The 114,407-nt window shown below is 59.2% G+C and carries 103 protein-coding genes (2 of these 103 cut by a window edge); 57 read left to right on the forward strand and 46 right to left on the reverse strand.

The window, feature by feature from the left end; translation table 11 throughout:
• The 7 genes from Q674_RS35025 to Q674_RS35055 form a co-directional block, all read left to right on the forward strand.
• Positions 1–1,260: the 3' portion of a diguanylate cyclase gene (locus Q674_RS35025; RefSeq protein WP_023009445.1), read on the forward strand. Its footprint begins 426 nt before the window's first position; 1,260 of the gene's 1,686 nt are visible here — the last part of the coding sequence; its start codon lies beyond the left edge, outside the window; the stop codon is at positions 1,258–1,260.
• Between the two features lie 24 nt (positions 1,261–1,284).
• The gene (locus Q674_RS35030) at positions 1,285–2,424 is read left to right on the forward strand and encodes a response regulator (protein ID WP_023009446.1); all 1,140 of its coding nucleotides are present in this window, start codon (positions 1,285–1,287) and stop codon (positions 2,422–2,424) included.
• Positions 2,421–2,813, forward strand: a complete 393-nt coding sequence (locus Q674_RS35035) for a response regulator (RefSeq protein ID WP_023009447.1) — start codon at positions 2,421–2,423, stop codon at positions 2,811–2,813. The genes Q674_RS35030 and Q674_RS35035 overlap by 4 nt, the downstream gene beginning before the upstream one ends.
• Before the next feature lie 69 nt (positions 2,814–2,882).
• The gene (locus tag Q674_RS35040; protein WP_011787074.1) at positions 2,883–3,203 is read left to right on the forward strand and encodes a DUF2288 domain-containing protein; all 321 of its coding nucleotides are present in this window, start codon (positions 2,883–2,885) and stop codon (positions 3,201–3,203) included.
• Between the two features lie 61 nt (positions 3,204–3,264).
• A complete protein-coding gene (locus Q674_RS35045) occupies positions 3,265–4,173 on the forward strand; it encodes a lysine exporter LysO family protein (RefSeq protein WP_023009448.1) in 909 nt (302 codons plus the stop codon).
• 108 nt (positions 4,174–4,281) lie between these two features.
• Positions 4,282–5,238 carry an ABC transporter substrate-binding protein gene (locus Q674_RS35050; protein WP_023009449.1) on the forward strand — a complete coding sequence of 319 codons (957 nt, stop codon included), beginning with the start codon at positions 4,282–4,284 and terminating at the stop codon, positions 5,236–5,238.
• A complete protein-coding gene (locus Q674_RS35055) occupies positions 5,235–7,514 on the forward strand; it encodes a diguanylate cyclase domain-containing protein (protein WP_023009450.1) in 2,280 nt (759 codons plus the stop codon). The genes Q674_RS35050 and Q674_RS35055 overlap by 4 nt, the downstream gene beginning before the upstream one ends.
• On the opposite strand, the gene Q674_RS35060 is transcribed toward Q674_RS35055, so the two are convergent.
• The 3 genes from Q674_RS35060 to Q674_RS35070 form a co-directional block, all read right to left on the reverse strand.
• Positions 7,496–9,103 carry a Na/Pi cotransporter family protein gene (locus Q674_RS35060; RefSeq protein WP_023009451.1) on the reverse strand — a complete coding sequence of 536 codons (1,608 nt, stop codon included), beginning with the start codon at positions 9,101–9,103 and terminating at the stop codon, positions 7,496–7,498. The two genes, Q674_RS35055 and Q674_RS35060, sit on opposite strands and share 19 nt — an antisense overlap.
• A 69-nt stretch (positions 9,104–9,172) precedes the next feature.
• On the reverse strand, positions 9,173–10,381 hold the full coding sequence (locus Q674_RS35065) for an HD-GYP domain-containing protein (protein WP_023009452.1): 1,209 nt from the start codon (positions 10,379–10,381) through the stop codon (positions 9,173–9,175).
• On the reverse strand, positions 10,378–11,187 hold the full coding sequence (locus Q674_RS35070; protein WP_023009453.1) for a TatD family hydrolase: 810 nt from the start codon (positions 11,185–11,187) through the stop codon (positions 10,378–10,380). Before Q674_RS35070 ends, Q674_RS35065 begins: the two co-directional genes overlap by 4 nt.
• Positions 11,188–11,306: 119 nt before the next feature.
• Between Q674_RS35070 and Q674_RS35075 the strand changes: the two genes are divergently transcribed.
• Both Q674_RS35075 and Q674_RS35080 read left to right on the forward strand, forming a co-directional pair.
• Positions 11,307–12,137 carry a polyphosphate kinase 2 family protein gene (locus tag Q674_RS35075; protein ID WP_023009454.1) on the forward strand — a complete coding sequence of 277 codons (831 nt, stop codon included), beginning with the start codon at positions 11,307–11,309 and terminating at the stop codon, positions 12,135–12,137.
• Positions 12,138–12,147: 10 nt separating this feature from the next.
• Positions 12,148–13,419 (forward strand): D-amino acid dehydrogenase, encoded by a 1,272-nt coding sequence (locus Q674_RS35080; protein WP_023009455.1) that lies wholly within the window; start codon positions 12,148–12,150, stop codon positions 13,417–13,419.
• A gap of 2 nt (positions 13,420–13,421) precedes the next feature.
• On the opposite strand, the gene Q674_RS35085 is transcribed toward Q674_RS35080, so the two are convergent.
• Positions 13,422–13,793 carry a hypothetical protein gene (locus Q674_RS35085; protein ID WP_023009456.1) on the reverse strand — a complete coding sequence of 124 codons (372 nt, stop codon included), beginning with the start codon at positions 13,791–13,793 and terminating at the stop codon, positions 13,422–13,424.
• Here Q674_RS35085 and Q674_RS35090 point away from each other — a divergent pair.
• The gene (locus Q674_RS35090; protein ID WP_023009457.1) at positions 13,792–15,036 is read left to right on the forward strand and encodes a methyltransferase; all 1,245 of its coding nucleotides are present in this window, start codon (positions 13,792–13,794) and stop codon (positions 15,034–15,036) included. The two genes, Q674_RS35085 and Q674_RS35090, sit on opposite strands and share 2 nt — an antisense overlap.
• A 77-nt stretch (positions 15,037–15,113) precedes the next feature.
• Here the strand turns inward: Q674_RS35090 and Q674_RS35095 are convergent, their stop codons facing one another.
• A complete protein-coding gene (locus Q674_RS35095) occupies positions 15,114–16,319 on the reverse strand; it encodes an OmpA family protein (RefSeq protein ID WP_023009458.1) in 1,206 nt (401 codons plus the stop codon).
• A gap of 168 nt (positions 16,320–16,487) precedes the next feature.
• Positions 16,488–18,812: an ATP-dependent helicase gene (locus Q674_RS35100; RefSeq protein WP_023009459.1), complete on the reverse strand. Its 2,325-nt coding sequence runs from the start codon at positions 18,810–18,812 to the stop codon at positions 16,488–16,490.
• A 57-nt stretch (positions 18,813–18,869) separates the two neighbouring features.
• Between Q674_RS35100 and Q674_RS35105 the strand changes: the two genes are divergently transcribed.
• Together Q674_RS35105 and Q674_RS35110 are read left to right on the forward strand one after the other, a co-directional pair.
• The gene (locus tag Q674_RS35105) at positions 18,870–21,011 is read left to right on the forward strand and encodes a tRNA(Met) cytidine acetyltransferase TmcA (protein WP_023009460.1); all 2,142 of its coding nucleotides are present in this window, start codon (positions 18,870–18,872) and stop codon (positions 21,009–21,011) included.
• Between the two features lie 69 nt (positions 21,012–21,080).
• Positions 21,081–21,668 carry an ankyrin repeat domain-containing protein gene (locus Q674_RS35110; RefSeq protein ID WP_022993229.1) on the forward strand — a complete coding sequence of 196 codons (588 nt, stop codon included), beginning with the start codon at positions 21,081–21,083 and terminating at the stop codon, positions 21,666–21,668.
• A gap of 1 nt (position 21,669) precedes the next feature.
• On the opposite strand, the gene Q674_RS35115 is transcribed toward Q674_RS35110, so the two are convergent.
• Positions 21,670–22,779, reverse strand: coding sequence for an enoyl-CoA hydratase/isomerase family protein (locus tag Q674_RS35115; protein WP_023009461.1), 1,110 nt, complete (start codon positions 22,777–22,779; stop codon positions 21,670–21,672).
• A 214-nt stretch (positions 22,780–22,993) separates the two neighbouring features.
• Here Q674_RS35115 and Q674_RS35120 point away from each other — a divergent pair, with 214 nt between their 5' ends.
• Entirely contained in the window at positions 22,994–23,332 is a 339-nt protein-coding gene (locus Q674_RS35120) for a c-type cytochrome (protein ID WP_011787058.1), read from the forward strand.
• A 26-nt stretch (positions 23,333–23,358) separates the two neighbouring features.
• On the opposite strand, the gene ppnN is transcribed toward Q674_RS35120, so the two are convergent.
• Positions 23,359–24,741, reverse strand: coding sequence for a nucleotide 5'-monophosphate nucleosidase PpnN (ppnN, locus tag Q674_RS35125; RefSeq protein WP_011787057.1), 1,383 nt, complete (start codon positions 24,739–24,741; stop codon positions 23,359–23,361).
• Positions 24,742–24,863: 122 nt separating this feature from the next.
• On the opposite strand from ppnN, the gene thiI reads away from it, so the two are divergent.
• On the forward strand, positions 24,864–26,318 hold the full coding sequence (thiI, locus tag Q674_RS35130; protein ID WP_022993228.1) for a tRNA uracil 4-sulfurtransferase ThiI: 1,455 nt from the start codon (positions 24,864–24,866) through the stop codon (positions 26,316–26,318).
• Here thiI and Q674_RS35135 read toward each other — a convergent pair whose 3' ends face one another.
• A complete protein-coding gene (locus tag Q674_RS35135; RefSeq protein ID WP_022993227.1) occupies positions 26,319–27,332 on the reverse strand; it encodes a histone deacetylase family protein in 1,014 nt (337 codons plus the stop codon).
• Between the two features lie 205 nt (positions 27,333–27,537).
• On the opposite strand from Q674_RS35135, the gene Q674_RS35140 reads away from it, so the two are divergent.
• Together Q674_RS35140 and uvrD are read left to right on the forward strand one after the other, a co-directional pair.
• Positions 27,538–28,986 carry an NAD-dependent succinate-semialdehyde dehydrogenase gene (locus Q674_RS35140; protein ID WP_022993226.1) on the forward strand — a complete coding sequence of 483 codons (1,449 nt, stop codon included), beginning with the start codon at positions 27,538–27,540 and terminating at the stop codon, positions 28,984–28,986.
• Between the two features lie 245 nt (positions 28,987–29,231).
• The gene (gene uvrD, locus Q674_RS35145) at positions 29,232–31,397 is read left to right on the forward strand and encodes a DNA helicase II (RefSeq protein ID WP_023009462.1); all 2,166 of its coding nucleotides are present in this window, start codon (positions 29,232–29,234) and stop codon (positions 31,395–31,397) included.
• 370 nt (positions 31,398–31,767) lie between these two features.
• Here the strand turns inward: uvrD and Q674_RS35150 are convergent, their stop codons facing one another.
• From Q674_RS35150 to arsH, 3 genes are all read right to left on the reverse strand, one after another.
• Positions 31,768–32,565, reverse strand: coding sequence for an undecaprenyl-diphosphate phosphatase (locus Q674_RS35150; RefSeq protein ID WP_023009463.1), 798 nt, complete (start codon positions 32,563–32,565; stop codon positions 31,768–31,770).
• 124 nt (positions 32,566–32,689) lie between these two features.
• Positions 32,690–33,760 (reverse strand): ACR3 family arsenite efflux transporter, encoded by a 1,071-nt coding sequence (arsB, locus tag Q674_RS35155; RefSeq protein ID WP_023009464.1) that lies wholly within the window; start codon positions 33,758–33,760, stop codon positions 32,690–32,692.
• A 9-nt stretch (positions 33,761–33,769) separates the two neighbouring features.
• Positions 33,770–34,486 (reverse strand): arsenical resistance protein ArsH, encoded by a 717-nt coding sequence (gene arsH, locus Q674_RS35160; RefSeq protein WP_023009465.1) that lies wholly within the window; start codon positions 34,484–34,486, stop codon positions 33,770–33,772.
• A 90-nt stretch (positions 34,487–34,576) separates the two neighbouring features.
• Between arsH and Q674_RS35165 the strand changes: the two genes are divergently transcribed.
• The 8 genes from Q674_RS35165 to Q674_RS35200 all read left to right on the forward strand — a co-directional run bounded on the left by Q674_RS35165 (position 34,577) and on the right by Q674_RS35200 (position 41,646).
• A complete protein-coding gene (locus Q674_RS35165; RefSeq protein ID WP_022993220.1) occupies positions 34,577–34,933 on the forward strand; it encodes a metalloregulator ArsR/SmtB family transcription factor in 357 nt (118 codons plus the stop codon).
• A gap of 45 nt (positions 34,934–34,978) precedes the next feature.
• Positions 34,979–35,983, forward strand: a complete 1,005-nt coding sequence (locus Q674_RS35170; RefSeq protein ID WP_023009466.1) for an ArsJ-associated glyceraldehyde-3-phosphate dehydrogenase — start codon at positions 34,979–34,981, stop codon at positions 35,981–35,983.
• 1 nt (position 35,984) lies between these two features.
• Positions 35,985–37,196, forward strand: coding sequence for an organoarsenical effux MFS transporter ArsJ (gene arsJ, locus Q674_RS35175; RefSeq protein ID WP_023009467.1), 1,212 nt, complete (start codon positions 35,985–35,987; stop codon positions 37,194–37,196).
• A complete protein-coding gene (locus Q674_RS35180) occupies positions 37,189–37,860 on the forward strand; it encodes an SDR family oxidoreductase (protein ID WP_023009468.1) in 672 nt (223 codons plus the stop codon). The genes arsJ and Q674_RS35180 overlap by 8 nt, the downstream gene beginning before the upstream one ends.
• Positions 37,861–37,867: 7 nt before the next feature.
• Positions 37,868–38,476 carry an ATP-binding cassette domain-containing protein gene (locus Q674_RS35185; RefSeq protein ID WP_036199676.1) on the forward strand — a complete coding sequence of 203 codons (609 nt, stop codon included), beginning with the start codon at positions 37,868–37,870 and terminating at the stop codon, positions 38,474–38,476.
• On the forward strand, positions 38,463–39,260 hold the full coding sequence (locus Q674_RS35190) for an ABC transporter permease (RefSeq protein ID WP_011787040.1): 798 nt from the start codon (positions 38,463–38,465) through the stop codon (positions 39,258–39,260). Before Q674_RS35185 ends, Q674_RS35190 begins: the two co-directional genes overlap by 14 nt.
• Positions 39,261–39,338: 78 nt before the next feature.
• Positions 39,339–40,514, forward strand: coding sequence for an MFS transporter (locus tag Q674_RS35195; protein ID WP_022993217.1), 1,176 nt, complete (start codon positions 39,339–39,341; stop codon positions 40,512–40,514).
• A gap of 40 nt (positions 40,515–40,554) precedes the next feature.
• Entirely contained in the window at positions 40,555–41,646 is a 1,092-nt protein-coding gene (locus tag Q674_RS35200; protein WP_023009470.1) for a DUF3524 domain-containing protein, read from the forward strand.
• Here Q674_RS35200 and Q674_RS35205 read toward each other — a convergent pair.
• Entirely contained in the window at positions 41,643–42,047 is a 405-nt protein-coding gene (locus Q674_RS35205) for an acyl-CoA thioesterase (protein WP_011787037.1), read from the reverse strand. The two genes, Q674_RS35200 and Q674_RS35205, sit on opposite strands and share 4 nt — an antisense overlap.
• Before the next feature lie 192 nt (positions 42,048–42,239).
• Between Q674_RS35205 and Q674_RS35210 the strand changes: the two genes are divergently transcribed.
• From Q674_RS35210 to Q674_RS35235, 6 genes are all read left to right on the forward strand, one after another.
• Positions 42,240–43,292, forward strand: a complete 1,053-nt coding sequence (locus Q674_RS35210; RefSeq protein ID WP_036149910.1) for a substrate-binding domain-containing protein — start codon at positions 42,240–42,242, stop codon at positions 43,290–43,292.
• A gap of 141 nt (positions 43,293–43,433) precedes the next feature.
• Positions 43,434–44,822: a phosphate ABC transporter permease subunit PstC gene (gene pstC, locus Q674_RS35215; protein WP_011787035.1), complete on the forward strand. Its 1,389-nt coding sequence runs from the start codon at positions 43,434–43,436 to the stop codon at positions 44,820–44,822.
• Positions 44,815–46,089 carry a phosphate ABC transporter permease PstA gene (gene pstA, locus Q674_RS35220; protein WP_011787034.1) on the forward strand — a complete coding sequence of 425 codons (1,275 nt, stop codon included), beginning with the start codon at positions 44,815–44,817 and terminating at the stop codon, positions 46,087–46,089. The genes pstC and pstA overlap by 8 nt, the downstream gene beginning before the upstream one ends.
• A gap of 11 nt (positions 46,090–46,100) precedes the next feature.
• Positions 46,101–46,988 carry a phosphate ABC transporter ATP-binding protein PstB gene (pstB, locus tag Q674_RS35225; protein WP_023009471.1) on the forward strand — a complete coding sequence of 296 codons (888 nt, stop codon included), beginning with the start codon at positions 46,101–46,103 and terminating at the stop codon, positions 46,986–46,988.
• 31 nt (positions 46,989–47,019) lie between these two features.
• Positions 47,020–47,742 carry a phosphate signaling complex protein PhoU gene (gene phoU, locus Q674_RS35230; protein WP_011787032.1) on the forward strand — a complete coding sequence of 241 codons (723 nt, stop codon included), beginning with the start codon at positions 47,020–47,022 and terminating at the stop codon, positions 47,740–47,742.
• A 102-nt stretch (positions 47,743–47,844) separates the two neighbouring features.
• Positions 47,845–48,867, forward strand: coding sequence for a CNNM domain-containing protein (locus Q674_RS35235; protein ID WP_011787031.1), 1,023 nt, complete (start codon positions 47,845–47,847; stop codon positions 48,865–48,867).
• A gap of 64 nt (positions 48,868–48,931) precedes the next feature.
• Here the strand turns inward: Q674_RS35235 and Q674_RS35240 are convergent, their stop codons facing one another.
• The 5 genes from Q674_RS35240 to mnmH form a co-directional block, all read right to left on the reverse strand.
• A complete protein-coding gene (locus Q674_RS35240; RefSeq protein WP_011787030.1) occupies positions 48,932–49,297 on the reverse strand; it encodes a histidine triad nucleotide-binding protein in 366 nt (121 codons plus the stop codon).
• A 36-nt stretch (positions 49,298–49,333) separates the two neighbouring features.
• On the reverse strand, positions 49,334–50,629 hold the full coding sequence (locus Q674_RS35245; RefSeq protein ID WP_023009472.1) for an FAD-dependent monooxygenase: 1,296 nt from the start codon (positions 50,627–50,629) through the stop codon (positions 49,334–49,336).
• 77 nt (positions 50,630–50,706) lie between these two features.
• Positions 50,707–51,264, reverse strand: a complete 558-nt coding sequence (locus Q674_RS35250; RefSeq protein WP_014422884.1) for an aminoacyl-tRNA deacylase — start codon at positions 51,262–51,264, stop codon at positions 50,707–50,709.
• A 161-nt stretch (positions 51,265–51,425) separates the two neighbouring features.
• Entirely contained in the window at positions 51,426–52,259 is an 834-nt protein-coding gene (locus Q674_RS35255) for a mechanosensitive ion channel family protein (RefSeq protein WP_011787027.1), read from the reverse strand.
• Positions 52,260–52,392: 133 nt separating this feature from the next.
• Positions 52,393–53,496 carry a tRNA 2-selenouridine(34) synthase MnmH gene (gene mnmH, locus Q674_RS35260; protein WP_023009473.1) on the reverse strand — a complete coding sequence of 368 codons (1,104 nt, stop codon included), beginning with the start codon at positions 53,494–53,496 and terminating at the stop codon, positions 52,393–52,395.
• Between the two features lie 114 nt (positions 53,497–53,610).
• Here mnmH and Q674_RS35265 point away from each other — a divergent pair, with 114 nt between their 5' ends.
• Positions 53,611–54,267: a 50S ribosomal protein L11 methyltransferase gene (locus Q674_RS35265; RefSeq protein WP_011787025.1), complete on the forward strand. Its 657-nt coding sequence runs from the start codon at positions 53,611–53,613 to the stop codon at positions 54,265–54,267.
• A 463-nt stretch (positions 54,268–54,730) separates the two neighbouring features.
• Here Q674_RS35265 and Q674_RS35270 read toward each other — a convergent pair whose 3' ends face one another.
• Complete coding sequence (locus tag Q674_RS35270) at positions 54,731–55,135, reverse strand: teicoplanin resistance protein VanZ (RefSeq protein WP_023009474.1); 405 nt, start codon at positions 55,133–55,135, stop codon at positions 54,731–54,733.
• A gap of 95 nt (positions 55,136–55,230) precedes the next feature.
• Between Q674_RS35270 and cysZ the strand changes: the two genes are divergently transcribed.
• From cysZ to Q674_RS35295, 5 genes are all read left to right on the forward strand, one after another.
• A complete protein-coding gene (gene cysZ, locus Q674_RS35275) occupies positions 55,231–55,980 on the forward strand; it encodes a sulfate transporter CysZ (protein WP_011787023.1) in 750 nt (249 codons plus the stop codon).
• Between the two features lie 18 nt (positions 55,981–55,998).
• A complete protein-coding gene (gene rapA / locus Q674_RS35280) occupies positions 55,999–58,860 on the forward strand; it encodes an RNA polymerase-associated protein RapA (RefSeq protein WP_023009475.1) in 2,862 nt (953 codons plus the stop codon).
• 138 nt (positions 58,861–58,998) lie between these two features.
• The gene (locus Q674_RS35285) at positions 58,999–61,446 is read left to right on the forward strand and encodes an acyl-CoA dehydrogenase (RefSeq protein WP_023009476.1); all 2,448 of its coding nucleotides are present in this window, start codon (positions 58,999–59,001) and stop codon (positions 61,444–61,446) included.
• 14 nt (positions 61,447–61,460) lie between these two features.
• Positions 61,461–61,841 carry a fluoride efflux transporter CrcB gene (gene crcB, locus Q674_RS35290; protein WP_011787020.1) on the forward strand — a complete coding sequence of 127 codons (381 nt, stop codon included), beginning with the start codon at positions 61,461–61,463 and terminating at the stop codon, positions 61,839–61,841.
• Positions 61,842–62,101: 260 nt separating this feature from the next.
• Complete coding sequence (locus Q674_RS35295) at positions 62,102–62,308, forward strand: cold-shock protein (protein ID WP_008172950.1); 207 nt, start codon at positions 62,102–62,104, stop codon at positions 62,306–62,308.
• A 62-nt stretch (positions 62,309–62,370) separates the two neighbouring features.
• On the opposite strand, the gene Q674_RS35300 is transcribed toward Q674_RS35295, so the two are convergent.
• Positions 62,371–63,174, reverse strand: coding sequence for a dienelactone hydrolase family protein (locus Q674_RS35300; RefSeq protein ID WP_023009477.1), 804 nt, complete (start codon positions 63,172–63,174; stop codon positions 62,371–62,373).
• 260 nt (positions 63,175–63,434) lie between these two features.
• On the opposite strand from Q674_RS35300, the gene Q674_RS35305 reads away from it, so the two are divergent.
• The 3 genes from Q674_RS35305 to Q674_RS35315 all read left to right on the forward strand — a co-directional run bounded on the left by Q674_RS35305 (position 63,435) and on the right by Q674_RS35315 (position 68,824).
• Positions 63,435–64,046: a Yip1 family protein gene (locus tag Q674_RS35305; RefSeq protein ID WP_023009478.1), complete on the forward strand. Its 612-nt coding sequence runs from the start codon at positions 63,435–63,437 to the stop codon at positions 64,044–64,046.
• A gap of 211 nt (positions 64,047–64,257) precedes the next feature.
• On the forward strand, positions 64,258–65,988 hold the full coding sequence (locus Q674_RS35310; protein WP_023009479.1) for an alkaline phosphatase D family protein: 1,731 nt from the start codon (positions 64,258–64,260) through the stop codon (positions 65,986–65,988).
• Between the two features lie 103 nt (positions 65,989–66,091).
• Positions 66,092–68,824 (forward strand): cation-translocating P-type ATPase, encoded by a 2,733-nt coding sequence (locus Q674_RS35315; RefSeq protein WP_023009480.1) that lies wholly within the window; start codon positions 66,092–66,094, stop codon positions 68,822–68,824.
• Here Q674_RS35315 and Q674_RS35320 read toward each other — a convergent pair.
• Positions 68,805–71,225, reverse strand: a complete 2,421-nt coding sequence (locus Q674_RS35320) for a D-xylulose 5-phosphate/D-fructose 6-phosphate phosphoketolase (protein WP_023009481.1) — start codon at positions 71,223–71,225, stop codon at positions 68,805–68,807. The genes Q674_RS35315 and Q674_RS35320 overlap by 20 nt on opposite strands.
• Positions 71,226–71,405: 180 nt before the next feature.
• Here Q674_RS35320 and Q674_RS35325 point away from each other — a divergent pair, with 180 nt between their 5' ends.
• Positions 71,406–71,696, forward strand: a complete 291-nt coding sequence (locus Q674_RS35325; protein ID WP_011787014.1) for a type VI secretion system PAAR protein — start codon at positions 71,406–71,408, stop codon at positions 71,694–71,696.
• Here Q674_RS35325 and Q674_RS35330 read toward each other — a convergent pair.
• Positions 71,693–74,296, reverse strand: coding sequence for an EAL domain-containing protein (locus Q674_RS35330; RefSeq protein WP_023009482.1), 2,604 nt, complete (start codon positions 74,294–74,296; stop codon positions 71,693–71,695). The genes Q674_RS35325 and Q674_RS35330 overlap by 4 nt on opposite strands.
• A 229-nt stretch (positions 74,297–74,525) precedes the next feature.
• Between Q674_RS35330 and pbpG the strand changes: the two genes are divergently transcribed.
• Together pbpG and Q674_RS35340 are read left to right on the forward strand one after the other, a co-directional pair.
• A complete protein-coding gene (gene pbpG, locus Q674_RS35335; protein ID WP_011787012.1) occupies positions 74,526–75,452 on the forward strand; it encodes a D-alanyl-D-alanine endopeptidase in 927 nt (308 codons plus the stop codon).
• A gap of 16 nt (positions 75,453–75,468) precedes the next feature.
• Positions 75,469–75,948: an asparaginase domain-containing protein gene (locus tag Q674_RS35340; protein ID WP_011787011.1), complete on the forward strand. Its 480-nt coding sequence runs from the start codon at positions 75,469–75,471 to the stop codon at positions 75,946–75,948.
• Between the two features lie 10 nt (positions 75,949–75,958).
• Here Q674_RS35340 and Q674_RS35345 read toward each other — a convergent pair whose 3' ends face one another.
• From Q674_RS35345 to Q674_RS35360, 4 genes are all read right to left on the reverse strand, one after another.
• Positions 75,959–76,654 carry a pseudouridine synthase gene (locus tag Q674_RS35345; protein ID WP_023009483.1) on the reverse strand — a complete coding sequence of 232 codons (696 nt, stop codon included), beginning with the start codon at positions 76,652–76,654 and terminating at the stop codon, positions 75,959–75,961.
• Entirely contained in the window at positions 76,654–77,682 is a 1,029-nt protein-coding gene (locus Q674_RS35350; RefSeq protein WP_023009484.1) for a metal-dependent hydrolase, read from the reverse strand. Before Q674_RS35350 ends, Q674_RS35345 begins: the two co-directional genes overlap by 1 nt.
• A 120-nt stretch (positions 77,683–77,802) precedes the next feature.
• Positions 77,803–78,540: a THxN family PEP-CTERM protein gene (locus Q674_RS35355; protein WP_023009485.1), complete on the reverse strand. Its 738-nt coding sequence runs from the start codon at positions 78,538–78,540 to the stop codon at positions 77,803–77,805.
• Between the two features lie 154 nt (positions 78,541–78,694).
• The gene (locus Q674_RS35360) at positions 78,695–79,927 is read right to left on the reverse strand and encodes a lytic murein transglycosylase (RefSeq protein ID WP_014422867.1); all 1,233 of its coding nucleotides are present in this window, start codon (positions 79,925–79,927) and stop codon (positions 78,695–78,697) included.
• 219 nt (positions 79,928–80,146) lie between these two features.
• Here Q674_RS35360 and Q674_RS35365 point away from each other — a divergent pair, with 219 nt between their 5' ends.
• Positions 80,147–81,043 (forward strand): response regulator, encoded by an 897-nt coding sequence (locus Q674_RS35365; protein ID WP_011787006.1) that lies wholly within the window; start codon positions 80,147–80,149, stop codon positions 81,041–81,043.
• An 11-nt stretch (positions 81,044–81,054) separates the two neighbouring features.
• On the opposite strand, the gene phoR is transcribed toward Q674_RS35365, so the two are convergent.
• The 5 genes from phoR to Q674_RS35390 form a co-directional block, all read right to left on the reverse strand.
• Positions 81,055–82,377, reverse strand: coding sequence for a phosphate regulon sensor histidine kinase PhoR (gene phoR, locus Q674_RS35370; protein ID WP_014422865.1), 1,323 nt, complete (start codon positions 82,375–82,377; stop codon positions 81,055–81,057).
• 86 nt (positions 82,378–82,463) lie between these two features.
• Positions 82,464–83,156, reverse strand: coding sequence for a phosphate regulon transcriptional regulator PhoB (gene phoB / locus Q674_RS35375; RefSeq protein WP_011787004.1), 693 nt, complete (start codon positions 83,154–83,156; stop codon positions 82,464–82,466).
• Between the two features lie 121 nt (positions 83,157–83,277).
• Entirely contained in the window at positions 83,278–84,162 is an 885-nt protein-coding gene (gene ubiA, locus Q674_RS35380; protein WP_023009486.1) for a 4-hydroxybenzoate octaprenyltransferase, read from the reverse strand.
• 66 nt (positions 84,163–84,228) lie between these two features.
• Positions 84,229–84,795 carry a chorismate--pyruvate lyase family protein gene (locus tag Q674_RS35385; protein ID WP_023009487.1) on the reverse strand — a complete coding sequence of 189 codons (567 nt, stop codon included), beginning with the start codon at positions 84,793–84,795 and terminating at the stop codon, positions 84,229–84,231.
• Entirely contained in the window at positions 84,776–85,333 is a 558-nt protein-coding gene (locus Q674_RS35390) for a hypoxanthine-guanine phosphoribosyltransferase (protein ID WP_011787001.1), read from the reverse strand. The genes Q674_RS35385 and Q674_RS35390 overlap by 20 nt, the downstream gene beginning before the upstream one ends.
• A gap of 281 nt (positions 85,334–85,614) precedes the next feature.
• Here Q674_RS35390 and Q674_RS35395 point away from each other — a divergent pair, with 281 nt between their 5' ends.
• The 3 genes from Q674_RS35395 (at position 85,615) to tesB (ending at position 87,941) form a co-directional block, all read left to right on the forward strand.
• Entirely contained in the window at positions 85,615–85,782 is a 168-nt protein-coding gene (locus Q674_RS35395; protein WP_008173532.1) for a rubredoxin, read from the forward strand.
• A 15-nt stretch (positions 85,783–85,797) separates the two neighbouring features.
• Positions 85,798–86,955: an NAD(P)/FAD-dependent oxidoreductase gene (locus tag Q674_RS35400; RefSeq protein ID WP_023009489.1), complete on the forward strand. Its 1,158-nt coding sequence runs from the start codon at positions 85,798–85,800 to the stop codon at positions 86,953–86,955.
• A gap of 125 nt (positions 86,956–87,080) precedes the next feature.
• On the forward strand, positions 87,081–87,941 hold the full coding sequence (gene tesB, locus Q674_RS35405) for an acyl-CoA thioesterase II (protein ID WP_011786999.1): 861 nt from the start codon (positions 87,081–87,083) through the stop codon (positions 87,939–87,941).
• Here tesB and Q674_RS35410 read toward each other — a convergent pair.
• The 3 genes from Q674_RS35410 to Q674_RS35420 form a co-directional block, all read right to left on the reverse strand.
• On the reverse strand, positions 87,908–90,469 hold the full coding sequence (locus tag Q674_RS35410; RefSeq protein ID WP_031210301.1) for an EAL domain-containing protein: 2,562 nt from the start codon (positions 90,467–90,469) through the stop codon (positions 87,908–87,910). The two genes, tesB and Q674_RS35410, sit on opposite strands and share 34 nt — an antisense overlap.
• 107 nt (positions 90,470–90,576) lie before the next feature.
• On the reverse strand, positions 90,577–91,023 hold the full coding sequence (locus Q674_RS35415; RefSeq protein ID WP_011786997.1) for a flavodoxin: 447 nt from the start codon (positions 91,021–91,023) through the stop codon (positions 90,577–90,579).
• A gap of 67 nt (positions 91,024–91,090) precedes the next feature.
• Positions 91,091–92,185, reverse strand: a complete 1,095-nt coding sequence (locus Q674_RS35420) for a GGDEF domain-containing protein (RefSeq protein ID WP_011786996.1) — start codon at positions 92,183–92,185, stop codon at positions 91,091–91,093.
• 195 nt (positions 92,186–92,380) lie between these two features.
• Here Q674_RS35420 and Q674_RS35425 point away from each other — a divergent pair, with 195 nt between their 5' ends.
• Entirely contained in the window at positions 92,381–93,946 is a 1,566-nt protein-coding gene (locus tag Q674_RS35425) for an inorganic phosphate transporter (protein ID WP_011786995.1), read from the forward strand.
• A 100-nt stretch (positions 93,947–94,046) separates the two neighbouring features.
• Entirely contained in the window at positions 94,047–94,313 is a 267-nt protein-coding gene (locus tag Q674_RS35430) for a hypothetical protein (RefSeq protein WP_031210303.1), read from the forward strand.
• Between the two features lie 159 nt (positions 94,314–94,472).
• Here the strand turns inward: Q674_RS35430 and panP are convergent, their stop codons facing one another.
• From panP to Q674_RS35450, 4 genes are all read right to left on the reverse strand, one after another.
• A complete protein-coding gene (gene panP / locus Q674_RS35435) occupies positions 94,473–96,149 on the reverse strand; it encodes a pyridoxal-dependent aspartate 1-decarboxylase PanP (protein ID WP_031210304.1) in 1,677 nt (558 codons plus the stop codon).
• A gap of 182 nt (positions 96,150–96,331) precedes the next feature.
• The gene (locus Q674_RS35440) at positions 96,332–96,679 is read right to left on the reverse strand and encodes a DUF503 domain-containing protein (RefSeq protein ID WP_011786992.1); all 348 of its coding nucleotides are present in this window, start codon (positions 96,677–96,679) and stop codon (positions 96,332–96,334) included.
• 209 nt (positions 96,680–96,888) lie between these two features.
• Positions 96,889–98,580 carry an isovaleryl-CoA dehydrogenase gene (locus tag Q674_RS35445; RefSeq protein WP_011786991.1) on the reverse strand — a complete coding sequence of 564 codons (1,692 nt, stop codon included), beginning with the start codon at positions 98,578–98,580 and terminating at the stop codon, positions 96,889–96,891.
• 2 nt (positions 98,581–98,582) lie between these two features.
• A complete protein-coding gene (locus Q674_RS35450) occupies positions 98,583–99,212 on the reverse strand; it encodes a TetR/AcrR family transcriptional regulator (RefSeq protein ID WP_023009492.1) in 630 nt (209 codons plus the stop codon).
• 9 nt (positions 99,213–99,221) lie between these two features.
• On the opposite strand from Q674_RS35450, the gene Q674_RS0120905 reads away from it, so the two are divergent.
• From Q674_RS0120905 to Q674_RS35470, 5 genes are all read left to right on the forward strand, one after another.
• Positions 99,222–99,485, forward strand: coding sequence for a hypothetical protein (locus Q674_RS0120905; RefSeq protein WP_031210306.1), 264 nt, complete (start codon positions 99,222–99,224; stop codon positions 99,483–99,485).
• A complete protein-coding gene (locus tag Q674_RS35455; protein ID WP_011786988.1) occupies positions 99,482–99,703 on the forward strand; it encodes a hypothetical protein in 222 nt (73 codons plus the stop codon). The genes Q674_RS0120905 and Q674_RS35455 overlap by 4 nt, the downstream gene beginning before the upstream one ends.
• 149 nt (positions 99,704–99,852) lie before the next feature.
• Positions 99,853–100,902, forward strand: coding sequence for a porphobilinogen synthase (hemB, locus tag Q674_RS35460; RefSeq protein ID WP_051993056.1), 1,050 nt, complete (start codon positions 99,853–99,855; stop codon positions 100,900–100,902).
• A 52-nt stretch (positions 100,903–100,954) separates the two neighbouring features.
• The gene (ppk1, locus tag Q674_RS35465) at positions 100,955–103,093 is read left to right on the forward strand and encodes a polyphosphate kinase 1 (RefSeq protein WP_014422847.1); all 2,139 of its coding nucleotides are present in this window, start codon (positions 100,955–100,957) and stop codon (positions 103,091–103,093) included.
• Between the two features lie 41 nt (positions 103,094–103,134).
• Positions 103,135–104,427 carry a DUF945 family protein gene (locus tag Q674_RS35470; protein ID WP_023009494.1) on the forward strand — a complete coding sequence of 431 codons (1,293 nt, stop codon included), beginning with the start codon at positions 103,135–103,137 and terminating at the stop codon, positions 104,425–104,427.
• Between the two features lie 77 nt (positions 104,428–104,504).
• Here Q674_RS35470 and coaD read toward each other — a convergent pair whose 3' ends face one another.
• The 4 genes from coaD to Q674_RS35490 form a co-directional block, all read right to left on the reverse strand.
• Positions 104,505–104,987: a pantetheine-phosphate adenylyltransferase gene (coaD, locus tag Q674_RS35475; protein WP_014422845.1), complete on the reverse strand. Its 483-nt coding sequence runs from the start codon at positions 104,985–104,987 to the stop codon at positions 104,505–104,507.
• Positions 104,988–105,275: 288 nt separating this feature from the next.
• Positions 105,276–106,874, reverse strand: coding sequence for a GMC family oxidoreductase (locus Q674_RS35480; protein ID WP_023009495.1), 1,599 nt, complete (start codon positions 106,872–106,874; stop codon positions 105,276–105,278).
• A 37-nt stretch (positions 106,875–106,911) separates the two neighbouring features.
• On the reverse strand, positions 106,912–107,547 hold the full coding sequence (locus Q674_RS35485; RefSeq protein WP_023009496.1) for a hypothetical protein: 636 nt from the start codon (positions 107,545–107,547) through the stop codon (positions 106,912–106,914).
• 197 nt (positions 107,548–107,744) lie between these two features.
• Positions 107,745–109,190: a coniferyl aldehyde dehydrogenase gene (locus Q674_RS35490; RefSeq protein WP_023009497.1), complete on the reverse strand. Its 1,446-nt coding sequence runs from the start codon at positions 109,188–109,190 to the stop codon at positions 107,745–107,747.
• Between the two features lie 180 nt (positions 109,191–109,370).
• On the opposite strand from Q674_RS35490, the gene Q674_RS35495 reads away from it, so the two are divergent.
• Complete coding sequence (locus Q674_RS35495; RefSeq protein WP_023009498.1) at positions 109,371–110,048, forward strand: TetR/AcrR family transcriptional regulator; 678 nt, start codon at positions 109,371–109,373, stop codon at positions 110,046–110,048.
• Positions 110,049–110,248: 200 nt separating this feature from the next.
• Here Q674_RS35495 and yihA read toward each other — a convergent pair whose 3' ends face one another.
• Positions 110,249–110,893, reverse strand: coding sequence for a ribosome biogenesis GTP-binding protein YihA/YsxC (gene yihA, locus Q674_RS35500; protein ID WP_023009499.1), 645 nt, complete (start codon positions 110,891–110,893; stop codon positions 110,249–110,251).
• 182 nt (positions 110,894–111,075) lie between these two features.
• Between yihA and Q674_RS35505 the strand changes: the two genes are divergently transcribed.
• From Q674_RS35505 to Q674_RS35515, 3 genes are all read left to right on the forward strand, one after another.
• Entirely contained in the window at positions 111,076–111,684 is a 609-nt protein-coding gene (locus tag Q674_RS35505) for a c-type cytochrome (RefSeq protein ID WP_011786978.1), read from the forward strand.
• 171 nt (positions 111,685–111,855) lie between these two features.
• On the forward strand, positions 111,856–112,494 hold the full coding sequence (locus tag Q674_RS35510; protein WP_011786977.1) for a thiol:disulfide interchange protein DsbA/DsbL: 639 nt from the start codon (positions 111,856–111,858) through the stop codon (positions 112,492–112,494).
• 54 nt (positions 112,495–112,548) lie between these two features.
• On the forward strand, positions 112,549–113,409 hold the full coding sequence (locus Q674_RS35515; RefSeq protein WP_011786976.1) for an endonuclease/exonuclease/phosphatase family protein: 861 nt from the start codon (positions 112,549–112,551) through the stop codon (positions 113,407–113,409).
• 69 nt (positions 113,410–113,478) lie between these two features.
• On the opposite strand, the gene rpmG is transcribed toward Q674_RS35515, so the two are convergent.
• From rpmG to radC, 3 genes are all read right to left on the reverse strand, one after another.
• Positions 113,479–113,634 (reverse strand): 50S ribosomal protein L33, encoded by a 156-nt coding sequence (gene rpmG, locus Q674_RS35520; RefSeq protein ID WP_008173465.1) that lies wholly within the window; start codon positions 113,632–113,634, stop codon positions 113,479–113,481.
• An 11-nt stretch (positions 113,635–113,645) separates the two neighbouring features.
• Positions 113,646–113,882, reverse strand: a complete 237-nt coding sequence (rpmB, locus tag Q674_RS35525; protein ID WP_011786975.1) for a 50S ribosomal protein L28 — start codon at positions 113,880–113,882, stop codon at positions 113,646–113,648.
• A 220-nt stretch (positions 113,883–114,102) separates the two neighbouring features.
• Positions 114,103–114,407, reverse strand: partial view of a RadC family protein gene (gene radC, locus Q674_RS35530; protein WP_014422834.1) — the 3' portion only. It continues 370 nt past the right edge of the window; the window shows 305 of its 675 coding nt (coding positions 371–675); its start codon lies beyond the right edge, outside the window; its stop codon occupies positions 114,103–114,105.

The raw sequence follows: 114,407 nt of genomic DNA on the forward strand, positions 1-114,407 counted from the left end.
GTTCGGCTGATCGTGGTCCTTGATGCCACGGATCAATTGGCGTCTTTGCCGGATGAATTGCAGAAATACGGGTTTTCCGTTGAGACGATAGAGAGCCGGGAAGGCGTGCTGCTAGCTTCGAGCGCTGACCCCTGTAACGCAGCAGCCGTGCTCTGCAGCGATGCCAGTATTGAAGGTGTGGCTCGTTGGTTGGAGGCCCACCCCCGCGGCGCCTATCAGCCACCGGTGCCGGTTGTTTGCATCGGACAGGCTGAAAACTTCGATCGTCGCTATCACGTTGCCCAGCACGGGGCACGTGCGTTCATGTCGGCGCCGGTGGATTTGCCCGAGCTGGTGGAGCGGCTGGAAACCCTGGTTCAGGAACTGGCCGCCGGCACCAAAGGCCGCGTGATGATCGTCGACGACGACCGGGAACTGGCCGAGCACTATTGCCTGGTGCTCAAGTCTGCCGGTATTGAGGCTCATGCCGTATCGGACCCTTTGACGCTGCTGTCAGAACTCTATGCGTTCGAGCCTGAGTTGTTGCTGATGGATATCGAGCTTGGCGCGCATTCTGGCGTCATTCTGGCTCGGATGATCCGCTTCCATGCCCGCTGGTTGAGCCTGCCGATTGTTTACTTGTCTTCCGAAGATGATCCGGAGCGCCAGCTTCGTGCACTGTCGGGCGGTGCCGATGAGTTCCTGGTAAAGCCGATTTCGGAAGACTACCTGATTCGTGCGGTGCAGATGCGCTGTCATCGGGCTCGGCAGCTGTCTGAGCTGATGAACCGCGATAGTCTGACGCGACTGCTGAAACACTCGGTAATCAAACAGGAAGTGGAAAGGGAGCGTCAGCGTTGCACCCGGGGCGATTACAGTTCTGTTGCGGTTCTGCTCGACATTGATCATTTCAAGCAGGTAAATGACACCTGGGGGCATGCACAGGGTGATGTTGTCATCCGGACTCTGGCCAATCTTTTGCGCAACCGGCTGAGGGAATCTGATGCCATCGGTCGCTACGGTGGTGAAGAATTTCTCGTGGTACTGCCGCATTGTGAGCCGTCAGCAGCCTTGCGACTGATGTCCGGTATTCTTGAGAGTTTTTCTGAACTGGAGTTTTCCAGTGAAGAAGAGGTGTTTCACGTGACGTTCAGCGCAGGGGTCGCAAAAATCAATGATTTTTCTGCCGGTGATCAAATCATCGAGGCGGCTGACAAGGCACTCTATGAGCGGAAACGAAACGGCCGCAATGGCGTTACGTTGTATACAGATAACGCGTAGGTCAATCATGTTGCGGAGAATGCCTTGAAAGCATTGGTGCTTGAAGACGATGATCTCTTTTCGGAACTGCTGGAGACAGTAGTGGCGGGGCTCCGTCCGGGCATGCGGGTGACGGTGGCGAGCCGGCTGTCCGAGGCCTTCCGGTTTGTTGACGATGACGATTTCGATCTGATTATTGCGGACTGGAACCTGCCAGATGGCTCGGGGCTGGAGCTGGTTCGCAGGGTGCGTTCGGCTAAAGCGACCATGCCCGTTGTGATCGTCTCGGCCCGGGCCGATCGGGACTCCGTTTTGAAGGCCGCCCATTACGGCATCAATGGCTATATCACCAAGCCTCTGGACGTTCGTGTCCTGCATAAGAAACTCACCGATCTCCTGTCCGATACTCCTGCGAAGCTGCCTTCGATCTCGAGTTATCTGGCCGATGCGCTGGAGAACATTACGCAGTTGCCGTCCGATCTGGATGCTGCTGAGATTCTGGATTTATACCGGCGTCAGGACGAGCTTTCTGCTTCGCAACTTGCAGAACGGTGGCGGGATCACCCAGCGCTGACGCTGCGCCTGCTGGATGTGGCCAACAGCACCTCCTTTCGCCGTACGGGTGAACCTCTGGATACAGTCCGGGACGCGATCAGTTCGATCGGGGTTGCGATGGCGTTAAACCAGGCGCTGGCATTGTCTCTGGATGTTTCGCGCAATATCCAGCATCCGCCGTTGCGCGCTCGGGTTGGCGTCTATTACGGCCAGGCGCTCAGTGTCGCAAAATCCGCCCAGGCTCTGGCGCTGAGACTCAAAAAGCAGCCGGTGCTGTTCCAGCAGGCTGGCCTGCTCAGTCGCCTTGGTGAGATGGCCCTGGTCAAAGTGCTGGATGAATACGTGGCGCTGGGTGGCGAAGTCGAGGAGGCCGCGTTTGAAGCCCTGTTTCGGGAATGGTCCGCACCGTTTGGAAACCGACTGAAAATTCACTGGCATCTGCCACTCGGTTTGAGGGAGTTGATTGGGGCAGTGCATTCGCTTGGTTCTGACTGTACCCGTGAAGACCGACTGGTGATGAGGGCGGCCTCTCTGGAAGCGGCAGGTGCGAAATCCGGCGAAGAATGCCAGCGTTTACTGCGACGGCTGGGCCTGGATGAGACTGAACCAAAGGAGTTAAAGCCCTCGTGAGCCAACAAGTTGATCGCGTGCTTTACGTTGAGGATGATGAGGACATTCGCAGTGTGGCTGAGCTGGCACTGGTGGATGTGGGCGGCTTCGATGTCTGCCTGTGTGCCTCCGGTCAGGAAGCCCTATCACGCATTGAGGAATTTGGACCGGATCTGGTTTTACTGGATGTGATGATGCCGGGTATGGATGGGCCTCAGACTCTGAAAGCCTTGCAGCAGCGCCCGGAGGGGCTGAATATTCCGGTTATCTTTATGACCGCTCGTTTACAGCCCTCGGAAATTGAGGAATACCGGTTGCTGGGCGCCATCGGTGTCATTCCGAAACCCTTTGATCCCATGACTCTGGCCGATGATATCCGGCGCCTGGTGGCCGACAACCCGGAGCGTTGAACCGGGTGCGTCGTCATCGGTTTTAGGGTAGGCTGGCGCCCCGCAAATGAACTGATCACCGAGGTTGTCATGTCATCCCCCCAGTCGCCGGAAGAAATCAAGGCCAAGCTCAACCTGGAGACCTCCCGCATTCACTGGCATGAGCTGCAAACCTATTATGCCCGGGGCCAGGTAGTGCGAGTGGCGCCAGAGCTGGACCTGCTGAATGTGGCGGCCCAGTTGGCGGCGGACAACAAGGCCCAGTTCGAGCACTGGATGTCCGGAGGGCAGGTGGGCGAGGTGGCACCGGACCTCGCGCGCGCCTGGTATGATCGCAACGCCGAACTCTGGGCGGTCGTCATTGCCCCCTGGGTGCTGGTACAGGACCGCTCCGGCGAGCGCCTGCACTGAACGCCCCTGATTTTCACCGCAACTGTCCTACACTTTATCCCTGTATTCATTCGAGGTTGTCATGCTGACCGGTGCGCTCCTGATACTGGCTCCGTTGTTTCTGGGCTTTGCCATTGCCCTCTCCAATCGCCAGCTGATGACCGTGATTCACTATTCGGTGGAGGCCCTGGTGTATTTCATTCTGGCTCTGCTGGGATTGGGGCTGGGGCAGATGGAAGGGCTGCTGGGTCAGCTGGGTACCATGGCCGCCCAGGTGGCGGGGCTGGTGCTGGTCTTGTTGGTGGCGAACATGGCGGGCCTTTGGCTGTTTCACCGTTGGCAGCCCATGCACACGGAGGCGGCTGAAACCGGTTCCAGGCCCGGTTATGGCCGCCTGTTTCTGGCAGGCCTCAAACCGCTTTTGTCCGTGCTTGTCGGTGCTCTGCTCGGGTATTTCCTGTTCCCGGATCTGCCGATGGTGGACGATGTGGCCACCTGGGCGCTGATGTTGTTGCTGTTCCTTATAGGGCTTCAGTTACGCAATGCCGGCCTGTCATTGCGCAAACTGCTGATGAACCGCCAGGGGCTGGGGATTGCACTGGCCCTGGTGGTTAGCTCCCTGGTGGCGGGGCTGGCTCTGGTGCCGGTACTGGATATCCCCTGGCATCAGTCTTTGGCCCTGGCCTCCGGGTTTGGTTGGTATTCACTCTCAGGCATTGTCATTGGTGATGCCTTGGGACCCGCCTGGGGCGGTGTCGCTTTCCTGAACGATGTGCTGCGGGAAATTATTGCTCTGGCCCTGATTCCGCTAGTGATCCATGCCCGGCCAGCCATGGCCATCGGCTACGGCGGAGCCACCGCCATGGATTTCACGCTGCCGGTCATTCGCAGCAGTGGCGGCCTGGCCTGTGTGCCGGTGGCTATCGCCTCCGGATTTCTGCTGTCCTTCCTTTCACCGGTGCTGATGGGCGTTTTTCTGTCGCTGGGATAGGTTGATTTTGCTCAATTTGACCCGGTGCAATGCTTTGGTCAGATTTACGGCTATAGTGGCTACGGATTAGTATGCAAAGAATAACCATATCGTCCCCGGAGCCTCTGGATGCACCGCCGTCAATTTCTGCAACTGACGATAGCTGCCGCTGTTGCCGCGGGCATGAGCGGTTGCTCCCGGTCTGAACCCCTGAGAACCGGTATCCACCCCTGGATTGGTTACGAACCCCTGTACCTCGCAGAAGAATTTGGTTGGCTGCCGGAAACGGTGCAACTGGTAAAAGGCCGGGCAGCCAGTGATTCCATCACTGGACTGATTTCTGGCAACCTGGACGCCGCAGCCCTGACCCTGGATGAAACCCTGAGAGTTCTTGCCGCAGGTGTACCGGTGAAGGCTGTAGCCGTCACCAATGTCTCCGTAGGCGCGGACGTGCTGCTGGTTCGGCCCGAAATCACCGGTCTTTCGGGGTTGAGGGGCCGGCGGGTGGCCGTGGAACTCGGTGGCGTGTCCGGCATCCTGCTGTTCTCGGTGCTGGAACGCGCGGGCCTGACCAGCAACGACATATCGGTGGTGGACATACCGGTCAACGAACATACCCGGGCCTGGCAGCGTGGTGATATCGATGCTTCCATCAGCTACGAACCGGAGGCCTCCCGGCTGGTGGCCGAAGGTGCGGTACGTCTGTTTGACAGCAGCCAACTGCCGGAAACCATCTTCGATCTGCTGGTGGTCACGGATGCTGCGGCCAGTCGGCAGCCAGCTGCGGTACGGGATCTGGTGAAAGGACATTTTCTTGGCCTGCAGCATCTGGTTCGCAACATGCACGATGCGGTCTATCGGGTAGCCACACGCCAGGAGGTGTCACCGGATATGGTGCGCCAGTCCCTGGCAACCGTGATGTTGCCGGAACTTTCGGCCAATCACCGGTACCTCACGCACAACGGTCGGCTGGAAGTGGTGGCGAAGACCCTGGAAAATATCATGGTTCGTGAGGGCCTGATGGATAAGCCCCTGCAATATGAGCACCTGACCGATCCGGCTTTCCTGCCACGGAGCCTGCCATGATAAAGGCTTTGCTTTCCCACTGCCTGGTTTGGCTGTTGCTGGTTGCTGCCAGCGTGCCTGCACCGGTGGCAGCCGGGGACTCGGTAACGCTCGGCGTTTTTGCCTACCGGCCAGATAATGTGATCAATGAACGTTATCAGCCCCTGGCCGACTACTTGACCCTGGAAACCGGCCTGCCGGTGAACCTGAGGGTGTTCAATCAGGATGATATGAACCGGGCCCTGGCCGCCAACCAGATCGATTTCTTCCTCACCAATCCCAGCCATTTTCTGGTGATTCGCAGTGAACGCAGCCTGACCGGCGCACTCGCAACCCTGGGGCGAAACTGGCAGGGCGAAACCACGGGCAGTATCGGCGGGGTAATCATTGCCCGTGCCGAACGGGAGGATATCAACCGCCTGCAAGACCTTGAGAAAAAGAGTATTGCTACGCCGGGGCTGACGTATCTGGGAGGTTATCAGGCCCAGGCGCTGGAGCTGGTCAATGCGGGCGTGGATGTCCGCCGCCACAACCGGATGGTGTTTCTGGGCAATCACGACAGGGTAATCCGCTCGGTGCTGTCGGGCGATACCGATGTCGGATTCATCCGTACCGGTATCTATGAAGAACTGCTGAGCGAGAACCCGAACCTTGCCGGCGAACTGAAAATCATCAATCCGCAGCAGCTGCGGGGCTATCCGTTCGTCCTGTCCACCCGGCTGTACCCGGAGTGGCCTCTGGTTTCTCTGCCCCATGTCGACAGCAGGACGGTACGCCGGGTTGCTTCCGCCCTGTTTGCTCTGGAGCCAGAGCATGCGGCGGCGCAGGCGGCGGGTCTGGCCGGGTTTTCGCCGCCTGCAGATTACCAGTCGGTCGAAATGCTGAGCCGAAGCCTGCGGATGCCGCCGTACGATCAGGTGCCGAGGGTAACCTGGGTCGACATACTCCACCAATACCGTAACTGGGTGATTACCGTTGCTGTGCTGTTTGTACTGCTGGTAATTATGAGTCTCTGGCTCGGCCGCAAGAAAAAGCAGCTGGCCTCTGAAGAGCGCAGGCTGCGCACACTGATTGCCAGTTGGCCCCAGCCGATGCTGATGATCCGCAATGGTGAACTGGTGGACTGCAACCGGGCGGCCGTGGATCTGGTTGGCTATACCTCCGAAGCTTCGTTGTTGGGCAAGTCTCTGGCGGCCTTCTCACCTCATAGCCAGCCGGATGGAGCTCCGTCGTCACAGAAATCCGAGGCGCTCTTTACCCGGGTGACGGCTGGAGAGGTGTCCCAGACGGAATGGCTGTTTGTGCGTTCGAACGGGGAACGGGTGTGGGTGGCCATGACCCTGGCCCCGGTTTATGAACACGGCAGCGACATCCCTTCGGTACTCTGTTCCTGGCATGACATCACGCGCAGAAAGCAGGCTGAGGAACAGCAGCGGTTGGCGTTAAGAGTGTTCAAGAATGCCCGGGAAGCGATTTTTATCACCGATGCCCACGGCGTGGTGATGGACATCAACGAGGCCTACACCCAGATCACCGGGCGGGATCACAAGTCTGCTATTGGCAGCCTGCCGCCCATGCCGGTAGATGAAGGCAGTGCCATACTGGTGGCCGCCAGCAGGCATGGAGTGTGGAGCGGAGAGTTTGCAGCCCGGCATCAGGACGGCCAGGCCATTGTCTTGAACCTGAGTCTGAGCAGTGTGCTGGACGAGCAGGGCGAACTGTCCCATTTTGTGGGTGTCTTCAGTGACATCACAAGGCAGAAAGAGATCGAGAAGCAGCTCCGGATCATGGCCCACTACGACGCCCTGACCAATTTACCGAACCGGGTACTGTTCTCGGATCGTCTGCACCAGTCCATGGCCCAGGCCCGTCGGCAGAATTACCGGTTGGCGGTTGTCTACATCGATCTGGACCAGTTCAAACCGGTGAATGATGCCTTTGGTCACGATGCCGGTGATGGCTTGCTGGTGGAAGTGGCCCGGCGCATGCGTGCGACCCTCCGGGAGGAGGACAGTCTGGCACGATTGGGCGGCGACGAGTTCGCCGCCATCATCGTCAATGTCCCGGACGCGGTTACCCTGGATATATTGCTCTCGCGTTTGCTAACGGTCATTGCCGAACCGGTGTGGGTGGCCAATCACAGCGTTGAAGTGTCTGCGAGTATGGGGTACACCCTGTACCCTCAAGGCGAGGAAATAGACGGAGATCAGCTGCTTCGCCAGGCTGACCAGGCCATGTATCGGGCCAAGCGTGAAGGCAAGAACCGCTATTACTGTTTTCAGGATGCCGATGCCTGATCATGGCTTTGGTTGAGTAGCCCCACGCCGTCCTGCCAATACAGCGCCTTGCTCCACTGATCGGTGAGCCGGCGCACGGCGCTGAGCTCATCCAGAACCTGGGCCCCCAGGCTGGAACTGAATTCCCGCCGGATCATCTTCTGCAGGGTGGCTGCTTTCAGCTGATGGTAGACGGTTTCGGCTTCCTGTAGCTGCTCCGGTACGGGCGTTTCTGAGGCCACCAGCGCCCGAATAACCTCAAAATAGCGGTTGAAAACCGACTCCAGAGTCTCGAAATCCGTGCGCCGGGCCAGCGCCCGAAGTCGAACCAGATGCAGGGTCAGCTCGGTGGCTTCAGCCAGGTAACGACAGGTGCGAATGCTCAGCGTCAGGGCATCTACCACCGACGGATGCATTTTCTCAGCTCTCAGGCGCCCGATGTAGTCGGTGATGGCCAGATTCAGGTTACGCACGGCATCGGCCTTCGGGCGGACATCGGATTCCTCCAGGCTTTCCCGGTCCAGGCATACCCGCAGCAACCCCCGGCTGTGGCCAATCAACCGCTTCATCTCCTGATCCACGGCGCCGATGGCCAGTTCTGGTGTCGTCACCAGGGTGTCATCGAGATATCGCGGTTCGGCGTTGTCTTCTTCCTTGCTGCGGAATAGCCGGCCCAGAAAACGGGCGAATGGCAGGGTGAAGGGCAGCATGATCGCGGCACCCAGAACGTTAAACAGGGTATGGAACAGGGCCAGCGAAACCGCCGGGTTGGCTTCCAGATCCAGCCAGTCGGTCAGGGTATTCACCAGCCAGAGCATGGCCGGCAGTACCAGCAGGGCGATGACGCCGGTGACCAGGTTGAACAGGATGTGGCCGGTGGCCAGCCGGCGGGCGTTTGCCGTGGCTTTCAGAGCCGACAGCGCGGCGGTCGACGTGGAACCCAGATTGGCGCCAATCACCGCCGCCGCAGCATTATCGAGCGGAATCAGGCCGCCGGCCGCGGCGGTGAGCACGATGGCCAGCGCGGCGCTGGAGGACTGGGTTAGAACCGTGGCCAATAGGCCAATCAGCATGAAGGCCGGCAGGCCGTAATCGGCGCTGATCAGGTTACCGTTCTGGAAGCCGAGGGCTGACGATTCCAATGCGGTTTTGAGAATCGACAGCCCCAGGAAAAACAGCGCAAAACCTGCCAGTGCTTCCCCCAGAAACTGGTTTCTCGGGTTGCGGCTGATCAGCTTGAAGCCCACCCCGGCTGCCAGCAGTGGCAGCGCCATGGCTTCAATCTTGAAGCCGAAGCCAATCAGGCTGACCAGCCAGCCGGTCATGGTGGTGCCGATGTTGGAGCCGAAAACGACGCCCAGGGACTGGGCCAGGGTCATCAGGCCGGCATTCACAAAGCCAATGGTTGCCACGGTAACCGCGCCTGAATGCTGCACGATTCCGGTAATGACAAAGCCGGCAAACAGACCGCGTAGCGGAGTTCTGGTCCAGTGTCCCAGCATATGGCGCAGATGATGGCCGGCGGCGTTTTTCAGACCGTTGGTCATCATCTCCATAGCCAGGAGAAACAGGGCCAGACCGCCCAGAACCTGGAAAACCGATGACAGCATGATGGGTTATCTTTTTTATGGATGGGGCTTTAACACAAGCCTAGCAGAGCCCGGGCAGCTTTCAGAGTGTCAGACCAGAAACTTCCGGATATCGAGTTTGTAGTCGTCTGGATCGACCGCCCGAACGATCCGGTCCTGGTTGCCGGGGCGAGACAGATCGATGGTATGCAAGGTTACAGGCATTCGGAACTTCGTATTGTACATAACGCGCACCACGGGCAATCTCTGGTCAGATTCATTCGTTTCGATGACCACGCCCAGCTTGCCGCTTTCAAGTAAGACCAATGAACCTATCGGGTACAGCCCAACGCAACGGATAAACTGTTTCACCAGCGTCGGGTCCAGATGATCCCCGGACCACTCCAGCAGTTTCTTCAGCCCTTGAGTCGGCGTCAGGCCTTTGTGGTAAACCCGGTCAGCAGTGATAGCGTCGTAAACATCAGTGATGGCAACCATGCGTCCGTACTCGGTGATTTCGTCGCCTTTGAGACCTTCTGGATAGCCGCTGCCGTCCAGTTTCTCATGATGTTGGGCGGCGGTTATCACGGTGATCTCGCCGATGCCTTCGGTGCTGGCAAGAATGTCACGGGAATGGCGGGCGTGCAGCTTCATGACCTCGAATTCTTCCGCCGTCAGTCGGCCAGGTTTGTGCAGAACCTCATCGGGCGTAAGAATTTTTCCGATGTCGTGCAACAAAGCGCCTACGATGGTCTGGTGCAGAACATCCTGAGAGAGTTTCCGGTAATGTCCGAACAGTGACATCAATACGCTCAGATTGACTGAGTGTTCCAACAGGTAATTGTCTTTCTCGCGGATCCGTCCCAGGCAACTCAGGGCATTGGCATTGCGTAGTACCGAATTTTGCAGCTCGTCTGCGAGCTGGTGAATCGGGGCCACATCAATTGCACCACCAATCTTGACGTTGTTCATGAAACTGCCCACCAGGCTTTGGGCCTGGCTGTGCACCTGTTGAGCAATAACTATTTCTTCTGCCAGAGGGGCCTTCGGGGTGTATCCCGGCTTCAGGGCTCCGGCGTTCTGCAGGGCCGTTTCATTGCGCTGATCCACATGCGCCGCCGGCTCGGAATCCTGGCAGTCGGCGCCACGGGTGACATCAATGTAGATATATTGCACGCCCATCCTGCGGATTTTTTCAATGGTCTCTTCCCGCTTTATCACCCCTTGCTTGCGCTGGGTGTTATGGGGGATCCAGTCGTTGTTCAGGTCGGTGATGTACATGCCGACCTTCAGGGCGGAGACAGGAATGCGCTTGATCATTGATGGGGGAAAAACGTTCTCAGGCTGTTTTGATAGGTCTGACTTAATACCTGATCCATCGGCAACTCCTTCACGTCGGCAATTTTCTCGGCCACGAACGGCAGGTAAAACGGTGCGTTTTCGCGGCCGCGATAGGGTACGGGTGTCAGGAACGGGGCATCGGTTTCCAGCAGGATCTGTTCGATGGGCGTCATGCGTACGATATCGCGCACGTTCTCGGCCTTATTGAAAGTGGTGATGCCGTTGAAGCCCAGGCACCAGCCCTGGTCGATGGCGTATTGTGCCAGCCCGGGCCCGGAGGTGAAGCTGTGAATAACGCCCCGGCGCTCCAGCGAATGCTCGAACTCTTTCAGAATCGCGATGGTGTCGTCATCGGCGTCGCGGCTGTGAATTACCACCGGGCGGTCGCTGTCGCAGGCAATCTGCAGCTGCCGGCGAAACACGTCCCGCTGCACGGCGCGATCGGCATTGTCGTAGAAATAGTCCAACCCGATCTCGCCGACGGCCACGATCTTGTCGTCGGTGGCATGCTGGCGAATCTCCGCCTCCACCTCATCGGTGTAGGTTTCCGCTTCATGGGGATGAATGCCCTGGGTACCAAACACCCAGTCAGCCGAACCAGCCAGCTCGCGCACTGCCGCCAGGTTCTCAGGTGACACGGCAATGGTGATCACCTTTTCGATGTTGACCCGCTGGCTTTGCTCCAGGGTATCGGACAACGGCCGGTCTTTCAGGTAGTCCAGATGGCAGTGGGTCTCGATGATCGGGTGATCGAATACGGGAATCTCACGACGTTTCTTGCTCATGCCGGGGTACTAGACTCCATCAGGGTCGGTGTGTGGATGCTATTCTGAGAAGCGAATCACACAAGTTTATCACTTTGTACGATTACTGACCTGCATCGTGGCGATAGGGAGTTTCCTTGATGAAGTATACGGCGTTTGCCCGTTCCTGGTTCCTGAATCCCGACAAGCCGGCTCTCGAAGGCTATCCCTCTCTGTACGAGGGCGAAGACAAGCTACCTGCGCTTGAAGCCAGTCTGGAGGACATCGGAGAGTACCAGAGGCGGTTGTGGGCGAATCGTAAGCGGGCATTGCTGGTCGTCATCCATGGCCCGGACACCAGCGGCAAGGACAGCCTGATCCGGACGCTGGCCACCTATGCTGACCCGGCCGGCTTTCATGCCTGGTCATTCGGGCGACCCAATGAAACGGAAGCAGCGCATGATTTTCTCTGGCGGGTGACGCCCTATCTCCCCGCCTATGGCCAGATGGTGGCCTTCAACCGTAGTCATCATGAGGCCGTGATCGGGGAGCGGGTATGGCCCGTGCGTGATGCCGAAACCTATCACTGGCCGGCCCGGTTCGAGGCGATACGACATTTTGAGCGTCACCTGGTCAGCGAAGGCACCTGTGTCGTAAAAATCTGGCTCAATCTCTCCGAGGATGAGCATAAACAGCGATTGCTCAAACGTCTGGACAAGCCCAGGAAGCGCTGGAAGTTTGACCGCTCGGACATCGAGGGCTGGAAACAGCGCACCCGTTATCAGGCCTTCGCCGAGGAAGCCCTGGCTCAGACCCACACCGAGGAAGCCCCCTGGTTCATTGTGCCCGGCGACCGCAAGCCCCAGGCCCGGGCGATTGTGGCGGCACTGCTGGCCGAGGTGCTGAAACAGCTTGCGCCGGACTACCCGGCCGAACATCCGGATGTACTGGAAGACTATCGTCAGCTGCTGGCAGCGAATGGTGTCAGCTAATGGAGGTATTATGCACATCGCAGTGGTAGGTGGTGGCGTGGTGGGTGTTACCACCGCCAGAGAACTGATTCGCCGGGGGCACCAGGTGACCCTGCTGGAGCGACACGACCTTGCTGGTAACGAGACCAGCAAAGGCAACGCCGCCCAGCGGTCTTACGGTGTGGTTTACCCCTGGGCTGATCCCTCCATGGTCTTCAAGGCACTGCCTTGGCTGTTCAAAACCGACGGCCCGCTCAAGCTGCGGGTGCCGCCTTCGGTAGAAGCCATCAAGTTTATGTTTGCCACCCTGCGCTATGCCTGGAGCCCGGGACTGTTTGGCCTGAACAAACGGGCCATGCTGCGTCTGGGTATCCACAGTCGGGAGCGCTTTCTGGCCCTGGAACAGGAGCATGACCTGAGCTTTGATGGCGACCACAAGGGCCTGCTGCACCTGGCCAGCACCCCTGAGGCCATGGATGATTATCGTGAGATTCACGACCTGCTGAATGAGCTGGGCATCGCTTCGCAGCTGCTCACGCCCGAGCAGGTTCGAACCGCGGAGCCGGGTATGACCGGAGACGGGCCCCTTTATGGTGCCATCAGCTATGACACGGACGGCACCGGCGACTGTCACCTGTTTTCTCGGGCACTGGCGCAGGTGTGTGAACAACAAGGGGCAACCTTCCACTATGGTGTCGAGGTTGAGCGGCTGTTGTTTGATGACGAGAAGGTGAACGGGATCGAGTATCGAACCCGCAGCGGCGAGTTAGTAAACCTGGAAGCGGATGCGGTGGTGGTTTGTGCCGGATGCTGGTCACCGCAGCTGGTTCGGCCCCTGGGGCTGGAGCTACCGATCTATCCGATCAAGGGTTACAGCCTGACAGTGCCCCTCAGCGACCCGGACAAGGCCCCGGCCAGCACGATCCACGACGATAACCTGAAAGTAGTGTCGACCCGACTGGGCAACCGGCTCCGGGCCACGGGCTTTGTTGAGCTGGCGGACTTCAATCGTGACATTCCGGAGGCGCGCATCGCCACCATCAAGAAATCTGTGCGTTCACGCTTTCCCGGCTGCGCGGATCTTGAGGCTGCCGAAACCTGGACCGGTTTCCGCCCCATGACCCCGGATGGCCCGGCCATCATTGGCCGAGGGCCACGCCGGAATCTGTTCCTGAATACCGGCCACGGCACCTTCGGCTGGACCCTGTCGGCGGGCAGCGCCTCGCTGATTGCCCAGGTCATCGACGGTGAAGAACCGGCCGTGCCGCTGGATGCGTTCCGGCCCGGGAGGTTCCAGGAGTAAACTCAGAGTTTGCGCTCGAGGTTGCCGCACAGGGTGTGAGCAAAGCCGACGTCCCGTTCGGAAAGCATGGGCAGGCGCTGGAATACCCACTGCGACAGCTTGCTGTCGGCCGGGGCATCCAGCGCCGGTAACAGTGTTTCCAGGCGTTGTCGCAAGGCGCCGAGGCTGGCATCCGAGGCGACCTCGGGCGTGCTGTCACTCTGGCGCGCCAGTCCGGACAGCTCCCAGGCATACAGCATGACCGCCTGGGACAGATTCAGGGACGGATAGCTGACCGCCATCGGAAAGCCGGTAAGCAGATCGCACAGGGCCCGCGCAGCGGCGCCGACATTTTCCGGGACTTTCGGTTCAACCAGTACAAAGGCCAGTTTCATGACATTACCTCCGGCGGCGAGTTTACACCAAGCCTCGGGTTGTTTTTACCAGCGCTGGCAGTCTTTGAATGACTGGCTGCGGGAACTGGAGCCACTCTGGCGCCCCATCCCGTTCATGGAACCTGCCCCCGCCTGGCGCGACGCGCATCCGGACCTGGCGCGCTGGCTGGAGGCGCTTCCTGAGGAGGACTGTCAGGACTGGGAGGAGCGGCTCCCGGAACTGTCCTCGTTGTTAGCCGGGCATGTCCCGGCGCTGGCCCGGTACCGGGATCTGCTTGATTTACCCCGTCTGGCGACCGAGGCCGAGGGCCGGCAGGCGGAACTGGCGGAGGTGGCCGCCGTTGATATGCCTGGCCGAAAACGACAGCAGGCCGGCGCATTCGCCGCTGCAATTTCACCCTTGGGCTATCCGGTACTGGACTGGTGTTGTGGCAAGGGTCACCTGGGCCGGACCCTGGCCCGGCGGGGGGCGATGGAAGTAACCGGATTTGAATGGAATCCGGAACTGGTGACCGATGGCAACCGCCTGGCCGAGCACTATGGCGACCCGGTTCGCTTGTCTCATCAGGATGTGATGGTCGATGGGCTTAAACTGCCTGAGTGCCACCATGGGGTGGCGCTGCACGCCTGTGGCGATCTGCACCGCCGGCTGATGCAATCTGGTGCCCAGGCCGGTTTGCCCCGGCTCAGTCTGTCACCCTGCTGCTATCATCTGACCGGGGGTGAACGGTATCAGCTTCAAGCCCGGCAAACCCGGGAATACGGCCAGTGCTTGTCGGTGGATCGTAACGATCTGCGACTGGCAGTCCAGGAAACGGTCACGGCACCGGAGAGAGTGCGCGAGCAGACCGCGCGCATCAGTACCTGGCGCCTGGGTTTCGATGCGCTGCAGCGGGAGCTGACCGGCAACAGGCATTACCTGCCGGTACCGTCGCACCCGGCGCGGCTCAATAATGGCCGTTTCGAGGATTTCTGTCGCTGGGCGGCGGCAAAGAAACAACTGACTCTGCCCGCCGATGTTGACTGGACAGAATGGCTGGCGCGCGGTGAGGAACGATATCGTCAGGTGCGCCGGCATGAACTGCTGCGGCACCTGTTCCGGCGGCCCCTGGAACTCTGGCTGGTCCTGGACTACGCCGTGTTTCTGGAAGAACAGGGTTACCGGGTTCGACTGGGCACCTTCTGTGATCGTCAGCTGACGCCAAGAAACCTGCTACTGGATGCGGAACGTGAGGGCGGTTGAAAGCCTGAGCGCTTTCTGACTGCGGAATCAAAAAGAAAGGCGCCCGAAGGCGCCTTACCGAGGTTGCCCGGATTGCCTTAACGGCGAACCTGGATGCGTGCCTCAACACGACGGTTCTGGGCACGGCCAGCCGGCGTATCATTGGTGGCAACAGGCTCGGCTTCACCATAGCCCACCGCGCTGACACGGTCCGGATCGACACCCAGAGGCCCGGTCAGTCGACCGGCAACCGCTTCTGCCCGGCGCTGGGACAGAAACTGGTTGTAGCCCGCTTCACCGGCGCTGTCGGTATGGCCAGCGATCTCAACGGTGGTTTCCGGGTATTCCTCCATGAAATCGGCGACGCGACGAATTTCGTTGTCATAGGCGTTGTCGATAACAGAGCTGTTGGTGGGGAACTGAACCCGCAGTTCAATGGTTTCCACCGTTTCAGTAATGCCCTCACAGCCGGTTTCATCCACCGTGGCGCCCGCGGTGGTGTCCGGGCATTGATCCTGGCTGTTCACCACACCATCGTTGTCGCTGTCGAGCTCACAGCCGCGACTGTTAACCTCGGCCCCGGCTGGGGTGTTGGGACACTGGTCGCGGCTGTCCGCCACGCCGTCATTGTCGCTGTCCAGTTCGCAGCCGCGGCTGTCGACGCTGGCCCCGGCCGGAGTGCCCGGGCACTGGTCGCGATTATCGGGCACGCCGTCGTTGTCGGCATCGGCCGGGGCTTTCGGGGCCGGGGCAGAAACCGTGCGGGTAAAGGCCCAGCTCAAGCCAAGCGAGACCATGGTGTCGAAGGTGCTTTCATCAATGCCATGGAATTCCCGCAGATCGCCACGAATGGAGATGCCATCACTGACGTTGTAGCGGAAGCCGGTACCCACATTGACACGGGTTTCATCGTGATCGGTACCTGCCGAGCGGTAGGAAATGGAATCTCCCAGCCCGAAGTCGGCATGGCCTGCACCAAGAGAAACGTAAGGGTTCCAGGCAGCTTCCGGGCCGGCGAAGTAATAGGTGCCGTCTACCCGGATTTCGTCGAAATCGGATTCGCCAGACACATATTTGCGGTCGGCGTCGGCCCGTGAGTACAGGGCCTCAACTGACCAGTGAGGGCGGAAACGGTACTCAACACCAACACCGAAGGTGCCGGTTTCACTCAGGTCCCGTTTATCGTCAAAGAGCTGGAAGCCGGCAAACGGGTTGATGTAGATGGTTTCCTGGCGTTCCGCCAGGGCTGGCGTCGTAAGGGATGTTGCAAGGGCGGCCAGAGCGACCGGGCGCATGAGTTTCATGCAGAACCTCCTGTCTGATTATTATGTCCTGAAGCTGTCTCCGTTGAAGACGGATAAACTCCGGTAAAACACCACGTTACTGAAAATCTAGGCCAGTAAGCCATAAAACACAAAATTTGGCATCTCTCGACGTCTTCGCATTTGTACGCAGCCTTCACAGGCGACAGATCAATCACCCGCTGGCGTGAAATACAGGTGCGCGCTTTTTTTACTGAAATTCAGCCTGTCGCCATTGCCAAACCGGACCTCGAACGAGCTTTCATCTTCCGAGGTAACCTCACCTGTGCCAAAGATAGCATGGGTCAGACGCTGCTGATGCCACACTGGTTCCGCCGTGTGTGGGCTGACCGTTCCTTCGCTTTCCAGCTGAACGCCCTCGCGTTCAGCGTATCGCAGACTCACGGGGGTTAATGGGTGATCCAGCCTAAGGGGCTGGTCTGTCGGGGCAGTACCGGTATCCAGCGCGGAGCCGAGTTCCTGGGCTAATCCAAAGCACAGTTCGGAAACAAATCGACTGGGACCTTGGTCGCCCGCCAGATGCGGGCTGGCCGGGGTGGGCCGGGTAATCAGGTGCAGATGGTGGCGGGTGCGGGTCATGCCCACGTAAAGCAGCCTGCGCTCGCTTTCCAGCAGGGCCCGGGCATCGTCCTGGGGACGCGGGCTGTAGGGCAGATATTTCTCCTGCAGGCCGGGAATGATTACCACGGGCCATTCCAGTCCCTTGGTCCGGTGAATGGTGGACAGCAGGACACCCTCGTCCCGATGTTCGCTGGCCTGTTGTTTCAGCAGGCTCAGGTGGTCCAGGGCTCCGTCGGCATTGACTTCCAGGCTTTTCAGGTAGTCGCGAAAACCCTGAATGGTATCAATCCGCTCCTCGGCACTGTCATGGGTCAGTGCGAGACTGCGAATACCCTCATAGAGATCCATGTGCTCGGCATAGACGGTGATCAGGCCAGCCACCGGCCCCTGGTAACGGTCGAGTTGCTGCAGGACTTCACCGAGTTTTTTCAGCTTTCTGGCAGCCATGGGCGCCAGGGCGTCGAAATCCAGACTGAGCAGCCGTTCGTGCCAGCCGGTGTCGAACGCCGCCAGGAACCGGGCCAGGTTTTCCAGTTCCGGTTCTTTCAGGCCTACGTGGGGGAACCTCAGAATCTGGCGGGCAATGTCCAGTCGGTCATTTTCTGCCAGCTTGTCGAGCCGACGGGTAACCACTAGCAGCAGGGCCTGCACCGCCTGAACCTCGCGGCTGAACAGCGCGCCCTTACCGGTGTCGATCCGGTAGGGAATCTGGCGTGCCAGCAGTTTCAGTTCAATCGGCACGCTCTGGCTCCAGACCCGGAACAGGATGGCGCTCTGGCTTTGTTGTTCCGGCGCCAGTCCCTGCAGGATGGCCAGCACCTGGTTGCCATCGTTTTCGGCCTGATGCAGATGGATTTCGGTGTCGGGGGTGCCCGGGTGGGAATGGCACATCACATCCCGGCGGCCGGTGTTGTGGCAGATCAGATGGTTGGCCAGCAGTGCCACCCGGTGGCCGTAACGGAAGGTGTAGCTGAGGGTCTGCTCCAGCGGGCTTTCAAACTCATCACTGAACTTGCGCAGAATGAACTCGGGCCGGGCACCACGGAATTCGTAGATGGTCTGATCCGGGTCGCCGACCACGGTTACCCGGGCGCGGTCACCGGCCACATAACGTAGCAGCAGGTGCTGGATCTCGTTGGTGTCCTGGTACTCGTCCACCAGGATCAGATCCATTTTGTTACCCACCAGCCGCTGCAATGGCGGGTTCTGATGGATGGCCATCACCGGCTCATACAGCATGTCGGCGTAGCTGATACGGCTTTCGCTTTTACGCCACTGCTCGAAGGAATGGAACAGGTCAATCAGGTAGCGGTGTTTGTCGGAGTAGCCCAGCTCCTCGAACACCACCTCCGCGGGTGCCAGCCCGGTTTTGACGCGGTCGATAAAGCCGGTGGCGGTTTCGACAAAATCCTTCTTGTTGCGGCGGATTTCATCGGCCAGTTCCTCCGGTGCCAGCCGCCGGGTCAGCAGCCAGGCCTGGAAGCCGATCTCCTGTTCGGTCAGGATCTTTTCCGAAAAGCCCGGCAGATAGCCTTCGCGGACGAACCGACGATACAGCCGCAGGCCCATGGCGTGGTAGGTGCGGATTTCCGGCAGAGCCAGCCCGCTCTGATTGCAGACGGACTGTAACTTGCGCTCAAAATCCACCTTGGCGCTGCGGTTGAACATCAGCACCAGCATCCGGTCCGGATCGTGGCCCTGGGCCAGCAGGTAGCGGATGCGCCAGGCCAGCGTGGAGGTTTTGCCACTGCCCGCGACGGCGGTTATCACCGCGTGCTCGTAGCCAGAGGTGATGATGGCGCGCTGCTCGTCGGTCAGGTAATCCGGTAAGGACAGGTGGTCGGGGGCTTGGGTTTCGCTCGGCATGGTCGCTATTGTACTGGGCAACTGGTAGTGCGGATAGCGCTGCCGCATAATCCCGGCATAACTCAGGCTCCGATACATTCTTATGCCCAGCAGGTCCGAATTAACGTGAGTGATCAAACCGAGACAACAGCCTCTGACTGGTGCGCGTTCCAGCAAGCCCTGGCGGATAGTGGCCAGCGCCGGATGGTGTTGGTTGAGGGGGAGCGGCAGGTTGCGGTGGCCCGGGTAGCCGGGTTGTTGCAGGCGTTGTCGAGCGCCGAAGGTATTTGGGTCGGGCGCGAGCAGGATGCGGCCAGGGCTGGGCTCGGTCATCTGCGTGTTAAAGATTACCGGCGTGTACTGGGCCGGGAACTGCCCGTGCTGGTCTGGGATGGCTGGGAGGGAACGTCTCCAGACGCGTTTGCGGCACTGTCCGGCACATTGCGGGCCGGTGGATTGCTGTTCTGGTTGATGCCCCCGCTGGCGAAGTGGTCGAACTTTGACGATCCGGACTATGGCCGAACCGGGCTGGATCGGACGAGTGCTCATCCCTTTGCTGCCCGGTTGGCGGCGATACTGGCCGAAGATCCCGATGTCATTCGACTTGTGGCGGAAGATGCCAGCGTGCCTGATCTTAACCGGCCGGAGCCGGGCAGGGCGGGCTTTCAACCCGGGCAGACGGCCGAGCAGCAGACGCTGGTTGCCGACATAGTGCGCGCTGGCCAGGGCCGCCGCCGACGGCCGCTGGTGATTACTGCCGATCGCGGCCGAGGTAAATCGTCGGCCCTTGGCATGGCTGCTGCCCGCTTGCTCGAAACCGGCCGGAAACGGGTGCTGGTAACGGCACCTTCGGCTGATAATGTGGCTACCCTGTTCGCTCACGCCCGGCAGGCACTGGGTGATGCTCTGGCACTGGATACGGCGACCCATCTGACCACCCGGTCCGGTCACGAACTTTGCTTTCTGCCGCCACAGGAACTGCTGTCGCAGCGGCCGGAGGCGGAAGTGGTCATGGTCGATGAAGCGGCGGGTTTGCCGGCCCAGTGGTTGAAAGCCGTGTTGCTGGGCTGGCCGAGGGTGGTGTTTGCCAGTACGGTGCATGGCTATGAAGGTACCGGCCGGGGCTTTGCCTTGCGTTTTCGACAGATTCTGGAGCAGGAAACTCCGAACTGGCGCGCCGTCAGCGTTCGCGAGCCCATTCGCTGGGCGCAGGGCGACCCGCTGGAGCGACTGGTTTTCCAGCTGTATCTGTTATCGGCAGACGCGCCGGAGCCGCAACCGTTCGTCGCCGGCGACGTACACATTGAACGCTGGCAACCTGCCGCGGCCAGCGAACAGACCCTGGCGGAGGCCTTTGGTCTGCTGGTCAATGCCCATTACCGGACCACGCCCGCCGATCTTCGGCAATGGCTGGATGACCCCGCCGCGATGACCTGGCGGGCCAGCGTTGGGGGGCGGACCATCGGCTTGCTCTGGGCATCCACCGAAGGTGGCCTGGCACCTGATCTGGCTGAAGAGGTGGTCGCTGGAAAACGACGGCTCAGGGGCCATATGCTGGCCCAGTCACTGGCCAATCATGGCGGCGCCCCCGCCGCTGCTACCCTGGAAACCCTTCGAGTGGTCCGCGTAGCGGTGGCGGAATCGGCACGCAGGCTTGGGGTCGGCCAACGGCTGGTGGCGGCTGCCCGTGAGGCCTGTGTTCAGGATGGGATGGATGCATTGGGTACCAGCTTTGGCGGCGAACCGGGTTTGTTGGCGTTCTGGCACCGATGTGGCCTGCGCATCGTGCGTATGGGGCTGAGCCAGGAGGCGTCCACCGGAGAGTTTCCCCTGCAAATGCTGATGGGCACCTCTGAGCCGGGGCAGCAGCTTCAGCAACAGCTGAGCAGCCGGTTCGCCCGACACTGGCAACATCTGGTGTCCCGCCATTGGTGCCAACTGGACCATGAACTATTGCTGGCCATCTGCGATGCCTTGCCATCATCGGCGTGGCTGGACGACGATGATCGCCGGGATCTGACTAACTTCGCGTATGGCTTTCGCGGCTTTGAACTAACCTTGCCGGTTTTGCAGGAGCTCTCTGCCTGCAAGGGTATGGCTCACCGAATTCAAAGCCATCCGGAGGCAAAGCTCTGGTGTCGTGCGGTATTGCAGGGCTGGTCCTGGGTGCAGTTGCAGGAGGCCGGCCTGTGCCGGGGCCAGCGCGATGCAGAGGCGCAGCTGCGGTTGCTGGCTCGAGAACTTCTGCAAAACGAGACGGAGTTGTGACCGGTTCGATTTAATTCCGGTGACTGGCTGAGCAGAATAGCTGCAAAACGCAAACAAGAGACTTCCGACATGGGCAGGGACGCGAGCAGCTATTTCCACCTGGTATTTTTCCTGGCACTGACGCTGCTGGCCGGATGCAGTACAACCGGGTCAGCACCTGAAACCGGAGAGGCCGATGCCGGCCCGGAGGAACTGATGGCTGCGGTGCGCGCCAATGAGGATCGGGCGGTACTTGAGCTGCTGTCCAAAGGGGTAAGGCCGGATGCCCAGGCCGGAGCGGAGCAAACCCCGCTTATGGTGGCTGCCACCAACGGTAACCGCCGCATTGTCCGGTTGTTACTGGCTGCGGGCGCAGAGGTGAATGCACGCAGTGCCGACGGCAATACCGCGGTTATCCAGGCTGCTGAAAATGGTCATCTTGCGGTGGTCCGGGCCTTGCTGGCGGCGGGCGCCAACGTGAACGTCAGCCAGGGTGGCGAATCCCTGTTGATGAAAGTGGTGGCCAGCGGTGACCTTCTGACCGCCGAGATGCTGCTGGCGGCCGGTGCCGATGTGCACTATCGCCGGGCGGATGGCACCACCGCTCTGGATCTTGCCCGCGCCAGCAACAATCAGGATCTTGAAATGCTGCTGGTGCAGGCGGGCGCCGCCCGCTGATTCAGAGGCTGTCCAGCATCATTGGGTCGGTCGTGTCATCCCACACCGGCTGAAAATGCCGTTCAACCACCTCTTGCGGCACTTCGGCAACCGAGGCGTAAGACCACTCTGGGGCGCGGTCCTTGTCTACCAGCAGGGCGCGAATGCCCTCGGCCAGATCGGGTCTCCGGGTGCACTCTTCGGCCATGGCCAGCTCCATACGGAACACATCTTTCAACGACATCTGCTGGCCTTTCTGTATCTGGTGCCAGATCAGCCAGGCGGTGACCGGGCAGCCGGTCTTCAGGGTATGGATGCACGCCTGCCACCAGGGGTCGGTACTCTCCGAATTCCCCAGTTTTTCAACGATGGCCGGTAGCTCATCGCCTGCACTCAGGCGTGCGATGGTCTGTTCGTGCTGTTCCAGGTGCCCCGGAGCCAGCGTGCGGTAATCCAGCGCTTCCAGCTGGTTCAGCAGGCGGAACAGGCGGTTGTCGTCGGCGGCGGTTTCACCGCTCCAGCGTTCCTCCTGTAGCCGTTCAAGCAAGGCGCTGCTCTGGTCTGCTTCGATCACCATATCAGCCAGGCCCACTCGCAAGGCGTCGGCGACATTCAGTCGAGCGCCAGTCAGACCCATAAACAATCCGAGCCGTCCCGGGAGGCGGTTCAGGAACCAGCTTGCGCCCACATCGGGGAATAGACCGATGCTGATCTCGGGCATTGCCATGGTGACATTCGGGTAGATTAACCGGTAACGGCAGGCCGCCAGCAGGCCCAGGCCCCCGCCCATGACTATGCCGCCGGCCATGCCCACCACCGGCTTGGGGAACCGGTGCAGGGTAAAGTCGAGACGGTATTCCGCCGCAAAGAAACGCGCGGGCGCGGCTTTGTCGCCATCGCCTGTCAGTGCCGGGTACAGGGCCCGGATGTTGCCTCCGGCACAAAACGCCCGGTCTCCCGCCCCCTGCAGAACCACCAGGCAGATACGGGAATCCTCGGCCCATTGCGCCAGCGCCTGCTGCGCCTGGTTGACCATCTCCTCGGTCAGGGCATTGAGTGTGCCCGGCTCGTTCAGGGTGAGCAGGCCGATGTGTCCTTCCCGGCAGGGGAGCTCCTGTACCTCAACTGGCATGGCTTGGTTCTCCGGTGGTATCTCTGATTGGGTATTTGTGGTTTGTTCGTACTGTCGTTTACTACGCTCAGGCGTAAAAGAGGACTATGGTCGCACGAAAGTCCTTGATCTATCACATTTGAGCTCACGGGCGGGTGTGCTATAAGTGAAACCTGAGTTACTGACCGGTTTTATGCCGGAATGTGAACGTTAAAACGATGAGAGGGTTAACACAATGAATCTGAAGCATCTTGCAGTAGCGGGGCTGTTCGCAGCTGGCGCGATGGTACCGGTCGCTTCCATGGCCGCGGGTGACATCGAAGCTGGTAAGGCCAAGGCCGCCGTTTGTGCCGCGTGCCATGGCCAGAACGGTATCTCTCAGGTGCCCATCTATCCGAACCTGGCTGGCCAGAAAGAGCAGTACCTGGTTGCAGCTCTGAAGGCGTACAAGGCAGGCCAGCGTCAGGGTGGACAGGCTCCGGTGATGCAGGGTCAGGCCACAGCCCTGAGCGATGCTGACATTGCCAACCTGGCAGCTTACTACGCCAGCCTGCCGGCCGACGGCGGCAAGTAAGACGTTGTGTTTGTCAGTGTTGCGGCTCAGGCCGCACCACTGACAATGCGATAGCTCGGACGGTAGGCTGAGGATCCGGGTAGCTTCATCCGGTTCTGCGCCACGAACTGCTCCAGCATGGCCTCCAGAGGCTTGATCAGCGTCGGGTCGCCGGCAATTTCAAACGGCCCTTTCTCCTGCACCTGCCGGATTCCGCTTTCCTTCACGTTACCCGCCACAATCCCGCTGAACGCTTTGCGCAGATTCGCCGCAATCAGGTGAACCGGTTGATCGCGATGCAGTTCCAGGGCCCGCATGTTGTCATGGTTCGGCTCGAACGGTAGCTGGAATACCGGATCTATCTTCAGCATCCAGTTGAAGTAGTAGGCATCCTGCATGGCACGGCGGAAGGTCTCCACGTCTTTCATGCCCTGCTTCATGGTCTGGGCGACCCGTATCGGATCATCGATGATGATCTCGTATTTGCTGGCAGCCTCATCGCCCAGGGCGTTGCGGATAAACTTGTCGATCATTTCGAAGTATTCGGCATTTTCCTGGCGGCCGGTAAACACCACCGGGAAAGGCAGGTCAACGTTGTCCGGGTGCAGCAGAATGCCGAGCAGGTACAGAATCTCCTCTGCGGTGCCTACGCCGCCCGGGAATACAATCACACCATGGCCACAGCGAACAAAGGCCTCGAGACGCTTCTCGATATCCGGCATGATCACCAGCTCGTTTACAATCGGGTTCGGCGCCTCGGCACCGATAATGCCCGGCTCAGTAATGCCGATGTAACGGCCATTCTTCACCCGTTGCTTGGCGTGGCCGATGGTGGCGCCTTTCATCGGGCCTTTCATGGCGCCCGGGCCGCAACCGGTGCAGATACTCAGGCCGCGCAGCCCCAACTGGTGCCCGACATCCTTGCTGTACTGGTATTCGTCGTGGCTGATGGAATGGCCGCCCCAGCACACCACCAGGTCTGGCTGACGCCCCGCCTCCAGTACCCTGGCGTTGCGCAGAATGTGGAACACCAGGTTGGTGAGGTCTTCGGGGTTGTCTTTGCGGAAGCCGGCCACGCTGTTGGGCAGGGAATGGCTGTAAACGATATCGCGCAGTACAGAAAACAGGTGCTCCCGGATGGCACGTAGCATTTCGCCGTCCACAAAGGCGTGGCCGGGCGCATTGATCAGCTCCAGTTTCAGTCCCCGGGGCTGGGGCACCAGCCGTACATCGAAGTCGGCGTGGGCTTCCATCAATTCCTTACAGTCGTCGGTTTCGACGCCGGTATTGAGCACGGCCAGTGCACACTGACGGAACAGGCGATACAGACCACCCTCGCTCTTGTCCTTGAGCCGGTTTACCTCGTAGTTGGAAAGGATCTCGAGGCTGCCCTCGGGGGAGACCAGGGCATTCATGGTGGTTTCAGTCATCGGTGGTGAAGCTCCTGATGGTTTCGGCAATGACGGATTTTGAGCCAGTTTGGCGAAAGGGTACACTAAGGCCTTTCCGGCTTTTACGCCACCCGACGTTATTCCGATCAAAGTCTTTTTTTATGAAATTGCTGATTCGTCCCGCCCCTGAAGTGGCTATCAAGAGTAAACCCGTTCGCCAGCAGCAGATGCGCCAGTTGCGGCAGAATATCCGTAAATTACTGGCCCGTCTGGATCCGGAGATCCGTGTGGATGGCAGCTGGGACCGGGTGGATGTGGATGTGCCCGATGGCCGCAGCCTTGCCGGCCCGGTGATTGATGAGCTGGTGCGCATTCCCGGCATCTCGACCATTCAGGAGATCGGGGTGTTTCCGTTTGTCGATCTTGACGATGTGGGCGAAAAGGCGGTGCAGGCCTATGCCGAACGCCTGAAAGGCAAGACGTTTGCCGTTCGCGCCCGCCGCCATGGCGATCATGATTTCCGTTCCATTGACCTTGAGCGTTCAGTGGGCGCGGCGTTGTTGCAGGGCTCCGACGCCAAAGGCGTAGATCTGAAATCACCGGATTTGGAAGTTCGTATTGAGGTAAAGGACGACAGCTACCATATTGCCCATCGTCGCCATGAGGGTCTTGGCGGTTATCCGCTGGGGACGGTGGAAACGGTGATGACGCTGATTTCCGGCGGCTACGACTCGTCGGTGGCTGCCTACCTGATGATGCGCCGCGGCATTCGCAGTCATTATCTGTTCTTTAATCTGGGCGGTGCGGCCCATGAAGTGGGCGTGCGCCAGGTGGCTCACTATCTGTGGGAGCGTTATGGTTCGTCCCACAACGTCAAGTTTATTTCTGTGCCGTTTGAGGGTGTGGTCGCTGAGATCATGCGCTCGGTCAACCATCGCCACTGGGGTGTGGTGCTCAAGCGGATGATGCTCAAGGCCGCAGCCGAGATCGCCCGGGATTACAACGCCTCGGGGCTGGTGATGGGCGATGCGGTGGCTCAGGTCTCCAGCCAGACCTTGACCAACCTGAATGTGGTGGACCGTGCCAGTGATGAGGTGGTGCTGCGCCCGCTGATTGCCATGGACAAGCAGGAAATCATTCGAATTGCCAAGGACATCGGTACCGAGCCGTTTGCCCGCAACATGCCGGAGTATTGCGGCGTGATTTCCAGCAAGCCGGTCACCCGTGCCAAGCTGCATCGCGTGGAGGAAGAAGAGGCGAACATGGACCCGGCCGCCCTGGCCGATGCCATCGCTAACCGCACCGACACCATGGTCAGCCAGCTCCTGGACAGCACCCAGACGCCGGAAGAGGTGGAGTTGATCCAGACGCCGTCGGTAGATGACGTGATTATCGACGTTCGCCACCCGTCTGAAGAAGAACGCTCGCCACTGACCCTGACCAACAACGACGTGCTCAAGATTCCTTTCTACGAGTTGAATCAGCAGGTGGCGGAACTGCCGGGCAACCGCCAGTACCTGCTGTACTGTGACCGGGGCACCATGAGCCGCATGCACGCCGGCCACCTGAAGGCTGAGGGGCATGGCAATATCAAGGTGTATGCCCCGGCGGTCTGATCAGCCCTCCAACCCCTTGAAAAACTGCTGGACGTTCTCGCTGAGGGCGTCCAGGTCATACCCGCCTTCCTGCACCACCAGCGTGGGTAAGCCCAACTGACGAAGGTGCGTACTCAGCCGACAGAAGCCTTCGGAAGTCACCGAAACTTTCGCCTGCGGGTCGTTCTTGTAGATATCGAAGCCCAGGGTCAGGATCAGCACATCCGGCTGGTACAGGCGAATGGCGGCCAAGGCTTCATCCAGTTTCGCGAAGAAATCGTCCTCGCTGGAGCCGTGGGGCATGGGCAGGTTGATGTTGTAGCCATAGCCTTCTCCTTCCCCACGTTCGTCCTCGAAGCCGCTGACCACCGGATAGAAATTGGTGGGGTCGCCGTGGATGGAGATGTACAGCACGTCGCTGCGGTCGTAGAAGATCTCCTGAATGCCCTGGCCGTGATGCATGTCGGTGTCCAGGATCACCGTTCGCGGGAACCTGCTCTTCAAGTGCTCGGCCGCGATGGCGGCGTTGTTCAGGTAGCAGAATCCACCGGCGGCATCCTTGCGGGCGTGATGGCCTGGTGGCCTGCACACAGCGTAGGCGTTGCGCTCTCCGGCGATCAGCGCGTCGGCGGCACCCAGGGCGGTCTGGGCCGACCAGTAGGCCGCTTTCCAGGTATTCTCGCCAATGGGGCAGCTGCCGTCTGCCAGGTAACAGGCGGCTTCTGCCAGGATGCCCCGCATGGCGTTGGGGGAACGTACGAAAATATTCGACATTACCTCGTCGCCCCAGTCTTCCATTTCCATCCAGCGCCGGTGGGCGGATTCGAGGAATCGCAGGTAACCCAGGTCGTGCACCTTGGAGATCGGGCCGGCGCCCTGGTCGGCCGGCTGCAGTACCGGGATGCCCATGGCTTTCAGGCCTTCGAGCATCTGGCCGGTGCGATCAGGCACCTCCTGAGGCTGGCGCATCTGGCCTCGGGTGAAATACGTCTTCGGGACGTGCAGGTCCTGCGTCGGATGAAAAAATGCTTTCATGAATCCGTCTCCTTGGGGTGTCAGGGAGAGCCTGTAAAAACTCTCCTTCGAGTATAGGCAGTCACCCGCCCGGGTCAAAAATGACGGCCAGGAAATCTCCCCCTGACTTTACAGGCCGCCACTCAGGATCCACTATGAAAGGCACGCGTTGCTTTTGAACTCCGCCCCGGTCCGGGGCGTCACCAGTCATGCAAGAGGAGCCGAGATGATCGAGTCACCACTACTGGAAAACCTCACAGGCTACATTGGCGGGCGCTGGAAAGACTCCGCCGGCGGTGCAACGTTCGACGTTTACAACCCGGCCACCGGCTCGGTGATTGCCAAGGTGCCGTCGATGCCGGAGGAAGATGTTGTGGCAGCGGTGGAGGCTGGACAATCAGCGCTCCGGCTCACCAATCCCTGGCCGATTGAAACCCGCCGCAAGTGGCTGGAGGATATTCGTGACGGCCTGAAAGAAAACCGCGAAGAGATTGGCCGCATCCTGTGTATGGAGCATGGCAAGCCCTGGAAAGAAGCCCAGGGCGAGGTGGATTACGCCGCCGGTTTCTTCGATTACTGTGCCAAGCACATCAGCGCTCTTGATTCCCACACGATTCCGGAAAAGCCCAAGGATTGCACCTGGACGGTTCACTACCGGCCTGTGGGTGTAACCGGGCTGATTGTGCCCTGGAACTTTCCCATTGGCATGATCGCCAAGAAGTTGTCGGCGGCCCTGGCGGCGGGTTGCCCCTCGGTCATCAAGCCGGCCAGCGAGACACCGCTGACCATGATCGCCTTTTTCAGCGTGATGGATAAACTCGACCTGCCGGATGGCATGGTCAACCTGGTGATGGGTAAGGCCAGCGTGATCGGCAAGGTACTGTGTGAACATAAAGATGTACCCATGCTCAGTTTCACGGGCTCTACCGAAGTGGGCCGCAAACTGATCGTAGACACCGCCGAGCAGGTGAAGAAGCTGGCACTGGAGTTGGGTGGTAATGCCCCGTTCATCGTCTTTGACGATGCCGACCTGGAGGCCGCCGCCGATAACCTGATTGCCAACAAATTCCGCGGTGGCGGCCAGACCTGTGTCTGCGCCAACCGGATTTTTGTGCACGAGAAGGTGGCGGATGCCTTTGGCCAGAAGCTGGCCGAACGTGTGAGCAAGATGACCGTCGGCGACGGCATGAACGATGGCATCGACATTGGGCCCTTGATCAACAAGCAGGGCTTCGACAAGGTGAAGCGGCACCTGCAGGACGCCCTCGACAAGGGCGCCAGCCTGGTGGCTGGCAAACTGCCAGCGGAACTGGGTGATGGCCTGTTTTTCCCACCCACGGTGGTGCAGGGCGTGGACCGGGAGATGTGCTGTTACCAGGAGGAGACCTTCGGTCCGTTGGTGCCCATGGCGCTGTTCCGGACCGAGGAAGAAGTCATTGATGCCGGTAACGACACGGAGTTTGGCCTGGCCTCGTACGTGTTCACCGCCGATGCCGAACGTGCCCAGCGGGTGGCCGCCGGCCTGCGGTTTGGCCACGTGGGCTGGAACACCGGTACCGGTCCAACCCCGGAGGCGCCGTTTGGCGGTATGAAAGCCTCGGGTATTGGCCGGGAAGGTGGTCTGGAAGGGCTGTTTGAATTTGTGGAAGCGCAGACTGTACCGAGAGGCTTCTGACGGTGGAGGGTAAGCTCTCACCAAAAGTCTGATAGCGCAGGGGCAGGCACCTCTCTCCAGGACACGCTACAAGCACGTCCCTGTGCGCTTGACTGTGGCCATCCATGGCCACAGACAGTCCTGGAGAGAGGTGCCTGCCCCTGAGCGATGCCCCGAATCTAGAGGGCCCCCGCTTGCAAAGAAATCCCGATATTCTCCTGTTATACTCCATCTCCTGTTTATTTAACCAGTAAAAGCCAGGTGCTATGGACGTCTCCCACATTATCGACTCCCTGAACGACGCCCAGCGTGAGGCCGTCACCGCTCAGAATGACCATTTACTGGTGCTGGCCGGTGCCGGCAGTGGTAAAACCCGGGTGCTGGTGCACCGAATGGCATGGTTGATGTCGGTTGACCGGGTGCCGCCCACCTCTATTCTTGCGGTGACCTTTACCAACAAGGCCGCCAAGGAAATGCGTTATCGCGTGGAGCAGATGATGCAGATTCCCACCCGTGGCCTGTGGATCGGCACCTTCCACGGCATTGCCCACCGATTGTTGCGTTCCCACTGGAAAGACGCCGGCTTGCCGGAAAACTTCCAGGTGCTGGACAGCGACGATCAACTACGGTTGATCAAGCGGGTGATGCGGGAAAACCGCATTGATGAAAGCCAGTGGCCGCCGAAACAGGCCCAGTGGTTTATCAACAGCCAGAAAGATGAGGGCTTGCGGGCGGATCATATTCAGGAGAATCCGGGCGATCACTTCACCAATACCATGCTGAAGATCTACCGCCAGTACGAGAAGCTCTGCCAGCAGGGCGGCCTGGTGGATTTTGGTGAACTGCTGCTGCGGTCCCACGAACTCTGGCTGCATCGTCCGGAATTGCTGAGTCACTATCAGCAGCGCTTCCAGCACATACTGGTGGACGAGTTCCAGGACACCAACACCATTCAATACGCCTGGCTGCAGGTGCTGGCCAGCAACCGGGTGCCGCTGACCGTGGTGGGCGATGATGACCAGTCCATCTACGGCTGGCGGGGCGCCAAGATCGAGAACATACAGCAGTACCAGCGAGACTTCCCCAACGCACGGCTGGTGCGGCTGGAGCAGAACTACCGTTCCACCAAGACCATTCTGAAAGCCGCCAACTCGGTGATTGCCAACAACCAGGGCCGATTGGGCAAGGAACTCTGGACTGACGGGGTGGAAGGTGAGCCGATCAGCCTGTACGCCGCGTTCAACGAGCAGGATGAAGCCAATTATATTGCCGATTCCATTTCGGCCTGGGTCAGCGAGGGCAATCTGCGCAGCGAGTGCGCCATTCTCTATCGTTCCAATGCCCAGTCCCGGGTGCTCGAAGAAGCCCTGATGCGCCAGGGTATTCCTTACCGTGTTTACGGCGGGTTGCGGTTCTACGACCGTCAGGAAATCCGAAACGCGCTGGCTTACCTGCGCCTGGTGCATTACCACCGGGACGATGCCGCCTTTGAGCGGGTGGTGAATATTCCCACCCGCGGCATTGGTGCCAAGAGCCTGCAGGAAATTCGTGAATACGCCACCGGCCAGGGTATTTCCCTGTGGGAATCGTCCGAGCGGTTACTGGCCGCGGGCCAGGTGAAGGGCCGGGCGAAAACGGGCCTGCAGCAGTTTATGGAGATCATCAACACGCTGTCTGAAATGGCGGGGCACGCTTCCCTGCAGGGGCTGATGAAGCAGGCCATAGAGTCCAGTGGCCTGAAGGATTACCACGCCAGTGAGAAGGGCGAGAAGGGTCAGGCCCGGGTGGAGAACCTGGAGGAACTGGTCAGCGCGCTGGCGGATTATGATGTAGAAGAAGGCGTAGATCCGCTGGCGGAGTTTATTGCCCAGGCGGCGCTGGATGCCGGCGAATCACAGGCCGATGCCCATGAGGACAGTGTGCAGTTGATGACGCTGCATTCGGCCAAGGGGTTGGAGTTTCCGATGGTGTTCCTGGCAGGCGTTGAGGAAGGTTTGTTCCCGCACAGTATGTCGCTGGAGGAGCCCGGGCGCATGGAGGAAGAGCGCCGCCTGGCTTATGTGGGCATTACCCGGGCCATGAAGAAGCTGGTACTTACTTACGCGGAATCCCGTCGGTTGTATGGTCAGGAGAAGTTTCACGCACTGTCCCGGTTTGTGCGGGAGATCCCGGGGGATTGTCTGCAGGAAGTGCGGTTGCGTAATACGGTGACGCGGCCGGCGATGGTGGAGCGACCGAATGAGAGTCTGTTTGCCCAGGATTCGGCCCAGCAGTCTGGCTTCAGTCTGGGCCAGCGGGTGCGCCATCCCAAGTTTGGCGAGGGTATCGTGATGAACTCCGAGGGTACGGGGCATCATACGCGGGTGCAGGTGAATTTCGATGAGGGTACCAAGTGGCTTGTTTTGGCTTATGCGCCTTTGGAGGCCTGTTAAGCGGTTGAGTTAGAGTCATGCAGCCTTCGAGTATGGAGGTGGCATGTCGGTGGGCACGTCTTTCCAAAAAGCGCTCGAGCCCTCCATGGGCGCTTGTGTTCCGCCATCCCTGGCTCCACAAATTTTTGGAAAGACGTGCCCACCGCCATGCTCTGACGCTTCTGCAATCTGCAATAGCCCATGATCTTTGATTTCTTGGAAGGCTAGCTCAGAAGTTCGGGGCAGGTATCGGGGTGTGCCTCCCAAAAATGTGTGGAGCCATGGATGGCGGAACAGAAGCGCCACAGGGATGTGCCGCCAGGAGCGGTTTTTGGGAGGCACACCCCGATAGCTGCCTGACTCCAAGGTCAGCAATTCAAACTGCAGACGGTCACATCAAGACGGCGTAGATTACACCCGCCAAAATGATCCGGTAGATCACATACGGCCACATGCCCACCTTGTTGAGCCACTTCAGGAAGAAGTGGATGGCGGTAATGGCCATCAGGAACGAGGTGACGCCGCCGATCAGGAAGCCATTCCAGTCCACGATCACGTCGGATGTTGCCACTTCCAGCAGTTTTACCGCCGACGCCAGCACGATAATCGGAATCGCCAGCAGGAAGGAAAACCGCGAGGCGGTTTCCCGGGTCATGCCCAGGAACAGGCCCGCGGTGATGGTGACGCCCGAGCGGGAGGTGCCGGGGACCAGAGCCATGGCCTGGGCGATGCCGACGATAACGGCGTCTTTCCAGTTCAGGGAATCCATGGTGCGCTGGCGTTTCGGCAGCCAGTCGGCAATGCCCAGCAGGATGCCGAACACCAGGGTGGTAAAGAAGATTACCGACGCGCCGCGCAGTTCGTTGTCAATCATGTCGAGCAGGGCCAGGCCGGCGAGGCCCGCCGGGATGGTGCCGATCACCAGATACCAGGCCAGGGCGCCCTGGCCGACGATTCTGCGCTGGCCCATGGAAATCAGGCCGTCCCGGGCGATGCCGAAGACATCGCGGCGGAAGTAGAGCACCACGGCCAGCAGCGTGCCCACGTGGACCGACAGGTCGAAGCCGACGCCCTGGTCTTCCCAGCCAAAGAAGGCAGGGGTCAGGATCAGGTGGGCGGAGCTGGATATGGGCAGGAATTCGGTCAGTCCCTGGAGGAGGCCAAGGAAAAGGGCCTGGAAAATATCCATTCTTTTAATTCCGGTCGGTGGTGCTGATTAACGGGTTCGACGCTCGAAAAACGAGCGCGATATTAGCAGGGTGGTTGTCGGCTGAACAGGCGCGGATAGCGACGCGCCTGTTCAGCTTAATCGTTCAGGCCGGGAACTTGTCCCGGGTGTTATTGGCGATGCGCACCAGGGCGAGCATCAAGGGCACTTCCACCAGTACGCCCACCACCGTGGCCAGGGCCGCGCCCGATTGCAGGCCGAACAGGGCAATGGCCGCCGCGACCGCCAGCTCAAAGAAGTTGCTGGCACCGATCATGGCTCCTGGGGCGGCGATGCAGTGGCGCACCTTCCAGAGCCTGGCCCAGCCGTAAGCGAGCAGGAAGATAAACACAGTCTGGATAACCAGTGGCACCGCAATCAGCAGTATGTGCAACGGATTTTGCAGAATGACTTCACCCTGGAAGGCGAACAGCAAGACCAGGGTGACGATCAACGCGGCAGGCGTCACCGGGCTGAGGCGTTTCATAAATACGTTGTCGTACCACTGTTCGCCGTGGCGGGCGATCAGGGTCCGGCGGGTCAGGTAGCCGGCGGTGAGGGGAATCACGATGTATAAGACCACCGACAGAATCACCGTATCCCAGGGCACCTGGATGTCGGAAATCCCCAGCAGGAAGACCACAATGGGCGCAAAGGCGAACAGCATGATGATGTCGTTCAGGGATACCTGCACAAGGGTATAGGCGGCATCGCCTTTGGTCAGATAGCTCCAGACAAACACCATCGCTGTGCAGGGGGCGGCGCCCAGCAGAATGGCGCCGGCCAGGTATTCGCTGGCCAGTTGCGGGGCGATCCAGGGCTCGAACACCACCATCAGGAAGAACCAGGCAATGGCGAACATGGTGAAGGGTTTGATCAGCCAGTTCACGATAGTGGTGATAGCGAGGCCCTTCGGCTCTTTTCGCACCCCGACCACGGCGCTGAAATCGATCTGCGCCATCATCGGGAAAATCATCGCCCAGATCAGGATGGCGATAGGGATGGACACCTGGGCGTATTCAAAGCGGGACAGGGTCTCGGGAATCGAGGGGGCAAGCTGCCCGATAGCTACACCGGCCACAATGGCCAGTGCCACCCACACGGAAAGGTAGCGCCCGAACAGGTCCAGGCCGCCGTCAGTGGTTTCAACCGGGTTCACATCGCTGTTACTGCTCATGGCACACCCTTAAATGGAACGTTGGTTCACACGTTTCGACAGTTCTTCGGCGCTTTCCTTGCGTTCGGAGTAGCGGTCGGTGAGGTAATCACTGCGGTCCCGTACCAGCAAAGTGAATTTTATCAGCTCTTCCATGACATCCACGATGCGATCATAGTAAGGCGAGGGCTTCATGCGATCGTTGCCATCAAATTCCATGAAGGCTTTGGGCACCGAGGACTGGTTCGGAATGGTGACCATGCGCATCCACCGGCCCAGCACCCGCAGCTGGTTAACTGCGTTGAATGACTGGGAGCCTCCACAAACCTGCATCACTGCCAGGGTTTTGCCCTGTGTCGGCCGAACCGCACCCAGGGACAGCGGTATCCAGTCGATCTGGGTTTTCATGATGCCGGTCATGGCGCCGTGGCGTTCCGGGGAGCACCACACCATGCCTTCACTCCACTGCACCAGTTCCCGCAGTTCCTGAACCTTGGGGTGGCTGGCGTCTTCGGCATCCGCCAGGGGCAGGCCGCGGGGGTTAAAGATACGGGTTTCCGCGCCCATGGCTTCCAGCAGGCGGGCGGATTCTTCCACCGCCAGGCGGCTGAACGAGCGTTCGCGCAGGGAGCCGTATAGCAATAGAATCCGGGCTGGATGCTCGGAGGCCGGGGCCTCGAATACCTTCGATGCCGTGGGAGCATTGAACAGCTCAGCTTTAATATTGGGAAGATCCGCGGTTGGCATGTTGATCGTCGATCCTTTACGTCATCACTGTGTCACACTAATATGCGAAAAACTGCATATTCGAATAAGCGTATATATTGGTCGGTAAATATGAAAGGTCAAGCCCATTACAATCCGATGACCCTGTTCAAGGCCCTGGGAGATGAACTCCGGCTTGCGGCCACGCTGTTGATCCACCGTCAGGGTGAGTTGTGCGTGTGCGAATTGATGGCGGCGTTTGAGGCGCCTCAGCCAAAAGTCAGCCGCCACCTGGCATCGCTGCGTGAAGCTGGCTTGCTGGAAACAGAGCGCCGGGGCCAATGGGTCTATTATTACCTTAGTCCGCACCTGCCAGACTGGATGGTGCGGGTGCTGGAGGAAACTGCCGTTAACAACCCGGCACTGATTAAGCAGCCGCTGGCCAGATTGCAGGCCATGGCGGATCGCCCGGCGGTGCAGTGCCCCTGATCCTTTATCGCACATGCGGATCGCGAAGGTCGCAAGGAGAACATCATGAGCAAGATCAAATTAGGCATTAACGGGTTTGGTCGCATTGGCCGGCTGGCGCTGCGGGCGGCCTGGGGCTGGCCAGAGTTCGAATTCGTCGCCATCAACGATCCCGGCGCGGACACCCACACGCTGGCGCACCTGTTGAACTTTGACAGCGTACACGGCACCTGGAGTCGTGAAGCGATGGCCGATGGTGACGATATGTTGATTGACGGCCAGCGCATCCGGGTAACCCATAACAAGGCCATCGCCGAGACCGACTGGTCCGGCTGCGACCTGGTGATCGAAGCCAGCGGTGTGAACAGGAAGGTGGCTGTGCTGCAGGGTTACCTGGATCAGGGTGTCAAACGGGTGGTGGTCACCGCCCCGGTGAAAGAGCCGGGTGCGAAGAACATTGTCATGGGTGTGAACGAAGACATCTTCGACCCCGCCAACGACCGCATCATCACCGCGGCCTCCTGCACCACCAACTGTCTGGCGCCGGTGGTGAAGGTGATCCACGAGAAACTGGGCATCAAGCACGGCTCGCTGACTACGATTCACAGCCTGACCAACACCCAGACCATCATCGATGCGCCCCACAAGGATCTGCGCCGGGCCCGGGCCTGTGGTAGCTCGCTGATCCCCACCAGCACGGGTTCCGCCACGGCGATTATCGAGATCTTCCCGGAGCTGAAAGGCAAGCTGGATGGCCACGCGGTGCGGATTCCGCTGATCAATGCGTCACTGACCGATTGCGTGTTTGAAGTGGAAACGCCGACGGACCGGGATACCGTCAACCAACTGTTGAAAGAGTCGGCTGAGGGCGAATTGAAAGACATTCTGGGCTACGAAGAGCGCCCGTTGGTGTCCATCGACTACAAAACCGACCCCCGCTCTTCCATCGTCGATGCCCTGTCCACCCTGGTGGTCAACGGCACCCATGTGAAAATCTACGCCTGGTATGACAACGAATGGGGCTACGCCAACCGCACCATCGAACTGGCACGCAAGGTTGGCCAGGCCTGATATGAATGCCGCCATTCGCCAGTACCTGGTGATCACCGGCAACTACTGGGCCTTCACCCTGACCGACGGTGCCCTGCGGATGCTGGTGGTGTTGCACTTTCACCAGCTGGGCTACTCGCCCCTGGAAATCGCCCTGTTGTTCATCTTCTACGAGTTCTTCGGGGTGGTGACCAACCTGGTGGGCGGCTATCTCGGCGCCCGCATGGGCCTGAACCGCACCATGAACATCGGGTTGTTCCTGCAGATTGTTGCATTGGCCATGCTGGCGGTGCCGGCCGCCATGCTCACGGTGCCCTGGGTGATGGCGGCACAGGCGTTGTCGGGTATTGCCAAAGACCTCAACAAGATGTCGGCCAAGAGCGGTATCAAGCTGCTGGTACCGGATGAGCAACAGGGCACCCTGTACAAGTGGGTGGCGATTCTCACCGGCTCCAAGAACACCCTGAAAGGGGTGGGATTCTTTCTGGGCGGCGTGTTGCTAATGGCCGCCGGGTTTACCGGTGCGGTAATCCTCATGGCGGTAGCGCTGGGGCTGGTGTGGCTGGCCAGTCTGTTCCTGCTGGGTCAGGACCTGGGCAAGAGCAAGGCCAAACCCAAGTTCAGCGAGATCCTGTCCAAAAGCCGGGCCATCAACGTGTTGTCGGCGGCCCGGATGTTTCTGTTCGGCGCCCGGGACGTGTGGTTTGTAGTGGCGTTGCCGGTGTACATGGCCACGGTGTTCGGCTGGGACCACTGGAAAGTTGGCGGCTTTATGGCCAGCTGGATTATCGGTTACGGTTTTATCCAGACCCTTGCGCCCAGAATCACCGGCCACGCCAACGGTAAGTCCGGTGCCGTGATCTGGGCGGCAGTGCTGGCGTTGGTTCCTGCCGCCATTGCCGGGGCTCTGTTGGCCGGTTGGTCGGCACAGGTGGTGGTGATTGGCGGTTTGCTGCTGTTCGGGGTGCTGTTTGCCATCAACTCCTCGCTGCACAGCTACCTGATTGTCAGCTACGCCCGGGGTGACGGCGTATCGCTGGATGTGGGGTTCTATTATATGTCTAACGCCGCCGGCCGGCTGCTGGGCACCATTCTCTCTGGCTGGGTGTACCAGGCCTACGGGCTGGAAGCCTGTTTGTGGATTTCCGCTGCCCTGGTAGCCACAGCGGCAGCGTTGTCAGTATGGTTGCCGGAACGAGCGGAGAAACCAATAGGAGAAAAAGGCTATGTCTGATTCCAATGTGGTGGTCATTACCGGTGCCAATCGGGGTATTGGTCTGGAGCTGGCCCGGCACTATGCCGCTGAGGGCTGCGAGGTCATTGGCGTATGCCGACAGTCCTCGGAAGAGCTTGCCGGTGTGGCGGGTCAGGTGATCGACGGCGTGGATGTCACCACCGATGCCGGCATCGATAAGCTGAAATCCAGTCTGGCGGGCAAGCGTATCAGCTTGCTGATTAACAACGCGGGCCTGCTTCAGGACGAGCAGCTGGGCGGTATCGACTTCGACTCCATTCGCACCCAGATGGAAATCAACGCCTACGCGCCACTGCGCGTGGCCGAAGCCCTGGCGCCTCTGATGGGGCAGGGCAGCAAGATTGCCAATATAACCAGCCGGATGGGCTCTATCGCCGACAACGACTCCGGCGGCCGTTATGGCTATCGGGCCTCGAAGGCTGCGCTGAACGCTTTCGGAAAATCCCTGGCGGTGGATCTCAAACCCAGGGGCATTGCCGTGGCGCAGCTGCACCCCGGTTATGTGAAAACGCGAATGGTGAACTTTGGCGGGCTGATCACGCCGGAGGAGTCTGCCAGGGGGCTGGCCGAGCGCATTGCCAATCTGACTCTGGAGAACACCGGGTCGTTCTGGCACAGCAATGGTGAGGAACTGCCCTGGTGACTTGGCTTTGACCGGGCTGTTGTTGCAAGGGGTCAGCGTTGGCGCGCTGAGTGAAGTAACGCTGACCGTTCCCGGCGGACAGGTAGTGTGCCTGTCCGGTGCCTCTGGCAGTGGCAAGAGCCGGTTACTGCGCGCGGTGGCCGATCTGGAGCCCCACGGCGGTCAGATTTCTCTGGATAACCTCAATCAACAGAGCGTACCGGCACATCAGTGGCGGCGCCAGGTGGTGATGGTGCCGGCGGAAAGCCAGTGGTGGTTTGATGAGGTAAGCGCCCACTTTCCCGAGGGGGCTGGTGAGCGTTTGCCTGCTGCTCTGGGTTTCCCTGCCGAGGTGATGGACTGGTCGATCAGCCGGTTGTCCTCCGGTGAGCGACAAAGGCTCGCGTTGTGGCGGGCCCTGGTTCTGGAACCAGACGCGCTGCTGCTGGATGAACCGACCGCCAATCTGGATAACGAATCGACAGAGGCGATCGAACGCTGGCTGTTGCAGGAGATTGAACAGCGGCAGATCGCCACTTTGTGGGTCGCCCATGATTCCGCCCAGATTCATCGGGTAGCCAACGTTCACTATCGGATTCGAGGATCCGCACTGGAGCCTGTCCATGGAAGTGATTGACCTGGCCTGGTGGAAGCTGGGCCTGGCGGCCTTGTTGGTACTGGCGTTGGCAGCGACGGCTTACCTGGGGCGGCTGGGGATCACCCGCAGCCTGTTGGTGGCGGCCATACGAACGGTTATTCAGCTGGCTTTGATTGGCCTGGTACTGGAAGCCCTGTTTGCCTCTTCCGCCTTCTACTGGATTGCGCTGCTGGCGGCGGTCATGCTGCTGGTGGCTGGCCGGGAAGTGGTGGCGCGCCAGGGCCGACGCCTGAAAGGCGGGTGGGCGTTCGGGATCGGCACCGGCGCGATGTTCGTGTCGTCATTTACCGTGACCGTGCTGGCACTGGCGGTGGTGATTGGTCCGGAGCCCTGGTATACCCCTCAGTATGCGATTCCTTTGCTGGGTATGATGCTGGGCAACACCATGACCGGGGTCAGCCTGGCTCTGGATCGTCTGAATGATTCGGTCTGGCGCCAGCGGGCGGTAATCGAGAACCGGCTGATGCTGGGCCAGACCTGGCAACAGGCACTGGAAGACATCCGTCGGGAAGCCATGCGCAGTGGCATGATGCCCTCCATTAACGCCATGGCAGCAGCCGGCATTGTCAGCCTGCCCGGCATGATGACCGGTCAGATACTGGCGGGCAGCCCGCCCGCGGTCGCCGTTAAGTACCAGATATTGGTTATGCTGATTATTACCGTCGGCACGGGGTTTGGCGCGGTGATGGCGGTCAGTTGGGGAGGCCGGCGGCTGTTTGATGACCGGGAGCGCCTGCGGCTGGATCGTTTAACCAAACCGTGACCGGGCACCAAAGTCGCATGGGGTCTCAGTCGGGTTTCGAGCTAGGCTTGGTTTTACGGTAACCGCAAAGACAATAATATGACCAGCCTACTGCAACGTTATCCTTTGCCAGTCATTGTGCTAGCACAATTGTTCGGCACCTCCCTCTGGTTCAGTATCAACGGGGTCTGGCTATCCCTTTCAGCCGAACTCGGGTTAGCGGAATCGGATCTGGGCCGGCTTACGCTGTCTGTTCAGGCGGGTTTTATTGCCGGTACGCTTGCTCTGGCGGTGACCGGCCTGGCGGATCGCTTCGGCGCCAGCCGCATCTTCCTTATTTCGAGCCTGCTGGGCGCACTGGCGAACGCCGGCTTTGTAGCGGGGGCCGGGGTGTTTCCACTGGACAGCTTGTTCCGGTTCGCTACCGGCCTGTGTCTGGCCGGAATCTACCCCCTCGGTATGAAGCTGGTGATTGCCTGGACACCCAAATATGCCGGCGCCGCCCTGGCCTGGCTGGTGGGTATGCTGACCCTGGGCACCGCTTTGCCACATCTGATGCGAGGGGCGACAGCAGGTATGCCCTGGGAGTGGCCACTGTTTGCATCGTCCTGTCTGGCGCTACTGGGCGGGCTGTTGGTGTTTCTGCTGGGTGACGGGCCGCACCTGCCCAAAACCAGCGGGCGGCTTCCCCTGAGACAGGGCTTGTCGGCTTTACGCCTGCCCCGGTTCCGGGCCGTGGCCGGTGGTTATTTTGGCCACATGTGGGAGCTTTACGCCTTCTGGACGCTGGTGCCGCTGTTGATCGGGCGAGAACTGCAGCGCCTGGGACAGGGTGATGCCTTGATCCCCTGGTTGTCGTTTGCGGTGATCGGTATGGGTGCCGCTGGATGTATTGGCGGCGGCCGGATCAGTCGGACTCGGGGCAGTGAGTGGGTTGCCCGGCGGGCGTTGATGGTGTCCGGGGCATTGTGCCTGCTCTATCCCTGGATGAACGGGCTGCCACCGGAGTTGTTGCTGGCGGTGCTACTGGTTTGGGGCGTCGCTGTGGTGGCCGATTCCCCGCAATTCTCCGCGCTGGCTGCAGTCACGGCCCCGAAAGAAACCGTTGGCTCATCTCTGGCGGTCATGAACGCGGTCGGCTTTGGCCTGACCCTGCCGGCCATCTGGCTCACCAGTGGGCTCTGGAATGCCTGGGGGGGTTGGGTAGCGTTGCTGCTTTTGCCGGGACCGGTGTTCGGCCTGTGGTCCCTGAGCCGGGGGAAGTCCGAGGCCTGATATACTTGCCGATTACTTCGACCTCCTGCTTTGGACCGTCATGACCCAACGCATTCTGTTATTGTCCGCTTATGATGCTGCCAGTCATCAGCGCTGGCGCGAGCAATTGGTCGCCATGCTGCCCGATTATCATTGGCAGACGCTGGCGCTTCCGCCCAGGTTCTTCCAGTGGCGGATTCGAGGTAATCCGGTGAGCTGGCTGGATCAGCCCTACCTTGAAGAATCCTGGGACCTGGTCATTGCCACTTCCATGGTTGATCTGGCCACCTTGCGCGGGCTGCATCCTCGAATCGCGAACACCCCCTGTCTGCTTTATATGCATGAGAACCAGTTTGCCTTTCCGGTCAGCGATCAGCAGCGGAGCCGGGTGGAGCCGCAGATGGTCAATCTCTACAGCGCTCTGGCCGCCGATGCGGTGGTCTTTAACAGTGCCTGGAACCGGGACAGCTTTCTGCAGGGCGTCGAAGACTTTCTCAACAAGATGCCGGATGCGGTGCCTTGCGGGGTGATAGAAACGCTCAGGGAAAGGTCTTCGGTGCTGCCGGTGCCGATTGAAGACCGCTTGTTTATCGAGCAGCCACGGTCCGTGAACCGGGAACGGCCGCATCTGTTATGGAATCATCGCTGGGAATACGACAAGGGGCCCGACCGGTTGTTCGGCCTGCTGGAACAGCTGGAGCAGCGCAAGCTGGACTATCGCATCAGTGTGGTGGGTGAAGGCTTTCGCAGCCGCCCGCAAGCCTTTGACCGGATTTACCAGCAATTTGCCCGCCGCATTGAACACTGGGGCTTTCTGGAACACCGGCAAGATTACGATCGGCTGTTGCGCAGTGCCGATATTGTGGTGTCGACGGCACTGCACGATTTCCAGGGCCTGGCGATGCTGGAGGCGATGGCATCCGGGTGCTTGCCGCTGGCACCGGACCGGCTGGCCTACCGGGAATATGTGCCGGCAGACTGCCGATACCGGAGCCTGGACTCTGACCCCGGCGGGGAAGCCCTGGCGGCGGCTGAACAGCTGGCACGGCTGTTAAAGCAATCTCCCGAGCCGAACCCGCCACAAGGCTGGCGGGCGTCAGAACTGGCCCCGAAGTACCAGGCGCTGGTTCAGCAGTTGATGGCGCGGACTTAGTGGTTCTGCTCCGGGACTTCCCGGATGCGCCCATGCTCATCAATCGCCACGTACACAAACAGCCCTTCAGTCACCTTGCGGGGTGTCTTGGAGGCGCGGTCCAGTGTCCAGACTTCCACGTTGATTTTCATGGAGCTGCGGCCGATGTCCACCAATTCACAGTAGCAGCCCACCTGGGAGCCCACACGCAAGGGTGACAGAAACTCCATTCTGTCCATCGCGACGGTGGCATTACGGCCCTGGGAAATGCGACCAGCCATGGTCGCTGCCGCAATATCCATCTGTTTGACCAGCCAGCCGGCGAAGACGTCGCCGTTGGCATTGGTGTCTGACGGCAGTGGCACCACCTGCAGCATCATCTCGCCCCGGGGGGCCGGTTTGTCATCATCGTACGCAGTCATCAGGATCGCCTGTACAGCTTGTGAGTTGTTTTCTGTGCATGGTAACGGGCTGGCGCGGGGCTGCAAGAAAATTTGAACAATGACAGCTATATTTCAAAAGCTGTAACAAAGTTGTCACAGAGTGCCCCTAGGATGCAGTCATCGGTAAAGCAGATCCGACACAACGTCCAAAGTAAATAATGGAGACTCGACGTGATGAAACTGAACAAAGCACTTGCAACCGTTGCGCTGGCCGGCTCTGTTGCCGCCCTGTCTGCACCGGCCATGGCCCGTGACACCATCAGCATCGTGGGCTCTTCCACCGTGTATCCGTTCGCTACTGTGGTAGCCGAGCGTTTTGGTGCCAACACCGATTTCCCGACACCCAAGCTGGAATCCACTGGTTCCGGTGGCGGCCTGAAGCTGTTCTGTCAGGGCGTAGGCACCCAGCACCCGGACATCACCAACGCTTCCCGTCGTATGAAGCCGTCCGAGTTTGATCTGTGCCAGAGCAATGGCGTGAAGGACATCACCGAGTTCCGCATTGGTTCTGACGGCATCGTGATCGCCAGCTCCAAAGAAGCCGAAAATCTTGAAGTAACTCTGGAGCAGCTGTTCCTGGCGCTGGGTAAAGAAGTACCCAACCCGAAAAACGAGAATGAGCTGATCGCCAACCCGTACAAGAACTGGAGCGACATCGATTCCAGCCTGCCGAACAAGCCGATCCGTGTGATGGGGCCGCCTCCGACTTCCGGTACCCGTGACTCCTTCAACGAGCTGGCTCTGCAGGGCGGCTGTGAAGACCTGCCTGCAGTTGCCAACATGAGTGAAGATGACATGGAAGGTGTGTGTCAGAGCATTCGCGAAGACGGCGCTTTCATCGAAGCGGGTGAGAATGACAACCTGATCGTCCAGAAGCTGATTGGTGATACCGGCATGTACGGCGTCTTCGGTTACAGCTTCCTGGAAGAGAATGCTGATCGTCTGCAGGCTGCTACCCTGAACGGGAAGGTGCCAACTGCCGAAGGTATCGCTGCCGATGAGTACCCGGTTGCCCGTTCACTGTTCTTCTACGTGAAAAAAGCCCACGTTGGTGTTGTTCCTGGCATCCAGGAGTACGCTCAGGAGTTTACCGGCATGGGCGCCATGGGCCCGAATGGCTACCTGAAAAGCGTTGGTCTGATCGTTCCGCCGCGCGATGCGCTGATGGATCTGCAGGAGAAGGCTGAAAAGATGCCTAACCTGACCAAAGACGAGCTGATGTAAGCGCGGACTACCGCGAGTAGTGAGCGAAAGGGTGCGGCTCTGAAGGGCCGCACCCTTTCGCACGTAAGATAGTTGAAAGTGCGAATTGGTTTTTTACGCTTTACACTTGTGACCTGCTAAACGTGTCAAACAGGAATTTTCATGCAACCGGCTAACCTCATGCTATTGGTCATTGCCTTCGTGGTGGTGGCTTATGGTCTTGGATATGCCCGCTCCCGCTCATTGGCCATGCCGATGGGTGGTATCCGGCATCTCAAATCCCTGCCGTTCTATTACGGTGCCCGTGCTGCGCTCTGGTGCGGCATTCCGGCACTGATTGTGCTGGCACTGTGGGCGGCATTTCAGGGTAAAGTCATTCAGTTGCTGGTGATCGGCTCCCTGCCACCAGACCTGGTGCCGGAAGGGGCAGGGCAAGCCAGTCTGCTGCTCAGCAAAATCAGCAACGTGGCCAGTGGCGCCCTGCCTCCGGGCTTTGTCGAGGCTCCGATTGCCGAGGCAGCCGAGCGGTTGCAGGCTTTGCGTGCTCAAAGTCGGCTCTACATGTCGGTTCTGGTTGTTGCCGTTGCGGTGCTGGCCGGCTTTCTGGGCTGGATCCGGATCAGCCCGAAGCTGAATGCCCGGAGCCAGGTTGAAACCACCCTGAAATGGATCTTTTTCGCCTGCGCTGCGCTGGCGATCCTCACCACGGTTGGCATTGTCTTTTCGGTTGCCTTTGAAACCTTCCGTTTCTTCCAGAAGATTTCCTTCTTTGAGTTTTTCTTCGGCACCCAATGGAGCCCCCAGACGGCGTTGCGCGCCGATCAGGTGGCAGCCGAGGGCGCCTTCGGGATGGTGCCCCTGTTTACAGGCACGCTCCTGATCTCTGCCATTGCCATGGTGGTTGCGGTACCGGTAGGGCTTTTATCGGCCATCTATCTGTCTGAGTATGCCAACAAGCGGGTACGGGGTATTTTCAAGCCGCTGCTGGAAATGCTGGCGGGTATTCCGACTGTGGTTTACGGCTTCTTTGCCGCCCTGACGGTGGCGCCGTTTATCAGTGATTTTGCCGCTTCCCTGGGTATCAATGCGTCTTCCCAAAGTGCCCTGGCAGCCGGTGGGGTGATGGGCATCATGATTATTCCTTTCGTTTCCTCTCTTTCCGACGACGTTATCAACGCCGTGCCGCAAACACTCCGGGATGGTTCGCTGGCACTCGGCGCCACCCAGTCCGAGACCATGAAAAAGGTTATCTTTCCTGCGGCGTTGCCCGGGATCATGGGCGGGATACTGCTGGCGGTATCCCGGGCCATTGGTGAAACGATGATTGTGGTGATGGCTGCAGGCCTGGCGGCGAATCTGACCGCTAACCCGCTGGAATCGGTGACCACCGTAACCGTGCAGATTGTCACCCTGCTGACCGGTGACCAGGAATTCGACAGCGCCAAAACTCTGGCCGCCTTCGCCCTGGGTGCGATGCTGTTCCTGGCCACGCTCCTGCTTAACGTTATTGCTCTGAAAATTGTCCGCAAATATCGGGAACAGTATGACTGATCAACGTTCACAGGCGGAACTTGTCCGCCAGTCACTCAAGCGCCGTTACCGCAAGGAGCGCCGCTTCCGTGCCTATGGTATCGCTGCCATCGCCATTGCCCTGTCGGCTCTGGTGATCCTGTTTGCCGATATTATTGGCAAGGGCCATACCGCCTTTATCAAAACCACCGTTACCCTGGAGGTGGATATCGACGGTGAGGCCATGTATCTGGACGACGCGTCCGACGAACGCCAGATGAAAATGGCCGACTTTGTCGAGCCCTTGATCCGCGCCTTGATGAAAGAAATCCCGGAAGCCGGGGAGTCGGACAGGGACGATGTCCGAGATCTGATCAACCCCTATGCCTCCAATCAGCTGCGGGATGCGCTTCGGGAAAACCCGGAGTTGCTTAATACCACCCAGACCATGACCTTCCTGTCCCATACCGATGTGGATGTGTACGTCAAACATGCCGGGGATGAGAACTACTCCATCAAGCTGAACGAGAAGCAGCAGGCGTGGGTAGATACATTGTACGAGCGCGGCGTGGTGGATACCGGTTTCAATGACGTGTTTTTCAGCCGGGGCGATTCCCGGGATCCGTCCCGTGCCGGCATTCTCGGGGCGATTGTTGGCTCTTTGCTGACCATGGTTGTGACTCTGGCGCTGTCGTTCCCGATCGGGGTGGCTGCGGCCATCTATCTGGAGGAGTTCGCGCCCCAGAACAAACTGACCGACTTCATTGAGGTCAACATCAACAACCTGGCGGCGGTACCCTCGATCATCTTCGGTCTGCTGGGTCTGGCCGTGTTCATCAACCTGTTCGGCATGCCGCGTTCGGTGCCAGTGGTGGGTGGTCTGGTACTGACCCTGATGACCCTGCCCACTATCATTATTTCCAGCCGTGCGGCGATCAAGAGTGTGCCGCCTTCCATCCGTGAGGCGGCCGAGGGCATCGGTGCCTCCAAGATGCAGGTGGTGTTGCACCATGTGCTGCCGCTGGCCATGCCGGGCATGCTGACCGGTTCCATCATCGGCATGGCCCAGGCCCTGGGAGAGACTGCGCCCTTGCTGTTGATTGGCATGGTGGCCTTTATCGTGGATGTGCCCGATGGTTTCTTCGATTCCGCCACGGTATTGCCTGTACAGGTGTTCCTGTGGGCCGGCAGTCCGGAGCTTGCCTTTATCGAACGAGCGTCAGCAGCCATCATGGTGCTGCTGACTTTCCTGATTGGAATGAATGCATTGGCCATCTGGCTTCGTAAGCGTCTTGAGCGCCGGTGGTGAGGAGGAGTTTTATGAATACCCTGAATACAACGGTAACCAGTGAGGCTGATGTGCCCGAAGAGAAGGCCATTCCGGTGCAGGACGAACGACCGGCAGAGACAGTGATTGAAGAGGGTAAAACGGTCGGAACGCCGTTTGCCGACGATCCCAAGTTCAAGTTGCGCAACGTCGAGGTTTTCTACGGTGAAGACCGGGCCATCAAGAACATCAGCCTGGATATTGCCCGTAACGAGGTGATTGCGTTTATCGGGCCGTCGGGCTGTGGCAAGTCCACCTTCCTGCGTTGCCTGAACCGCATGAACGACAGCATCGACATCTGTCGGGTCAGGGGCTCGCTGCAGCTGGACGAGCAGGACATCTACGATTCCAAGCGGGATGTGGTGGAGTTGCGTGCCCGAGTGGGTATGGTGTTCCAGAAGCCGAACCCGTTTCCCAAGTCGATCTACGATAACGTGGCATATGGCCCACGCATCCATGGCCTGGCCAATCGCAAGTCCGATCTGGATGACATTGTAGAGAACAGCCTGCGCAAGGCGGGGCTCTGGAACGAAGTAAAAGACCGTCTGGATGCCACCGCCACCGGGATGTCCGGTGGCCAGCAGCAGCGGCTGTGTATTGCCCGCGCGATTGCCGTGAGCCCGGAGGTGGTGTTGATGGACGAACCCTGTTCCGCACTCGACCCGATTGCTACGGCCAAGGTTGAGGAGCTGATTGCGGAGCTGTCCGAGAGCTATACCATTGTCATTGTGACCCACTCCATGCAGCAGGCGGCCCGGGTTTCCCATCGCACCGCCTACTTCCACCTGGGCCACCTGGTGGAAGTGAACGAAACCGACAAAGTATTCACCTCTCCGGAACATGAGCTGACGGAGTCATACATTACCGGCCGTTTCGGCTGATGCATGTTCGGGGATAACGGAGACAGACACTATGCCTAATAAAAAGGACGACGTTTACGGGGATCACATTTCCCACAAGTTCAATGATGAACTGATGGAGCTGAAGACCCAGTTCCTCAAGATGGGTGGAATGGTGGAAACCCAGGTTGAAAGGGCAGTGCAGGCCCTGGTCGATGGCGATAGCCACCTGGCGGAGGAAGTGCGCGCCAACGACAAGAAAGTCGATAAAATGGAAGTGGACCTGGACGAAGAGGCTACCCTGATCATCGCCCGTCGTCAGCCCACTGCCCGGGACCTGCGCCTGGTAATTTCGGTGATCAAGATGGTGGCGGATCTGGAGCGGGTTGGAGACGAAGCCAAGAAGATTGCCAAAATGGCCATCAAGCTGGTGGAGGAAGGTCAGGCACCCCGCGGTTACGTCGAAATCCGTCACATTGGCAACCACGTGCTGACCATGCTGCATGATGCACTGGATGCCTTTGCCCGGCTGGATTCCGAGCAGGCACTGCGGATCATGAAAGAGGACAAGCGGGTGGATGAAGAGTACCAGGCTGCCGCCCGTACCCTGCTGACCTTCATGATGGAAGATACCCGCAATATTTCCCGCTGCATGTCAGTGATGTGGGTGCTTCGTGCCCTGGAAAGGGTGGGGGATCATGCCTGCAACATTGCTGAGAACGTGATCTTCATGGTCAAGGGCGAAGACGTTCGCCATACCCCGATGGAGGAAGCGGAACGGGTGGTTGGCCGCTAATCCCGGGTGGCTGGGAACGGCTGCTTTCGGTGGCCGTTTCCGCTCTTGTCCCTGCCCGCAGTTGCGCTATCATGGCGGGGACAAATTCATTTCTGAGGCCCTATGATTCTCCTTGTCGCATTCGCGATTATCTCCATCGGCTTTTCATTTCTCTGTTCTATTCTCGAAGCAGCCCTGCTGTCTATCACGCCCAGTTACATTGCGTCCCTGAAAAATGATCGGCCGCAACTGTTTGCACGCTTGCGCCGGCTCAAGGATGAAATCGACGATCCGCTTTCCGCGATCCTGACCCTCAATACCATTGCCCATACGGCCGGCGCTACCGGCGTTGGAGCCCAGGTGGCGGTTGTCTTCGGTGAGGTCTGGCTGGGTGCGGCGTCAGCGGCGATGACCCTGGCGATCCTGATCTTTTCGGAAATTATCCCGAAAACCATCGGCGCCAAGTACTGGCGTGTGATCGCCCCTTCGCTGCCGGCGGTGCTGGGATTCATGATGAAAGCCCTGCTACCTTTTGTCTGGCTGTCGAAGCAGGTTACGCGCAGGATTGCCCCGGGTGACGGCGATACCGATATTCGCGCCGAAATCAGTGCGCTGGTAGAGATCGGCCGTGATCAGCAGGCTCTGGATGAGGAAGAGCGCCGGATTATCCACAACGTACTTCGTTTCCACGAGATCAAGGTCAGTTCCGTCATGACCCCCCGTACGGTGTGCAAATTTATCGATCCGGACACCACCGTGCCGGAATTCCGGGAAAAGGTGATGAAGTCGCCGTTTTCACGCTACCCGATGATTGATGAAGACGGGGAGACCCTGGGGTACGTGCATCGGGCAGACCTGATCAGCATGAGCGACGATGACGACCTGCAAAGCCGGCTGCGCCAGATCAAACAGGTAAAGGCCAACACCAACATCGAGTTCCTGTTTTCGGAAATGCTGCGGGAGCGCCAGCACATTGCGGTGGTGTACGACGAGCTGGGAACCTGGCTCGGGGTGGTGACTCTGGAGGATATTCTGGAAACCCTGCTGGGTACGGAGATCATGGATGAGACCGATAATGTCTCCAACCTGCGCCGCTATGCCAAACAGCGTTGGAGCCGACGATTGAAGCGGTCGGCCGTGCAGTAATCAAAAAGGGCAGCCTCAGTGCTGCCCTTTGTCATTCTGTGCGACAAGTCTGTGAGAAGGATGCTTAGGCCTGTTTCATCTTGTCGGTGTACGGCGGCCAGCCCAGGGGTTTGCCGGCGAGCAGATGCAGGTGAATGTGGAACACGGTCTGGCCGGAATTCTCACCGCAGTTCATCACTACCCGGTAGCCATCGTCGGCAAAGCCCATGTCTTTGGCCAGCTTTGCCGCCACCCAGTAAAGATGGCCGACCAGCTCACGGTCGTCTTCCCCAATGTCATTGATGGTGGCAATGGCTTTCTTCGGAATGATCAGCAGATGCACCGGGGCCTGTGGATTGATGTCCTTGAAGGCCAGGCTGATGTCGTCTTCGTACACGATGTCGGCGGGAATTTCCCGGTTGATGATCTTGGTGAAGATGGTTTCAGACATAACGGCTCCTTGTGTCGAGTAAATGCGCGTACGCCACTATAGGCCACCCAGGCCGGGCAGGCGATTAACGATTTGTTGAATCGGCGCGGGCAACTGTTCATCCAGGCCCATGGCGTAGCGAGCGACGCGATTGCGCGCGAACGGCAGTACCCGGGCAGCGCCAAGCCCGAGATTGCGGGCCAGGTGCACTGGCGGAATGGCATTGCTGAACAGGTGGTAGAACAGATCCATGGTCAGCATCATCCGCTGGTTGGCGGGCCGGCGGCGATGTTCATAGAGTTTGAGCCAGTGCGCACTGGCCAGGTCTTCGCCCCCGCGCCGGGCTTCTTTCAGCACGCCCTGCAGGCATTGGGCGTCCTGGAAGCCCAGATTGACGCCCTGGCCCGCCAGCGGATTGATGGTGTGGGCGGCGTCGCCTGCCAGCACCACCCGGTTCTGGTAATAGTGCTTGGCATGCTGGCGGGCGATGGGAAAGCTGGCCCTGGCGTCAATGTGGGTCAGTTCCGGTAGTCGTTCGGGGAAATGCTGCTGGATCTCAGCCATCAATTGCTGTTCGCCCATGGCCTTGAGTTCGTCCAGTCGGGCCGGGTGGTCGTACCACACGAGGGAGGCCCAGCTCTCTCCAGGGTGCTGCTCGCCAGCGCTGTGCAGGGGCAGGAAGGCCCTGGGGCCGCTGGGGTAAAAGCCCTGCCAGGTAATGTCTTCCACATTGCCCCGATAGCGCACCGAGATCACCAGGGCCTGCTGTTCGTACTGATCCCGGGTAACACCGATACCCGCTAACTCCCGCACCCGGGACATAGCGCCATCGGCGCCGACCACCAGCTGGGCCTGCAACTGGCTGCCATCATCCAGGGTCACCGTGGCGTACTCTGTGCTCTGGACCAGGTCCCGAACGCTGTGGCCTGTGATCAGGGTGACGTCAGTTTCCGTTTCGGCAGTTTGCCACAGAGCCAGTTGGGTAATGCTGTTCTCAACGATATGGCCAAGATGCGGCGCGCCCAGGCTGTTGGCGTCGAATTCCACCTCAGTGAGGCTTCGGGGCACCAGTCGTTTGAGCGGATTTGGTGTCTCGTCCCAGACCGCCAGGCGGCAATAAGGGGTAGCGCGCATGGCCAGTATTCGTGGCCAGGCACCCAGGCTGGCCAGATAGCGCTTGCTGCCGGCACTGAGGGCAGATACCCGGATATCCGGGTGGCTGTCTGGCTGATAGGGGGCGGGGGAAGCCTGGTCGATCAGGGCCACGCGGATGCCCTGCTGGCCCAGCCCGGTGGCAAGTGCGGCGCCGACCATGCCGGCGCCTACGATGATGGTGTCAAAGGTCTGTGTCATATCCGGTTCCTGTCTGCTGGCCTCAGTTTACGCGATGCCGTGCTGCAGACAAGCGACCGGGGTCAATCCCGGGTGGATCAGTAGCCGGCCATGGAGGTAGCCGGTGTCTCCTCCCGATTGCCGGAGCGGCGGGGGTTGCGGACCAGCCAGGCCGGTTTGCGGGCGCCCGGACGGGTGAAGCCCTGGTTGATAACCATGGGTTGTACCAGACTCAGGAAGTCCCGGGTGTTCATGTGAATGGATTCGCTGTGGCTGCCGGCGGCAAAGGCCAGTTCCGGTTGCTCGGTTAAAGCCTCGGCGCAGTAAACGCTCATGCCAAAGAGGTTGCCAAACGGCGGCATGGCGCCCACTTCGCAATCGGGGAAGCGATCCTGAAAGGCTTGTTCGTCGGCCAGGTCGACAAAATCGGTGTCCAGAATCTTGCTCAGTCTGTCCCAGCGAATACGCCAGGTGGCCGGCATCACCAGCATGGCCATTTTGCCATCGAGTTCGATAATGACGGTTTTGACTACCCGATCTCCGGCGATCTTGACGTGATGGGCAAGTTCCTGTGCGGTAAAGGCTGGGGGGTGAGAGAGGCACATGTAGTCCACACCTGCCTCATCCAGAAATGTTTTCAGCTGCTTTGCCGGCATGTTCACAACCTCCTGACAGCATCGACAGTGTTGTGGAGCCATCCGCCTTTCCCGGGCCGGGCCCCGATGGCAGGCGGGGTTTTTACCCCGCCTTGTCGTCAGCTTAGTTCAGGATACGCACTTTGCGAGTTACCGGATGTTTCCATGTGAAACGGTTCCGTTTAATCAGCCTTGTACATGTGCACGTCCCGTTGAGGGAAAGGAATCGAAATGCCCTCGGCGTCGAAGGCCTTTTTCACCCGCTCCTGCATATCCCAGTAGAACGGCCACAGATCGGCGCCCTTGGTCCAGGCGCGCACCGTCAGGTCTACCGAGCTTTCGCCGAGGGCGCCAACAACGATCAGCGGCGCCGGGTCTTTCAGGGCGCGCTCATCCTCTTCGATCAGGCGTTTGCAGATGGCCTTGGCCTTGTCGATGTCATCGCCATAGCCAATGCCGAAGCTCATGTCGCAGCGGCGGGTTTCGTAGGCGCTCAGGTTGGTCAGGCTGGCGTTGGAAAGCTGGCCGTTGGGGATCACGATCCGGCGATTGTCGAAGGTGTCGACAATGGTGTAGAGGATGGTGATTTCCCGCACCGAGCCCAGAAAGCCCTGGGCATCAATAACATCGCCGACCTTGAAGGGTTTAAAGATAAGGATCAGCACGCCACCGGCAAAGTTGGCCAGGCTGCCCTGCAAGGCCAGGCCCACCGCCAGGCCGGCGGCACCGATGATGGCGACAAACGAAGTGGTAGCGATGCCCACCATGGAGGCGACGGAGATCAGCAGCAGAATCTTCAGAATGGCGCTGATCAGGCCACAGAGAAACTTGTTCAGGGTAGGATCTTTTTTGCCAAGGCGGTTGTCCAGCACCCTGACGAACCGGTTGATCAGCCAGAGGCCGATAATCAGCGTAACAATCGCCAGCAGAACCTTTGGGGCATAAGCCATGATCAGGGCAATGGCCTGATCCGCCCATTCAGAGGCCTGCCCGTTAGCACCGAATAACTCTTCCATAGGGAAAAACTCCTTGATCGTTAATATTTTCTGAGTGAGTTCTTATCGACAAATGACGTGGTTCAGCGGGATTTGTCTGAACCAACTATATAGCAGAGAAAGCTGTACACGGCATTACTGCCAACGCCCAGGATTACGTGCTGGTGCGGGATCTGGCCCACTCGGTGATGACTTCGGGGCCGCCCCGTACCAGTATTTCGCCCTGTTTCTGGGTAAGCTGGTAGTCGTACATGGGGTCGTAGTAGTCGGTCAGCAGGGCCTCAATCCAGCCATGATGCCCTTCCAGGGAGCCATTGGCTTCCTGTTGATCCAGAGCCTGCAGCATCAGGTTACGGAGTTTCTGGTAACGCTCGCCGCCCAGGCGTTTGCGAATGCGGTCGATGGCGCTCAACAGGTAGTCCCGGAAATTCAGCCAGCCGGCGTCTTCACCGTCCCTGGCCCGGTAACTGGCCAGCATGCCTTCAACGTAGTCGGCCCGGATGATGGCAATACGCTCTTCCATGGCCTGTTCCAGAATCAGCAGGGGTGATTCAGACATCCGGGCCCGAAGGGTTTCCGGCAGGGCGCAGCGGCCAATCAGGCGGCTTTCGTCTTCAAGGTAGATTGGCCCTCCCGCTTGGTGCCTGGCCTTGAGCATGGCCACCGCCAGCCGGTTCTCGAAGTCGATCTGGGAGGGTTGGGGAGTTACCTGCCGGCCAAAGCTGGAGCCCCGGTGATTCGCCAGGCCCTCCAGATCGACCGGATTGGGCAGTTGCATCAGTACCCGGGTCTTGCCAGTACCGGTGCGGCCGCTGAGAATCCGGAACTGACCTGATTCGATCTGTGCTTCCAGGCTGTCAATGAGGAAGCGACGCAGGGCCTTGTAGCCGCCTTTCACCAGCGGGTAGTCGATGCCGGAGTCCCTGATCCACTGCTGGGTCAGGCGCGAGCGCAATCCGCCCCGGAAACAGAACAGATACCCCTCCGGGTGTTGTGCCACAAAGCGCTTCCAGGCTTCAATTCGCTGGGCCTTGATGTCGCCGGAGACCAACTGGTGCCCCAGTTCAATGGCCTTGTCCTGGCCCTTTTCCTTATAACAGATGCCCACCCGGTGCCGTTCTTCGTCGTTCATCAGCGGGGCGTTTTCTGCAGACGGGAAGCTACCTTTGGCAAATTCCACCGGCGCCCGGACGTCCATCAGCGGCACATCGTTCAGGAACAGGTTGAGGTAGTCGTCGGTATCGGGTCTGCTGGCCATATCAACGGATCACTGTGATTCAGGGTGAGGCGGCAGTATACCGAACCGGCGATATCCCGGCATCCCGGACAAGGGTACAATCCCACGTCCTTTCAGCACTGGCGAGGGAAAATTATGAGCCCGGATGTTCTCAATCGGCATCTTCAGAAAACACTGAGTCGAGGTCGGGTGGCGGTTTCGGCGCCTGCGGGCTGCCCGGATATCCAGCTGTATCTGTTTGACCCGGGGGTGCTGGATGGACCGTTGAGCCATGATGAAGCCCAGGCTGTGGTGGCCGAACCGGCGTACTGGTCGTTCTGCTGGGCCAGCGGGCAGGTGCTGGCCCGGTGGATTCTGCAGCATCCGTACGTGGTGGCTGGCAAGACCGTGCTGGATTTTGGCTCCGGTTCAGGGGTAGTGGCTGTCGCCTCCGCACTGGCCGGTGCTGCCCGGTCCATAGCCTGCGACATCGACGCGGCAGCGCTGGATGCCGCGGCCGCCAATGCCCGCCTGAACAATGTGGAGATTGATCTGTGTGACGACTGGGCAAACCGGCCCGGGAGCGTCGATCTGATTACCGCTGCGGATGTTCTGTACGACCCTGAAAATCGCCCGTTACTGGCGGCCTTCGAAGCAGCCTCGACCCAAGTGCTGCTGGCGGATTCGCGAGTGAAGGATCTTGGTCATTCCGGTTATGTGCAGCAGGCTGTGATCGAAGCCAGAACCTGGCCGGATCTGAATGAGTTTGAGGAATTCAACAAGGTGAGGATCTATCTGGCCGGCGGTGACTGAATTTTTCTGACCAGAAAAAACAAAGGGCAGCCATCAAGCTGCCCTTGAACAGGTACTGAACCGCCGTCCGGGGCAGTTCAGATTCGGAACAGGTTGGCGCCTCCGTGCGCGATGGGCAACCGCCGTGTTGCCATTCCTTGCTGCCGTTCCCTGGTGCCAGCATCCGAGCCGGCGATCCGATTCGTTATCCCTTAAGCGAAGCGTCCCTGTGTCCCTGCTTCTCCCCGCAGTCCGTGCCGGGGTGCATCCAGTGCGTCGTCCTTTCCCTGTCATCCTTGACGGTGTTCATATTACCAATGCCAGCTTTACAAACGTGTGAACTATGCACGCAGAACGCGTTGCCGAACTCGTCAAGCATGGGAAAGTTGTTACAAATCATTCATTTAGATTTTGGTTTGTAACTGAAGTTACAGACTGCGTACGAGATGTCACAGGGAGTTCCTACAGGCATGTAGGAAATGTCTCACAAGGATTCGGGCGATTTTCGCAAATCCGTTTCTTGAGCCAGTCGAAGTCCCGGCCAAGGCAGCAGGCCAAGCCCGATGCCAACGGCATCCGCTGTCAGATCTGCGAGGGAGAAATCCCGGTACGGCAGGTTGGCTTGCACCACCTCCAGTATCAGGCCGAAAACCAGCAAGGCGGGGGCATACCAAAGCACAGAAAGCCGTGGCCATGCCAGGCGGGTCACCAGGGTGAGCTCCAGAAAGGCAATCAGATGATTGATCTTGTCATTGGGCGCCGCAGGGATGGGGTAACTGTTACTGGTGGTTGCCAGGTAAAGGATGGCTGCAATGGAAACAAACAGCGCTGCCTGCCATAGCCGTCGCATGGCCAGAATGGAGACGATAATGGAACGGATGCGGGGCATAGTGGAATCCGAGAGTCCTCGCGGGCTGTGGGAATGGTTCCGACATGATATGCTTTGCGCCCCGTTATTGTCATGGCAGCGGAGGAACACCAGTAATGCTCAAGGGTAACTTTTTTCGTGGACTGGGCTATCTGGGGGAAGGCTTCGGGCTGATTCGCCAGCCGGGCCTCCGGTTGTTTGTTGTCATCCCGCTGATCATCAACATCCTGCTTTTCGGTCTGCTGTTCTATTTTCTGGCCGAACTGTTCACCGCCATGATCGCTGCGGCCATGGCCTGGTTGCCGGACTGGGCCTGGTTGCAGGCACTCGATTGGCTTTTCTGGCTGCTGTACGGCGTGGTGATTCTGCTGATGCTGGCCTATGGCTTCGTGATCGTGGCCAACCTGATCGGCTCTCCCTTCTATGGTTACCTGGCGGAACTCACCGAGAAACAGCTGACCGGCCAGGAGGTATCTACTGACGATAGCTGGTCCGCCATTATCAAGGACATTCCCCGTGCGCTCTGGCGGGAGGTTCAGAAGATTGCCTATTACCTGCCCAGGGCTTTGGGCTTGTTCATTATTGGCCTGATTCCCGTGGTCAACCTGGTGGCCGCTGTGCTCTGGTTTCTGTTCAACAGCTGGATGATGGCGCTGCAATATGTGGATTATCCGGCCGACAACCACAAGGTCAGTTTTCCGGCTCTGCGCAAGCTGTTGGGAGATACCCGGCTGTCGGCTCTCGGGTTCGGCCTGCCGGTCGCCCTGGCGGCGATGGTGCCGGTGCTCAACCTGTTTGTGGTGCCAGCGGCGGTGTGTGGTGCAACGGCCTATTGGGTTCGGGAAAACGGTTCAAACACTCAGTAATCAGTCATCGGAGGTTTCTTGGAAACATCGGAATTTGTCATCGGCCAGCGTTGGGTCAGCCACAGCGATACTGCCCTGGGTCTGGGTATCGTAACGGACATCTCGGGGCGCAGAGTCACCCTGGGGTTCCCCGCTGCCGATGAGGAGCGCACCTATGCCATCGATAATGCGCCCTTGTCACGGATCGCGTATCAACAGGGCGAGGAAATAGAGACCTTTGACGGTGAGCGCTATACCGTGCGCGCAGTGGAAGATCTCGATGGCGTTCTGGTGTATCACGCCGATGACGGTGAGAATATTCAGCCGATTTCCGAGGTTAAGCTGGCGGGCTCTGTGAATTTTTCCGCGCCTCATCAGCGCCTCTTTGCCGGCCAGTTTGATCGCAACGGTGCCTTCCGGCTTCGAGTCGCCACCCTTCAGCACATGGACCGTCTGCGGGCGTCGCCGGCCCAGGGGCTGATTGGGGCACGCACCCAGCACCTGCCGCACCAGCTTTATATTGCCCACGAAGTGGCACGCCGGCATGCTCCCAGGGTTCTGCTGGCCGATGAGGTCGGTCTGGGTAAAACCATTGAGGCAGGTCTGATTCTTCATTATCAGCTGCAGACCGGTCGAGCCCGCCGGGCGCTGATTGTGGTGCCCGATTCACTGATCCACCAGTGGCTGGTGGAAATGCTGCGGCGTTTCAATCTGCGCTTTTCCATTATTGATCAGGCCCGGTACGACGACCTCAAGGCCGAAGAAGATGATGTCGACGCTCTGGTTAACCATATTTTTGGTGATGACGATGCGGTTAACCCGTTTGAATCTGACCAGCTAGTGCTGTGTAGCCTCGACTTCCTGGTGCGCAGCGAGAAGGCCCGCAAAGACGCAGTGGCGGCGGGCTGGGATCTGATGGTGGTGGACGAAGCTCATCACCTGGCCTGGTCGCCGGAACAGTCCAGCCCGGAATACGATGTGGTTGAGCAGTTGTCCGGTGCCAGCCAGGGCCTGCTGCTGCTGACCGCAACACCGGAACAGATCGGCGTGGCCAGCCACTTTGCCCGCCTGCGCTTGCTCGACCCGGCCCGGTTCCACAATCTGGAGACCTTCCGGGAAGAAGAACAGCACTATGAAGTGATCAATCAGGTGGTCCGGCGCCTGCAGCAGGCGCCGGATACTATCTCAAAAGACGATCGGCAGGCCCTGGCCGGTTGGCTGGGAGATGAGCTGGACGAATTGCTGGCCCGGAATGATGCCCACCAGGCGGTGATTGATGCGTTGCTGGATCGTCACGGCACCGGGCGAGTGTTGTTCCGGAATACCCGGGCCGCCATTCAGGGCTTCCCGGAGCGACAGCCGTTACCGGAACCCCTGCCGTGCCCGGACCTGTATGAACACCATCAATACGGTGTCACCGGGCTGGCGCCCGAGCAGTCAGTGGATGAAGAAGACTGGCTGGCTCAGGATCCCCGGGTGAGCTGGCTGGAGAAGAAACTGGCCAGCCTGCGCCCGGCCAAGGTGGTGGTGATCTGTGCCAAAGCCAGCACGGCCATGGCACTTGAGCATTATCTGCAGTTACGGGCCGGTATTCGCAGTGCAGCCTTCCACGAACACCTTAGTCTGATTGAGCGCGACCGGGCCGCGGCCTATTTTGCCGATACGGAGCAGGGGGCACAGGCGCTGATCTGTTCGGAAATCGGCAGCGAGGGGCGCAACTTCCAGTTTGCCCACCATCTGGTGCTGTTTGATCTGCCGGCTAATCCGGATCTGCTGGAACAGCGCATTGGTCGCCTGGATCGGATCGGCCAGACCGAAGCGATCCGTATTCACATCCCCTATCTTCAGGGCACCAGTCAGGAGGTACAGTACCGCTGGTTCCAGGAAGGGCTGAATGCGTTTGCCGAGAGCTGCGCCGTGGGTGTTGCTGTTCAGGAACATGTTCAGGGCCAGTGGCAGCAGGCCCTGGACGGAGACGAAAGCCAGTTGGAGCCACTGGTGGCGGCCAGTGCGTCTGAGACGGCGCGTCTGAAAGACATATTGCACAACGGCCGGGATGCGCTGATTGAACTGAACTCCTGTCGTGTTGATGAGGCTGAGGCTTTGATCGCCGGGATCGAGGAAGAGGAGAACGCCGCTGAAGTTCGGGACTACATGATTCAGGCTTTCGATATCCTCGGCGTCGACCTGGAAGACCACAGTGAGCATGCGGATATCCTGAAGCCGGGCGAGCAGTTCCAGGCCGGCCTGGTGGCGGAGCTTCCGGAAGACGGGCTGACCGTTACCTGGGATCGTCAGCAGGCGTTGCAGCGCGAAGATATGGCGTTCATGAGCTGGGAGCACCCGATGGTTACCGGGGTGATGGATTCGGTGAATAGTTCCGGTCTGGGCAAGGCTGCCCTGGCCAATCTCTCGGTCAAGGCTCTGCCCCCGGGGACGCTCCTGCTGGAAGCCGTATTCGCGGTGCATTGTCCGGCGCCCGAATCGCTGCAGTTGACTCGGTATCTGCCCGTTTCGCCCCTGCGCCTGGTGGTGGATGTGAATGGCCGGGATCTGTCCAAGGCTCTGCCCCATGAAAGGCTGAATGAGCTTTGTTCCAATATCCGTCGACGCACGGCCCAGGCCATCGTGCCGAAAATCCGGGCCGAGGTGGAAACCATGGTCGACCACGTCGAGACACTGGCGGAGCCGCATCTGTCACCGCTTCGCGAACAGGCGCTGGCGAGGGTAGAAGACAGCTTTATGCCGGAGATTCGGCGTCTGGAAGCACTGCAGAAAGTGAACCCGGCCATCCGCAACGAAGAAATCGACTTCCTGCGCACCCAGCTGGATGCCGCCCGCAGTGCTGTAGAGCATGCGTCCCTGGCCCTGGAAGGTATCCGTGTGATTGTCACATCGTAATGGTGCTAACCGACTGAACACTGGTCATTATCTGGCGAACAGACATCTGTTAGGGTAAGTTGAACGTAACGAAGTGTAGTCAAAGGGCTCCGGCACTGGCCGGAGACTCCAATCCATGGAAGACAGAGAGATCCTGAGATGACTTTGATTCTTTTTCTGGTGGCTCTGGCCGGCCTGCTGTACGTGATGCGCCGGGAATCCGGTGCCAAACCCGCCATTGGCGTGATGGCTGTGGTGGGTGTGCTGTCCCTGTTTCTGGCCTCTGGCTGGCTTGCTTTTGTCCTTCTGGCGGGCGCGGCCGTTACCGCTGTTGCGGGTTTGCCCCAGTTCCGGCAGAGCTGGCTCACCCCCCGGGTGTTTGCCATGTTCAAGAAGGTGGCGCCCAAGGTGTCAGACACTGAGAAAGTGGCTCTGGAAGCGGGTACCGTTGGTTGGGATGGCGAACTGTTCACCGGTCGCCCGGATTGGCACAACCTGCTGATTAACCGCCACACCGGTCTGAGTGAGGAAGAGCAGGCCTTCGTCGACGACCAGTGCACCCAGGCCATTTCCATGTGTAACGCCTGGGATCTGGCGGTTGAGCGTGCCGATCTACCCAAGGAGCTCTGGGATTTCCTGAAGAAAGAGAAGTTCTTCGGCATGATCATTCCGAAGGAATACGGTGGCCTCGGGTTTTCCGCCAAGGCTCAGACTGCAGTGCTGCAGAAGCTGGCCGCCAACGAAATGCTGATGGTCACAGTCGGCGTGCCCAACTCCCTCGGCCCGGGCGAGCTGCTGGTGAAGTACGGTACCGAAGAGCAGAAAGACTATTATCTGCCGAGACTGGCCGATGGCCGGGAAGTCCCCTGTTTTGGCCTGACCGGGCCTCGCGCAGGCTCTGATGCCACTTCGCTGCCAGACACCGGCATTGTCTGCAAGCAGGAAGTGGATGGTAAAGAAGTGGTGGGTATCCGCCTGAACTTTGAAAAGCGCTGGATTACGCTGGCGCCAGTCGCCACGGTGGTCGGGCTGGCGTTCCGGATGTTTGACCCGGACGGGCTGCTGGGGGACACCAAAGATTACGGCATTACCTGTGCGCTGATCCCCCGGGATACCGAGGGCATGGAAATCGGCCGGCGCCATTGCCCCATCGGGTCCCCGTTCATGAACGGCCCGATCAAGGGCAAGGATGTGTTCATTCCGCTGGACTATATTATTGGTGGCCAGGAAATGGCGGGCCAGGGCTGGCGCATGCTGGTTGAGTGTCTCTCGGTGGGTCGCTGTATCACCCTGCCGTCCGGTGCTGCCGGCGCCGCTGCCTATGCTGTGGGCACGGCCGGTGGCTTTACCCGAATTCGCCGCCAGTTCAATACGCCGGTGGCGGAGATGGAAGGGGTACAAGCCCCGCTGGCCCGCATTGCGGCTAAAACCTACATTGCTCAGGCGGCGGTTAATCACACCGCTAACATGATCGATCGGGGCGAGAAGCCGGCGGTACCGTCCGCTATCCTCAAGTATCACCTGACCGAATTTCAGCGTGAAATCCTCACCGATGCCATGGATGTGCACGGTGGTAAAACCGTAACCCTTGGACCCCGCAACTACCTGGGCATTGGTTACAGTGGTGCGGCGGTGTCGATCACCGTTGAAGGCGCCAATATCATGACCCGCAGCCTGATGATCTTCGGTCAGGGTGCCATCCGTTGTCATCCTTATGTGCTGAAAGAGCTTGCCGCGAAGGACAATGACGATATCAAGGCGTTTGATGAGGCGTTCTTTGGTCATGCCGGGCTAATCTTTGGCAATGCCGCCCGCGCCTTTACGCAGGCGCTGGGCCTGGGCAAGGCTGATGTGCCATTCGACAGTGCCTCCCGCAAGTATGCCCAGGCCCTGGCGCGGTTCAGCTCTGCCTTCGGCCTGTGTGCCGATGCGGCCATGACAACCCTGGGCGGCGAGCTGAAAATGCGCGAGCTGATTTCGGCACGCCTGGGTGACATGCTGGCGAATCTGTACCTGGCTTCCATGGTGCTGAAGAACTGGCACGAAACCCAGCCGGTGGATGGCGAGAAAGAACTGATGCAGTACAGCCTGGCCTATCTGCTGCATCGTACCGAGCTGGCACTGGACGAGTTCCTCCAGAACCTGCCGAACCGACCGGTGGCACTGGCTCTGCGAGCTATTACCCTGCCGCTGGGATGCCGTTGGGATGCGCCCCATGATGATCTGGCGCGCAAGCTGGCCCGTTCCATCACCACCGATACTCCGGTTCGCAACAAGCTGATGGCTGGTGCCTGGACTACAGACGGGGAAGGCACGGTGGAAAATCCCGTCGCCCGCTATAACGGTCTGTTGAAAGACTACGACAAGGCCGAGCAGCTGTATCGGAAGGCCACCAAGGCTTACGCCAAGGGCGAACTGCCGATGACCGCACTGCATCCCGAGGAGCGTTTTGAGGCCGCCCTGGAGGCCGGTGTATTCAGCAAGGAAGAAGCCGACTTCATGCGCCAGTATGAAGAGGTGGTGCTGGAAATGCTCACCGTGGATGATTTCCCGTTTGACGAGTTTGCCCGAAACCGGGAAACCCTGATCGACCACAACCCGGCCTGAGGCGGCCGGGTAGCATGTGGTGGTCGGTTCTTGCAGTCAGCGTTGGTGCCGTTATAGGCGCCAACCTGCGCTGGGGGCTTGGGCTCTGGCTTAACGCCAGTTATCACGCCGTTCCCTGGGGCACACTGGTTGCCAACCTCAGTGGTGGCTGGCTGATTGGCGTGTTGATGGCTTTTTTCAGCCAGAGCAGTGTGCTTTCGCCGGAATGGCGTCTGTTTGCGGTGACAGGTTTGTGTGGCGCCCTGACGACTTTCTCGACCTTCTCGCTGGAGATGTTCGCCGCCCTTCAGGAAGGCAAGTGGGGTATGGCCCTGGTCGGAATTCTGGCCCATGTTGTTGGCTCTATCCTGATGACAGCACTCGGATTTCTGACTTTTTCCCTGGTGCGTGGGTAAGCCTGCGGGCCAGTCAGAATCTGTGGGTATCACTACCTACACAAATTATTGAAATTACGCTTGGCAAGCCCGAAATTCCAGAGTAGAGTGGGTTCGTAGGAAAGAATCAGTAAAGCAGTTCATGAATAAGACGTACCTCCGCAGTTAGTAGTGACCGTCCTGTTTTTGATCCCGCGAGTTCTGTTTTTCCGTAACACGCTGACCAGCACCCTATGAGTGTGTGGCAGCAGATAATATGATTGATTTCAGGAAGTTTAAGTATGTCTACTACTACCGGTACTGTTAAGTTCTTCAACGAAGCAAAAGGCTTTGGCTTTATCACTCGTGAAGGCGGCCCGGACGTATTCGTTCACTACAGCGCCATTCAGGGCTCTGGTTTCAAGACCCTGGCCGAAGGCCAGCAGGTCGAGTTCACCGTAACTCAGGGCCAGAAAGGTCCTCAGGCGGAGAACGTTGTTGCTCTGTAATCCCCTGAGGATTCAGCAATAACCCAAAAAAGGCAGCCGAGGCTGCCTTTTTTGTTGCCTGTTTATTCCCCGAAAATTTCCTCGTAAAAACGCATGGTGCCCTGCCATGAGCGCCGCGCAGCTGCTTCATCATAGGCGATTGGCATGCCGAACTGTTCGGCCACCTTATCGGCATTGGGATTGGTGAAGGAATGTTTCACGCCGGGAAAGCTGACCAGCGTCAGATCCACTTCGGCATTCTGCATTTCCCGAACCAGCCCGGCCACCTGTTCCGAGGGAACCATGTCATCTGCGCCGCCTGTGTAAACCTGCACTTTTGCTTTCACAGCGCCAGCTTCGGCCTGCAGCGGGCTGCCCAAGGCACCGTGGTAGCTGACTACGCCATCCAGATCCACGCCCATACGAGCCATGTTCAGGACCACGGCACCACCGAAGCAATAGCCCTGGGCAGCAATACGGTCTAGGTCAACGCTGTCATGGTTCTGCAGAAGTTCCTTGGCTTTCAGGAAGCGGGCTTTAACCTGCTCCATGTTGCTTGTGGCTTCTTGCATGAACTTCTGGGCGGTATCCGGATGGTCGGCCTGTTTGCCGGAGCCATACATATCCAGTGCGAAGGCGGTATAGCCGGAGGCTGCCAACTTTTCCGCCTGCTCCCGGGCAAAGTCATTGTGGCCCCACCATTCGTGTACCACCAGCACGCCGGGGCGTTTCTGGTTGAACTCGTCGTCCCAGGCCAGGTAGCCGGTGAAGGTTTGGCCGTCTACGGTGTATTCAATGGTTTCGGTCTGCATTTCTGCAAGCGCCTGTGTGCTGGTCATAAAAAGGGAGAGGATTGCTGTGGGTACTGCGGTTCTGATACGGATCATCGCGTTTTTTACTCCTTGCCAGGATTGGTGACACTTCCATGATTACGTTGGCAGCCAGAAAATCGATCCAGACTCACTGGCGTGTCCTTTTCTCAGAACAAAACGGTCTTATAGGCCAGATCTGATAAGTAAAGAGAATCAATGCCGGCTTTCCCGAATCTGATTCTTGACTATAGTTAAGAACAGGAACGGTTTTAAGTCCGAAATGGTTCGGGCACCGTATCCACCCATACCAACAACAGCAATAAAGGGGGTGGTTTATGCTTCTGTCCCATGCGTTTGGTCTCTTCACCCACCCGGATGATGAGTGGGTATCCATCAAGAAAGAACACGAACATCCAACTCGTCTTTATGTGGCGTACGTCGTCATTCTGGCGGCCATAGCGCCAATCTGCGCTTACATCTCGACGGCCCATTTTGGTTGGTCTATCGGTAGCGAACGGCTGATCAAGCTCACCGAAATCAGTGCGCTCCAGATGAGCGTTCTGACCTACCTCGCCATGCTGGTGGGGGTCTTCGCCCTCGGGTACGCCATTAACTGGATGGCGAAAACCTATGGCGCCAAGGAAGAGCACGTGCCGTCTAACGGTATTGCCCTGGCAGCCTATTCCTGTACGCCACTGTTCCTGGCCGGTTTTGCGCTGCTGTACCCGGTGCCCTGGTTCAATGCTGTGGTGTTTCTGGCAGCGGCCTGTTACGGCGCCTGGCTGATGTACGACGGCTTACCGATCGTCATGGGCATCGAAAAGGAGCGGGCGGTCATGTACGGAGGGGCTCTACTCACGGTGGCACTGGTGATCCTGGTATCCACCCGAGTCGGTTCGGTCATTCTCTGGAATCTGGGGCTCGGGCCGGTGTTCGTCAGCGGCTAGCCAGACACGTTATTCACTCGGTCAAAACGGGAGCTTCGGCTCCCGTTTTTTGTGACTGCCGTCTGCTTGCGATGCACCTGTCGGAATTTGCCACAGCCTTGTCGCAATCCGGCAACGCGTTCTTCATATCTCTGGTCTAGCTTTTCAGGCCAACCGGTTTTGGTTTCCGGGCACGATAAAAAGCATATGACGAACATGACAGGGGTGGACAATGGCTAGACTGACGAGACGGGATTTTCTGAAAGCATCGGCACTGGGTATGGGGGCGGTGGCGATTTCCACCGGCCTGGCGGGGTGTGTGCTGGATAGCGACGACAAACGGCGGGTTGATTTTACCCATGGTGTGGCCAGTGGTGATCCGCTACAGGACAGCGTTATCCTCTGGACCCGGGCCGTGCCCGAGCGTGGCAGCAAGGTGAAAGTCGGTTGGGAAATCGCCACCGATGCGGAGTTTGCCTCGGTGGTGCGCTCAGGAACCGCCGAAACCACCGAAGCCCATGATTTCACCATCAAGGTGGATGCCCAGGGGCTGATGCCGGGCCAGCGTTACTATTACCGTTTCCGCTCCTCGGGTGCCACTTCTCCCGTAGGTGCCGCGACTACCTTGCCGGAAGGATCGGTAGAGCAGGTGCGACTGGCTGTGGTTTCCTGCTCCAACTACCCGGCCGGTTACTTTCACGTATACCGGGAAGTGGCAAAACAGGCGGACCTGGATGCTGTGATTCATCTGGGCGACTATATCTATGAGTACAGCAGTGACCCGGACAGCTATGCCTCGGAAGATGCCCGGGCTTTGGGCCGGACCTTCCCGGAAAACAATAACCGGGAGTTGCTGACACTGGCCGATTATCGCCGCCGGTATGCTATTTACCGGCAGGATCCGGATCTGCAGCTGGCCCATCAGCGGTTGCCGTTCATTGTGGTGTGGGACGACCATGAAGTGGCTAACGATACCTGGCGTAACGGTGCTGAGAATCACGATGACTCTGAAGGCGACTTTAATCAGCGCAAGCTGTCGGCGCTGCAGGCCTTCTTCGAGTGGATGCCGATCCGACCGGTGATCGAAGGTAATGACGAGGCCATCTATCGCAGCTTCCGTTTTGGCGATCTGGTGGATCTGCATATGCTGGATACGCGCATTATCGGGCGCGATCAGCAGCTGGATTACCTGAATTATCTGAGTGAAAGCGGGCTGAATGCACAGCAATTCATGGCCGATGTGACTGATCCAAACCGGACACTGCTGGGTGCTGAACAGCGTTTATGGTTGCAGAACAAGCTGGCCACGTCGTCCGGGCGATGGCAGGTGCTGGGGCAGCAGGTGTTGATGGGGCGTATGGATTTGCCTGCGGAATTGTTGCTGGGTATTGCCACGGGGAACGTTTCGGAACTGCCGCAAGCCCTGGCGGAACTCGCGACTATCAAATTCCGAGCCCTGCAGGGCGACCCCACACTCACCGAGCAGGAACTGAGCCGAATCAGCACGGCCGCGCCCTACAATCTCGATGCCTGGGACGGCTATCAGGCAGAAAGAGAAGTTGTTCTTGGCATGGCGCGGCAATTGGACAAAAACCTGGTGGTGCTGGCCGGAGATACCCATAACGCCTGGGCCAATAATCTGAAGGATATGAATGGCAACCAGGTGGGTGTGGAATTTGCCACCGCCTCGGTGTCTTCTCCCGGACTGGAGGACTATCTGGGACTGCCTGATGCCCTAATTGCCGATGCGGAGCAGGGCATTGGCCTGCTGGTGGATGGCCTGGACTACCTGAACATCAATCAACGTGGTTATATGGTGGTTACTTTCACTCAGGACGAAGCCCTGGCTAACTGGTATTTCGTGGATACCGTCAAGAGCCGGGAATATACGGTTGATAACAGTCGGTCTGCGGCGCGGAAGACCTTGCCGGGTGCCGGGAACCGAACGGTCGATCCGGTATAGCCAACCGGGCGCGGCTATACCAGCCTTCGGTTTGACCTGGCGCATTGGCGGTATCGGCAGAATCCTGTGTAGTTGACCCAGACCTTAGGCAGGGAGCAGGGATATGTCAGAAGTCAGCACGCCAGGTTCAAAGCGGACAGTGGCCGGGGGCGCACAGTCTCAGGCCTGGCATGCCCTGGCCGCAGAACAGTCGCGGGTTCTTCTGGAAGCGCCGGAGCCTTTGACCGACGAAAGTGCGCGGGCCAGGTATGAGAGGTTTGGTCCCAACCAGTTGCCAGAGGGTAGGACGTCCGGCCCCCTGGCCCGGCTCGGTCGCCAGTTACGTAATTTCCTGATTTATGTACTGCTGACCGCAGCGGCCATCACCGGTGCTCTCGGACACTGGGTCGACGCCGGGGTGATTCTGGCGGTGGTGATTGTCCAGACCCTGGTCGGCTTCATCCAGGAAGGTCGGGCCGAGCAGGCATTGTCCGCTATCCGTCATATGCTGGCTCCCCGCGCCCGCATTGTCAGGGCCGGCGGCCAGCATCAGGTGGATGCCGGCGAGCTGGTACCTGGTGATACCGTGCTGTTGGAGGCTGGTGACCGTGTGCCCGCCGATCTTCGCCTGGAAAAAACCAACAACCTCAAGATTGAGGAAGCTATCCTGACGGGCGAATCCGAGGCGGTGGACAAGTTCCCCGATCCGGTGGACGAGCAGTCGGCCCTCGGCGACCAGACTGGCATGGCGTTCTCCGGCACCATGGTGGCCACGGGCACCGCCCGGGGCGTTGTCGTACGTACCGGTATGCATACCGAAATCGGCCGCATTTCCGGCCTGCTGGCTGATACCACCAGTCTTAAAACTCCGCTGCTGGAACAGATGGACCGGTTTGCGCGGGGGCTTTCTCTGATTGTCATCGCGACCGGCATTCTCATCTTCTTTGGCGGTCTGGTGTTCAGTGGCCTGGAATTCCGGGAGTTGTTCATGGCGGTGGTGGGCCTGACGGTGGCAGCCATTCCTGAAGGCTTGCCTGCCATTCTCACCATTACCCTTGCCATTGGTGTGCGCCAGATGGCGCGTCGCAAGGCGGTGGTACGCCGGATGCCGGTGATCGAAACCCTGGGCGCGGTTTCAGTCATTTGCTCTGACAAAACCGGCACGCTCACCCGTAACGAAATGATGGTGACTACCGCTGTGACCTCCGGTGAGCGCTATGAGATTACCGGCGAAGGTTATGGTAGCGATGGTATGGTCTGCCGGGAGGGTCGGCCGGTCACCGGCGATGGGGTGCTGGCTGAGCTTGCCCGGGCGGCGGCACTGTGTAACGACGCCAGCATTATTGGCAAAGACGGGCAGCCTTCTATTCATGGGGACCCCATGGAAGCCGCGCTGAAAGTGTTTGCCGGCAAGGCGGAATTTGATCATGTGAACAGTGCCTCCGCCTGGCCGCGGGTTGATGAGGTTCCCTTCGATACCCGCATACGGTTCATGGCCACATTGCATCACGACCACCACGGTCACGGTATCGCCTATCTCAAAGGCGCTCCGGAACGGATTCTGGCCATGTGTGCGCACCAGGTATCCACCGACGGTGGAACGGAGCCGCTGAGCACCGAGCACTGGGAACGGATCATCACGGAAATGGCTTCCGAAGGCCTGAGGGTGCTGGCACTGGCGCGCAGGCCAATGGCGAAAGGCAGCCGGGAACTGGTGCTGGAAGAGCTGGAACAGGGCGCTGAATTGCTGGGGGTGGTGGGCTTGCTGGATCCGCCCCGGCAGGAGGCTATCCGCGCTATCAAAGAGTGCCACGATGCCGGTATTCGGGTGAAGATGATTACCGGCGACCACGCACTGACGGCCGGTGCCATTGCCCGAAAACTCGGGCTGCGTAATGCCGACCGGGTACTGACCGGCAAAGAGCTTGATGACCTGGATGAAGATCAGCTCCGGAGTCTGGCCGGAGAGGTGGATGTGTTTGCCCGCACCAGCCCCGAGCACAAACTCAGGTTAGTGAAAGCGCTGCAGGCACTGCATGGTGTGGTGGCCATGACCGGTGATGGCGTCAACGATGCCCCGGCACTGAAGCGGGCGGATGTTGGCATTGCCATGGGTGTAAAGGGCTCGGAAGCGGCCCGGCAGGCGTCATCGGTGGTGCTGCTGGATGATAACTTCGCCAGCATTGCTGCGGCTGTCAGGGAAGGGCGCACGGTTTACACGAACCTGCGTAAGGGCATTGCCTTCATGCTTCCGATTAACGGGGGGGAATCCGTCAGTCTGATCACCGCCTTGTTACTGGGGCTCACGTTGCCCATTTCCGCCTTGCAGATTCTCTGGGTGAATATGGTCAGCTCGGTGCTGCTGGCCATGACCCTGGCGTTTGAGCCGCCCGAGCCCGGAGTCATGCGGCAACCTCCCAGACCACGGGACGAGTCCTTGCTGCAGGGATTTGTGGTCTGGCGGGTGGCGTTTGTATCCCTGCTGTTTCTGGTGGGTATCTTCGCGGCCTGGTTCTGGGTCATGCATCGTCATCAGGACCCGGTGCTGGCCAGCACTCTGGCGGTCAACACCCTGGTGGCGATGGAGGTCTTCTACCTGTTTGCGGTGCGTTATCTCGACAGTGCCTCGATTACTCTGCGGGGGGTGCTCGGCACCCCCGTTGTGCTGGCAGCGATCGCAGCGGTCGTGGTATTGCAGCTGTTGTTCACCTACCTGCCGTGGTTCCAGCACACCTTTACCACTGCGGCCCTGAGCCTGGAGCAACTGGCGTTTTCCGTGGTGGCTGGTGTTGTGGTTCTGCTGGTGTTGGAACTGGAAACTGCGATACGTAACCGGGTCAAGGCAGTCCGCGGGTAATCACTCCCGGATCACCTCGGCCCTCCACTGCGGCCAGTTCGGCGCTGGAGAGCCATTCTCCGGGAGGTTTGTCCATCACCTCGGCGCAGGCCGCCAGGGCATGGCCCCATGAGCAACGGTTGGCGAACAGCATGCCCGCTTCATTCAGGGTACCACCCCGATTGATGTAGCCCAGTACCCGGGAATGGCCGGGCTGCGGGAACAGCGTGTGCAGGTGTCCGCGAAACACTTCCGGCCGCATATGAGTCAGGGCAACCCGTCGGTGCATGCGATGGGGGAACAGACGCTCCCGCTCAAACTCGGTCAGGCAGGAGGTGGCTTCCATCGGATCCCGGGGTTGACGGAAGCGCCCGGGTTCCTGCAGATAGACCAGCCGGAACGGTGTGCCGGTCTCGCGCAGACGCTCGCAAGCCCGTATGGCCTCGGAAAGCTGATAGGCGCCATTGGCAATCAGCAGCAGGGGTTCTTCGCCAGCCGAGGTATCCTCGTCCACCACCAGTGCGCCGTGTTTTGCCAGTGCTTCGGCTTCGCTGCCGTTGAAGACGCACGGGCGCTCCCGTTTCGGGATAACGAGGCAACTGATGCGGCCCCGCTCCCGGTAAACCGATGGCAGAATCGCCAGAGCGCTGTTGTAGTCAGCCGGGAAAATCACCCGGGAGACATCGCTCATTTCTCCCAGTAAAGCCTCACAGAAGCTGGTGTCCTGGTGGGATTGCTCGTTCTTGCCGTTTTCCCATGTGTGCGAGGTGGCAATCACTGGCAGTCCCAGCCATTGCGGTGGCCGGCCCACTTCTTTCTGATGTCGGGCGAAGATCAACTCCTGCCGGATAGCGCCGAGCATTTTCACGCAGAAGGCTTCGTAGCTGGCCACCAGATTCAATCCCGCTTTGTTGGCCAGGCAGGCAGAGACGACCGCCTCTTCATTCAGTGCCGTAATGATCTTGCCGTGTACTGACTCGGCCTCGTTCTCCGGGTCGTTCACGCGGTGCTTGAGGCTGTCGAGCACGCCTTTGAGTCGATTGCTGGCGAGTTCGTCCGGGTTGCCGACCCGGGGCCGGAGTTCCGGGTTGTCCGCGACCAGAGCCTTGAAGAATTCATCAACGGCAGTCATGGGTGAGCATTTGTTCTGAGCCCAGGGCAAAACCGGAATGGCAGGTTCCGAGGGGCGGCGAAGCGCCAGCGGGTGATCCCGCTCCAGTGGCCGGCCCTGTTGGCTGTGTTCATTCAGCTCGGATACCGCCAGGTTCAGCTCCTGCGGCTTTACCCATAGCGGTGTTGCGTACTCATTGAACAGCTCCCGGGATATGGCATCCATACGAGGATTGCCGGGCAGAGGCAGATTGTGAGCTGCGTTTTCTCCGGCGCCATAGAAACCATAGCCTTTCACGGTCTCTGCGATACCGTAGGGTATGCGAACCGGGTAGCTGATCTCACCTTGTTGCGCAGCAGTGCCATGGGCTGCTAGTGCCTGCTCCATGTCGTACATGGCACAGACGAAAGCCGCGGGATCACGGCCGTCAAATCGTACCGGGTCAAAGCCCCGGTGTTGCAGGTGCTGCTCAAACCGTTCCAGACCCTCTCGGGTACCAAGCTCGGTTCGTTGTTCAATGCGACGGCCATTGGCAATCATCACCGGCAAGACCAGTCCGCAGTCCTCGGCCCGCCACCACCGGGGTATCCAGTCACTGCCGCGCTGTTCTTCAGCGGCTCCGTCGGAAAGGAAGGCCACCAGGGATTCACCGGGCAGAGGCATATGAGCGTATTGCAGCTCGGCAAACCCAAGGTAGCCACCTTCGATAATGCCCCCGGCGGTATGGGGGTTCACGTGGCTACCGAGGGGCGCCGCCATCGTGCCATCCGGTTTCTGGCGATAGCTGTAGAAGTCGGAGGCCAGTCGAGATAGTCCCTCAGGCGCCAGGTAACGGGCGCGTTGCTCGGGATGCAGATTGCCGGTCAGAACGTTGAGTGCATCCACGGCGGCCACACAATGCCCTTGTCCCATCAGCCAGCTGCGGGTTTTTCCGGTCAGGTTGTTGAGGGCCAGGTAGGCCGCGTAGGCAGGCACCATGTTCAGGGCGCCTCCGGTATGGCCTTCCGGCGAAGCCTTGAAATCCTGGGCGACCAGGGGGGCGCCGGCAATGTCCACCCGGTTGCAATAGGTCATGTGCACCACCAGCCACAGGCCGGCGCTGGTGAGCCGGTCCAGGGCGATCAGCTTCCGGTACACCGTATCTTCATCCGGTTGGTGCCCGGCACTAACCAGTTTTCCAGCGAGTTCCCGGACTCTGGCGGAGGTCTGTTCGGAGTGCCGGATAACGCCATAGCCCTGCTGCCAGCAATGGAAGGCTGAGCCTGGTGTTGCCTCGTTGGGCGCCTGAACGGGTTCAGTGGGCGATGACATGACGGCCTCCATGGCTGATAAGTGTGAAGGAAGTGTAAAACGGACCGCCGTCAGCCCCCTTGATGCAGGTCAGTCGTATCTGCATCTTTTAGCATGCACTGAGCTGGTGCGGGACTTGGGTCCGTGCGGATTTCGGTATAGGATGGTGGCTCAGGACTCAATGATGAAAGGAATCAATCCATGAGTAAGGCGATAGTATTGCTGGGCGATCTCGGTATGGACCATCAGGGATTCCCGCCCACACCGGTGATTGCCGGCTCCCCCGATGTTCTCGTGGACGGTAAACCCGTTGCCCGGGTAGGCGATCCGCTGCAACCCCATTCAAAGCCCAAGCATCCGCCCCATCCCCGGGCCATTGCGGCCGGTTCCGGAACCGTGATGATCAATGGCAAACCGGCTGCGGTTACCGGCGGTGCTGTATCCTGCGGGGGCGTTACCGTTGGCAGTGGAACGGTGATTATCGGCAGCTAACGGGTTTTGTGTTCCAGGCTGAACGGGCGGCCCCAGTAATAACCCTGCCCCTGCAAGCCCGGAAACTGATGCAGCCAGAGTGCGATGGTTTCGTCTTCCACGCCTTCGACCACCACATCCAGGTCCAGGGCTGTGCCCAGCTCAAGAGCGGCACGAAGTATTTTCTGTCTTGAGGGGTAATCCAGTACCCCCTCCAGAAAACTGCGGTCGATTTTCAGCTCATCCAGCTCGAATTGTGCCAGGGCGCCAAGTGATGAGTGGCCGGATCCGAAGTCATCCAGTGCAATCCGGAAGCCCATCGCGCTCAGGGTCCGGATGGTGCTGCGGGCCGTTTCCGGATCGGTCATCATGGCGGTTTCGGTAATTTCCAGGCTGACGTTGGCCGGCTCCAGTTTGTGTCGTCGGACGATGGCGCCGGCTTCCTCGTGGAACAGACTGTGGGCCAGATCCTTGGCGGAAATGTTCACCGCGACCGTAATATCACGCCCATACTGTTCACGAAGCTGATGGCTGTCCCTGCAGGCTCGGTCCAGAACCCAGAGTGTGACCGTGTGAATGATCCCCACTTCTTCGGCCAGGGGAATCCACTGGCTGGGAGCAATCCTGCCGAATTCCGGGTGCTGCCAGCGAATCAGGGCTTCCAGTGAGCCAATCCGGCCATCGCGGATGTTGATCTTGGGCTGGTACTCCAGCCACATTTCGCCGGAACGCAGCGCTTGTTCCACATCCAGCATCAGCATTTGCTGGCGGTATTGCCACTCGGCAATGGCAGGATCATAAACCACCAGCGGCAGGCTTTCGTCCAGCGAGGCAAAGCCGGCACAGGCGAGTACGCCGGCCGGTTCTGCAGCATGTTCCGGGGCGTGGGCGACGCCAACCGAGGCGGCCCAGGAAAAGGAAAAACGGCCCTCACGGAAGTTCTCGGACAACCAGCGGCTGATGGCCTGCAGGCGTTGGCTCTCCAGCGCTTCGTCGGGATGGCGCAACAGGGCAAAGGCATGGTTGACGGTGTCCAGGGTCGCCACGCTGTAACCGTTGATCATCACCAGTTGATCGCCCACCGTTTGCTTGAGATACCGGTTGAGTTGCCGCAGGTACTGCTTCAGGAGTTCTTCGGCTGCTCGGTAGCCCAGGGCCTGTTCCAGTTCATTGAACCGGGCCAGGCGAATCATGCACAGGGTGTAGGGCGTTTTGTGGCAGTCAAGAGCGCCCAGGGTTTCCTCCAGCATGGGCCTGTTTGGCTTGCCGGTTACTCTGTGGGTTTTCAGCAAACGGTCATAATCACGCTCAATGCTGGCCCGGAGTTTCTGTTCCTCCTGCACACGTATGTCTGAGCTCAGACGTTTCTTGCGTTCTTCCAGCAGCAGTTTACCCACACCACTGGTCAGGATCAGGGAGCCGGTGGCTGCGCCCAGGAAAAAGGCGGAGTCGGTCACCGCATTCACGGGCAACCAGCCAACAGTGCGAAGTGATGACGTGACAGCCCCGATCACGATCGCCAGTACCGACAGGGCATAGTAACGGGCGTAAACGTGGCTGTTCAGCTGGCGCAGGCTCAGGGCAAAGATGAACAGCCCGCCGACGGCACTGCTCATCAGGAAGGCATGTTGACCCAGGAGTTGAAACCCAAGAGGCGCTGCCAGCAGGTGCGCTCCGGCAAGAAGGCTGAAGGCCCGGAGTATCCGGGCTTCAGTGCGGGTCAGTTGGAGGAAGTGTGGGGTGAATTCGCAAAGCGCGATCTGGCACAGCGGCAGACTGATGCTGAGCAGGGCATTGAGCTCTGGCAGTGCCGGCCAGATCAGCCACAGGCCCAGGCCGTCCATCACCAGCTGGCTGTAGATAACACTGATCATCAGCACGCTCAGCCAGGCCAGGCCCGGTCGGCGGAGCTTGGCCACTATGCTCAGGTTGAGTAAGAGTGCAAACACCAGCAGGCCGGTGACAAAGGATTTCCAGGCGGTGATGGCGGTGCCGGCACCGAGAGCCTCGGCGCTGTCTGACAGAATGACCGGCAACAGTACCGGGCCGTGATTCTGCACTTCCATCAGCAGGGTGGTGGTGCCCGGTTGCAGCGTGACCGGCCAGACCCACTGCGGTAGCGCCAGGAATCGTTGATCGAAGGGGTATCGGTCGCCCATGGCGGGTAGGTGTTCGATGCTTCCGTCCGGGTGAATCAGGGCAGGTTGCAGGTGGTCCAGGTAAGGTGCAGGTACTGTCACCTGGCTGTTCGCAGGTTCTGACGTCGGGTTTTCGAGTGTCAGCCGGAAAGTTGCGGGTTTGTAGGGATAGCCGATTCCGGAATAGCGGGTATCCGTCCGGCTCCAGACTTCGGATTGCCAGAGTCTGTCTTGCAGTACCTTGCCCAGGGGGTGGATCAGATATTCGATCTGGCCAGCGATGCGAGGGCCGTTTGTGGCGCTGTCGGTCTGCACCGAAGGATTGACCGAAAGAGTCGGCGGATCCTGCCAGAAGGTCGTCGCAAGTCCATAGGTAATGGCCAGGAGAAGGATAACAAACGGGAACGACTGGTGCAGCCACGCCGGTAATCTGTCCGAGCGGGTTTCCCTGGAGAGAGTCTGGCCGAGCGACGGAGAGTCCATCCTGAACGCATCCTGAAACTGGAAAGCGGCACCGTTACACTCTGGTTACAATGATTAACGAGATGTAACGAATTGATTTGATTAATATTTTACAGGAATTTAAGATTTTTTGCATTTGCTGTTTAAAACGCATGATTGAAAATGAGACCTGCGTTCGGCCCGTCTGCGCTGATATAGTTCGCGCTATTGACCCATTCCTTGTTAAGGCCTGAGAGGCAGGTAGTTCACCATGCGTTATTCCGTGTTTGTCACTGTTGTCGTCTTTTTCCTGGCGGTGTCCGGCCAGAGCCTCGCCAGTCCGGAGCGGGCGCCGAACCTGGCGTCGGTGCAGGCAGCGGCGGCCGAAGTTGGCAAAGAGGGCCTGCTGTTCGGTAAGCACGCCGATCGCCCGGTACCGGTGGCGTCGATCACCAAGCTGATGACGGCACTCGTGGTGGTGGAATCGGGACAGGATATGGACGAGTGGCTGACGTTCGAGGAGCGTCATGTCGAGGCTGCCGCGAACGCCTGGAGCCGCATTCGGGTGGGCTCTCAGCTTCGGCGCCGGGATGTGCTGCGGATTGCCCTGATGTCATCCGAGAACTTTGCTGCCTACACTCTGGCGCGTGTCTATCCGGGTGGCTTCGACGGTTTTGTTGCCGCGATGAATGCCAAGGCAAAAGCTCTGGGGATGCTCCAGACCCGATTTGTTGACCCGACCGGTCTCTCTACCGACAACGTGTCCACGGCCGCCGATCTGGTGATCCTGGCACGTGCTGCGCTCAAGCATCCTGAGATTCGTGAGGCCTCTACCACCGGATACTACCGGGCCGAATTCCGGAAACCCCGGTACAGCCTGTCGTTTGGCAATACCAATGCGTTGGTGCACCGGGACAGCTGGGGCGTGAGCCTGAGTAAAACCGGATACCTCACAGAGGCGGGGCGTTGTCTGGTGATGGTCTCTGAGATGAACGGAACACCGGTAATCACGGTTTTGCTGGACTCCCTGGGTACCCGTTCTCCGATGGGCGATGCCGGCCGAATCAAACGCTGGCTTGCCACCGGCCAGCCAGGCTCGGTGGCATCGGCCGCGAAGCGTTATGCACAGGAAAAGAATGCAGTTCTGATGGCGGCAGAGGCGAAGCAGTCTCGGGCCACCACAGCGTCCTCACAATAAAGGAACAGTTCAGGCCATGATTGAGATACTGACCACCGGTGGCACCATCGATAAGGTCTATTTTGATGCCAACAGCAAGTTTGAAATCGGTGACAGCCTGTTACCGGAACTGTTGACGGAATCCAACATCCACGACGGCTACGAGATTCGTCCCCTGATGCGGAAGGACAGCCTGGAACTGACCGATGAGGACCGTCAGGCCATTCTGGAAGCGGTCAAGGCTTCGGCCTGCCAGCGTATCCTGATTACCCATGGCACCGATACCATGGCGCAGACCGCCGAGGCACTGAAATCGGTAGCCGATCGCACGATTGTGTTGACCGGTGCCATGCAGCCCGCGCGTATGCGGCGCACCGACGCTATCTTCAACATCGGCTTTGCCTGGGCCGCGGTGTCGCTGTTACCGGCGGGGGTCTACATCGCCATGAACGGCGAGGTGTTTGAAGCAGGTTCAGTGCGGAAAAATCTGGCAGCCCAGCGGTTCGAGCGTGCCTAGGCCGAGGCCTTCACTCTGTTACTGAGCGGATTTCCTGAGAGGTCAGAGCCCGGAATTCTCCGGGCGCCAGCTTATCATCCAGTTCAATGCTGCCGATACGGAAACGGTGCAGGGCCTCAACACGATTGCCAACCGCCGCCAGCATCCGTTTGACCTGGTGGTAACGGCCCTCGCCGATGGTCAGGTCGATCAGCTGGTTGTTGTGTACACGAACTTCGGCGGGTCTGGTCTCTGTGGTTTCACCGTTCAGCATGACTCCCTTCTCAAGTGCCCGGCAGGCCTGTTCCGGGATAGCCTCAGCCAGCCAGACCCGATAGCTTTTGCGGCATTCCCGCCGGGGGGATGTGACCGCGTGGGACCATTGGCCATCACTGGTCAGCAACAGCAAGCCAGTGGTGTCCTTGTCCAGCCGCCCGGCGATATGAACCCGACTGGCCAGGCCGCGGGGCAGCAGGTCGAGTGCCGTTGGCTGGCTGCTGTCGGTGGTGGCACTGAGCACTCCGGCGGGTTTATGCATCATCAGGTAGATATCGCCGGGTGGGTTAACCGGTTTTCCATCAAGATGAACGGACTGTTCGGCCTCCACCTGGCGATTGGCCTGCCGGCAGGTTTCGCCATCCACCTTCACTCGTCCCGCTGACACGACCTTTTTCGCCTCTTTGCGGGAAAGCTCTGTACCGTTGCTCAGATATTGATCCAGCCTCATTAGCAGGAGTTCCCGTGGTTGGGAGCAGACAGCGTGGCCAGGCACAATACCGGTTCCTGGCCGGTCATTCGATTCCACAACAGGGGCAGGGCGGCCCGGTTCAGCGCAGGGCGGGGCAGGCGATCGCTGGCCAGTGGCTGCAGTCCGTCTCCGGCAGTTTCCGCCAGGATGAAGGTGAAAGGGTGAGCGCCCGGTATGCCCAGCCGGATATCTGTTGCGGTTATCTGAGTCCCGTTCTTCTGGTAGTCCAGAAAACCACCGGTAAACCATTCAAGTCGCCGGGCTTCCGGCAGCTCGGCGACAAGGCGGGCAAGCTCTGGTTGCCGCGGGAAGCGTTCCAGTACCAGCTCGTCGCTGGCATCGAGGAAACCGGTCACTACTTCGATTCTTTGCCCGGCACTGACCGCTGTGGCACGCCACAGAACGGTGTTGAATGGCATGGGTTGAACCATCAGGGCCGCCTGCTCCATACCGGCGTTCGCCAGCGCCGGTCGCACCCGATCGGTGATGATCTGTTGTGCAATCAGGGTCCAGCCGAGATAAAGGCTGGAAAGAAGCAGTCCGGCGGCAACGGTTCTTGACGCCGGTGGGCGATACAGAAAGGCCAGACAACCCGCCAGTAGTGGCAAGGTATAGAGCGGATCAATAATAAAGATACTGTTGATCGCCACAGGTGGGCCGATGGGCCAGAACAGCTGGGTGCCGTAGGTGGTAAAGGCATCCAGTAATGGGTGCGTTATCAGTATCAGGCCAACCAGTGCCAGCCATCGCTGATAGGAAATGAGCGGTTTCCAGCGCCACAGCACCCAGGCGATGAGCAGCGACAAGGGGGCCAGAATAAACAGGGAGTGGCTGAACCCCCGGTGCTGGGTAAAGTTGGCAACGGCTGTGCCATAGTCAATGACCACATCCAGGTCGGGTAATGTGCCGAGCAGTGCGCCGGTCAGAAGGACCGATCGTCCCAGGGTTTTGCCGGCAACAGCCCCCGCAATGGAAGCGCCAAGGGCGGCCTGTGTGATGGAATCCATAGTATCCCGATTCGTGGTGACTGGGTGATACCAGTATTATGCGCGGATTCGGGATTCAGATCACGGGAGAGCAGCAGAATCGCCGGCAGCACAAGGTACTGCCGGCGAAGCAGATATGGCTCAGAGCTTGCGGCGGCGCGCCAGGCCCAGACCAGCCAGACCGAGTCCCAGCAGCGCGAGAGTGCCGGGTTCCGGTACGGAGCGAACATTCAGCTTGGCCAGCAGATCCACAGAGGTTGCTTTGCCTTCCTGGGTTTCAATTTCATTCAGGCCGTTGGCAAAGCCAAGCAGAGACAGGGAGTAGATGTTGGAGCCGAACTGGAACTCGGAACTCTCGATCATGTTGTCGAGAATGACGACATCATTAACGTCCTGCTCGACGCTCCAGCAAAACACCCACCAGCATTCCTGACCCACATTCGGTGTCTCATCATGGATGAAATCAAAGGTGTAGGGGCCAGTTACCTTGCTGTTGCTAGCCGTTGTGGAGAACGTGGCGAATACATCGAGGCTCACGCCGGTAATGCTTTCACCGGTAATGCGGTTGTTGAAATGGGTAAAGGTTCCCAGCACAAACGGATCGTCTGATGTGATGGTCTGTGGCAGGCTGTTCGGGCCCTGAAAACCATAGCCACTCTGCGGGCCCTCGCTGCAGGTTTTCCACCACAAGTGCCCGGTGCAGCTAACCTCGCCGGTTCCCCAGCGCAGGGTATCAGTACCTACGCCCGTAACGTTGCTGCCATTGCTCGGAGCGTTCCAGGTTCCTGAAACCGATTCGAGGTCCACCGGGAAGGCCCAGGCAGTTGCGGCGAATCCAAATGTTACCGCCGCTACGATTCCTTTCATCATTTTAAGCATTGTCCACACCTTAACTACTCGCAGTTGTAGGATTGCCTGGAAATGGCCAGGCACTGCCAAGGTGTGTAGCTAAATGCGTGCCAGTATTTTTTATCTATGAAATACAATGCCTTATAGCGTAGCATTTCTCTAGATGTAAAAAAACTGGACGCTTTCAGGAGCCGCTGTAAACTCCGAGAGCCGCTAATACCTGTTCTGATGGAAAGCCGTCAGCCACCAGGCCCTCCGCCTTCTGGTACGCGCGAATGGCCTTGCGGGTATTGGAGCCCAGTATGCCGTCGGGTTCCCCGCTCGGGTAGCCTTTGTCATTCAGAGCCTGTTGGAGCTCCAGCACCTGATTTCTTGACAGCGCGGGCTGGTCTTCCGGGGGAGGGTTCTGAAGCTTTCCGGCGCCGGCAATCCGGTCGGCCAGGTGGCCAACGGCAATGGCGTAGAACTCGGATCGGTTCCAGCCCATGATCACCCGGAAATTACTGTATACCAGAAAGGCCGGGCCCTGATGGCCGCTGGGCACGATCAGGGCCGCTTCAATGGGTTCGTTGGCCAGACGGTTACCAAATGCATCGGTGATCCCCATCTTGCGCCAGTCAGCCAGGGGCAGGCGACGGCCATCGGCCAGACTGAAATCAAAGTTGTCGGGTAACAGCACCTCCCGCCCCCATCGATAGTCGCCATCCCAGCCCATGGACTCGAGAAACCGACCGGCAGACATCATGGCGTCAGGCAGGCTGTTCCAGAGATCCCGGCGCCCATCGCCATCGGCGTCGACCGCGTGTTTCAGGAATACCGTCGGCATGAACTGCACATGGCCCATGGCGCCGGCCCAGGAGCCTTCCATCTGATCAGCGGGAATAGCGCCTTCGTCAATAATCCGCAGGGCAGCGATCCATTGCTCTGTGAAGAAGCTGCTGCGCCGGGCATCGCAAGCCAGGGTGGCGAGGGCACTGGGCACCTGCATCTTGCCGAAGTAGCTGCCATAGTTGGTTTCCAGACCCCAGAATGCGGCCAGATAGGGGGCGGGAACACCGGTTTCCGCGGTCACGCGGTCCAGGAGTTTACGGTGTTCTGCCAATAATTCCCGGCCTTTGCCGACCCGGGCGTCGTTAACCCGTCGGTTCAGGTAGTCGGCAAAGGTGGTGGTAAATTCGGGCTGTCTTCGGTCCAGCTCAATCACTCTGTCGAGGTGCACCACGCCGGCCATCACCGACTTTACTGTGGATTCACGCACACCGGCGGCGACGGCTTTCTCTCCGAGCGCCTGTTTGCATTGCTCAAACGCCGGTGTGGCGGTTGTTTCGGTTTCTGCCCTGGCAACCAGCGCCAGCGTGCTCAGGGAAATCGCCACCAGTGTACGGCGAATGGCAGTCCGGGAGATCAGGTCAGGCACGGGAATCCTCGCAATAGAATCGTTTGGGCATCGGCTGCCATGTTAGCGCGTTTTCCGTGTCGGGAAATACCGCCATAGCCTACAGTGCCACGTGTTTTTTTCGGTTGGGAATGGTCCCGGTGAACGCCGGTTTTGTCGTCTTTTTGTAGCACTTAGGTCACGTCAAGACCGGGATGTTCTATAGTTGGAGCATGAGTGGAATCCGGAGCAGATGTCGCTATGGCAATACTGAAGGCGCTGGTGGTCGACGACGCCAGTTTTGTGAGAGATCTGGTGAAACGGACAGTGCGACAGCGCTTTCCCGTCATTGAAACCACGGATGCCCAGAATGGCCGGCGTGCCCAGTCCCTGATGTCCAGAACCAGTTTTGACCTGGTGCTGTGCGACTGGGAAATGCCGGAGATGTCCGGGCTGGAACTGCTGCAGTGGATGCGCCAGCAACCGCAGTACCAGAAGGTGCCGTTCATCATGATTACCAGTCGCGGCGACAAGGATCATGTTATTGAGGCGGTCAAGGAAGGGGTTTCTGAATACCTGGGCAAGCCTTTCAGTCCGGATGGGCTGAGTAAGAAAATCATCAAAGTGATGGGTCGCCGCCTGAAGGACGCCATGGATCGCAGCGGCAAATCACTGGAAGGACCGGCGGAGGCGTTCAAGGAGTCCGCCGCCTTGCTCACCCAGAAGCGGGAGGCGCCGGCATCCAGGCCCGAAGCCTCAAAGCCTGAGCCCGTTGCTGATAACCCGCTGCTGAATGCAGGTAGTGCAAAAGCGGCGACCGGCAAGCCTCAGACTCGTGGTGTCATGAGTATGGCATCTGTGAGGTTTTCCGACAGTACACTGAAATCGGTGGTCAAGGATATCAATCTGACGGAAGTGCGGGTGATCGCCAAGCGGGATCAGGAATTCCCGGGGATTCTCGATCAGGCGGTGGTGGATATCGACATGGGCGATGGCCAGATGGCGCGTCTGAACGGTTACGTGCATCAGTTGCAGGCTGTGGACAAGCGCCAGGATACCGACTTTGTCAGTGTCACTATCCGTTTTGTCGATGAAGACCCGAAGAAGCTGGAGGATCTGTCACGATTTGTGGCCAGGTTCCGGGCCTCAAACCGCTAACTGAGGGCGCCTCAGTCCTCCGGAACCTGTTCGGGAATCCTCTCGACCAGGCGCTCCCTTGGAAAATGGCAGATAAATTCGCTGCCTTCGCCGACTTTGCTGCGAATTTCCAGGTTGCCGTCGTGATTGATCAGCACATGCTTGACGATAGCCAGGCCCAGGCCGGTTCCGCCGGTGTCCTTGTGGCGACTGGGGTCGGCGCGATAGAACCGTTCGGTCAGCCTGGGGATGTGGATCGGGTCAATGCCGATGCCGGTATCCTTCACCGACAGGTGGGCGCCGTCGCGATTGGTGCTCCAGGCAACTGTGATGGCTCCGCCGGCCGGTGTGTATTTCACCGCATTAAACACCAGGTTGGAAAACGCACTGCGTAGCTGGCTTTCATCGCCCTGCAGCAGTCGGTGGTCACTGATCTGAACCGTGATCTGGTGGCCCTTGTCGCCGCTCAGGGCCCGGGCATCATGACAGATCTGGTTCAGCAGGGCGTCGACATCGGTCAGGGTGTCATCCACCGTATGCTCGCCGGTTTCGATACGGGACAAGAGAATCAGATCTGTGATCAGGGCCTCCATCCGTGAGGCCTGTGCCGCCATGGTATTGATAGCCCGGCGCCACTTGGCAGGCAGCTCATCACCATGATCCACCAGGGTTTCAAGGTAGCCACTGATCACGGTCAGCGGTGTGCGCATTTCATGGGAAACGTTGCCGACAAAGTCCCGCCGCATTTGTTCAAGCTGATACAGCCGGGTGACATCCTTGGCCACGATCAGTCGGTCATCGTCGCCGAACAGGCTGATCTGGATCTGCAGATGGATGTGGGGCTTGGCCGGCGAGTTGATTTCCAGGGGCTCGCGGTAATCCCGGGTATCGAAATAGGCCTTGAATGCCGGGTTGCGGATCAGGTTATGGATGTACTGACCCTGATCGGTGCTGCGGCGGAAACCCAGCAGGTATTCGGCCGAGCCGTTCCACCACTCCATGGCGCCACGGGCATCGGTCATGATAACGCCGTCGCGCATGGCGTTGGTGGATTCCTGAACCCGGTTGATACGGGCCCGCAGGCGATCCTGGGTCATCAGGTGGTTCTGGTTCAGCTTGTGCAGGCTGTCGAAGATATCACCCCACAAGCCGATGCTCTGGGGCGCTTCGTCGGAAGCGCTGGGGTTGCCCAGCCACTGGTAAAGGCGCCGGGCCTGGACCAGGGTCCACCAGAGATAGGCAACAAGTCCCACCAGCAGCCCGTAGAGCGGCTCGCCGAAATAGAACCCCACCAGTGTGGTGCCTGCGAGCGCGGTGATGATCAGTCTCAGGTAACGGGACCAGTTGTGTTGCATCCACTACTGCCTTGTCGTGTTGCCGGCGCTGATGCCGTGATCGCCGGACGATGAGGGGCGGTCCGGAGCTGTCGTCAGGTAGTAAATCAGGCCACTTTGGTGGAAAACCGGTAGCCCGTTCCCCGCACGGTCTGAATCAGATGATCGTACCTGTCTCCCAGCGCCTTGCGCAGGCGGCGGATGTGAACATCGACGGTGCGTTCCTCGACATACACGTTGCCGCCCCAGACCTGATCCAGCAGTTGAGACCGAGTATAGACCCGTTCCTGGTGAGTCATAAAGAATTGCAGCAGGCGGTACTCGGTCGGGCCCATATTAATGGCACCGTCGACCGTGGTCACACGATGGCCGATTGGGTCCAGGGTCAGACCGTCCACTTCGATGGGGCTGTCGACACCCGGCGGTGTGGCACGACGCAGAACCGCTTTCAGGCGGGCTACCAGCTCACGTGGGCTGAACGGCTTGGTGATGTAATCGTCGGCACCGACTTCCAGGCCCTGAATCTTGTTATCCTCTTCCACCTTGGCGGTCAGCATGATGATAGGGATATCGGCGGTGGCCTCTTCTTTCTTCAGCCGGCGCGCAAGTTCCACACCGCTGGTACCCGGCAGCATCCAGTCCAGCAGGATCAGGTCTGGTTGCTTGTCGATAATCAGGGCATGGGCTTCACGGGCATCCGCTGCCTCCAGGTAGTCGTAATCCGCCATTTCGAGCGCGACCGCAATCATTTCACGGATAGGCGCTTCGTCATCGACGATCAGGACAGTTTTTCCACTCATATGCATCAACCTGTGTCAGACCTCGGGAGTTCTCTGATCAGAGGTGCGAACACACTCCCTTGTAATGTTGCCGAGTCATTACAACGCGTCTTTGTTACAAGTATATGACATGGGCGGGTAGTCAGAACGCCAGATCCAACGCCAGACCCAGAAACACTGCAAAGCCGGCCCAGTTGTTATTGAGAAATGCCTTGAAGCATCCTTCCCGGTTCCGCTCCCTGGCCAGGTACTGGTGGTAGACGAAGAGCGTGGCCATGGCCACGACACCGAGATAATAGAAAGAGCCCAGTTCCGCCCGCTGGCCCACCATCACCAGAATCACCACCACCATGGTCTGCAGCAGAGCAATGATCGCCCGATCTGCATCACCAAACAGGATGGCTGTCGATTTTATGCCGACCTTCAGGTCGTCATCCCGGTCGACCATGGCATAGAGGGTGTCATAGGCGACCGTCCAGAGCACGTTGGCAGTAAACAGCAACCAGGTGAGCTGACTGAGCTGGTTGGCCTCAGCTGCCCAGGCCATGGGAATGGCCCAGGAAAAGGCTGCGCCCAGAAACAGCTGGGGCAAATGGGTGTAACGCTTCATAAACGGGTAGATAAAGGCCAGCAGTGCACCACCGAATGACAGATACAGGGTCAGGGTGTTGGTGAACAGCACCACCATCAGAAACGACACCAGGCATAGCCCGGCAAACAGGGCGACGGCTTCCCAGGCACGGACCCGGCCGGCGGTGAGCGGGCGGTCTTTGGTGCGTTTGACATGGCGATCCCAGTCCCGGTCGGCAAAATCGTTGATAGCACAGCCTGCCGCCCGCATGAAGAACACGCCCAGGGTAAAAATCACCAGATTGGCAAATGACGGTGCCCCCTTGGCCGCCAGCCAGAGTGCCCAATAGGTTGGCCACAGCAGCAACAAAGTGCCAATCGGGCGGTCGATGCGCAGCAGGCGTGCGTAATCAGCCAGGCGGGCATGAACGTGGGTGGGCAGGGTGATCTGCAACATAGGAGCTGGTATCCGCGTGTTGATGCGTGAGAGTGCATCCGATTATAGCCAGCGGTAGCGGTAGGGTTAACCCCGGTTGGGCGACTGGTATAACCGGGGCAGAAGATATTCCCCCACCAGAAGAGCGCAGGAACCCCGGTGGAACAGGGATCTGCGGGCAAGGCGAGGGTGACCGTTGCTACGGACTTTGCAGAGGCCTGTTTCCAGAGGCCCCCGCTGCCACTCCGGGCTGCTGAACAGATAGGCACCCAGGGGCTTGTTGCCAAGATTGCGGAGGCGGCGGCCATGGCCATGCAGACAGGTCTGTGGGATCACTGTCCGGGCCAGCACCCAAGGGCGGCCGTCACCGCAAAGGCGAACTTCCCGTACCCAGGCGAGCTGGCGTGGTGCCAGGTTCAGGCGCTTTGCCTCTTCAGGGGTTGGGGTCGAAAAACCCTCCCTGAGAATCTCAACGTGAAAGCGTTCCTGACATTTTTGCTGCAGGGCCCGGGTAAACGATCCCTCTACTGTTAGCCAGTAGCGGGCCGGGCCATGAACCTCAGGACAGTAAAGGCCGGCCGCCACCAGCGACCGGTACCAGAACGTGGGAGGTATGCTCAGCTCGGGGGGCTGGTCACAGTCCTTTAACGGCATAGATTCCCGGAGCGTTGCGCCAATAGCCTTTATAATCCATGCCATAGCCGAACAGGAATCGATCCTCAACGTAAAGGCCGGTAAAGTCTGCCTTCAGGCCGGGGCGTGCCTTGCGATCGTGCTCCTTGTCTACCAGCACCGCAGTCAGGACCTCGCTGGCACCATGAGCCAGGCAGTAATCTGCAATGGCGCACAGCGTCGTACCCTCGTCAAGGATGTCGTCGACGATCAGAACCGTGCGGCCTTTCATGTCGGCTTCCGGCTGCAGCTTCCATTCCAGAATGCCGCCGGTGGTCTCCTGGCGGTAGCGGGTGGCATGCAGATACTCCGCCTGAACCGGAAATTTCAGTCGTGGCAGGAGCTGACCGGTCAGGATCAGGCCGCCGTTCATGACGCAGAACAACAATGGGTTGCTGTCTTTGAGGCGATCGGTGATGGCGCTGGCCATGGTGTCGATGGCGGCATGCACCTGCTCTTCGGGAACCAGGCAGTCAGCGTCTGCCATGACCTGGTTCATTTCAGCGACGGTATCGGTCATAACGATCGGGTCCTGTCCAAAACGGCGGATTATACCGAAGTGGGGCGATCGAAGGGAGGGGCGCGGCGGTATTGCCGGGTCTGTAATTGTGGCTATTGGCAGAAAACCCCGATCCGGGCTGTCGGTGGTGGCATTGGTCAACGCCGGTGTCGCGGTTATGATGGCAGCCAATCGGGTGAGTGATGGTCGGCTGGAACTCGGTCGCATTTTGTGATCTTTGTGCTTGATTGCTTTATTGTTCGACAATAATATCCTCGCAGACAAATCGGTGGGAGTTAGTTATGAAGAAGTGGCAGTGTGTGGTGTGTGGTCTGATTTACGATGAAGCCGAGGGTTGGCCGGAGGACGGTATTGAGCCTGGCACCAAATGGGAAGATGTGCCCGAGGATTGGGTTTGCCCGGACTGCGGTGTGGGCAAGGAAGATTTTGAAATGATCGAAATCGGCTAAAGGCAGGACAGAGTCATGACCGAGCAGACACCTATTGTGATCGTTGGTACCGGTTTGTCGGGTTACTCACTGGTACGGGAATTTCGCAAACTGGATAAGGAAACCCCGGTCATCATGGTGACTGCCGACGACGGCGTCAGCTATTCCAAGCCTATGTTGTCGACCGGCTTTACCAAAGACAAGGACGCGGATGGTCTGGCCCAAGCCAACCCTGAGGCTATGGCCGAGCAACTGGGGGTGGAGATTCGTCCCTGGTCCACGGTTACGGGCATTGATACCGATGCCCATGAGCTCAAGCTGGGCGACCAGTCCATACGCTATGCCAAGCTGGTTCTGGCCTGGGGCGCCGACGTCATCCGCCTGAGTCTGGATGGTAACGCGCAGGACCGGGTTCATTCCATCAACGACCTGATGGATTACCGTGCCTTCCGTAAGGCCCTCGCCGAGGGCAAGCGGGTCGCGATTATGGGGGCGGGCCTGATCGGGTGTGAGTTTGCCAATGATCTGCGCAATGGTGGCTACGAAGTGGACGTTATCGCCCCGGACTCATCGCTGATGCCCAGCCTGCTGCCGGAGACAGCCGCTGGTGCCGTGCAGGCTGAGCTGGAGAGGCTTGGGGTTCGGTTCCATTTGGGGACGGTGGTTGAGCGGGCAGAGAAGCAGGGCAGTGGCGTCGAACTGACGCTCGGTAATGGTGAGCAGCTCCAGGCCGACCTTGTTGTGTCTGCGGTGGGGCTGCGCCCCCGCACCGAACTGGCCCGCGACGCCGGGATCCGTTCCGGTCGGGGCATTCAGGTGAACCGGGCTCTGGAAACGTCCGCACCGGATGTCTTTGCCCTGGGCGACTGTGCCGAAGTGGATGGGCGCGTTCTGCTCTATGTGCTGCCGTTGATGGCCTGTGCCCGGGCGCTGGCGAAAACTCTGGCCGGTACGCGCACGGAAGTCAGCTATGGCACCATGCCGGTGATGGTAAAAACACCCTGTTGCCCGACCGCAGTCTGCCCACCACCGATGGATGCCGAGGGCGAATGGCAGGTGGAGCGGGACGGGGCTGATGTCAAAGCCCTGTTCCGGAGCCCGGACGGCGACACGCTTGGCTTCGCAGTGACCGGCCGGTTTGCTCTGGAAAAGCAGACACTGGCGAAGGAAGTCCCTCCTATTCACCGGGACTGAAGCCTGCGGCTACCAGTGAGGTTGGCTGGTAGCCGTTTGTCGTCTTTGGCAGTTTCAGCCGTTGCGAAATTTTCCTGTCTGGGGTAGAAAACCCGTTCGTGAGCTAACAAAAGACAGGAGCGCGCATGCTGGATGTAACCCGAAAACTGGTGGAGTTGCTGGATCTTTCCCCGATCGGAGACGATCATTTTCAGGGCGACAGTGAGGATCTGGGCTTTCCGCATGTATTCGGGGGGCAGGTTCTGGGGCAGGCCCTGATGGCGGCCAGCCGGACCGTCGAAAATCGCCTGTGCCATTCCCTGCACGCCTATTTTCTGCGCCCTGGCAATCACAGCATGCCGATCGATTATGAAGTCCAGCGGGTTCGGGATGGCGGCACGTTCTCGGTGCGCCGGGTGATTGCCCGTCAGGACGGCAAGGAAATCCTGACCGGTTCCATGTCGTTCCAGGTCGCAGAAGACGGATTGGATCATCAGGTTGCCATGCCGGCAGCGCCGGACCCCGATACGCTCAAGTCGGAGCAGGACTGGGGCAAGCTGATCGCAGATAAAGTGCCGGAGAAAATGCGGGACATGCTGACCCGTGACCGGCCCATAGAGATCCGTCCGGTAGACCCGATGAATCCATTCAAGCCGGAAAAGCGCCCGCCCCATCGCCAGAACTGGTTTCGGGCCCTCGGACCTTTACCGGATGACCCGGTACTGCATCGGTGTCTGCTGACTTATGCCTCTGACTTCTCCTTTCTGGGAACGTCCCTGACTCCTCACGGGCGCACCTTCATGAGCAAGAACATGCAGGTTGCCAGCCTGGACCATGCCATCTGGTTCCATCGGGATTTCCGTATGGATGACTGGCTGCTTTATGACAAGGACAGTCCGAGTGCCTCGGCGGGCAGGGGCTTCAATCGGGGTAATTTCTTTACCCGGGATGGTGTTTTGGTGGCCTCCACCACTCAGGAAGCACTGATCCGGGAACGTAAGGCCTGAGGATTGTAGTTGCCGAGCCAGTCAACCATTTCGTTAAAGGGTAGCGGTCGGGTTAGGAAGTAGCCCTGTATCAGATCGCACCCCATGTCGTGCAGCAGTGACAGGGTTTCCTCATCCTCCACCCCCTCGGCCACCACGGTGTAGCCGAGGCTGTGGCACATATCGATGGTGGTGCGCACGATCACTCTGTCTTGCTCCCGTTCCGCGATATCGGTAATCAGCGAACGGTCGATCTTGATTTCTCCAGCTGGCAATTGCTTGATGTAGGACAGGGATGAATAGCCGGAACCGAAGTCGTCAATGGAGAGCGGAATGCCCGCGGCATCAAGCGCATTCAGCGCCCGCAGGGAATTGGTAGGGTCCTGCATCATGGAGGTCTCCGTGACCTCGAAGGTGATGGCCCCGGAGTGGATCTGGTAGCTTTGCATCAACCGTTGCACGAACACGGCAAAATCCGGTTCCCGTAGATTGTTGGGCGAGATGTTGACGGCGATTCCGGCATCCCAGCCGATCTCCAGCAGCCGCCCGCGCATTTCCAGGGCCTCTTTCAGTACCCAGCGCGTCAGCGGTTTGATTAGGCCGGTCTGTTCGGCCACTGCGATGATTTCATCGGGCCGAACCGGCTGTTCCCGTCCTGGCCAGCGAATCAGTGCCTCAAATCCGGTAATAGCGCGGGTACGCAGGCACAGCTTGGGCTGCAGGAACAGAGTCAGCTCGTTGTGATCGATGGCGTGGCGCAGGTCGGAGACCAGAGTCAGTCGGTCGGCGCTGTAGGAGTCCCGGGAGGATTTGTAGTAGGCAATTCCGCGGTCTCGGGCGCGGTCAGAACCTTCGGCGATCACCGCCCGGCGAATCAGGGTGTTGGCATCGTTTCCGTGAGTCGGGTAGAAAGCCACGCCGAGCTGTGGGTTCAGGGGAACCTGCATGCCAAGGAAATCTACCGGGTAGCGGATCTCTTCAATGCTGCGCAGCACGATTCTGGGTACCGACAGCGCCTGGTCAGCATCCACCACAAAGGCAAAGGTTTGCGGGTCGAGGCTGGCCAGGAAGAAGGTTCGGTTGTCGGTCTGCTCCAGAGAGATGGCCCCAGGTACATCCTTGATCACCGCGTTGTAGTGTTTGGAGGCCAGCTCCAGTATGCGGTCGGTGTTGCGGTGGCCCAGGGTCTTGGTGACCGCATACAGGTTGTCCAGATGGATAATGACCACGCCGAAGCGTTTGCCGCGCTGGCTCCGGATCAATTCGTTCAGGCGCATTTCATAGCTGCTGCGGTTAGGCAGGCCGGTGAGCGGATGATGCAGGGCCTGGTCCATCAGCCGGAGTTCGGCCGCGCGTCGGGCTTCAAGCGCCTTCAGTTCAGCCTCCTGGGCCAGCACTTTCTCCTGGCGTTCGTGATATATCCGGATGGCAAGGGCGAGGCTGAGGAGTATGGCCTGGAAGGCCGAGCCCAGCTGCATGCCATACACAGAGAAGAAGCTGGTGGCAATCAGACCGTACTTATTGGCGGCGGTAATGGCACTGCCCAGAGTGACGGCCCCCCAGGCCAGAGTGTAGTAAACCGCCTGTGGATTGCCTCTGGCCCACTGTATCGGTCCGACAACCGTTAACAGCAGGCAACTCGGCATGGCCAGAGCGACAGCCAGTCGGATACCCGTGCCATAGTCAATCACAGTTGTGGCAAGAGCAAGAGCCAGGGCGCCGTTTAGTAGGATAGTGCCGAGTATGAGTCGATCGAGTTGGGGGCTGCATTGCTCCAGTTTCAGAAAGGATCTGGCGAACATGAGTGTGAAAAGCAAGGCCAGTGGTATGGACAGGACCATGGCGTTGCTTTGCAGGCCAGGAAGCGCGGGCCAGATAAACTGGTAGGTAATACCGTTCAGGGTGCCGATCAGGATCAGGTAGCCCAGAGTCGAGAGTACGTAATAGAGGTAGATCGACTCCCTGAGCGCCAGGAATACAAACAGGTTGAAGCAGATGGCGGTAATCAGTATGCCGTAGTACAGGGCGTGAACCTGGCTTTCTACGGAGGTCTTCTCGAAAAAGCTGCGATTGTTCCACAGCCGTAGCGGCACCTGCATGGCACCGTCGGTGTCGATTTTCAGCAAGATGCGGTAGTCGTGACCGGCTTCAAGCTGGAACGGAAAAAGGAAATGCGGATGCTCCACCGGGCGCTCCGAGAACAGCATGCGGTCACCGGTCTGGTAGTTCAGCTGGATTTTGCCGTCCCGTAACAGATAGAAATCGATCCGGTCCAGGTGCGGGTAGGTGATCTCCAGGAGATTGGTGGTTTGGGGCCGGGTGATGGGGAACTTCAGCCAGACCTGGTCCCGGGTGTAACCAAAATTAGGCGTTTGTTCGTTCAGGATTTGCCAGTCGCCGGATTCCAGAGCCTGTTGCGGGCTGCGTTGGTCGTCCGGCGCCAGTCTCAGGTACTCAATGGCTGGAATATAGCCATCACTGGCAGCCATAGCGGGAAGCGAAAGCGCCAGAAGAATCAGCAGGGCTGCCAGGAGTCGGGCCAGTTGCATCAGAATCACAGGTTACCGTTCTTGTCGTTATGGCCTGAGTATGGCCTGTCGTCTGAGGCGGCTCAAGCCGTAACCGGCAGACTTTTGGTAACTTGTGTAATTATTGGTCAAATGCCGTTAATCCAGTTCCGTACCCAGGGCAGGGCCTCGGCCTCCGGCTCCAGAGTTTCCAACGCATCAATCCGCAGAGTGTCACCGACCTTGCGGGCGCCGGTTTCATAAAGCGCCTCTTCCATCAGATCTCCGGCACCGCAAAAGGTATCGCCGTAGGAGCTGTCGCCCAGCACGATCACGCCAAAGGGGCGGCCGGGTTGTTGGGGAAGTTGTTCGCGCAAATCCAGATAAAACGGTAACAGGTTGGCAGGGACTTCTCCCTGGCCGGTGGTGGAGGTGCATACCAGCAAGGCATCGTGGTTGTCGCTGATATCGGCCAGAGTTGGATTCTCCAGAACCGTGACGGTATGCCCTTCGGGTTCCAGTTCCTGCTTGATACGGCGCGCTGTCAGCAGGGCGCCCCCGTAAACGCTGCCGGTTAGAATGCGGATTGCTGCCATGACCACTGCCTGTGTTGGTGGGGTGGGAATATTCGGGAGCAGATAGTAATGGCGTGGCGGGTTCGGCTCAAGCCGGCGTCTGAGGGCTGGACCCGGTGTCCTGGCTCCTTACCCGGGGTGAAATTCGATTCCGACCGCTCTCCTTGGCGTTGTAGAGCTGCACATCTGCTTGCTTGAGTAATTCGTTGATCGATCCGGATTTGGAAATCGAGCATACCCCGGCACTGATGGTGACCGGCAGGGTCTGTTCCCGGTGGTGAAAACGGGTGGCCGCCACTTCGGCGCGCAGGCGCTCAGCCAGTGTGAGGGCCTGCAGCAAGGTGGTGTCGGGCAGTAGCAGCAGAAACTCTTCGCCGCCCCAGCGGGCAGCCACATCCGACTGGCGGACCATTTGCCGGACCAGATCGGCGAACTGGCGCAAGACCTCGTCGCCGGCATCATGGCCGAAATCATCGTTAATGCGTTTGAACAGATCCAGATCGATCAGCACAACGGAAAAATGGTGGCCGGAGCGCTCGAACCGCGAGAATTCGGTGTTTAGCCGGCCCTGCATGTCCCGCCGGTTGGCCAGCCCGGTCAGTTCGTCGGTGCGGGCAGCGTGTTCGTGGGCCTGAGCCAGTGCCACCAGTTTGTTGCGGGCTCGTAAACGTCCGGCCTCCAGCACGAAACAGAAGATCGACTCAAAGGTAAGTGTGGCGAAGAAACGGATCTTGAAGTCAGTGCTGTATTCGGCACTGACGCCGGGCATATCGGGAAACTGAAAAACCAGGACGGCCAGCAGGTAGCAGAACAGCAGGATGGCGGTGCCACCCTTGAGGCTGGTCAGGTAGAACAGCAACGGTGGGAACACATAGAACCAGAGTGGGCCCGTGTTGCCCTCGCCGCCGGAGGCAATCAGGTAGGTAAACAGCAGGCCGACAATGACCAGCAGGCCCCTTTTCTGTACCGTTCGATCCCGGCGCCAGGCGTACCAGCCTATATTGGCGACAATTGGAACAACAAATGCCCAGAGCACCCATGCGTGCAGATGATGCTCGGCATACCACGCCTTGGCCCCGATCCCGGCCAGGAACAGGACCGCCATGGCTGACAGGCCATTGAGCAGCCGGGAGATCTGAAGCTCTTCATGCTCGCTGGACTGGATTTGGCTGGTATTCGTCATTAACTGTTGTTCTTTTTGACATATTTTCCAGGATTATGCGTCAAAAACCATCTGAATTGCAGCATTAACTATCAGGATTGTGAAGGGGGCCATCAACCGGGATTTGTTTCAATTTGATGGCAAAAAATTTATAGTTTGCCCCCGGCGAATACTGCCGAAACCCCTTCTGTCCACAAGACAAGAGAATCAATTGGTATGGCCCGTTCCAGCAGCTTTCTGGATAACCTTCTCACCAGCCCCTCCACGGAACGGTACAGGGTCGGACTTAGCGTACTTTTCCTTCTTTGTGTCTGGCTTGTGGTTGGCTCCTTCAGCCAGGGCCTGCCTAACGCCATGTTATTGATGGCCGCCGCCGTTATCGGGGGCTACATGGCGATCAATATCGGGGCCAACGATGTGGCCAACAACGTCGGTCCGGCGGTGGGCTCCGGCGCCTTGTCACTGGGGGCAGCCGTTCTTCTTGCCGCGGTATTCGAGGCGGCCGGCGCGCTGATCGCCGGTGGCGATGTAGTGTCGACCATCAAGGGTGGAATAATTGATCCGACTAGCCTGGAAGATCCGCGCGCCTTTGTCTGGTTAATGACGGCGGCCCTGCTGGCTGGCGCCCTGTGGCTGAACCTGGCCACCTGGATGGGTGCGCCGGTTTCAACCACCCACTCAATCGTTGGCGGTGTCCTGGGGGCCGGTATTGCGGCCGGGGGCTGGGCCATTGCCGATTGGGCGGTGATGGGCAAAATTGCTGCAAGCTGGGTGATCTCGCCGGTGCTGGGCGGTGCCCTGGCGGCGTTGTTCCTGTTCGCAATCAAGAAAACCGTACTTTACCGCCAGAATCTGGTGTCTTCTGCCCGTACCTTTGTGCCCTGGCTGGTGGCGATTATGGCCTGGGCCTTTGCCACCTATCTGATGATCAAGGGCGTCAAGAAGATCGTCAAAGTGGATATGGTGGAAGCCTCGGTGATCGGCCTGATTGTGGCGGGGGTAGTGTTTTTCGTGATGCGGACCCTGGTGGGCCGCAAAGCCTCGACCATGGAAAACAGTGCGCAGGGGGTGAATACCCTGTTCACCTGGCCGTTGATCTTCGCCGCGGCCCTGCTGAGCTTTGCCCACGGCGCCAACGACGTGGCCAATGCCATTGGCCCTTTGGCGGCCATCAATGATGCCATTCAGGCCGGTGGTGGTGTGGTTACCTCAGCGAAGATCCCGCTTTGGGTGATGCTGGTCGGTGCCCTGGGGCTGGCGGTCGGGCTGATGCTGTTCGGCCCGCGCCTGATTAAAACCGTGGGTTCCGAGATTACTGAGCTTGATAAGACCCGGGCTTTCTGTATTGCACTGTCTGCGGCACTGACGGTGATTCTGGCTTCCCAGCTTGGCCTGCCGGTCAGTTCCACCCACATTGCCATTGGCGGCGTTTTCGGTGTCGGCTTCCTGCGTGAGTACCTGAAATCCAACTACGCGACCCAGTTGCACAAAATCATCGAACAGCATGACCCGACCGATCAGGAGCGCCTCAAGCCGTTCCTGGATGATTTCCGTAATGCCTCTGTGGAGGAAATGGAGAAGCTGCTGAAGCAGGCGAAGAAGAAAAAGCAGCAGGTGCCTTTGTCCAAGTCGGAGCGCAAGCGCCTGAAGAAGATTTACCGCGAGGAGATGGTCAAGCGCTCCCATCTGGTAAAGATTGCCGCGGCCTGGATCATTACCGTGCCGGCGTCAGCGATTATGGCGGCGTTCCTGTTCTTCACTCTGCGTGGCCTGATGGTCTGACCGTTGTGCGGGGCTGGTGATGGCCCCGCGCTTTGTCCATACTATAGGTAATGCATCCGGCAGGCGTGGCCTGTCGCTATCCATATTCGGGGAGTACAACATGAGTTCATCTGTCGAGAGCCGTCAGGCGCGGATGATTGAAGAGTTGCGGGTGTTCATCAAGAAAGTGATGAGCGATCCGACGATTGCCGTGAAGTCCATGGAGATTGCCCGCAAGTACAAGGGCGAGGCCAATGCCGATGAGCTGATGGCTCGTGAGATCAGTGCCAATACCACGATCCGGATTCCGGAGAGCTGGAGTGAGGCCGACAAGATGTTTCTGGAAATCCTGCACGAGGTGCTGGATGACGAAGAGGCGCTTTACTGATTCTGGCTTTGGAGTAGGTTGGGGCTTGTGGGAGCCCTTTCCAAAACACGCTGTGGATACTTCCCTGTACGCTCTGCTCCGCCATCCATGGCTCCGCAAGGTTTTGGAAAGGGCTCCCACAAGCCCCGCCCCACGCCGCGGAGCTGTATTCCGGAAGCACTAGGCCTGCCTGGCCTCTTTCTGGTTCTGCTTCAAAACCGCCGCAGCCATCTGGTGCAGGATGGCCATTTCATCGGCAATCCCATCTTCCTTCGACAGTTCCCTCTGCTCCCTGAGAATATCTTCCAGAATATCCGGCGTTGTTAACGGGTTGGCCAGAACCACCCGGAACACAATGCACGGGAAGTGATAGTAACGGGCCGGCTCCAGCCGGGTTCGGGAGACGAAGGCTTTGCCGCGTTCCCGCTGGGTTTTCTGGATGAATTTGGTGATGCGGTTCAGGCAGGTATTCATCTTTTCTGCCTGCAGCTCATCGGCCATGGCCAGTGCCTGGCGTACATCTTCCGGGCAATAGCGGTAGGTCAGGATGTTCAGTTCCGGGCGGGTGACCAGTTCGAAATCCGGTTGTTCGTCGATCATCTCGGCGAAGGTGCGGGCTTTTTCGATGCCCTGATCGATCAGGATTTCGTAGCCTTCCCGGGCGAGTATTTTCAGGCCGGAGTGGATCAGCATGGACATGCCCGGCCGTGAGCCCTCCAGGGTGGTGCTGCCGAGGTCCCGGGAACCCTTCCGGATGATGTACTGGGCGTGGTGTTCTACCGCGCTGGCGAGGCTGGGGTCTTTGAAGACCACCAGGCCGGCGCCCATGGGTACGTAAAGCTGTTTGTGGGCGTCGAAGGTGACCGAGTCGGCTTTCTCGATGCCGCGCAGCAGGTGTTTGTGGGTGCGGGAGAACAGGGTTGGCCCGCCCCAGGCGGCGTCGACGTGGAAGTGGGCGCCGAATTCCCGGGCGATATCGGCCATGGCATCCAGCGGGTCGACGTTGCCGGTTTCGGTGGTGCCGGCCACGCCGCAGATGGCCATGATCTTGATCTTCTGCTTCTGCAGCTCCAGACATTTGTCGCGCAGGGCGTCGGTCTGGATGCGGTTGAATTCGTCGGTTTCCACCGGCACCAGGGCATCCCGGCCAAGGCCGAGGACATCGGCGGCTTTGCGCAGGGAATAGTGGCCGCGTTTGGAGACGACGATGGCGGCGCCTTCATGGCCGTAGTATTTCAGGGCGCGGAACAGGCCTTCTTCGTGCAGACCGCGGAAGCTGCCTTCAGCGGGGAAGGCTCGGTTGCGAGCCACCCACAGGGCGGTGAGGTTGGCGACCGTGCCGCCGGAACACATGGCGCCCAGGGCGTGCCGGGGATCGTGCATCCATTTACGATAGAAAGAACCGTCTTCCTGGTACACCAGCCGGTGTATCTGGCCCAGTACCTGGCGTTCCATGGGCGTGAACGCCTTGGAGGTTTCGGTTTTCACCAGGTTCTGGTTCAGGGCGATCATGATCTTCGACAGCGGTAGCATGAAGTAGGGCAGTGCCGAGGTCATGTGGCCGATGAACGCGGGTGACGCGGTATGAACGGAGTTGGCCACCAGTTTGTCGAGCAGGAACTGGGTCTGCTCGGAGACAAAAACAGGTTTCTCCGGGATGACGTAGTCGGAGAAGTCTTTCTCGACTTCGGACAGGTCCCGTTCGATGGCGACGATGTGCTCCTGGAGGAATCCGGCCAGGTTACGGGAGATGTCCTGGTCGATCCGGCTCAGGGTCGACTCCGGCGCTTCGGGCACCGTGAACACGCGATACATTGCCTCTAATGAGGCCTGGGCGGATTTTTTCTTTCCGGTCATAGCACCACACACATTCAGTGGTATCCGATGGGTTGGTTCCGGAAACCCGTCGGATGGAGCCGGGCGTGGCCCGGTTGCGAAAAATGTCTGCCAGCCGCCAAGCGGGGCATTGGTTCCCTGAGGCTGCGTAGTATAAGACCTGTCAGGCAATGACGCCATGCCTGGCGGGCCACTGGTCCGGGTTAGAGGATTTCCCGGTGTACATCCAGGATGGCGGCGTCGATGCGGTCCTGGATGTCTTTTTCCACCTGGTCAAGGCGCTGGGTGATCTGCTGGGCGCTGGCGCCCAGGGCGGCGATGGTCCAGGTGGCACAGTCGAGGGCTTCCTGGTCGGCGGTTTCGGCGACGGCGAGGTCGGGTTCTCTGCCCCAGATGGCCTTCATGGCGGTGAAGGCTTTGCGTTTGGCTTTCAGGTCTTCGCAGCCGTAGAGCTGGAAGTGCAGGGTGAGGACGCCTACGTGGGGGGTAATATCCTGGTGCTGTTGTGGGGTTTTGCCTTCTTTCAGCAGTTTTCTAAGGGCTTCTGACATGGTCCGATACCGCGTGTTGGTGCAGGAACCGGCGGGGGATGGCTTTCCAAAAACCGCTCCTTCGGCACATCCTTGTGGCGCTTCTGCTCCGCCATCCCTGGCTCCGCAAATTTTTGGAAAGCCATCCCCCGCCGGTTCACAAACCTCGCAAGGGGAGTCTTGTCAGTCTGCTGGCATCTTACTGGTGCGCCTAGCGGACTGAGTTTCCTCTAGCCTACTACAGGCGTCCCCCGTTTGATAATCGCCGCCGGGTTGGTGCCGGAGGGCAGGTTGCCGTAGTTCATGCCACCGCCGCTTTGCAGGCGTGAGGCGCAGAATGCGTCGGCGACGTCTTTGTCGCCAAAGCGCAGCAGCAGGGAGCCCTGCATGGCCAGGGCCATGCGATCGACCAGGTTGCGGGCCCGGTACTGGAAATCGCTGATGTCGGCGAAGTCGTGTTGCAGTTGTGCCAGGTACTGGTCGAAGCGGCGGTCGGTGCCACGGGCTTCGGCCGTTTCTTTGAAGAAGGCGTCGAGGGTTTCGGGTTCTTTCTGAAGGGCGCGCAGGGTGTCCAGGCACTGGACGTTGCCGCTGCCTTCCCAGATGGCGTTGACCGGCGATTCCCGGAACAGGCGGGGCATGATGCAGTCTTCCATCACGCCGCTGCCGCCGATGCATTCCATGGCTTCGTAGGCGTGGTTGGGGGTGCGTTTGCAGATCCAGTATTTGCCGACGGGGGTGGCCAGGCGGGCCAGCAGGCGTTCGTGTTCGTTGTTCTGGTTGTCCATGGCCCGCGCGACGCGCATGGTGTAGGCGAGGGCGGCTTCGTTTTCGATAATCAGGTCGGCCAGGACGTTCTGCATCAGCGGCTGGTCGCTGAGGGTTGCGCCGAAGGCGCTGCGGTTGTGGCAGTGGTGCGTCGCCTGTGCCACGGCCTGGCGCATGCCGGCGGCGCTGCCAATCATGCAGTCGAAGCGGGTCATGGCGACCATTTCGATGATGGTTCTGACGCCGCGGCCTTCCTCGCCCACCATCCATGCCAGCGCACCGCGGATTTCCACTTCGCTGGAGGCGTTGGCAACGTTACCCATTTTGTTCTTGAGTTGCTGTACCTGCCAGGGGTTCTTGCTGCCATCTGGGCGCCATCTGGGCATCAGGAAGCAGGACAGGCCATTGGTGGTCTGGGCCAGTACCAGGAAGGCGTCGCACATGGGGGCGGAAACGAACCATTTGTGGCCGACCAGTTCGTAGGCCTGTCCGGGACCTTCCCGTCCTGTCGGGTAGGCCACGGTGGTGTTGGCGCGCACGTCGCTGCCACCCTGTTTTTCGGTCATGGCCATGCCGATGGTGACGGAGGTTTTGTCGCCGTCTGGCACGTTGCGACTGTCGTATTCGTTGGCCAGGATTTTCGGGGCCCAGAGTTTGGCCAGGTCTGGCTGGTTCTGGATGGATGGGATGGCCGCGAAGGTCATGGTGACCGGGCAACAGTGAGCGGCTTCCACCTGGGAGTGCAGGTAATACTTGGCGGCCCGGGCCACGTGGGCGCCTTTGCCCGGGTTGGTCCAGGGGGAGCTGTGCAGGCCGTTTTCCAAGGCCACGCGCATGAGTTCATGGTAGGCCGGGTGGAAGGTGACTTCGTCTACTCGGTGGCCGTAGCGGTCGTGGGTGCGAAAGCTGGGTTTGTTGGCGTTCGCCAGGTTGCCCAGCTCGATGGTGTCGGCCTTGCCGGCCCAGGCGCCGAAGCGGCTGAGGTCTTCGCTGGCGTGGCCGGCGCCTTCTCGCAATACGGCTTCCCGGAGCGCGCTGTCCTGTTCGTAGAGGTTATAGTTTTCCAGCGGTCGGGGCTGGTTGATGACCTCGTGAGTGGCTGACAGATAGTGGCTGTCGGCGTTGGACTCGGTCTTGCGCTGCGGGCTGTTCATGGTTAGCTCCTGGTGCCGGTTAACCCCCGTAGGCAGAAGCAAACGATGGTGTCGACCAGCTCATCTTCGTTGTTGTCGTGTCCCGGTGGTGTTTCTGTCTGGGTCGGTGACAGCGGCCCCACCAGGGATTCCGAGATGGCGCCAACCAGGCAGGTGCTGGTAAGGCGGGCATCCTGATCCGGTATGCAGCCCTCGGTTATGCCGCTCCGGATCGCTTGTTCAAACAGGTTGGCGTAGGCTTTGCGGTATACCAGTCGCTCTTCTTCGACTTTCGGGTCTACCGGCTCGGCAATCAGTGCCCAGGCTTTCATCGGGCCTTTCAGGGCCCGACGGGCGAACTGACGCAGAGCGTTGTCCAGGCGTTCAACCGCACTACCGCCTACCGCGAGTGCTTCGGCGACTTTGTCGACTTCACGTTGGGTGGCCAGGCGAAAGATTTCTGCAAACAGGTCCTCCCGTGACTCGAAGTGGCGGTAGATAGTGCCCGTGGCAACGCCGGCCAGCCCCGCGATGCGGGTAATGCGTGCGCTGCGGAAGCCGCCTTCGGATACGCACTCCCAGGTGCATTCAATAATCTTTTTCCGCGCTTCGGCTTTGCGCTGGCGCATTTTTTCAGTTTCGCGGTAGGCCATGCCGGCTCCTTGCAAGCATTGAATCAATATTCATTCTTTGTGTCAATTCTGTGTGCCATTAAAGGGCTGTTATCTGATCTTTTAAAACAATGGGTTATCTCCAGTTACAAAAAATTACAAAAAAGTGGTTGTCAGGAAATAGCGTCGGTCGTGAAAGCAGATTATAAAGACGCCAAGACGGGCCGTCAGATGGCCGGCAGTCGAGACGGGGTGCGTCTTCCAGAGCATCTGGCCACCCGTAAAGCTGTTTTCGTTGATGGAGATAAGCCATGAGTGAATTCGACGAAAGCAATCTGGAGCAGTCCAGCAACTGGACCAGCGACAGCGACGATAACCATTCCATTGCCGGCCGTGCCCGGGTTCGGGCCCAGTTGCAGGCAGATATTGAGGCCTTCCTGCAAGGCGGCGGAAAGATACAGGAGGTGGACACCACCTTCCGTTCTGATACCCCGCGCAAGGTGGAGATCGGGTTCAACAACCGTTCCCTCTGATGGCGTTTCCTCGCCGGGCAGCGGCTTCCGTTGCCCCGGCAACTCTGTTTTTCTGTCATCTCTTTGTCATCTGTCAACGGCACACTCGGCTCAGGCCTGCAACGGGCGGCTTCTGGGGTGTATGATGTCATCACTTTCCAAGGCCATCCATGTTCAGGAGGTTATCCGTGTCGAAGCCGCGTCTTGCGCACTCCAGTCGAGCCTATCCGTTCACCCGTTTGCGTCGCAATCGTGCCAGTGATTTTTCCCGTCGTCTGGTTCGGGAGAACCAGTTGTCACCCGATAACCTGATTTTCCCGGTGTTTGTGCTTGAAGGCGAGAATCAGCGTGAATCCGTACCCTCCATGCCGGGTGTCGAGCGCCTGAGCGTCGATCTGCTGGTGGAGCAGGCGGCGGAACTGGTAGAGCTGGGTATTCCCGCCTTGGCGCTGTTCCCGGTGGTACCAGCGGAGAAAAAGAATCTGTCCGGCTCCGGCGCGTGGGATTCTGATGGCCTGGCCCAGCGGGCGGTTCGTGCCCTGAAAAAGGCGCATCCGGAGCTGGGGGTGATTACCGATGTGGCGCTGGATCCGTTCACCACCCATGGGCAGGACGGCATTATCGACAACGATGGCTATGTGCTGAACGATGTCACGGTTGAAGCGCTGGTCAATCAGGCACTGTCCCACGCGGATGCCGGTGCCGATGTGGTGGCACCCTCTGACATGATGGATGGTCGGGTGGCGGCTATTCGAGAAGCCCTGGAAGGGGCAGGCTATGTGAATACCCGGATTCTGGCCTACTCTGCCAAGTATGCGTCCAGTTATTACGGTCCGTTCCGGGATGCGGTCGGCTCGGCTGCCAACCTTGGCAAGGGTAACAAAGCCACCTATCAGATGGATCCGGCCAACAGTGATGAGGCCATTCATGAGGTGGCCATGGATCTGGCTGAAGGCGCCGATATGGTGATGATCAAGCCGGGCATGCCCTATCTGGATATCGTGCGCCGGGTGAAAACCGAACTGCAGGTGCCAACGTTTGTGTACCAGGTCAGTGGCGAATACGCCATGCATATGGCCGCAGCTCATAACGGCTGGCTGGATGGCGACGCGGTCATGATGGAGAGCCTGATGGCCATGCGCCGTGCCGGTGCCGATGGCATTCTGACCTATTTCGCCGTGCGCGCCGCCAGACTGATGCGGGAACGACAGCGATCATAAGCGGGCAGCGGCTGGTGGCCGAAGCCCGCCTCAACGATGGATATAAAGAGCAATGACAAGCGAAACCGTGACAGAGACAGGCAGTGAACAGAGCGTCCCGGCGCCGGTGGATCTTCCTCCCGTTGGTGAGGAAGTGAATCTGGATGCCAGCGAGAACTACTTCAACCGCGAACTGAGCCAGCTGCAGTTCAATTACCGGGTGTTGAAGCAGGCGCTGGATACCACGCATCCTCTGATCAATCGTCTGATCTTCTGCTGCATTTTCAGCAGCAACATGGATGAGTTCTTTGAAATCCGGGTGGCGGGCCTGCGCCAGCAGATGAAGTATGGCCGCGAAACAGTGGGTGTCGACGGCATGTTGCCGGAACAGGTGCTGGCGGAGATCAGCCGCGTTGCCCACGACTATATCCACGAACAGTACGATATTCTCAATAATGTCCTGATTCCGGAGCTGGAGCAGGAGAACATCCACTTTGTCCGGCGCCGCGAGTGGACACCGGCCCAGGCCGAGTGGGTGCGCAATTACTTTGACGAGGAAATTCTGCCGGTGGTCAGCCCGATCGGGCTGGACCCATCACACCCGTTCCCCCGCCTGGTGAACAAGAGCCTGAACTTCATCGTTGAGCTGGACGGCAAGGATGCCTTTGGTCGTGAGACCGGGATGGCGATTGTGCCCGCGCCTCGCTCCCTGCCGCGCCTGGTGCGCTTGCCGGATGAGGTGTGCGAGGGTGGTGACAACCTGGTGTTCCTGTCGTCCATGATTCACGCCCATGCTGATGAGCTGTTCCCGGGGATGGAAGTGAAGGGCTGCTATCAGTTCCGGCTGACCCGGAACGCGGACCTTGAGCTTGAAGACGATCTGGAAGACCTGGCCTCGGCCCTGCGCGGCGAGCTGCTGAGCCGTCGGTTTGGCGATGGCGTTCGCCTTGAGGTGGCGGATAACTGCCCGGAAGAGCTGGTGCAGTTCCTGCTCCGGGAGTTCGGCCTGACCGAGCGGGATCTCTACCAGGTCCACGGCCCGGTAAACCTGACCCGCCTGATGGCGGTGGGTGGCCTGGTGGACCGCCCAGACCTGACCTATTCCAGCTTCTCGCCGTCGATTCCGCGCCAGATTCGCAGCAAGGAATCCATGTTCGATGCCATTCGCAAACGGCCCCTGCTGCTGTTACATCCCTATGAAAACTTCAGCCCGGTAGTGGACCTGCTGCGCCAGGCAGCCAAGGATCCACAGGTGCTGGCCATTCGCCAGACGCTTTATCGCACCGGTGCCGACTCGGAAATTGTCGAGGCCCTGGCCGATGCCGCGCGTCGAGGCAAGGAAGTGACGGCGGTTATCGAACTGAGAGCCCGTTTCAGCGAGGCCGAGAACCTGGAGTTGGCCAGTCGGCTGCAGGAAGCCGGCGTGATCGTGGTTTACGGTGTGGTCGGGTACAAAACCCACGCCAAGATGATCCTGATTGTCCGCCGGGAAGAAGGCCGCCTGCGGCGCTACGTGCATCTGGGCACCGGTAATTACCATGCCGGGAACGCACGCCTGTACACCGACTACAGTTTCATGACCTGTGACGAATCCATCGGCGACGACGTCAACAAGCTGTTCCAGCAGTTGACCGGCATGGGCAAGGCGTTGAAGATCAAAAAGCTGTTTCATGCGCCGTTTACCTTACACAACCGTCTGATCAGTCTGATCGAACGAGAGGCCAGCTATGGTGAGCAGGGGCGGATTATCTTCAAGTTCAATGCCCTGACCGAGCCGCAGATGATCAAGGCCCTGTATCGGGCCTCCCAGGCCGGGGTCAAGATTGATCTGGTCATCCGTGGCATCTGCTGCCTGCGTCCGGAAGTGCCGGGACTCTCGGACAATATCCGGGTGCGCTCGGTGATCGGCCGCTTCCTGGAGCACACGCGGGTGTACTATTTCGGTAATAGTGGCCGGCCCGAGGTGTATTGTTCCAGTGCTGATGGCATGGAGCGCAATCTGCTGCACCGGGTCGAAACCGCGTTCCCGGTTGAGGAGCCCGCGCTGATTGCACGCCTGCGGGAAGATCTGGATACCTATCTGGCGGACAATTGCCAGGCCTGGGTGTTGCAGCCCGATGGCAGTTACATTCAGAATCAGCCCGGGGAAGGCGAAGAGCGACTGGCATCACAGCTGGTCCTGCTGGAGCGCCTGACCGGCAAACCCAACTGAGGCCGGTGGGCCGGCACCGAAAAAAACACAGGACGGATACCTTGAAACTGAAAAAATGGACGCTGGCCGGTCTGGCCGTACTGCTGGTGGCTGGCGGTGCTCCCTGGGGTGTGGGCTATGTCACCGAGCAGCACTGGCGTGAAGCAACACTGGAAGTAAACCGGGCCCAGCCCTTTCTGAATCTTGAGACCGAGCAGTATCGTCGTGGTGTGCTTGGTTCCGAGGTATCCGCTACCGTGACCCTGAGAGATCCTGAGACCGGGGATTCTCACACCATAGCGATCGAAATCCAGGTGTCCCATGGCGTCACCGGCAGCCTGATGGATTTCCGCCCGCGCCAGGGGTGGCAGCCAGAGGGTGCTGACTGGTTTCCGGACGATGAGCCCAGTCTGACGCTGGAAACCCGGCTCTGGGGCAGCGCCACGCTTGAGCTGACAGCACCGGTGATGGACATTGATAACCCGGAGCGGGAGACCTCACTCAAGAGCAGTGGCGGTCTGGTGCGGATTGATGTTGGGCGTCTTGGTGAAGCGGCAGACTTGCTGGTGGTCTGGCCGGCTATCCGCCTCAGCGATCCGGAAATGGATGTGACGATCGATAACGTCCATATGGAACAGAGCATGGAATGGCTGGTGGGGGATATCTGGACCGGCGCTGGCGTGATGACCGTGGATAACCTGACCTTGCAGGGGGCTGAGGCTCCCACAATGACCTTGGCCGGGATGTCGCTTGAAAGCACCAGTGATGCCCGCCAGAACGGCGAGCGCCTGGACTCGCAGGTTACCCTGTCGCTGGAATCGGCTGCTCTGGCGGATCAGGCCTTTGGGCCGCATCGGCTGGAGGTGGCGCTGGAGAACCTGGATGTGGCCAGTTGGAATGACTTCAGTGGCGCCATGGCGGATATGCAGGCACTGGCTTTGACCGCCGGAGACGACCCGAGGGCCGCGTTTGAACAACAGATGGCGGTGATGCAGCGTTTTAACGAAGCCCTCCGCAGTCTTGCTGCCGAAGGATTTTCCATGGGGATCCGGGAGCTCAGTCTGGCAACGCCTGAAGGGGAAGTTACCGGCTCACTGGACATCAGCCATCCGGAGCTCTCCGATCAACAGCGTGACAACATGTTGATGGTCATGCAGGCGCTGACCGGGAGTGTGAATTTCAACATGCCGGTTGCCCTTGCGGAAGACTATCCCGCCGTGCGTATGCAGGTGGCGCCATTGATCAAACAGGGCCTGCTGGTTCAGAACGGTGAGCGCCTGGTCATGGATGGCCGGATGGAGGATCTGGTACTCACCGTCAACGACGTGGAAATCCCCCTGCCTCCGCTGCTCTGAATCTCAACGACCCGCCAGCTGCTGGTACTTCGCCATCAGCTGCGCTTCGTTGATCATCAACGCCCGTCGGATTTTCCTCAGGATTCGCTGAACTTCTGTTGCAGGGCTTCTGCCACAGCCGGGTCTACGAACTCGGAAATGTCCCCGCCCAGCGAGGCAATTTCGCGGATCAGGGTGGAGGAGATGTAGGACAGGTGGTTGGCGGGTGTCAGGAACACGCTCTCGACTTCCGGCGCCAGCCGGCGGTTCATGTCGGCAAGCTGGAATTCATATTCAAAGTCAGAAACCGCGCGCAGTCCCCGCAGGATAACGGAGGCGTTCTGTTCGCGCACGAAGTCGGCGAGCAGGTTGCTGAAGCCGGTGACGCTGACGTTGGGGAGGTGTGCGGTGGCCTTGCGGACCAGTTCGCAGCGTTCTTCAAGATTGAGAAGTGGCTGCTTTTTCGGGTTGTAGGCGACGGCGACGACAATTTCATCGAACATGCGGCCGGCCCGTTCGATGAGGTCGGTGTGGCCGTTGGTGATGGGGTCGAAGGTGCCGGGATATATGACTTTGGGCATGCACAGCTCCTTTTGTTGGTGAGCCGTAGGATAGCAGCATTGCCTTTGGGGCTGTAGTCCAGAGCGCCGACAATCTGTTTTATGACTCTGGTGCTGGCGCAGGTCGGGGGCGGGTTTCCGGGAGACGCTACAAGCACATCCATGTGCGCTTCTTTCGGGCCGTCCATGGCCCTCAAGACTCCCGGAAACCCGCCCCCGACCTGCGCGATCAACTGGAGTGCTGGCCGCCCCGGCCTCCTACTTCAGACTCCTTATTGCCTCTCTGGAAGGGGGCCTCTTAATCGCGGTTCAGGCAGAGTTGGCAAGCCTCTGCGCCAGTCTCGAGCTGTTCCTCGCTGCCAACGCATACACCGACAACTGCGGGTTTGCACCGATGCTGGTGGGAAAGATGGAGGCATCGTGGATGTTCAGGTTGGCGATGTGGTGATGCTCACCGAAGCCGTTCACCACCGAGGTTTTCGGGTCTGTACCCATGCTGCAGCCGCCCATCTGGTGCGCGGTGAACAGGCGGGCGCGGTGGGGTTTCATGGGCAGGTTGTTGATGGCGTCTCTGGCCTGGTTCCAGCTGGTGTACCAGTCAGAGTCCAGGTGCATGGCCTGGACGGCTTCGGCGCCGGCGGCGAACTGAATTTCGGCCATGGTGAGGTAGGCTTTGCGCAAGCCTTGCCAGAGGTAGTCGGTAATCGGATAGTCCAGTACCGGGCTGCCGTCGTCTCTGAGTGATACTGTGCCGCCGGGGCTGTCCGGGTGGAAGCCGTCGCGCAGCAGGGCGATGACTGATTGCATCCAGGGCAGTTGGCCCAGGTTGTCTCGCTGTGGCTGGCCGTGGCCGGGTACCACGCCGGCTGCCATGGCCGGGTGCAGGGGCGGTACTTCCAGTTTGTAGCCTGCCGGGCCGTCGGTGCCTGCCTTGAAGTTGAACTCGTCCGAGTAGATGGACTGGGGAGCGCCGTAGAACGGGTCGATTTTCGCCGGCATGCGGGCGACGGTGGCGTTGACCGGATGGATGAACGATCGCTTGCCCACGCGCTGGTAAGGGTCGGGCAACTGCGAGCGAAGCAGCAGGCCGGGGGAGCCAATGGCGCTGGCGGCGACCACGAATTGTCGGGCTTTCAGGGTGACCATAATGCCGGATGGGGTGACGCCATCCGGGCCCATGGCGGAGGCGAGCAGGTGGTCGATCCGGTCCTGACTCATCACCAGGCGTTCTGCCCGCAGACCGTGGAAGAGCTGTGCTTTGTGATCCAGTGCGCCCGGGATGGTGGTGAGTAGTGCCCCCTGTTTGGCGTTGGTAGGGCAGCCCACGCCGCAGTAACCGCTGTTCCAGCAGCCTTTGACGTTTCTTGGGATTACCTGCCAGGAGTAGCCGAGTTTTTCGCAGCCCTGGCGCAGGATGTCGTTGTTCAGGTTGGGTGGGGTTTCCCAGGGCGCCATGTTGTGGCGCTGCTCACGGCCCTCAAACCATGGGGCCATGGCGTCCGGTGCCAGTCCTTCGAGGCCGAGCTCCTGGCTCCAGTAGGTGAGCGTTTCGTCCGGGGTGCGGAAGCTGCTGGTCCAGTTTACCGTGGTGGAGCCGCCGACACAGCGGCCCTGCAAAATCGCGATGGCGCCATCGGCGGTGACCCGGCTCATGCCTTCCTGGTACAGATTGGCGTAGGACGTCAGCTCGTCCATCTTGAAGTCTTTCTGATAATACAGTCGACCCTCTTCCACCAGAATAACCGACAGCCCCTGACGGGCCAGGATCTCCGCGGTTGTGCCGCCCCCGGCACCGGTGCCGATAACCACAACATCCGCCTCTACCGTGCGGTTTTCGCTCAGTTTGCTGGCGTCGGTCACATTCCAGCCGGCAGCCAGTCCCCGGGCAATGGGATCGTTCATGGACATACTTCGCTCCTTAATACGATGGGTATCCGGGGTTTTATCAAGCGGCAGGATTGAACTGTGGCAAGGCATCCACCATCCAGGCGGGAGGCCCCGGGTAACCAGACAGGTGCCAGTGGTCTTCATGCCCATAGAAGGCGACGTTGCTGATCTTGGTCAGGGCAATGTAGCCGTTATTCAAAAGTCCGATCCGACTGTCGCGCCAGCGCCGCAGAAACGCGTCGGCATCGGCGGTACTGACTGAAGGCCAGTCTGACCATACCCGCGCCAGGGCGATCCGGGTGGGGGCAAAGTTAAGCAGATCAAAGAGCTTGCGCAGCTCCTGCTGATTCGCCGGGCCGAACTTCACAATGCCCTGGTCGATCCGTTCAATCGTTCCGGCAATGGCAAAGCGACGCTGGTTGGGTTCCTCCGGCAGAGCTCCGGCAAACATGGCGGGCAACAGGGCCTCGAACAGGGCGATGTCATCCCGGCTCAGAAACTGGAACTGGTAGCGGGTGTCCATGCGGCTGTCGACCGCACTGACCCGGCCTGCGGGGGCCGTAGCGCAGCCGGTTAGCCCGGCAGAGAGGCTGACGGTGCTCAGGAACACCGCGCCGCCTAAACCGGTTTTGAGGAAACTGCGACGGCTAACATCCGGCTGACAGGAATTCTTCGTATTGTGTTGGCTTGTCATTGTAGAAGCTTCTTTGTCTTTTATTATTCTGTTCAGGCTTGCTCGAACGTCAGGTGGCCAGGGTGCAGGGTGTCGCTCCAGGACTGTGCAAAACAGGGATGTTTTGCTCAAGCCTACATGGATGTATTAACGGCGTGTCCTGGAGCGACACCCTGCACCTTGGCCTTGCTCCCAGCCAAGCGGGCAGGCGTGTTTTGTCAGCGAATAAACAGCTTATACACCAACCGATGCGCCGCCGTACCATGGGGCGCATACACGTATTTGCCGCTGTTGAACTTCTGCTTGGTGAAAATCGCCCGGTGATGGGAGAAGGTCAGGAAGCCTTCCTTACCGTGATAGTGCCCCATACCGGAATCACCAATCCCGCCGAACGGCAGGTCGTCCTGGGCCACGTGCATCAGGGCATCATTGATGCACATGCCGCCGGAATGGGTGTTGTCCACCACATGCTGCTGGTGCGACTTGTCGTAGCCAAAGAAATACAGTGCCAGCGGCCGTGGCCGGTCATTGATGTAATGGATCGCCTCGTCCAGACTGCCGTAACTGATGATCGGCAGGATCGGGCCGAAAATCTCGTCCTGCATCACCTTCATGTCCGGCGTGGTCTTCAGCACCAGTGTCAGCGGAATCTTCCGGGTACCGTCCTTCATGTTCTCGTTGGCGGGATTGATCTCCACCAGTTCCGCGCCTTTGGCCCGGGCATCCTCAAGATAGCCCTGCAAGCGATGGTGTTGGCGCTCATTGATGATGGCCGTGTAGTCGTCGTTATCCCGCAGGCTGGGGTACATCTCGGCGAACCGTGCCCGGAATTCATCTACGAACGCCTGCACCCGGTCGGCGGGGCAGAGCACATAGTCCGGTGCCACACAGGTCTGGCCGGCATTGAAGGCTTTGCCGAAGGCGATACGCTGGGCCGCATCTTCCATCGGCACATCCGGCGAAACAATGGCCGGGGATTTGCCGCCGAGCTCAAGGGTTACCGGGGTCAGGTTTTCGGCTGCCGCGCGCATCACCAGCTTGCCCACCGAAGTAGAACCGGTAAACAGCAGGTGATCGAAAGGCCGTTGGGAGAAATCGGCCGCCACATCGGCCTCGCCAGTGATCACCGACACCAGGTCCTCCGGGAACATCGACTCGATGATCTCCTTGAACAGGGCCGACGTGTGCGGAGTGAATTCCGACATCTTGATCATGGTGCGGTTGCCAGCCGCCAGGGAAGCGACCAGTGGACCGACCGCCAGATACAGAGGGTAATTCCAGGGCACGATGACGCCTACAACCCCTTTTGGCTGGTAGTAAACCTTGTTGCTGGCGGGCTGGAACAGAACCGAAACATGGCGTTTGGAGGGCTTCATCCAGTCGCCAAGATTCTTCAGCGTGTAATTGATGCCCTGAATAGACGGCATGACTTCGGCGATCAGGGATTCGTCTTTGGAGCGACAGCTGAAATCCCGATCGATGGCCTCGACCAGGCGATCCTGATGGGCCAGTAGCGCCCGTTTCAGACGCTTGAGGTTCTCTTTGCGCTCGGTCAGGGACGGCATCGGGTTGTTGCGGAAGGCCTTCTTCTGGTCCTCAAAGACGCGATGCGTGTGCTGGATCTGCTTCTTGCTCTCTGTGAGCTGGACGACGGTGGCACCCATGGTTTTCTCCCCCTGACTGCCTGGAGCGACAGGCGCTGGCAGTCGGTTATTGTCGTTGGCCAAAATCTGTGCGATTTGCGCTTGAGGCTATTATTAGAGTATATACTCTAGGCAGTCAAGAAAGCCGGATGGCTCTTTAGGCCATCCGTGACACTGATAACAACAAACACCGGCATGACGATGAAAACCAGAGACAAGATACTGTTATCCAGCCTGGAGCTGTTTAATGACAAGGGTGAGCGCAACATCACCACCAATCACATTGCCGCGCACCTGGCGATATCGCCGGGTAATCTGTATTACCACTTCCGCAACAAGTCCGACATCATCTACGAGATTTTCCAGGAATATGAAAAGCTGGTGGACTACTACCTGGATATTCCGGAAGACCGACCGATCACCCTGGAGGATATGACCTTCTATCTGGAGTCGGTGTTTGACGGCCTCTGGAGCTATCGCTTCTTCCACCGGGATCTGGAATACTTGCTCGACAGTGACCCGCGGCTGCGCCGGGACTACCGGGAGTTTACCAATCGCTGTCTGGCGGCCATCAACCGGATTTTCGCAAAGCTGGCGGATGCCGGCATTATCCAGCCTCAGCCGGAGGATCTGCGTTCGGCCATGTCACTGAATGTCTGGCTGGTGATTACCAACTGGATGGCGTTTCTGAAGACGGCTCATGCGGCCGAGGAGCCTGCCAGTCTGTCCCTGACCGAGTTAAAACAGGGGATCTATCAGGTGCTGACACTGGAAGTGCCCTATCTCACGCCGGAGTATCGTGAGCGGGTGCTGGCATTGCGAGAAAAATACCGTCCTACCTTGCCTGAAGCCCAGGGTGTTTCTGGCGTTGAGGCATGAGCCTGGCTGGCCTGGTCAAAGTTTGATCTGAAATTGAACTTTTTGAATGCGGCGCAGTCACAGCTAATGACGTTGGGAACCGGACACTCCCTGCGTCTCCTGAGTGAGTTCTCAGGTTTTCGGCCTCTGTTGTTGCAGAGGCACATAGCACGTCGCAAACCCTGACGTTTTCACCGGCCTGTCTTCTTCAGGCCGGCTTTTTATGCCTCAACCGGCGCCTGTTCCGAGGCTTCCAGCCAGTGGGTCAGCGCTTCCCGGCACTCGTCGACTCCGCGCTTGGAGGTGGCGGAGAACATGATGAGGTGCTCCACACATTGATATTCCTTCAGCGTTTTCGCGATACCCAGCATGGCGGTTTTTGCCTGACCAAACTTCAGTTTGTCGGCCTTCGTGGCCAGAATCATGAGCGGAAGGTGGTTATGTTCACACCATTCCACCAACATCTGGTCGAAATCGGTGAGCGGGTGCCGGATGTCCATCACCAGAACCAGACCACGCAGGCAGCGGCGATCATTCAGGTAATGGCCGAGATGCTGTTGCCAGTCGTCTTTCATGTCCCGGGACACTTTCGCATAGCCGTAACCGGGCAGGTCGACCAGACGGGCATGTTCCCGATTCAGGCTGAAAAAGTTGATCAGCCGGGTCCGGCCGGGGGTTTTACTGGTGCGAGCCAGTTTGCCATTGGCGGTGATGGCGTTCAGGGCGCTGGATTTGCCCGCATTGGAGCGGCCGGCAAAGGCAACTTCGGCGCCATGGTCGGGGGGGCATTCGTCCAGTTTGGAGGCGCTGATGAGAAAACGGGCGCTGTTGAACGAGAGGCTTTTTTGAGTCAGATCAGGGTCCACGACGGTTGGTGTTCCTTTGGATTTCAGTTATCGGCGATTAATGTATAATGCTACACCAATTTCCGGCGGGACGCCTCGCGTTGCCGCTGTATGCCCCGGTTTTGCACCTGACGACCCAGTGCCTGCCGGCTGCACAACGAAGAATACTTTCAAGATGCAAAGATGAGAGAAGCGGAGCGAGCATGAAAAGACTGATCGCAGGAGTTGTTCTCGGAGTTGGCCTTACAGCGATGGCTCACGGGGCAGGAGATCCGGCAGCGGGTGAACAGAACGCAGCAGTGTGTGCGGGCTGTCATGGTCAGGGCGGAGCCAAGCCGGTAATGGCTGTGTATCCAAAACTGTCCGGTCTGGGCGAGAAATATCTGTACAACCAGCTGGTTGACATCAAATCCGGGGATCGTGCCATTCCTGAAATGACGGGCCTGCTCAACGCCATGTCCGATCAGGATTTGCAGGATCTGGCTGCCTACTTCAACAGCCAGGAAATGGTTGTTGGTCAGGCCAATCCGGATCTGGTTGAGCAGGGTCAGGCACTGTACCGCGGCGGCAATATGGCCTCCGGTGTACCGGCCTGTTCCGGTTGCCATAACCCCTCCGGCATTGGCAACGAGCCGGCGGGTTACCCTGCCTTGGGCGGACAAACTGCAGAATATGTTATCAAGCAGTTGAAAGCTTACCGGGCGGGTGAGCGCGCCGGAGGCGCGAATGCCGGCATCATGATGGATGTTGCCTCCAAGCTGACAGACGCTGAAATTGAGGCGGTCGCCAGCTACGTATCCGGCCTGAACTGATCGACAGCCGTCAGTTACGACTGAAAACCCCGCCTCGGCGGGGTTTTTGGTATCCGGTATTCATAATACCTAACCGTTCGGTAACGCATTCCTTTGGCCCTCCGGTGGAACTTTTTCGCATCCCTGGGTCATAATCCCCGTTAAAATTCATTGATGGCTCGGAGATTCCCGATGATCAGAACCCTGACGTCTTCCGCCGTTCTGGCGCTTTCACTGTTGTCTGCTGCTTCCCTGGTCAATGCCCAGCCCTGGGTGGCCGGAGAACACTACCGGGTACTGGATAATCCGGTAAGAACGGCATCGGATAACGGTGTCGAAGTGGCGGAAGTCTTCTGGTACGGCTGTCCGCACTGCTACAACTTCAAGCCGCTGGCTGAAGCCTGGGAAGCGGAGGCTCCGGACTACATCAACTATGTGAAGCTGCCGGCGGCACTGGGTCGCAGCTGGGAGCCGCATGCCTACGCATTCTATGCCCTTGAGGCCATGGGCGAGCTGGACAAGGTGCATGACGCGCTGTTCGATGCCCTGGCCGGAGAGCGCCGCCCCCTCAATACCCCGGAAGCTCTGGCTGATTTTGTTGCCGGGTATGGCGTGAACGCCGAGAAGTTTCTGGAAAACTACAACAGTTTCGGGGTGCGTGCCAGAGTGCAGCAGGCCCAGGCCAAGATTCGTGGCGCGCGCATTACCGGTACACCGACTATGCTGGTTGATGGCAAGTACGTGGTAAGTGCCTCCATGGCGGGTAGTCACGAAAACACCCTGAAGGTGGTCGAGTATCTGGCGGAAAAAGAGCGCAGCGGGTCTGAGTAAGGCGCCATGCGGTTCGCCGGACGCTGGATGGGCTGACCGGAGAAGCGGCTGATAATGTACAAGCGAATCCGTAACCAGCTGAACGGTATACTCAGAAACCAGGAAAGCTCCCGGGGCACTTGTTCCGGGAGCGAGCATGTGCCGGAGTTTGAAGCTCACCGGCACATCCGGCTACTGACTTTCAATATTCAGGTTGGTATCAACACTTCGTCCTATCACCATTATCTGACCCGCAGCTGGCAGCATTTTCTGCCCAATCGCCGGCGCTACGAAAACCTGGATCGGATTGCCACCCTGCTCAGCCAGTATGATGTGGTTGCCCTGCAGGAGTGTGATGGCGGAAGTCTCCGCAGTGGTTACATCAATCAGGTGCAATACCTGGCCGAGGCGGCCGGGATTCCTTACTGGTATCAGCAATTAAATCGCAACCTCGGCCAGATTGCCCAGCACAGTAATGGCCTGTTGAGCCGTTTCCGCCCGCTGGATGTCACTGAACACAAATTGCCGGGACTGATTCCCGGGCGTGGCGCCATCATTGCGCGCTACGGGGATGAGGAAGACCCGCTGGTACTGGTGCTGATGCATCTCTCTCTCAGCAAGTCGGCCCAGCAGAAGCAGCTTGGATTTATCCGCGAGCAGATTGCGAGCTATCGGCATGTGGTGCTGATGGGGGACATGAATGCCCATGCAGAGCAGTTGCTGACACGAACACCGCTGAAAGAAACCGATCTGATTCCGCTGCCCGACACCGCGCACAGCTTCCCGAGCTGGCGCCCGGAAAAGGCGCTTGACCATATTCTTGTCAGTCCCTCTCTGGAAATCCGGCGCTCTGAAGTGGTGAGCTATCCGGTTTCCGACCACCTTCCCATTGCCATGGATGTGGCGCTGCCCAAAGGCTATCTGGAAACATTCTGAGTCTTGTCTGATGCGTCCAGGCAATAAAAAACCCGGCAGATGCCGGGTTTTTTGTGGAGGCAGGATCAATTACTTGATCTTGGCTTCCTTGTACGCAACGTGCTTACGGACAACCGGATCGTACTTTTTGATCTCGATTTTTTCCGGGGTGTTACGCTTGTTCTTTTTGGTCGTGTAGAAGTGACCAGTGCCTGCTGAAGATACCAGCTTGATTTTCTCGCGCATGATGCGGCTCCTTAAACTTTCTCGCCGCGGGCACGAAGATCGGCCAGCACAGCGTCAATGCCTTTTTTGTCGATGATGCGCATGCCCTTGGTGGAAACGCGCAGCTTCACGAAACGCTTCTCGGACTCAACCCAGAAACGGTGGTTCTGCAGATTCGGCAGAAAACGACGACGAGTGTGGTTCATCGCGTGGGAAACGTTGTTACCGGTAACCGGACGCTTACCGGTAACCTGACAAACTCTGGACATACTTGCCTCCGACCTGAGCAATGGTCTCTATCAATACGAATTCGTTTTTAATGCGTCTCTGGTTGCTCCGGAGCCATACCTGCTGCCGGTTTGCGCTTCTGAAACAGAACGCTGCTCGCCAGACGCCGCCAGAAAGGGACGCTTTTATACCAGAACTGGCCGACCAACGCAAAAAATTGTTGGGAATTTGGCCAGTTTCGGGGCGGTATCCTTCACGGGGCTACATCAATCCTCGTTCAGCAAGGGATATTACCTCACCGTGGCCGATAACCATATGGTCAAGAACCCTGATATCGACCAGTCCCAGGGCCTCTTTCAGCCGGCGGGTCAGGGAAATGTCAGCCTGGCTTGGCTCGGCCACGCCTGACGGATGGTTGTGGGCAAAGATGACCGCGGCGGCATTGTCCTCCAGAGCCTGGCGCACCACCTCCCGGGGGTAAACCGCTGCGCCGTCTATCGTACCCCGGAACAGTTCCCGGTACTGGATGACCCGGTGACGGTTATCCAGGAACAGGCCGGCGAACA

The organism is Marinobacter sp. EVN1, from assembly GCF_000475375.1.
Lineage (GTDB): Bacteria > Pseudomonadota > Gammaproteobacteria > Pseudomonadales > Oleiphilaceae > Marinobacter > Marinobacter nauticus.

Excerpts from the sequence above, each read along its gene's own strand:
- Q674_RS35325 (WP_011787014.1), top strand. The coding sequence starts at position 71,406 with ATGAGTAAGGCGATAGTATTGCTGGGCGATCTCGGTATGGACCATCAG.
- Q674_RS35505 (WP_011786978.1), top strand. The coding sequence starts at position 111,076 with ATGAAAAGACTGATCGCAGGAGTTGTTCTCGGAGTTGGCCTTACAGCG.
- Q674_RS35450 (WP_023009492.1), bottom strand. The coding sequence starts at position 99,212 with ATGGCCTACCGCGAAACTGAAAAAATGCGCCAGCGCAAAGCCGAAGCG.
- Q674_RS35070 (WP_023009453.1), bottom strand. The coding sequence starts at position 11,187 with ATGAGCAAGAAACGTCGTGAGATTCCCGTATTCGATCACCCGATCATC.
- tesB (WP_011786999.1), top strand. The coding sequence starts at position 87,081 with ATGCTGGATGTAACCCGAAAACTGGTGGAGTTGCTGGATCTTTCCCCG.
- Q674_RS35135 (WP_022993227.1), bottom strand. The coding sequence starts at position 27,332 with ATGAAAGCATTTTTTCATCCGACGCAGGACCTGCACGTCCCGAAGACG.
- Q674_RS35090 (WP_023009457.1), top strand. The coding sequence starts at position 13,792 with ATGACATTACCTCCGGCGGCGAGTTTACACCAAGCCTCGGGTTGTTTT.
- Q674_RS35430 (WP_031210303.1), top strand. The coding sequence starts at position 94,047 with ATGAGTTCATCTGTCGAGAGCCGTCAGGCGCGGATGATTGAAGAGTTG.
- Q674_RS35265 (WP_011787025.1), top strand. The coding sequence starts at position 53,611 with ATGAGCCCGGATGTTCTCAATCGGCATCTTCAGAAAACACTGAGTCGA.
- Q674_RS35045 (WP_023009448.1), top strand. The coding sequence starts at position 3,265 with ATGCTGACCGGTGCGCTCCTGATACTGGCTCCGTTGTTTCTGGGCTTT.
- rpmG (WP_008173465.1), bottom strand. The coding sequence starts at position 113,634 with ATGCGCGAGAAAATCAAGCTGGTATCTTCAGCAGGCACTGGTCACTTC.
- Q674_RS35410 (WP_031210301.1), bottom strand. The coding sequence starts at position 90,469 with ATGCAACTGGCCCGACTCCTGGCAGCCCTGCTGATTCTTCTGGCGCTT.
- Q674_RS35330 (WP_023009482.1), bottom strand. The coding sequence starts at position 74,296 with ATGGACTCTCCGTCGCTCGGCCAGACTCTCTCCAGGGAAACCCGCTCG.
- Q674_RS35115 (WP_023009461.1), bottom strand. The coding sequence starts at position 22,779 with ATGCCAGTTGAGGTACAGGAGCTCCCCTGCCGGGAAGGACACATCGGC.
- pstB (WP_023009471.1), top strand. The coding sequence starts at position 46,101 with ATGAATACCCTGAATACAACGGTAACCAGTGAGGCTGATGTGCCCGAA.
- Q674_RS35300 (WP_023009477.1), bottom strand. The coding sequence starts at position 63,174 with ATGATCCGTATCAGAACCGCAGTACCCACAGCAATCCTCTCCCTTTTT.
- Q674_RS35150 (WP_023009463.1), bottom strand. The coding sequence starts at position 32,565 with ATGGATATTTTCCAGGCCCTTTTCCTTGGCCTCCTCCAGGGACTGACC.
- Q674_RS35340 (WP_011787011.1), top strand. The coding sequence starts at position 75,469 with ATGATTGAGATACTGACCACCGGTGGCACCATCGATAAGGTCTATTTT.
- thiI (WP_022993228.1), top strand. The coding sequence starts at position 24,864 with ATGAAATTGCTGATTCGTCCCGCCCCTGAAGTGGCTATCAAGAGTAAA.
- coaD (WP_014422845.1), bottom strand. The coding sequence starts at position 104,987 with ATGCCCAAAGTCATATATCCCGGCACCTTCGACCCCATCACCAACGGC.
- Q674_RS35080 (WP_023009455.1), top strand. The coding sequence starts at position 12,148 with ATGCACATCGCAGTGGTAGGTGGTGGCGTGGTGGGTGTTACCACCGCC.
- pbpG (WP_011787012.1), top strand. The coding sequence starts at position 74,526 with ATGCGTTATTCCGTGTTTGTCACTGTTGTCGTCTTTTTCCTGGCGGTG.
- Q674_RS35415 (WP_011786997.1), bottom strand. The coding sequence starts at position 91,023 with ATGGCAGCAATCCGCATTCTAACCGGCAGCGTTTACGGGGGCGCCCTG.
- Q674_RS35095 (WP_023009458.1), bottom strand. The coding sequence starts at position 16,319 with ATGAAACTCATGCGCCCGGTCGCTCTGGCCGCCCTTGCAACATCCCTT.
- Q674_RS35490 (WP_023009497.1), bottom strand. The coding sequence starts at position 109,190 with ATGGGTGCCACCGTCGTCCAGCTCACAGAGAGCAAGAAGCAGATCCAG.
- Q674_RS35310 (WP_023009479.1), top strand. The coding sequence starts at position 64,258 with ATGGCTAGACTGACGAGACGGGATTTTCTGAAAGCATCGGCACTGGGT.
- Q674_RS35100 (WP_023009459.1), bottom strand. The coding sequence starts at position 18,812 with ATGCGGCAGCGCTATCCGCACTACCAGTTGCCCAGTACAATAGCGACC.
- Q674_RS35190 (WP_011787040.1), top strand. The coding sequence starts at position 38,463 with ATGGAAGTGATTGACCTGGCCTGGTGGAAGCTGGGCCTGGCGGCCTTG.
- Q674_RS35165 (WP_022993220.1), top strand. The coding sequence starts at position 34,577 with ATGAAAGGTCAAGCCCATTACAATCCGATGACCCTGTTCAAGGCCCTG.
- Q674_RS35395 (WP_008173532.1), top strand. The coding sequence starts at position 85,615 with ATGAAGAAGTGGCAGTGTGTGGTGTGTGGTCTGATTTACGATGAAGCC.
- Q674_RS35055 (WP_023009450.1), top strand. The coding sequence starts at position 5,235 with ATGATAAAGGCTTTGCTTTCCCACTGCCTGGTTTGGCTGTTGCTGGTT.
- Q674_RS35255 (WP_011787027.1), bottom strand. The coding sequence starts at position 52,259 with ATGGAAGAGTTATTCGGTGCTAACGGGCAGGCCTCTGAATGGGCGGAT.
- Q674_RS35270 (WP_023009474.1), bottom strand. The coding sequence starts at position 55,135 with ATGCCCCGCATCCGTTCCATTATCGTCTCCATTCTGGCCATGCGACGG.
- Q674_RS35515 (WP_011786976.1), top strand. The coding sequence starts at position 112,549 with ATGTACAAGCGAATCCGTAACCAGCTGAACGGTATACTCAGAAACCAG.
- Q674_RS35400 (WP_023009489.1), top strand. The coding sequence starts at position 85,798 with ATGACCGAGCAGACACCTATTGTGATCGTTGGTACCGGTTTGTCGGGT.
- cysZ (WP_011787023.1), top strand. The coding sequence starts at position 55,231 with ATGCTCAAGGGTAACTTTTTTCGTGGACTGGGCTATCTGGGGGAAGGC.
- Q674_RS35350 (WP_023009484.1), bottom strand. The coding sequence starts at position 77,682 with ATGGATTCCATCACACAGGCCGCCCTTGGCGCTTCCATTGCGGGGGCT.
- rpmB (WP_011786975.1), bottom strand. The coding sequence starts at position 113,882 with ATGTCCAGAGTTTGTCAGGTTACCGGTAAGCGTCCGGTTACCGGTAAC.
- Q674_RS35440 (WP_011786992.1), bottom strand. The coding sequence starts at position 96,679 with ATGTCAGAAGCCCTTAGAAAACTGCTGAAAGAAGGCAAAACCCCACAA.
- Q674_RS35305 (WP_023009478.1), top strand. The coding sequence starts at position 63,435 with ATGCTTCTGTCCCATGCGTTTGGTCTCTTCACCCACCCGGATGATGAG.
- Q674_RS35170 (WP_023009466.1), top strand. The coding sequence starts at position 34,979 with ATGAGCAAGATCAAATTAGGCATTAACGGGTTTGGTCGCATTGGCCGG.
- Q674_RS35110 (WP_022993229.1), top strand. The coding sequence starts at position 21,081 with ATGGGCAGGGACGCGAGCAGCTATTTCCACCTGGTATTTTTCCTGGCA.
- phoR (WP_014422865.1), bottom strand. The coding sequence starts at position 82,377 with ATGCAACACAACTGGTCCCGTTACCTGAGACTGATCATCACCGCGCTC.
- Q674_RS35420 (WP_011786996.1), bottom strand. The coding sequence starts at position 92,185 with ATGACGAATACCAGCCAAATCCAGTCCAGCGAGCATGAAGAGCTTCAG.
- crcB (WP_011787020.1), top strand. The coding sequence starts at position 61,461 with ATGTGGTGGTCGGTTCTTGCAGTCAGCGTTGGTGCCGTTATAGGCGCC.
- Q674_RS35480 (WP_023009495.1), bottom strand. The coding sequence starts at position 106,874 with ATGTCCATGAACGATCCCATTGCCCGGGGACTGGCTGCCGGCTGGAAT.
- Q674_RS35040 (WP_011787074.1), top strand. The coding sequence starts at position 2,883 with ATGTCATCCCCCCAGTCGCCGGAAGAAATCAAGGCCAAGCTCAACCTG.
- Q674_RS35140 (WP_022993226.1), top strand. The coding sequence starts at position 27,538 with ATGATCGAGTCACCACTACTGGAAAACCTCACAGGCTACATTGGCGGG.
- Q674_RS35355 (WP_023009485.1), bottom strand. The coding sequence starts at position 78,540 with ATGCTTAAAATGATGAAAGGAATCGTAGCGGCGGTAACATTTGGATTC.
- phoU (WP_011787032.1), top strand. The coding sequence starts at position 47,020 with ATGCCTAATAAAAAGGACGACGTTTACGGGGATCACATTTCCCACAAG.
- Q674_RS35315 (WP_023009480.1), top strand. The coding sequence starts at position 66,092 with ATGTCAGAAGTCAGCACGCCAGGTTCAAAGCGGACAGTGGCCGGGGGC.
- mnmH (WP_023009473.1), bottom strand. The coding sequence starts at position 53,496 with ATGGCCAGCAGACCCGATACCGACGACTACCTCAACCTGTTCCTGAAC.
- Q674_RS35245 (WP_023009472.1), bottom strand. The coding sequence starts at position 50,629 with ATGACACAGACCTTTGACACCATCATCGTAGGCGCCGGCATGGTCGGC.
- Q674_RS35390 (WP_011787001.1), bottom strand. The coding sequence starts at position 85,333 with ATGACCGATACCGTCGCTGAAATGAACCAGGTCATGGCAGACGCTGAC.
- Q674_RS35385 (WP_023009487.1), bottom strand. The coding sequence starts at position 84,795 with ATGCCGTTAAAGGACTGTGACCAGCCCCCCGAGCTGAGCATACCTCCC.
- Q674_RS35060 (WP_023009451.1), bottom strand. The coding sequence starts at position 9,103 with ATGCTGTCATCGGTTTTCCAGGTTCTGGGCGGTCTGGCCCTGTTTCTC.
- Q674_RS35425 (WP_011786995.1), top strand. The coding sequence starts at position 92,381 with ATGGCCCGTTCCAGCAGCTTTCTGGATAACCTTCTCACCAGCCCCTCC.
- Q674_RS35365 (WP_011787006.1), top strand. The coding sequence starts at position 80,147 with ATGGCAATACTGAAGGCGCTGGTGGTCGACGACGCCAGTTTTGTGAGA.
- uvrD (WP_023009462.1), top strand. The coding sequence starts at position 29,232 with ATGGACGTCTCCCACATTATCGACTCCCTGAACGACGCCCAGCGTGAG.
- Q674_RS35050 (WP_023009449.1), top strand. The coding sequence starts at position 4,282 with ATGCACCGCCGTCAATTTCTGCAACTGACGATAGCTGCCGCTGTTGCC.
- arsB (WP_023009464.1), bottom strand. The coding sequence starts at position 33,760 with ATGAGCAGTAACAGCGATGTGAACCCGGTTGAAACCACTGACGGCGGC.
- ppk1 (WP_014422847.1), top strand. The coding sequence starts at position 100,955 with ATGACAAGCGAAACCGTGACAGAGACAGGCAGTGAACAGAGCGTCCCG.
- arsH (WP_023009465.1), bottom strand. The coding sequence starts at position 34,486 with ATGCCAACCGCGGATCTTCCCAATATTAAAGCTGAGCTGTTCAATGCT.
- hemB (WP_051993056.1), top strand. The coding sequence starts at position 99,853 with ATGTTCAGGAGGTTATCCGTGTCGAAGCCGCGTCTTGCGCACTCCAGT.
- Q674_RS35120 (WP_011787058.1), top strand. The coding sequence starts at position 22,994 with ATGAATCTGAAGCATCTTGCAGTAGCGGGGCTGTTCGCAGCTGGCGCG.
- Q674_RS35085 (WP_023009456.1), bottom strand. The coding sequence starts at position 13,793 with ATGAAACTGGCCTTTGTACTGGTTGAACCGAAAGTCCCGGAAAATGTC.
- pstA (WP_011787034.1), top strand. The coding sequence starts at position 44,815 with ATGACTGATCAACGTTCACAGGCGGAACTTGTCCGCCAGTCACTCAAG.
- Q674_RS35455 (WP_011786988.1), top strand. The coding sequence starts at position 99,482 with ATGAGTGAATTCGACGAAAGCAATCTGGAGCAGTCCAGCAACTGGACC.
- Q674_RS35345 (WP_023009483.1), bottom strand. The coding sequence starts at position 76,654 with ATGAGGCTGGATCAATATCTGAGCAACGGTACAGAGCTTTCCCGCAAA.
- Q674_RS35285 (WP_023009476.1), top strand. The coding sequence starts at position 58,999 with ATGACTTTGATTCTTTTTCTGGTGGCTCTGGCCGGCCTGCTGTACGTG.
- Q674_RS35205 (WP_011787037.1), bottom strand. The coding sequence starts at position 42,047 with ATGACTGCGTACGATGATGACAAACCGGCCCCCCGGGGCGAGATGATG.
- Q674_RS35295 (WP_008172950.1), top strand. The coding sequence starts at position 62,102 with ATGTCTACTACTACCGGTACTGTTAAGTTCTTCAACGAAGCAAAAGGC.
- Q674_RS35485 (WP_023009496.1), bottom strand. The coding sequence starts at position 107,547 with ATGACAAGCCAACACAATACGAAGAATTCCTGTCAGCCGGATGTTAGC.
- Q674_RS35320 (WP_023009481.1), bottom strand. The coding sequence starts at position 71,225 with ATGTCATCGCCCACTGAACCCGTTCAGGCGCCCAACGAGGCAACACCA.
- Q674_RS35495 (WP_023009498.1), top strand. The coding sequence starts at position 109,371 with ATGAAAACCAGAGACAAGATACTGTTATCCAGCCTGGAGCTGTTTAAT.
- phoB (WP_011787004.1), bottom strand. The coding sequence starts at position 83,156 with ATGAGTGGAAAAACTGTCCTGATCGTCGATGACGAAGCGCCTATCCGT.
- pstC (WP_011787035.1), top strand. The coding sequence starts at position 43,434 with ATGCAACCGGCTAACCTCATGCTATTGGTCATTGCCTTCGTGGTGGTG.
- ubiA (WP_023009486.1), bottom strand. The coding sequence starts at position 84,162 with ATGTTGCAGATCACCCTGCCCACCCACGTTCATGCCCGCCTGGCTGAT.
- arsJ (WP_023009467.1), top strand. The coding sequence starts at position 35,985 with ATGAATGCCGCCATTCGCCAGTACCTGGTGATCACCGGCAACTACTGG.
- Q674_RS35250 (WP_014422884.1), bottom strand. The coding sequence starts at position 51,264 with ATGCCGGCAAAGCAGCTGAAAACATTTCTGGATGAGGCAGGTGTGGAC.
- Q674_RS35240 (WP_011787030.1), bottom strand. The coding sequence starts at position 49,297 with ATGTCTGAAACCATCTTCACCAAGATCATCAACCGGGAAATTCCCGCC.
- Q674_RS35510 (WP_011786977.1), top strand. The coding sequence starts at position 111,856 with ATGATCAGAACCCTGACGTCTTCCGCCGTTCTGGCGCTTTCACTGTTG.
- panP (WP_031210304.1), bottom strand. The coding sequence starts at position 96,149 with ATGACCGGAAAGAAAAAATCCGCCCAGGCCTCATTAGAGGCAATGTAT.
- Q674_RS35075 (WP_023009454.1), top strand. The coding sequence starts at position 11,307 with ATGAAGTATACGGCGTTTGCCCGTTCCTGGTTCCTGAATCCCGACAAG.
- Q674_RS35200 (WP_023009470.1), top strand. The coding sequence starts at position 40,555 with ATGACCCAACGCATTCTGTTATTGTCCGCTTATGATGCTGCCAGTCAT.
- ppnN (WP_011787057.1), bottom strand. The coding sequence starts at position 24,741 with ATGACTGAAACCACCATGAATGCCCTGGTCTCCCCCGAGGGCAGCCTC.
- Q674_RS35065 (WP_023009452.1), bottom strand. The coding sequence starts at position 10,381 with ATGATCAAGCGCATTCCTGTCTCCGCCCTGAAGGTCGGCATGTACATC.
- Q674_RS35180 (WP_023009468.1), top strand. The coding sequence starts at position 37,189 with ATGTCTGATTCCAATGTGGTGGTCATTACCGGTGCCAATCGGGGTATT.
- Q674_RS35195 (WP_022993217.1), top strand. The coding sequence starts at position 39,339 with ATGACCAGCCTACTGCAACGTTATCCTTTGCCAGTCATTGTGCTAGCA.
- Q674_RS35235 (WP_011787031.1), top strand. The coding sequence starts at position 47,845 with ATGATTCTCCTTGTCGCATTCGCGATTATCTCCATCGGCTTTTCATTT.
- Q674_RS35445 (WP_011786991.1), bottom strand. The coding sequence starts at position 98,580 with ATGAACAGCCCGCAGCGCAAGACCGAGTCCAACGCCGACAGCCACTAT.